The sequence below is a fragment of the Metallosphaera cuprina Ar-4 genome (assembly GCF_000204925.1).
Classification (GTDB): domain Archaea; phylum Thermoproteota; class Thermoprotei_A; order Sulfolobales; family Sulfolobaceae; genus Metallosphaera; species Metallosphaera cuprina.
In genome coordinates this window covers 980418-1095760 of sequence record NC_015435.1, presented here as the reverse complement: position 1 = coordinate 1095760, position 115343 = coordinate 980418, and the positions used below count along the sequence as shown (strand labels likewise).

The following is a 115343-nucleotide window of genomic DNA, read 5'->3' as shown; positions in this document are numbered from 1 at the left end:
CCCGAACGCCCAAGACGGTGGAAGATAAGGTAAACCCGTTAGTTTAGAGTACCTCTCTAGTACGCTCTCAATCTTAGGTCCCTCAAACACGAAGATCTCGGCGCCATCCTCTGGGATCGTTATCCTAATTTCGTCATAGTTTCCTTGACCAATATCAAATATTAACTTTGAAGCCGAATTAAAGAAATATCCTCTAGCGCTTTCTTGATTTGCAATTATAATAAAGGGTATGTTTACGTACAGCGGATCTGAATACTTGTTGAAGGCTCCGGCGTCCACGTTATACATTACGAACTTCCTTCTCCTTCTATCCAACTCAAAGGCCTTCTCTCCTAGACCTATAACGTGATCCCTCAGTCCCAACTTCTTTACGACGTTAATCTCTTCATCCTCTTGGATAGAGATTCCTAGATCTTCCACCTTCTTTGAACTAGGCAAACCGTTAAAGTCGAAATCTACAGGCGTAACGGGTTCGTTAATTTTAACTTTGTAAGTCCCGCTCTGCTCAAGGACGGTTATCATAGCTAAAAGTGTAGCTAAGCTTAAATGAACTTTTGCTAACTTCGTCTGTTTTTAACCCCCCGGTTAATAAAAAGGGCAGTTCCTTTGAAATCTCGATCGCTAAATTCCTATCGATCACGAGATTACGTGTCACGAGAAGTTGATTCTGAGTTGAAACGTTATTAGGGATGACTAGCAGTTGAGACGAGGGATCCAAGAATCAACGAGTTTCCACAAGCGAGGGTTGAATTGAACAGAAGAGCTCTAACTCCTTGTTTAGCGGGTCAACCTTTCAGACGACTAGCTTAGAAACGCTGAAGACTCACTAGTACAACTACCCCATACCTTTCGGTGGAGCTCAAGTCAACTGCTCTCAGCTTTTCCCCGGTTAACACGTTAATGTAATATCCATCCAGGTTTACGGTCTCTGACGACCTCTCACTAACTCTAGGACGGAAGAGCACTATCACGTTACCGACTCTAAATCCGTGCTTCACCGGCCTGTAATCCGAAACGTTAGTTTGACCTCTTAAGGCTAGCAACCTCTTTGTGAACCAAAGCTTGACCCTTTCGTCCTGTAGATCAGGCTCAGGTAACTCCTTGAGCTGTTTCATTAACTCCTTCAATTTCTTGAAATCTACAGGTCTTCTATTGTTCGGATCGGTTAAGAGGAACCTCCACGTTTCTGTTCCTTGATAAAAGTCAGGAACTCCAGGACTGAGCACCTTAATCGCTAAGGTGATTAAAGACTTCTTATAACCTAGTGGGAGCACCACGTTCTCGAGCTCAAAGAAATCGTTTAGGAACGCTCGGTTAGTAGTGACCTCATCCACAAGGGATAGTAGTTCTTCCTCATACTCCCTGTTAGGGTTCTCCCAGGTCGTGTTGACTTTAGCCTCTCTAACTACCTTTATCATGTGTTCTTTTAACCTAGTTTGATATTCCTTGGAGTTCTCGTAACTCCCTACGAGGGTTTGATAGAGTCTATATTCGTCGTTTCTGTCAACTCTAGGCTTTAGGAGATCGTGCCAATAGAAGACCTTCTCCCTCCATAACTTAGGGATTTCAGAGAGGACCGATATTCTGGCCCTCACGTCCTCACTGAACTTGGTATCGTGAGTTGAGGTGGCGTTCATCGACAGCGTGTTCAATCTAGAGGAGTTGAAAGCGTGAAGTTCGTCAACGCTTGCCTTCATTTTAGTTAGGTCACTCCCAACCTCATTTAAGGATATCAGAGCGTTGTATCTGAACAATGCGGTGTCCTCATATCCCTTTGCGAATATTGCAGGCATATATTGTTGTAACCTCGGGACCTTGTCTCTATCTATCTTACCTTCCTTGTCGCATTCAGCTATTTCCTTATCCTCAGGGGAGTAGCTCCTGTATACCTTGAGACAAACCAGGAAGTCGACGAGGTACTCGTAATCCACGTTAAGGATCTTGGACAGCCTCTCAATGTCGCTCTTGAACAGCGTGTTCGCTATCAGCCTCTTAGATTCAACAATTGTTTCTTCTAGGTTAACCTTCTTTCCTAAGAACTCCTCGTAGATCTTCATCATCTCCTCTACGTTGTCTACGAGGATCATGTTTACCCAGTTCAAGAAGTCGTAACCAGTTGTTCCGACAACAGGCCAGCTCTCTCTGACCCTCTCGTGGATCCCTAGTATCTTCTCAACGTAGATTAGCTTACCTTTTTTGGCTAACCTCTTTAGGTAGTCCTCAGGGTCGTAAAGACCGTCTATGTGATCTACCCTAAAGCCGTCAACTGGAAAAGACGTTATGTAATCGTGAGACTCCTTAAAGACGTGCTCCAACTCCACTCTTATAGCTATCAAGTCGTTAACGGCGAAGAACCTCCTATAGTTAGGGCTCTCCCTCCAGGGTCTCAAATCGTAATGTTGTAGTGAGAGTAAAGTCTTTAACTCATCCCTTGATAAACTCCGCCTTTGATTAAGATATTCTAACCCCTTCTGGTTTATTGGTAAACTTAAATCCTGATAAACTATCCTCTTCCCTTCAACTCTGATTTTCCCCTCATCTATAACCTTGTCCAAACTGTCCTCTAGTAACGGAAGGATGAGCTTATCGTCATCGTAGTGGTCGAAGTAATCGTAGTATTTGCTCTCTCTCCACTTCTCTAACAGGTCCATTAACCTTTGATTCTGACTATGAACCGCCATATGATTCGGAACGATGTCTTGTATTATCCCGAGCGACCTCTTCCTAGCCTCTGATATCAATCTGAGATAACCGGATTCACCTCCTAGCTCCTCATTTATTTGTGAGTGGTCTATTACGTCGTAACCGTGAGAGCTCGAAGGTCTAGCCCTCAGGACAGGGGATAAGTAAATGTGAGATATTCCCAAGTCTTTCAAGTAATCAAGTGTTGAAACGGCGTTATCGAAATTGAAGTCCTTGTTCAATTGAAGCCTATAAGTCGCTATCAAAACTCTATCCTCCTGAAAACTAGGGAAAGCCTACCCTCTAACTCAACCTCCTTTCCTCCTTCCAGCGTTCTCTCCTCTTGCCTGGGTTCCCTAGTCAGTGAGGAGAACACCATCTCCCATTTACCGGGCGGAGGTTTGAACTTTACAGGATTTGGATTTGCGTTGAGGACCACAAGGAAAGTGTCGTCTGCTATTCTCTCACCGTACTTGTTTATTTCATCAATAGCGCTTCCCTCTAGAATGAATATCACGGTATTGGTTGGGGAGTTCCAAGCGCTCTGTTCTACCTCCTTTCCTTCAACGTTTAAGAACGTAACGTCCTTCAAAGGTTGACCTCGTAGCTTCCTCCCTTGAAAGTACCTACTCCTCCTGAACACGGGATGGGCTTTGTAGAACTTGATGAGCTTAGTCAAAAACTCTAGGAAAGCTCTCCTCCTATCGTCTAGGTTCCAATCATACCAGCTTATCTCATTGTCTTGATTGAAGGCGTTGTTGTTACCCCTTTGAGTCCTACTCAGTTCGTCTCCTCCTAAAATCATAGGGGTTCCCTGACTCGTGAAAAGCGTGATTGCAAAGTTCCTCTTCTGCCTCTCCCTACAGTTCAGGACGTTAGGGTCCCCCGTGGGTCCTTCATTTCCGCAGTTCCAGCTGTAGTTCTCGTTCATTCCGTCCTGGTTATTAAGACCGTTCGCCTCGTTGTGCTTTTGGTTATAACTCACTAGATCCTCTAGTGTGAACCCATCGTGAGAGGTGATGTAGTTTATGCTAGCGAAAGGCGTCTTGTTATTACCTAAGTAAAGATCAGGAGACCCTAGAAGCCTGTCAGCGATCTCGGAGTAGGGTAGTGCCTCACCTCGCCAGAATCTCCTTATCGCGTCTCTATATTTTCCGTTCCACTCAGCCCACATATAAGGGAAGTTACCCACCTGGTATCCTCCTGGACCCACATCCCAAGGCTCGGCAATCAGCTTAACCTGGGAGAGTACGGGATCCTGTTGTATGGCTATGAAGAACGTGTTTAGCATGTTGACGTTGTAGAGCTCCCTGGCCAAGGCTGCAGCTAGGTCAAACCTGAAACCGTCAACGTGCATCTCTTGAACCCAATATCTTAAGCTATCTAAAACCATTTGTATAACCCTGGGATGACTGAGGTTTAACGTGTTTCCTGTCCCGGTGAAGTCTAAGTAAAATCTCTTGTTGTCTGGCTGAAGAGTGTAATACGCTAGGTTGTCAACCCCTTTGAAACTAAGGGTAGGCCCCAAGTGATTTCCCTCACCTGTGTGGTTGTAAACTACGTCAATTATCACCTCTATCCCGGCGTTGTGCAGTTCGTTAATCATCTCCTTGAACTCGACAACTTGTTCACCCTTACAACCTCTACTAGAGTATCTACAAGCGGGGGAGAAGTAGTTGATAGGATCGTAACCCCAATAGTTCTTCAAACCCTTTTCAATTAAGAATCTCTGGTCCACAAAGTGATGTACTGGCATCAGCTCGAGCGTGGTAACGCCTAAGTCCTTAAGATAATTGATTGTTGTCTGGGATGATAACCCACTGAACGTACCTCTGACGTTATCACTGACGTCCCCTTTCAGCTTGGTCATTCCCCTTACGTGAGCCTCATAGATGATTGCGTCCTTTAACTGAACGTTTTTCCTTCTAGATCTCATCCAAGACTCGTCGTCCCAATCAAAGTAAGGGTCGATCACCACGCTCTTAGGAACGAACTTGGCAGAATCCCTCTCATCGAAAGACATGTCCTCCCCAGGATCTCCGATCTTATAACCGAAGAGAGAATCGTCCCACACAACGTCACCGTCTATCGCCTTAGCGTAAGGATCTATAAGTAGCTTGTTCGCGTTGAACCTATACCCCTGTTCAGGCTTGTAGGGTCCGTGAACCCTGTAGCCGTAGAGCTGACCAGGCCTTAAACCTGGAACGAAGACGTGCCAGACGTCTCCAATCTTGTTTTTGACCTCAATCACCTCCTTAGGTTTGTCTTGGTTTGGAGAGAAGAGAACAAGTTGTACCCTCTCGGCGTTTTCGGAGAACAAGGAGAAGTTTACTCCGTCCTCTTCCTCCATCCAGGTAGCACCTAAAGGAGAGGGTTCCCCAGGCCTCAGAGGTATGTCCCTGGTCCTCAAGAACATAGAGGATTATAATCTCCGAGCATAAAATCCTTTACGCGTTAGATCCCCTTGAAGTCAAATATACGCCGAAGCCTTTCGATAATCTGTATCTACCACTTACCAGTTTAGGAGGGAAGGATGGGTTCGAAGACAAAAGCAGGTCTCCCCGCTGATCCACAGCGATTTCAGAGTTTTTAAACGCGAACATCATGAGCAGTCGTTTCTTTATTAAGATCATCCAATCCTCTCCAACAACCACTTTCAAGTCTCTCTCATGATCTAAGAACCTCTTCCTTATCTCTATCAGCCTCTTGTAAGTATCAAGTATCTCTTGGTCAACCTCAAAACTCAATTTTGAGCTCAAAAAAGTTTCCTCAGATTGAGGGTCTCTAACCTGACCGTTCTCTCTTTTTCTTCCCTCCCTCACCCCTTCAATCAGTTTAGGATCGGAGAAGTCTGAAAAGTATAGGAAGGGATTCCTCTCCCCGTATTCTTCGCCCATAAATATCATGGGTATGAAAGGAGAGAGCAGATACAGAGCGGCAGCTATCATGTACGCGTCCTTATCGATTAACGATATGAGTCTCTCCCCTCCTCCTCTGTTGCCTACCATATCGTGATCTTGAATGTAAATGACGAAGCTTCCACCAGGCAAATTTATAGGTCTTCCGTGGGTTTTACCTCTAAACTTGGAGTACCTCCCATCGTATACGAAGGTGTCAGTCAAAGCCTTGGATATGTCCCTGAGTTCCCCGAAGTCCATGTAAAAACCATCTCTCTCCCCTGTCAGGTAAGCGTGGACCGAGTGATGAAAGTCATCCACCCATTGAGAATCTATTCCGTAACCGCATCTCTCCTTATCGTTCACTATCCTTGGATCGTTCAAATCGCTCTCCGCTATAACGAACCTTCCGCGAGAGTGGGCCACTTCAGCGATCTCCTCCAGGATGTGTTTAGGGGAAGAATCGAATATTGCGTGAACGGCGTCAAGCCTAAACCCGTCTATGTGGAACTCGTCAATCCAATACTTTACGTTCTCGAGCACGAACCTCCTGACCTCGTCGCTCCCTCTATCATCGTAATTGAAGGTTAGACCCCATGGGGTCTTGTATTTCTCTGAGAAGTAGGGACCCAGTTTGATCATGTAATTCCCCTCTGGACCGACGTGATTGTAAACCACGTCGAGTATAACTGAGAGGCCTCTCTTATGCGCTTCGTTAACCAGCCTCTTAAGTCCTTGCGGACCTCCATAGGAGTTTTGTACCGCGTAAAGGTAGACCCCATCGTATCCCCATCCCCTGTTTCCAGGGAATTGTGCAACCGGCATGAGCTCAAGGGCCGTGACACCTAAGTCGGATAGGTAATCTAGTTTACTTATCACGCCATTAAACGTCCCCTCCTTGGAGAAGGTCCCTACGTGAAGCTCGTAGATGATCAGGTTGTTCTTAGAGGGCTTAAATCCTTCATCCTCCCATGGGAACTCCCTCGACGTTAACTGAGATCTCTCATGAACTCCTCCGGGTTGATACCTAGATGCTGGATCTGGAACCTCCCCCAGATCGGTTAAGAACGTATAATTGTCTCCCTCTTTCGCGTTGAGTTCGACTTCGTGATAACCTCTTTCGTCCTTCGCCATTGCGTAAGTTGAGCCGTTTAACCTCAATTTGACCTCATTGCAGTAAGGTGCCCATAGTCTGAACCTCACCTTTCCATCCTCTTGAATGGGTCCGAACATATTTTAGTTTCTAATTTAGTTATATTTTTCCTTATCTATGTTCACAAAACTACCAATTATAGAAAAGTTTAATTATAAAGATCTTATTCGTTTAAAACAAACTTTAAATATAAACTATGTATTTTAATTTCATGTTAGTTCGTGAGGCTGGATGGTGAGATGAGTTGGTTCCCATTTCAATATTACTTAACGTCGTTCACGGCTTCTCCGCGCTGATCTACTTCGGGGCCATCATGATATTCGGTGCCGTTTTCGCCCCCAGATTGGCCAAGCTATCGAGCTCAACCCTCTATGAGCTATTCAAAGAGATCTTTCCTCCTGTGCTAAGTTTCGCTGAGGCTGTAGGCTTGCTAACTATGGTTTTCGGTGCCGGTGAGTTTCTACACTACATGATAGGGTACTATCAACTCGGAGGAACCTCTCTAGTTTACACCGTACTGTTCTCCACACCTTGGGGTGCAAGCGTTCTCTCCGGGGCAATTATTGGATTAGTGGGGTTCTTAGTGGGAGTTAGGATCGCCACTCTTTTCGAGAGGCTTTTCAAGCTTTACAAGTCGACCAACCCCAGTTCCCTTGACGAAATAAGAGTTGTAGAAGCTAAACTCAGAATGTACTCTCTCATAGGGATGGTTCTGTTGAGCGCTACGGTTTTACTCATGGTTTTAGCAGTCTCGTTCCTGCCTCTCCCCACGTGAAAGGTAATTGTCCAAAGCTTAAAGCTCACTTAACTAGAGGATTCCTATGCTAGGAAAGATAAACAGGAAAGTTTTCGATGAGGTCATCTACCCTCAACTTGGGAAAAGACATGAGGAGGTGATCATACCTCCGCAGACTGGCGTAGACACAGGTGCGATAGACCTGGGCGATAAAGTCCTTGTGGTGAAGACTGATCCGGTCTTCATCGTTCCTCAATTCGGAATGAGGAAGGCGTCGTGGTTCGCTGTACACATATTGGCAAGTGACGTTATCACCTCTGGCATCCCCCCTAGGTACGCTCTGCTAGACCTGAATCTCCCTCCTTCAATGACGGACGAGGAATTTAAGGAAATGTGGAGAGGAATTCACGAGGCTCTACTTGAGATAAACGTGATGGTGGTTGGGGGACATACTGGGAGATATGAGGGAGTTGACTACCCTATGCTAGGAGGTTTCACAATGATGGGGATTGGATCGAAGGATAGCTTGGGCAGTCCAGAAAAGGTGAAACCGGGCGATCTAGTTATAGTTACGAAGGGACCCGCCATTGAGGCTACAGGTCTGCTAGTTAACCTCTATCCGGACTTCTTCAAGACTAGAATGAGTCCAGAGCTCTTCAAACAAGCGTTGGAGATCTATTGGAAGATGTCATGTTGGAAGGACGGCCTAATAGCTAGTCAAATAGGTGTTCACATGATGCATGACGCAACTGAAGGAGGTCTCTGGAACGCTCTTGTTGAAGTGGCTGAGGTTACTGGGAAGAGGTTGAGATTATTTGAGGATAGGCTATTCATAAACCCTGCAGTTAATGAGGTAACTAAGCTTGTAGGGATAGATCCCTTCACTTCGATAAGTGAGGGTACTATGATAATCTTGACAGATAAGCAGGAAGTTAAGTCTGAGTTAGAAAGGAACGGTATAGAGGCAGAGGTCGTCGGTGTTGTAGAGGAGGGAGAGGGAGTCCTCCTAGGTAACAAGAGGATAGAGAAGCCTGTAGAGGATCCCTTCTGGAGGGCTTTCTTCGAACTCGCTAAGAGGTAAGTTCAGGGCCTGTGTTTGAACGCGTTTGACTCTTTGGCTTCAAGCGACATCCCCTAAAAGGAAGGAGTCCAGAGCTCATCGTCCGTTCTAAAGGAGGGACACAGTGTCCTGGAGCTCCCTACTTAATTTCGCTCCTCATCGTGCTTCTCCACCTCTCTTTAAAGAAGGCTAGCTAACGGCTTGTACGATCCCTTATCAGTTGACTTGGAGTTCAGAGGCGTTAAAGAGTGGAAGGGGAGAACTCGCCGAGACGTATTTAGCCTAATGTGTTCAGAGAGGAGCGGATCGCGCTCTTGATCTCAGAGTAATTTGACCACCGACAGTAAGGAACGCCTTCTGCTGCCTATCTAGATTTTGAGATGACCTACATCTCTAAGGTAATCCCGACAAGCTTAACGTAGAGTTCCCTCATCTGCTTAGGAAGCGGGAAATCCTTAAGTTCTCCAGAGAACTGAAAGATGTTCTCAACGAAAGGTATTACTCCTCCGATGCGTACATTTAGGTTGTTTATAATATTTGTAACAATGTTTTGATATTTTTGTAACTCATCTGGTCTAACCATGTTTATAATGAACGCTAGTCTCTGATCCACCTTAACGTTTAACTGACTCATGTACTCTAAGTTACTTTTTATGTTCTCATCTATTCCGTCTGATACGAAGATGTAGCTGTGTTTAACTCTTGGGTAAACGTAGTTGAACTCGTTGTGCTCAAATAGATAAATCTCGTCGGAGTCCCTTATGAGAGGCGGATTGTCAATTACGAAAAAGGAGAAAGGCTTACTAGTTATTAATTCCCTGTAGACCTTCGAGTAATAACTTATTAGTTCGCGATTCGCGTGAATCTTAGCAAGGTTAGGTACGTACTCTGGCCCATCTCCGAAGTACTTCAGAACCGTAATGGACCCCTTACCCACCTTTATCTCCTTGATAGAGTGGGCGTCCTGTCCCTCAAATACGGCCTTAACTAAACCAGGTGACGTGATACCTGCCAAATAGGATGAATAACCTATTACGTCTCTGTCGACGAGTAACACGTCGTTCCCTTGCTCAGCTAGAAACTTAGAGAGAGATATAGCTATTGTAGACTTCCCAACACCACCTTTAGAGCTCCTTATCGAAATGCGCATTGATAACGCATAATATCCTAGTTTAAAAGGGTTTGTTTAAGTTAATCTAATGAGTTTATGGGATAAAGAGATCTAAATGCGATAGTCTGGGAATCTCTCGGATCCAAGATATTTATGTGCTCAGTATTATTATCTCGATAAAATGAATAATTATGTCAATGTTATGAAGCGACGTCAAAAAGATAACAAAGAACGTTGCTGAAGCACATCACGCGCGAAACAGGTTTTAATCGAGGGAATTAACTATAAAACGAAAGGTAGTCGGACCAACCGAAATGACGTAAGGCTGGTTGAAAGTAGAGAGCTCGATTTGCGCGACACCCTTTCCATTAAGGGACATCACGTCAACTCAATCTAGAAAGATCCAGCTGATGATTTAGGTTAATCGGTTGATGATTAAACTTTTTATTAATTGATTTAACCTGATCAGCGTGAGGGGAGATTTTGTAGGATGGATCGGAACCTACCTTCAGCTAACGATTAGGCTCAGCTGGGGAGTGTTAGTCTACCCTATATCTAAACTGCTGGGCCTCAACCCTGTTCAGATGGGTTTAGTGGCTACCTTTTTCTACATAGGTTACGTTATATCTTCCGTTCCGTGGGGGTTAATCATAGATAGGTTCGGCCCGATCAGGACGATGTTCGTCTCGTCCGTGTTTTTGGCTGGATTAAACCTCTTCCTTTTCTTCTTCACGAGTTACGTAACCTTACTCATTACGTACCTAATTGAAGGTATAGTTGCGTCATCGATATTCCCTTCAGCTATGAAGATAGTTTCAGTTCTTCATGGTGGCCCAAGGCTTACCTTTTACGTCGCTCTCCTAGAGAGCGCTTCACCCATTACAATAATGTCAATAAGTCTCTTCACTGGGCTCCTTATCAACTTCTGGAGGTTCTTCTTCCTGGTCATGTCAGTTACGTTCCTCTCGTTCGCACTGACCACTTTAACCTCCAATGTTGTCACATCACCAAGTAAAATGAGGAGGTCCGTTAGCGTTTTATTTAAAAGGGAGATATTTCTGGCCACCTTACTTAGGTTTGGAGAGCTCTGGGCCACTTGGGGTACAACGACCTGGATATTCTATCTGCTCGTGATTTACAGAGGGTTCCCAACGTACGTATCTACGATATTCTTAGGACTTTTCGGATTGGGTCAGCTCATAGGCATTATCAGCGTGGAGAAAGCCGTGAACAAACTTAATGACATGAAAGTTATTTTAATAAGTTTGCTCGCCTTCATAATCTTTAGTCTTACGTTAACCTTTTTGCCTGAGAACATAGCGTTAGTTGATGCGGCGCTTTTAGGAGTCTTCTCTTTCGCCTATAGGCCGCCCACCGATTCTCTCATAATGAAGATAGCAGGGAGCTCTAGCGCCGCCACGTCAATAGGTTACGCTAACTCGATATCACAGTTAGGGACGATGATAGTTCCTACATTTGTAGGTTCTATCCTCTTCCTCACGAAGAGTTTCCTCGCTTCCATCATAGGAGTTAACGTAGGTTGCGTCTTAGGTTTGGTCGCTCTCCTAGCTTTACAAAAACTAGTAAGAAATGCTTATAACGTTCAAAAGGATAAAGAAACATGAGTTTAGAATATGAATCTGTCATGTTATTCTATATAAGCTTTTCTATCATCAATTTAATAAAATGATATTTAAATAACCAACTCGTTGTGCTTTACAACCAAGTTTAGTTTTAATGGAGAAAAAGAGCGAAATAGCTTTAGTACTCAACGACGGTATATCATTATGAAACTAATAAATAACCTCAAGGTTAGCAAGGTCTTAATTACGGGACCTGACACTAAGGTTTCAGACTTGCTTAAGACGATGACTGAGAACTCTATTAGTATCGCAATAGTGAGCGATGGGAAAGTTTTGGGTACAGTGTCTAAGGAGAGACTTGAAAAGATCGAGCGACCCGAAGAACCGGTTAGCCAATTTATTAATGAAAATGTCATTACCGTTACCGGTGATGAAGACAGTTTATACTTGCTGTCGCTGCTACTTAAGAATAAGCTGGATTGTCTCGTTCTAACTAAAAGGAATAAAATCTTAGGCGCGCTCACTTTGTCAGACTTGTTGTATTCTATACAAAAGAGGGCGGAGTTGTCTTGAATTTGATGGAAAGGCATCCGTTTACAACTCTACCTGACGTTTCAGATCTCAGAAACTAGAGAGCCTTCGCTTTTGTTAGAGAACTTGGAGACATCTAGGATCTCCTCAAGAGATCTGCTATTGAGGACTGTCACGACAACTTCTTCGGCCTTATCAACCGTAACGTATCTCCACTCTCTCTCCCCCTTGAACTTCACCGCAATTATTGAAAAACCTCTCATTGGGAACATGGCAAGAAAGTTAAGTAACTTCTCCACCTGAAGGGAACTGACCTTCACCTTGTTGTTCCAGGTGCTTTTGACCTCAACGGCTATTAGTACGTTACCCTTAGTCGCAAAAACGTCAGGTAAGGGATTAGGAGAGGAGTTAGAAGTTGGGATCCTCACAGCGTTATAGCCGTTCTTTCTGAAAATGGACACCAACTCTCTCTCAGCGTTTCTGCCTACGTCCTTGTTCATGAGAGTAAACTTAGCTTGGGAAGGATAAAAAGCGATGAACCTCATCACATCAGGGTTTAAAAGACTTGAACTCGTGACACCCTCTCGTAGATCAAAGCTAACGCGTATAAGGAGAGCTTGACATATACAGATTGGTGGGTTCGGTGAAGATGGCAGTTTTAGGGGCTGGAACCATAGGTTCGCTAATAATCAGATCTAGCGTATCTATGGGTTTTCAAGTTATAGGTACGGGAAGATCGGAGAGGACCTTGGAAAGGGTAAGATCCGTTGGGGCCGAACCGACGTCTGATAACCTTAAGGCAGTGAAGTGCGCTGAGCTGGTCGTGATAAGCGTCAAGCCTCAACACTTCTCAGACCTGATAAGGCAAATCCCGAGTGAGTTATGGAAGGGTAAAACTGTGGTGTCAGTTATGGCCGGAGTAAGGATCGAAACCTTAGCCAAGGTGATAAAAGACGCTAACCTCTTCAGAGCCATGCCCAACGTCAACGCAAGGGTCAACATGTCAACTACAGCCTTAACGGGAGGTGAAGAGGGGAGGGATGTGGTCGACACCTTGTTCAAGAACCTAGGAACGAACTACTGGGTAACCGAGGACCTAATGGACGTGTGGACGGCCCTGATCGGGAGCGGACCCGCTTTCGTTTCCGAGATCGTGGACGGTTTAGTTCTTGGGGCGGTCGCCTCTGGAATGCCTAGAGAGATAGCCTATAGTGCGGTGTTAGACATGCTAAGGGGGACAGCTGAGAATCTCAGGCATCACAAAGGGCATCCAATAGAAGTGAGGGATAACGTAACTACCCCAGCGGGGACAACAATAAGGGGTTTAAAGGTTATCGAGGAGAGGGGAGTTAAGGCTGCGCTTATCGAAACTATAGAGAGCTCAACGAGGAGAGCCTCAGAGTTGGGCAAGGTTATTGACGAAAAGATAAGGAAGGAGATAACGGAGGATCACGGGAGCTGACTAACTAGCTGATTAGTCTCCTTACGTGTTTGAATTCATGATCTGACAGTAAAATTTCCCTTAACGCGTTCACCCCTTCTGTTTTAACTTGACTGAGGTTTAACTCAAACCTAGGCGTTCTCCCTTCGCATATCTCCTTTCCAATTCTATCCCTCTCATCGCCCATCTTCGTTACTATCTCCTTTAAGGTTGAGGTATCAAAGCCCAAACTGTCGGCCATTACTCTCGCCCTCCTTAAGGCCTTCCTAACAGAATGGAAGTCGTTGAGGGACGCAAGAGACTTGTACGCTCCAACCAAGTTTTCCATGACGACGAACCTAGAGCCGTAGAGTTTAGGCAATTCGCCTAGGTTATCAGCCTTTGAGCTTACGTACCCAAGCATTGAGTCCCTTTCTATTTTGGGACATCCGTGGACGTCGTAGTCTCTAACCACCCCTAACCTCCTTAAGATTCTCTTCCCCAGGCTAATTAGCTCATATCTCCTGTGAAGCGGGTAGGTCACCTCAACTATAACGTAATACTTCCTCAAATCAACTCTAGCGTCATGAACCGATCTCTCATCGAATTTAAACTCCCCCTTGAAGGAGCGTAGATGCTCGTTCGCGTAATCTTCAGGTCTCAAGTCTTCCCCCAACGATCTTAGCGATCTCATCTTTAACCACCTCGAAGCTTCTTCCCGTATCTACGATCGTTCCGTCCTTCATCACTTCGATCAAGTTAGTTTGAAAGTTCTCTAGGTATTGCCTATATGAAGAGAAAAGCTCACCGTTTATGCAGACGTCTATCCCAGAACTGAATGGATCTAAAGTTCCCTTCTTCCTCAAAATCCTCCTCATTATCTCATCAGGTGAGGAGACGAGGCCTAGGCTGAGGTTGGACTTAGGTAACGCGTTCAACACCTCTTTCATCCAGGACGGCTCCAATCCCCTGGTCATCCCCCAAGCCATCAAGGTCGAAACGTATCCATCAGCTATGGCTACGAAACCTGCCTTTAAAGAGGGTTTCACTACGTTCTCCACCTGATCTGCTAAGTCCGTGACGTAGGCTAAGAAGAGGGTTCTCCTCTGGAAAACTATGTCCCTCTTTTTCCTGGCTATAGGTTCTCCCATAAGCTTTGACAACCCTAAACCAAAGGTGATCACGCCGTATCCCTCCTCCTCTAGGAAGGACTTGAGCGAATTGACGTGAAAGGTCCTACCTGACCCCTCCGCCCCCTCCAAGGCTATTATCATTCCTTCCAAATTATCTCACCTACCTTTCTTCTAATCTCGATTTGGATCTCCCTAGGGGACTTGTTTCCATCAATTATGACGAAGCCCTCCTCGCTCGCCATCTTATCGTACATCTCGAGGACCAACCCTTGATACTTTAGAAAGCCCTCCTCTGGATCGAGATCTGGAAATACGTCACTTCCAGCCTCCTGCGGTTTTATACCCCTCTTGTTTTCCCTGAGCCTAGCTAAGGCAACTTCAGGGGTGACCCTAATGAAGAAGGTCACGTCAGGTTTCATGGCGTAAGAGTAGAGCTGTCTCACCCAATTTATATTAACACCTCGGACCGAATCCCTGGCGAAGGCTGTGTAGAAGTACCTGTCTGAGACTACCGTGAACCCTATCCTGTACATAGGTAGGATCAATCTCTCATACCTGTCAGCGAAATCCGTCGCGTGGATTAGGCTAAAGGTTAGTGGAGTCAGCAAGTTCTTCTTCTTCGCCTCCTTGATCACCTCATGAATCCAATCGCTTGAGTTCCACTCAGTCAAGTAGGTGTCAACTTTGTTCTCTAACCAATCCTTCAGCAGCTTAGCTTGACTGGACTTACCCGACCCGTCTATTCCCTCCATAGCTATGATGTGCCCTCTCATCAGTACACACCTAACGGATAGCTCTTCACAACCTTCTTCATAACCCTAGAGAGCTGATTTATTTTATCGGTTCTCCCCTCAATCCCTAGCCTCTGCAGGTCCTTCTTTTTCACCTTCTCAGTAGCACCCTTACAAATGAGAGCTAAGTAACCTAGTTCCCTCTGAAGAAAACCGGGGAATAGGGACTGGATAACGTATTGATAACACGCGTTGAAGGGATCGCTCCAACCGCTTTCCATAAATACGTGAGCTAAGAAGCCAGCGTCTGCAGCAAGGTCGGAGCCGGTTAACTTTTCCACCTCAAACCTAATTGACTCAGGAGGTTGAACTCCTGAAAACTCAGAGAACGAGTCGAGCCATTTACCTCTCATTTTAGGGACGGAGAGTTCCTCCCCCTTCATCAACTTACCCTCTCGCATTCCCAACTCGGACACAGTTAGGTACGGCACGTCGTAAAGGTTAATCAGCTCCTCTATGACCAAGATCGCAGCCTTTACCGTAACTGATCTCTGCTCGCCTATTCCAGGTAACCTAGATATCTCCTCATCTCTCATAGACCACAGAGTTCTGGCCAGCGATTTAATTGTAGCCGAGCTCACCTGATAACCGTGGACGTGCTTGAACTTCACCTTGTTCACTTTCATTAAGAACTTAGCAATGGCCCTCAAGTTGCCCCCAGATCCTATAAGTGAGGGAGGTAACCAGCTCGGAAGGGAGTAAAGGTAACTCCTGATCTCTTTCCTTATCCTGTCTTCAGTCTTCATTATCTTGATCAGCCTCAGGGCACCTAAAGGGAAGTTATATATCTTTCCTATCTCCCTTCCGCTAACGTAAGTTACCTCAAGCGAGCCTCCACCCAACTCGAAGATGACTCCGTCCGTGATAGGGACGGAGTTTATAGAAGCTAGAGCTGATAACCTTCCCTCCTCTTCCCCTGAGACTATGATAACGTCCCATCCCAGGGATTTGGAGAGCCTCTTTGCGACTTCCTCGCCGTTCCTAGCTAGCCTGAAGGCGCTCGTTCCCAGAGGGAAAACTTCACTAACGCCTCTCTTTTCCAGGACCTTCCTAAACGTTGATAGGACCCTCTCCGCTTCATTAACTCTCCCCTCCTTAATCTCCCCTCCCTCATCCACCCCGTCTCCTAACCTTGTGAAGTCCTTCATGCTTCCGACGCTTCTGAAGTTTCCGTTACTTGACCTCTGGAACAACGATAACCTGATTGAGTTGTAACCTAGGTCTATAACGGAGACCTCCATTTAAATCAGCTTCAGAGCCTTTTGTGTTATCAGCATCTCCAACTTCGAAGAGCCCTCAACTTGGTCAATTTCCACGATTGCTAACCCACCTCTCTTTAGCTCCACCTCTCCAGACGTTAAGGATTTTATCAATTTTGAGAGTTGAGGTTCGTGACCAACAATGAGAACAGTCCCTTGCATCATTTTCAACTTTTCAGCGAGTGGGGAAGGATCCTCATCAGGAAGTAAATCGTTCAGCGTCTCAGCCTTAAGTTTCAACCCCATCTCATCTAGTATCACCTCTGCAGATTGAACGGCCCTAATGAGAGGGCTCGTGAACGCTTGTGTCGGTTCGTAATCCATCTCTTCCAGGAACTCCGCGATCCTCTTCATTTGTTTAACTCCTTTCTTAACTAACTGCCTGTCCTTATCTGACGTACCCTCGTTTTGAGGTTCGCTCTCCCCGTGTCTTACAATTATTAAAGTTGTCATGCGATTGTCTAGAAAACGTGTAATAAAAGATTTGTTATATAGATCTCAATAGATAGATAGAAGATATATAGTTTCTATACCTATTCAGATTTATGGTTAACCTGCACGGGGCGTCCTTAACCGATCTTCACTCTCGAAAGCGTAAACTTAGAGTTGAAGGACTCTCTTAGCGTTGGAGGCCATGATTTTCTCACTCTTAAGCGTTGAGTAGACCTCCCATGCGTGTTTTGCTAGATCTTGTCCTCTAAATGCGGGGAAATCGCTTCCGTACATAACTTTATCCTCGATCTCTAAAAGTCTGGGCAACTTTTTCAATATGTTCTTCGGGGGTATAGACGATATTTCAAGGAAAACGTTAGAGTAATTCCTAGCAAGGTAATAAGCAGTGTCGTACCACAGAGGTCTCCCAGCGTGGGCTAAAATCACCTTAAGGTCGAAGTCCTTTATCACGTCATCAATCAGGATCGGATCACCGTACTTGTTCCTGCTCCCCACGCCTACGCTTGTGCCAGTGTGGAAGAGAATGGGGAGTTTCTTCTCCTCGGCAAACTGATATATCTCCAAGAGCTCTTTGTTCCCACCTTCCTCAGGTCTGTAACCGTTAGGTGAGAAACCGTGATGTACAGGATGGAGCTTAAGCCCAACGATGCCGATCTTATGTTGCCTCTCGAGTTCTTCTCTAACTTTGCACGTTATAGGGTTCACTTCTCCCCATTGTAAGAACATTTGATTTTTTAATCTCTCCTCGTAGTCGAAGTAAAACCCGTCTGAGCAGTCCTCGCTCCAACAGGGATGCGAGGGGACCAATATGATCTTTTCGATCTCTACGTCATTGAAAGAAGTCGTAAACTTTGTATCTTGAACGTTTTTCAAGAAGTGATTGCAGTGCTCTGGAATAGCTCTCTTAAATATGTGGAAATGTACGTGAACGTCTATTACCCTCATGAGAAGTATAAAGGGGAGATCGTTAAAGAAGTTTTAGACGCGTCATACACCTTGAACTGAGACGAAGTTTCGTCTATTAGATTGTGATCTTCCCCTCTCCAGAACCTTTATCCAACGTGGAAGCTAGTCTCCTAACCTGCGACAAGATTGGCATCTTAATTAACTCATCAGAGTACTGATAGATCTCCTCATTAAACTCTATTACCACTCCCAGTTTCAGATTGTACTTCGAGACAACGTCCTCTACGATCTCCTTAGCTTCGTCTTGGTACCCAGGCGGGACCATGTTTATACAAAAGCCTAAGGCCGAGCCTATACTGAAGCTTCTTTCCGCTCTAACCATGTAATTTACCGTGTCTTCAACCGCCCTTATTGAATTTGTTGTAATGTAAATCCTTTTAGGCTCTACGCTTGGGAAAAGCTCAGCATAGAGATTGACCTCAAGTTTAGCGAGCTCGTTATTGTTCGTGATTAAACTCGGGTTATCGATTATAAAGTAGTCATGAGGAGAGGAGGTTATTATAGACCTATAAGTCGAAACGAACTTTCTTTGGAGCTCATCGCTCTCTTTCAGAGCGGATAGATCGTCCTTAAATCTAGGTCCGTCTCCGGTCAACTTAATGACCTTTATTAATCCTTTCTTGTACCTCAAAACCGACATAGCTTTGAAATCGATTCCGTCAACTACAGAACTTAATAAGCCTGGTTTCTCTATCCCGCTCAACTTAGATGAGAAACCTATACTATCTCTATCAAGTAAGATCACCTTCTTACCAATCTCAGCTAGGGCTAAGGAAAGGTTCATCGATATGGTTGACTTTCCTACCCCTCCCTTTGCGGATTGGATTGAGATCCTCAACGCATGACCAACGTTTTTAAAGTTTTTCAATATTTAAAGTTTACATGGCTTAATGTTAAATTAGTTAAATCATAGATTGCACCGCAGATCTAAAACGAGTTTACCTAAGATTTTCGTTCAACTTTTTGACACCTTATATACTCTGACATGAGGTGAAACCTTCGAGTCCCCTCTCGTTGGCGCCTAAAGAGACCATAGCTAACGCTAGAAATCGATTTCCTAAGGGGGCGAAGCTCAAGTCCAAAGACAGCTCAAGATAGACGTTTTGACGAATTGGGCTCTAAAGTTGAAAATGACAGACAGAGCGCTGCGCTTCCCTTTTAGGGCCCTGTCAATAATTTGAGGACTTAGCTCAATCGTGAGCTTCAGCCTGAGCTATTTCGTTTAACGCTAAGATAACGTTGGCCTGCGCGAAAGCTTGAGGGAAGTTTCCGGTGAAACCCTTGCGTTCAGGATCTATGTGCTCTCCCACTAGGTAAGTTCCCTGAGATGCCTCCATGATGTCGGATATTATCCTCTTGGCCTCCGTCAGTCTGTTGAGGCGAACGTAGATCCTCGCCAACCATAACGAGGCTAGAGTGAACGGATATCTAGCCTCTCCCAGGAAATCCTTTCTGTACCTTTTGACCTGACCTTCAACTATTAGGTTCGTCTCAATGTCTTTCAACGTATTGAGGAACGCCTGATCGTTAACGTCGACGAAATCGTAAAGGGGTAGAGTAAGTAATGCCGCGTCCGTCTCGTCACTCCCTGGCTTCTTCCTGAACTTATCCTTATTATTTTCAAGTATCCAGTCCTTCAGCTCGTTTCTGGCTTCCTTCCATCTGTTCTCCCTATCCATAGCCTTCATTAGCCTCCCAGTCCTCTCTAGGGCAACCCACATCATAACCTTGGAGTGAGTGTAGTGAGCTTGTACACCCCTCTCCTCCCAAATTCCTACGTCCTCTAGTTTCCAGTTCTCAGAGACCCAATCAGCTATGTACTCTATCACATCCAAGTGATCCTTTACGTAACTGACGTCCCCCGTCGCTACGTAGTATTTGTACATAGCGTCCATGAAGAAGCCTTCAAGGTCCAACTGAAGTTGAGCTACAGCAGCGTTGCCCACCCTTACGGGTCTGGAGTTCATGAACCCAGATAACCAAGGGATCTCCCTCTCCTTGGGCGGGACAGATCCGTCAACGCTGTACAACGGATAAAGGAAAGGCTTGGTAGTGAACGAGACCATCCTAGAAAGGAACTCTATGATCCTTCTTCCCTCCAGCGTATGACCTGAGGATATGAGGGCCTCAGCCACTATTGACGAATCCCTAACCCAGGCGAAACGGTAGTCCCAATTCCTAGAGCCACCCTCAACTTCGGGCAAGGACGTTGTTGGTGCAGCAACGACTGCCCCAGTAGGGTTGTATAGAAGTCCGAGAAGTATCCCCACTGAAGTATCGTAGGCTTCCGCCAGTTCCTCCCTCGATAGGCCGGGTAAATCTACCTTCATGATCTTACCTCTGCTTTTGCCCCTTTTCATTAAGTTCCTCCAATAGTTTATCGTCCTCTCCACTCCATTATCAACGTTAAATCTCATAGATCTCCCATGTACCCCAAACCTCTCGTCGCTAAAGTGGGCCAGGAACAGGTAACCATAACCTTTGACCACCCAACCGTTCTCAGTCTCCCTGACTTCTGGAAAGATTAAGTGAAGCTCTAAGAACTCCGAATTCTCAGGGTTAGTCATCTTGTATACCCAGTTATCGAGTTTGTACACTCTCGCCCTGACTCTACCGTAATCGAAGGAAGGGTTGACTTTGATTTCCAAAGGGGAAACAGCGTTAATCTTCCTAACTAACGAGTGCTCTCCTCTCAACAGGAGATCCACTATCTCGCTTCCATCCTTTAACGTTGTTCGAAGCACGTTAGGCACTAGGTAACCTTGAGAGGAGATCTCGCCACTCACGTAAAGGGATCCACCTCTGTCATCTAAAATACGGGTAAATATAGGGCTTGAGTCGTATCTAGGAAAGGTTAACCATACGATCTCTGTCCCCCTTATTAGAGCCCCTGTGAACTCGTTATTTATGCAGAACATCTTAGGTAAGGGCATGCGGTTAGGTTCAAATCTAAGGTTAAATGGTTTATTGTATCCTGACATGTTTTTGATCCTTATTTTTTATTTAATATAGTCAAAACCTTATTCCCAGCCTCTCTCATTTTAAAAACTAAGATCGTTGACGGGAGAACTTAGCGGACTTGACTCCTCTCATTTTAGTCTAATCCCTCCTTTATAGATCGGATTAGTAATTTGAAATGAAGTGAGTTTAAACCAATTATCATGTTAGAACCTCATCCGGAGATCTCTTGTTCAAAACTAGACATCTCAACAGATTCTCCTAGCTCTCCTCTTTTGATCGGCCTCTTTTCAATTTCACTTTAGTTAATTTTTAAGAGATTTATTCTAGTAAAATTGAAAATTAAGAAAGATCTTGCGGATTCGTTCACTCTAACCGCTCTAAATGAGCCCAAGAGCTTAAATGGTTGCTCAGCACGTTATAGGTTCTATCTAGTAACGCAAATATAATCTGCCATTCATGAAATCCTCTCAGTTCATCTTCTTAGATTCAACCGATTCAACTCCGTTTGAACTCCATTTACAGGATGAAAAAAAATCCTCGGTTTAAGGGTCATCGGCTGGTCTCTAACCTTCCTTCAACCTTTTCGAGCAATATCGTCTTTGTGACTTTGAAGTACAGGGTGTAGAAGTACCCTCCTAACGTTTCCCTTAACGAGAGCGAGTTGAGCTCATCGTTAACGTAACCTCCGATGTCCACCTCCGCGCTACCCTTCCAAATCTCACCGTATCTGCTCTCATCTCTCTGTCTGCTCACAATCTCGTATACGTCCTCCTCGTTCTCGCCCCTAGATGCGAACCTCCTCACGTTTATTGGAGGCCCGAAGTTCTTAAGCGGTAACGACTCGGATCTATCCTCCAGTTCAAGTCTCAATCTAATCATGTGTCCCCCTCCTCTCGTAACGTAACCTCCCATCTTAAGTCCAGGTTGCGGAGCGTTGTATTTAGGCATGAGAGGATGCAATTTTGTCATCCTTATTAGAGCTAATTTCTTAGGATATCCGTCTAACCAACCTCTCACTAGAGCCCAATCCTTGTCAACCCACATGAAGGGAAAGTACATGTAGTTACCTCCGTTGTACTCTACCTTCAGTCCTATTGCTCCCTCCATGTATTGCACTAGATCAGGTTCTAAATACATGTAGTCCCAATTGCGCTCTGCCGTGGAGACGAACTCCGCTATGTATACCCATCCCTCACCGTCGGTATTAAAGAAAGGAGGTAAGATCCTGTCAGCTCCATCAAACCTCACGTGAGCCGCCACGTATGTGACTCCGTAATACCAAGGCGGCGGGAACACCGTCTGAGAGTTACCAGACCTAGTTATAGGCATAGTGAACTCTTTTTCTTCGCGCATGTGACGAAATGACTTGTGTTGTTAATAAAATGTGTCTAAAACAAGTTTCATTTCCCTAATCAATTCCCATGTTGGTTGCCATGTACTTCATCACTTTCCTTTGAACGTTCCTCCAGTGGTAGAGGAAAGTCACTTTACTCACTCCAAGTACCTTAGCTAACCTCTCGGAGTCTACCTCCCTAGGATATTCCAAATATCCGTTGTCTAATGCCAAATGGAGGACTCTCCTCTCCATCTCAGTTAACGAGGGATAGGAAAGAACGTAATCCTCAGCTCGAAAGTCCGTTATTTTAGCTAAAGAGGAGATCCTACTCCTGATCTCGCTCATGGAGTTCTGCCCGGTCACGAAGGACCAGTGCTCTAACCCTCCCTTGTTGTGATTTCCTATTATTAAGACTTCTAGGGCGTAAAGGGCCCCTGCGATAGAACCCTCGTAGACGTTCAGGAAGTCAATCAACGTCGAGTCCTTTCCCCCATAAACTCTGGTTATCTTCTTAACGGAGGGCTCTCTTCTCATTCTATCCTTGAGCTCCCTTGAGTCGGATATCAGCCAAGATCTGAGGTAACCTTTTTCGGGGTAGACCTCCAAATTTAACGTCACGGTATGAGCGTTCACGTCCTCTGTCCAACAACCCTCATGTTTCACTGTCATAGTTACCTTCTTTAATGTCATTTAACTCGTTATTAATGTTGATTTATATTGTTATAAACTTATACTTAGAATGTTTCAATATAAAACAGGTTTCATATAAACAACTAATTATAGTTTACGTTCTAAAAATTATGACTGAGAAATCTGTAAAGGGTGGAGAGATAATAGCTAGACTGGATAGGATTCCAATTTGGTCTCTCTCATATATTTTTATTGGAATACTTGGTGTAGGATTTCTCTTCACTTTCTTCGATATATTCGATATAAACGTTTCTTTCATTCAGACGGCGGTGACGCTCTTTCACGTGAGCGGACCTTCCTCACCTGAGATCGGGATTTTGTTGGGTCCCGTAGTTCTCCTGAACCTGATAGGGTACATCGTGGGTTCACTTCGTCTCTCTCCGCTTTCCGATAGGATAGGTAGGAGGAACATGCTGATGATAACCATGGCGATAACGGGTCTGGGTAGCCTGTACAACGCCTTATCTAACGATTACCTTAACTACTTGTTAGCCAGGATCGTCACCGGCATAGGAGTAGGAGCTGATCTAGCTATTGTGAACACTTACATTGGTGAGGTCGCTCCCACGAACGGGAGGGCAAAGTACACTAGCTTGGTCTTCCTCTTCTCAACCCTTGGGGCCGGACTAGGTTTGTGGTTAGGTCTGCTCCTGACCACACCCCCCTCTCCCTTCCCGCTTGGATTGCCCTTCGCACTAGGTGGCTCAGGTATCTTCGCTACCGACGGGTGGAGAGTTATGTATGGAATAGGTGCGCTGTTGGCTCTAATAGGACTTCTACTCAGGTTAAACTTGCCTGAGTCCCCTAGGTGGTTAATCTCAAGAGAGAGGTTATCCGAAGCTGAGAAAGTGGTCTCAGAAATGGAAGGGAGAGCTTCAAGGAAGCTTAAGTCTTTACCTCCACTTCCGTCACTGATTCCACCTTACGTGACAGACAAGATCTCTTACGTTGAGTCTCTAAAGGCCGTCCTCTTAGACAAGAGGTACGCAAGGAGGTTGGCCGTCCTCGTTCCTATGTGGTTTTTCGGTTACATGACTGTTTACGTTCTGGCCGCAGGTTTGACTACAATATTAGCTTCCCTTGGGTACCCTCCTCCTGAGGCGGGGATAATCGCCTCGTTCGGAGATATAGGTTTCATTCTATGCGCGGTCACAATAATCTTGGCTGGAGATAAGTTGGAGAGAAGCAGGTGGACCGTGATTTCAGTCCTATTTACCGTGATAGGTGGTATCATCATAGCCTTAGCTAGGACAAATTTTCCTCTGTCCTTCCTAGGGTCCTCAGTCTTATTTTACGGTTTCAACTTGTGGGTACCAGTTTCGTACGCTTGGAGCGCTGAGAGCTTTCCTACCAGGGCCAGAGCTACAGGCTTCGCCCTATCTGATGGGTTGGGTCACATAGGAGGAGGCATAGGAACGGTTGTCATAGCGTCGCTAATAGCCTCTTTAGTATCAAGTGGGGTAACGACAGGTCTTGCGATAGAGGTATTCCTTCTTATAGCGCTGTTTCAGATCGTCTCCGCTGTCATAGCGGTTTCCTTAGGGCATAAGACAACGAATAGGAGGCTGGACGAGATCTCACCTTGAGTGGGAAAATGGAGAGCTCAGAAAGTTTGAGATATTCGATGAGGAGATTCCCCTTAGGGGTTGTCGTTGTGACTACAACCTGGGGGGAGAGACCCGTAGGAATGACCGTCAACACTTTCAACTCAGTTTCCCTGAATCCTCCCACCGTTATGTTTATTGCAGATAAGAGTAAAGGAAACGACGTACCCTTCAGGGAGAGTAAAAAATTCGCTGTCAACTTCGTAGACTCCGAGGAGATACTAAGAGTGTTCTCCATCACACCCGTGCAGAAGAGGTTTGAAGTAGTAAAGTATAGGGAAGAGGAAGGGATCCCAGTGTTGATCGACTCTTACGCTTACATAAAGGCCATGAGGAGGGAGGTTATAGACGTTGAAGATCACGCCATTATCGTCGGTGAAGTCCTTGAGGTCAAGACAATAAGGGAGGCTAAACCTCTGGTTTACTACATGAGTGAATATAGGGAACTCTGTCTTTAATAGCTAGCTTTAACCTGTTTCATGAAAACCTAATAAAATTCGTAAATTAGCATAATTTAATGAACAACTTAAACGTTTTAAGACTATCTCACCTCTGCGTGAGGGTTACTAACCTAGAGGCGGCTGAGGAATTTTACGTTAACGTGCTGGGCTTCTCACTGACTGAGAAAGATGGAGATCACCTCTACCTTAAGGGCATTGAAGAGGGTCAACATCACAGTTTAGTTTTGAAGAAGGCCAGCTCTCCAGGCCTTTGTTACGTAGGGTTTAGAGTTAGAAACGTAGAGGACGTAAAGCTCTTAGACAGGGTACAAAAGTTTAATGAGAAGGGAGTGAACGAGGCCTACCTCACGCAATCCCCAAACGGGATACCTTTACTCTTCTACGAGGAAATGGAGTACGTTGGCGACGTGAGGTTAAAGTTTAACCTTCACAAGGGAAGCTCACCAGTGAGATTAGCTCACGTCAACTTTATGGTCAAGAACTTGGAGAAAGAGGAGAGGTTCTTTAAGGAACAAGGTTTCGTTGAGACCGAGCGTTTCCTCAACAAGGACGGGAAGAAGACGGTCACATGGCTCACAAAGAGAGGTAACTCCCATGAGGTGGCACTCGCCGAGTCTGAAAAGAACGTTCCTGGTTTTCATCATGAGACCTATTACGTTCACGATTTGAGGGACGTAGTAAGAGTTGCCGACTTACTCTCCTCGTTGGGGTACTGGGACAGCATAGAGAGGGGACCGGGAAGGCACGGGGCGAGTGAAGGATACTACATTTACATCAGGGATTTGGATAAGAACAGGCTGGAGTTCTTCAACAGCGACTACGAGGTCCTGGACTTGGACAAGTGGAGGCCTGTTGTGTGGACTCAAGAGCAGTACAGGTTCAGGAGCGACTTCTGGGGTAGACCGATACCTGAGTCCTGGCTTAACGAATGGATGCCAGTAGAGGACCTTAACGGTGAGATGGTGAGGTGGGAAAACGATTAGGCGAGGAAAGGATTACATAGAGAGCATCAGGGCGAACCCACCCGTCACTTACTATGAAGGGGAAGCTGTGACAGACGTTATCAATCACCCCGCGTATAAAATCCCCGTGAAGACGGTTGCCAGCTATTACGATCTTCACTGGAAAGAGGAGTACAAGTCCTTGAGGGCCTACAACAGGGATGTAGGTGAGGAGACTAGCATAACGCTCGTGAGACCTAGAAGTAAGGAGGAGTTGCTAAGGCTTGGAGAGGCCCTAGTGAAGATATACGAATATTATAGAGGCTTCTTCGGAAGGAGCCCGGACTACATGAACTTATGGACTATGGTGTTCTTCGCTCACGCTGAGGATTACTTCGGGAAGAACTTCGGTTCTAAATTCATGGAAAACGCGATGGAGATATATAGAGAGTCAACGAAAAGGGATCACTTTTACACTCACGCCATTGTAGCCCCCATGTATGACAGATCGAGACCCCCTTCGCAATGGGAGGACCCTTACATTCAAATCGGTGTTACGGAGGAGAGGCAGGATGGGGTCGTAGTTAGGGGGGCAGCTATGATTTGCACGGCTGGGCCTTACGCTGAGATGTTATGGTATCTTCCAAACATGAGGAGGGATTCAGATCCCAGATACGCAATCTACTTCTCTATTCCAACTACTAGCAAAGGAGTTAGGTTCATCTCTAGGAGAGGGTTCCAACCAAGAGAGGGAGGAGAGTTCGAGTACCCTATCTCGTCTAAATGGGAGGAGTCAGACTCCATTCTGGTCCTAGATAACGTACTAGTACCTTGGGATAGGATAATATTCTATAAGAAACCTGAACTTATTGAAGACCTGATGTGGCACACAGTGGGCCTGAGAGGGTGGTTCAATTGGCACTTCATGATTCAACACTACGCAAGGCTCAAGTTCCTCGCCGGTTTAGCGATGACCGTGACGGAGGCCGCTAACACCAACACCTTCATCAACGTTCAAGAGAAGATAGGGGAGATTCTCATTTACCTCGCAATGAACGAGGCAGCGCTCTACGGCTCGGTGGCCAGGGCTCAGGAGCTTCCAAACATCGTCAGGCCAGATCCTTACATTTCAATATCCGCCAGTCACTTCAACATGAAGGCAGTGCCTAGAGCGAACGAAATCCTCAGACTAATAACGGCCGGATCGTCTATACCGATTCCAGCAGGAGCGAAGGACTTCACGAACCCTGAGGAGAGGGCCTACCTAGATAAGTATATGGCAATGAAGGGTTTGGATGCCCTAGAGAGAGTGAAGACTTTCAACCTATTGTGGGACGTGATAGGATCTGAGGTTGGAATGAGATACGAGCAATACGATAGGTTCAGTAGGGGCGATCCAACAATTAGGTGGGCCCAGACCTACACTGAGGTATTTAAAGATAGAAAAGGCGAGTTCGTGAGGTTGGTGAAGGAAATATTGGATCAGATGCCCAACCCCCGATCTTGAACGACGTAAGGCTTTCTATGACAACTCAATTCGCTCTAAGTCTTTCTGAGGTCTTGGCGTAAAACAGATCTCAACGCTAAAAATTTAGGGCGTTAAGTCACATATTTTACATATATCTCCAGTTATGATAATGAAAAATAAAGTTTATATCTAAGATGTGAACATGATCCCTATGGCCAACTTTCAAGAGAGACAAGGGTTGAGTGAGCTACAGTCTGGCTTGATCTACGAGATCGTTTCCTCGTTGATTGGGGCTGTAGGTGCCCTATTACTTTCATTTTTCTTTTTAGGAGGATTGCTAGGTATTGCAATAGGCTTTTTAGTTCTACTAGCCGCTTTAGTCTTAGCTATACTAGCTTTAGTGAGGCTCTATGGCGGTTTCTCTAAGCTTGAACCGTACGTCCAAAACATGGAGCTAGGTAAAATAGGCGCGATTTTGGCTGTGATCCCCTTTGTAGATTTCGTAGGGTGGATATTGATAGGGATATCACTATATTTCTTGGGAGAGAAATACGGTAACGATACCCTAAAGATAGGCGGAATAATAACCGCCATACCTATCATAAACTTCATTGGGTTGATCCTCTCATACTCAGCCTTAAATCATATAGCCAATTATTATCCCACTCCGTCAACGTCGGGAGCATCTCAGGGACAGGGCCAATATCAGCAGAGCTATTACCCTCCAAGTCCACCTACCCCTCAAGTCTATCAAGTCGGTCAAGGAACCTTAAGAGGAAACGTTGCTACCTTCACGCTCTACTCGACAGATCAATTGATTATCAGGAGGATAGCTCTCGAGGGGACCGACGTTTATGCGGTCTCTTTCTACCCGTCTCAAATCAATAGAGGTAATAACAACCTGACGGTAACCCTCTCGAGCGTCCCAGTTAACGCTATCCAAGGAGCGCTGTATAAACTGAAGATTGAATTTGACAACAACTTGACACTATTTGTTAACTTAATATACAGTCCAAGTTAAGCCCATTAGGCTATGCTGAACCCACTTGAGACAGAGATCACCTCACTGGGATCCCCTCCTTAATTCTCGTTGCTAAGATCACAACAGATAAGATAGAGAACATAGAGGTAATGAAAGAGAACTGAAACGCTTGAATCGAAGGGATGAAAGTGAAGAGCGGAACGTTACCTACGAAACCTAAGAAAAGTGGAAACTTAAAGGTATCCTGTAAGGACCCGCTGATGATAGGTCCTAAAGTGTTACCCATAAGTCTCATTGAGGTGTTGGTTCCAGTCATTGAGGCCATCCTCTCCCTAGAGGAGGAGGCTAAAAGTAAGGTTATCCTAGTGACGTTCATGCCTGAGATGAAGAAGAGCACCGAAACTAGGACACCCATTAAGAGCGGAATACTAACCTTTCCTACGACGAAAGAAAGAGCCGCCAACGTAGCTGCTGACGAGGTCGAGGAGAACGTTATGACCCTCTTATACCCTACCTTGTTGACTAAACTACCAAAGAGAGGTCCGCCCACTAGGAGAACGAGAGAGATGGGAGCCATGGTCTCCCCGGTTTCAAGTATGTTTAGCCCATACCCTACCGGCTTAGGTAGTTCAAACAGGAAGACAAGCGATTGAAAGGTGAGGAATAGTCCGAAGCCCGTTATGAAGGACGAAATTAAGGGAACAGCTACGTTAGGATTTCTGAGGTCCTCAGGGTTTATCAGCGGACTCCGAACCTTCCTAATGTGAGAGGAGAATATAACGAGGAAAGAGATCCCAGCAAACAGGAGAGAGATGAAACCTGGTGAGGTCCAACCCCAGATAGGAGCTTCTGTGAACCCCACTCCGATAAGCAGGAACCCTATGGCTAGAAGGACTATTCCTATTGAGTCTATATCCTTCACAACGGAGGGCTTGGAACTAGGGAGGACTATCCAGGCTAAGGCCAAAGCGAGCAGTAGAAACGGGATAGCGGTTACGTAGGCGAACTGCCAGGAAAAGTATTGAGATACGAAGCTACCTATAGGGATTGAGATGGCCGCCCCTACCGCGAACGTAGAGGCTATTATACCCTGAGCCACAGGTAGTTCCTTATCGCTCAACCTCTCCCTTATGATAGTGTAGGCCAACGGGTTTATGCTCAATCCTATTCCCTGAACCGCCCTTGAGATTAGTAAGATAACGAAGTTTGGCGATAGCGAGGTCAACCCAACTGACACGAGGTATACCGCTAAGATCGTGAGGAGAACCTTCTTCCTACCTGCGGAGTCAGCTATCCTTCCAACGAAGGGGGCCAAGGTCATCCCAGAGAGCGTCTCCGAGGAAAGTATCCAGGATCCCTGGGAGGAAGAAACGTTAAATTCGCTCTCTATCTTTGGGAGGGAAGGTAGAACTACCATCTCAACGTACATGGTCATAACGGAGATGAACGCCAATATGGGAACGTACTTCCAGAACTCTCTGTCCATAAAAGATATATCTATAATCAAAGATATATCTATGATCCCAACACGTTAGAGCGTTTCATTTGGTTTGAATCGAGCTAGGATCTTCATACGGTTAGGAAGGTCCACCACATGGCGATGTGAGAACTGCGGTCCTTCATGATAGTAATTTCCTTTAAACGTAGGCCTAGGGTATCCTAGAACATCAGGGACGCGAGTGAAAGTCTCAATTGAGAGCCATATCGTTCAGCCCTTTACGATGGGAGTACCTAAGTCGTTTTTAAATTAGATAGAATCTCTTAAACTAGCTAAACCCTTCACGCTCTCTTGAACCTTTAAGTTTTTAATGAAAAAGGGTCCACTTTACCGAATCTGGGCTCCTTGTGGGCCCCACAGTCCTCCAGAGCTAGCGTTAAACCTCCGCTAGGTCTACAAAACTTATCAACCTCCTCTCATGTTACCTTGATAACTCATCGTGTTGAAAACAGCGCTTAGACTTCACATCTACGCTTCCATTTTTAAAGATGGACTTCTAAGCGTGTTTTGATATGGGGGCGTGTGGGCCTTCGATCAGCACAGTGAGACAGTCCTCATCGCTTCCTCGCGTCTTCGTGTCCATCATGGATCAAGGTTGAACTTTAAACGCTCTAGTTCTACGAAGGGGTTACAGAGGTCCCAGTCACTACACAACCTCCTCCTATTTAGAGGATCCTCTCTTAGACAGATCACTCGCCTTACCCTTTGATTTCCGCGAGCTTAAATCCCTCGTCGAGCTTCATCCGTCAGACGTGCCTTCCTCACCCAGTGGGATCAAGATTTTACTATAATTAAAATTATAAATATTATTTTATTAAATACTCCTTTATACGCTTTTAATAAAACGCTTATTATTTCAAATAAACACGAGAGCGGTCATGGTTTGGAAAAGAACCATAAGTTCAAAAGCCCTTGAGAAGGCAAGGTACGCCTCGGTTAAGGTAGAGGATAAGGTTATTTTCATAGCTAACGTGAACGGCACACTCTACGGTATTGACGCGGTCTGCTCTCACGCGAGGTGTATCTTAGGGGAGTTGAACGCGCAAGACTTGACTGTCAAGTGTTACTGCCATCACGCGGTCTTCGACCTTAGGACAGGTTCCATGATAGAGCCCCCCTACGTCGCAAAGGACGCTCCTAAAGAAAAGCTAGGGTTAAAGACTTACGCCGTTAAGGACAACAACGGTTGGATAGAGGTAGACGTGTGATTCGTTGATCTACCTCCTAAGTAAGGAGTAGAGGTCCTCAAGGAAAGCTTTTTTATTTAAATCTAAGACAACGTTTACGTTGGGTTCCCTTCCTAACACTCCAAGATAATCGATCACCGTCACTCCCCTGGTTGAGCAGTCGCAGTTCTCAACGTCTACGTAGAACTTCTCAACCCTCTTTGCAACCCTTTCATCTAAGGCCACGGCTGTAGTTATCAAGTCCGGGTGAGGGTTTCCTTTCATCTTCTGATAGGTCATAGCGAACTCCCTGTAGTGCTTATAGAACTTAACGTACATCTCGCTCAATTCGGTTTTAAGGCCCTTTATCTCCTCCCACTCCTCATTAATTGTAAACTGAGTTATGAGGTCCCACGCGACCATGGTTACGTCAAACCCAGAGTTGAACACTATCTTGGCCGCGTCAGGGTCTACCCAAACGTTGTACTCCGCCACAGGAGTTATGTTTCCGTGTCCGTTGATCGTACCTCCCATAACCCACACCTTCTTTATCTTCTCGACTACGGTCCTGTCCTTGAGGTAGGCCATGGCCAAGTTAGTCAAAGGTGAGATCGCCAAGAACTCTAACTCTCCAGGATATCTATCCGCAAGCTCGACGATGAGGTCAACAGCGTGTTTCCCCTCAGGTTTCAAGTTAGAGCTCAATGTAAGGTCTCCAATTCCGCCCTTCCCGTGTACGTTCTCCACAGTCTTAAAATCCTTAACTAGAGGTCTCTCCATACCTGGATAGACCTTTACCTCCTCTCCGAAAAATCTTTTAGAGAACTCTGAGGCCCATAAGGCGTTTTGGACCTCAACTGGGAACGAAACGTTACCCTCAACCACGGTTATAGCGTGTACTTTAACCTTGTTGTGAAGTAACATGAAAAGGCTGAATATGTCGTCCTCTGCAGTATCACAATCTATTATGAAGTTTCTCATAGGTTATCTCAAATCCGCACTGGGTTTAAGTTTGTCTGTATAAGAATGGGACAAAGCCCCAGTTCCAAAGAGGTCACAAAATACGTTCGCCTATCCCCTCACCTTTTGTGGTTGGAAGCAGAGCCTTAACTTCTCGTGAAGGAGTTAAGCGTGATCGAATAACCTGGGTTTAGTCATATCTCTTGAGAAGGCTTCAATCAACTCACGAACTTTTGTATCGCCACGGACGATGAACTCAAGAGATCCACAATGTCGCTCCAAAAGCAAGGACTTTAAGTCTCATTTATGGGCAGCCTCATGGATTCAGCCAAGGAGAGCTCTCCTTTATCGTCCTCTCGTGGTTGACAACCAGAAGGTCCCAAGCTAGGAGCTCATCTTAACGGTCCCGTCAAAAGTCTTGGGCTTTACATCCATAATTATTTATCTTAGGAATGACTTAATATTAGGATGAGCCTGAGACACGAGAGGAGATTGGCCCTAGTCACTGGAGGGGCTAGGGGGATAGGATACACCATAGCTCAGATGTTGGGTGAAAGAGGGTACAACGTCGCTATCGGGGACGTAAGAAACTACGATGAGGGAGCGGAGAGCCTAAGGAGGAAAGGGTTGAACGTTGTGGGCCTGCCTTTGGACGTCACTGACTGGGACTCGTGCGCAACGTTCGTCACCGAGTCGCTCAAAGCCTTCAATAGCGATCACGTTGACGTTTTGGTGAACAACGCCGGGGTTATAAGGGACTCGCTTTTCGTGAAGATGTCTAAGGAGGATTGGGATTTCGTAATAAAGGTCAACCTATACGGAGCTTTTAACATGACTAAACAGGTTGTGGAGACGATGATAAGGAGCGGACACGGGAGGATCATTAACATGTCCTCCTTAAGTTGGACGGGTAACATTGGTCAGGCCAACTATTCGGCAGCGAAGGCAGGGCTGATAGGCTTCACCAAGACGCTCTCCAAGGAACTCGGTAGGTACAACATCACGGTTAACGCTATAGCACCAGGTTTCATAGACACCCCCATGACCAGGTCTGTACCCGAAAAGGTAAGGGAGAAGTTCCTTCAGAGACTTTCCATCCCTAGAGTAGGCACGCCTGAAGACGTGGCCGGCCTCGTTGTGTTCTTGGCTTCAGACGAGGCCTCTTACATTACGGGTGAAGTGATAGGTGTGACGGGTGGACTCACTTTCTAGGTGAGAACGTGATCTTAGGTTTCTCGAGTTCAATCCACAAGAGGTACGAAGGGTCGACCTTCCGTCTCATGTCTGATACTGTGGATAAGGCCTTGGAGATGGCAGGACTCCAAAGGGATAACATAGACGGATTGATCGCCACTTTTCTCCCTGGCACTTTCGATGGCAACATAGCCCTTCACTTTTACACAAGTCAATTGGCTCAATATCTGGGTATCAGACCTAGGTTTTTAGACTACGTCGATTTCGGTGGAGCCTCAGCTTTAGCCATGCTCTACAGGGCAGAGAAGGCGATCGCGTCAGGGGACGCCGACAACGTCTTATTAATTGTAGGAGGGAAAGCCTCTCCAGTGAGGGAAAGGAAGGTAACGGCTGACTCTATAGATAGAGCTTATAAAGGGATTACCTTAACTCCCTTTGACGAGTACTTCAGGACATACGAGGACATGAACCCAGTCACGGACTACGCTCTAGTAGCAAAGAGACACTCCCACCTCTTCGGCACGTCTGACGAACAGAGGGCGGAGATAGCAGTGAAGCAGAGGTTCAACGCGTCAGGTAATCCAAGTGCAATTTACAAAGAGAGGATTGAGGTGAAGGACGTTATCTCTTCTAGGATAGTGAGCGATCCGCTGAGACTGCTGGAGATAGTTTACCCAGTTGACGGTTTTCACGTTTTCGTAGTAGGTAAGTCCGGGGGGAAATCTAACTTAAGACCTCTGAGGATAAAACATTTCGGTGAGGCGCACTGGCCAGACATGCCTCCTGAATTGCCGGACATAGTGTCAACGCCGGCGATAGAGAGCGCAAGGGGAGCTCGCCAAATGCTTGATAAGATCGATTGTTTTCAGCTTTACGATTCCTTTACGATTACCGTGCTTCTACAACTCGAAGACGTTGGGTTGACGGAGAAGGGGAAGGGAGGGAAGTTCGCCGAAGAGGTAGATTTCACCTATCAGGGGGAGATCCCCATAAACACTGGAGGAGGATCTCTTAACGTTGGACAGCCGGCATACATGAGCGGAGGGGTGATTTTAGAGGAGGCCTTAATTCAGCTGAACCGCATGGGAGAGGGAAGACAGGTTAAGGACGTGAATCAAGTGTTAATTAACGGAATAGGAGGATGGAACAGGGCACACTCGACCACTATGATCCTTGGTGAGTGAGATGGAGTCCTTTAGAGAGGGTAAAGTTCCTTACCTACACTGCTTAAATTGTAAAAGAAACTTCTTTTACCCGAGGGACAGGTGCCCCAACTGTCACTCATCTAGCCTTGAGGTTAGAGTGAGCTCAGGCAAGGGTAAGGTATTCTCAGTTACCGAATTTCAAGGAAAGGTTTACGCTATAATCGAGATGGAGGAGGGATTCAGGCTTTACGCTAACGTGTTAGATAAGGTCGAAATAGGGGAGGAAGTGATTGCGGTTAAAGGTGACGGCAGACCTAACTTTAAGAGAGTCTCTAAACCTTAGCTCCCTCTGCCTCACCTGAGATCTCGTCAACGCTTACGCCCTTTCCGGTCTCGTAGCCTTTGATGAACCACAGTACGGCAGCCACAGTTCCCACAGCCCACACCAAACCGTTAAACAGAGTGTATTGGGTTATACTTAAGTTACTAGTGAGGTATATAGTGGGGATGTAGGCCCCTATTGAAACGAACCTGGCTACCGCCGTTATGGTACCTCTCCTCAACGTAGGCCAGATCTCACTCTTGAGCGCGTCCTCAGTCAGGTAGGACACTCCAACGAACAGGTTGAGTAAGACCAGAAGGGAGTAAAAGAGCGAAAGACTCGAGCTCCAGAAAGGTATAGTACCCATGATCAGGAACGTCATCCCGGTCGCCCCCAAGAAAGAGACTAGGAGCAAGAGTTTCCTGCTGAGCACGTCAGCTAACAGACCGATCACGAACCCTACTGCCATCTCAGCAGCGTTAGCGACCAATATGATCAAGGCGGTTTGACTAGAGAAGTAGTAAGGTCCTAGGACGTAGGTCATCAACCCGTAACCTATAGTGTTGGCAGCGGCTATCAATATCACTACCATGAGCTTGAACCACATCGGGAGCGCTGGAACCCTAACCTTAGGTCTAAGCTCATCCTGGGATATAACCTTCACGTCGTTGAAGTACTTCCTTATCTCCCTCTCAGCGTCCTTAAACCTCCCCTGCTTCTCCAACCACCTCACCGATTCAGGTAGGTTTATCCTTGTGTAAACGAGAATCGCGAGAACTATGAGCACGGTAGCTCCAATCATCACCCTTTGGAAGAGAACGGATTGGTTCTGAACTAGATATCCTATCAGTCCTAGTACAAAACCTCCTATGTTGATGAAGTTCAGCTCCAGGAAGAACGCCTTGCTTCTATGTTTCCTAGGCATGATCTCGTGCGTTGCCACCATGATGGTGTTCATTTCTCCTCCTGCGGAGAAAAGCATCATAGCCAGGAAGACTAGTAGCATCAAGTAGGTGTAGCTGAACATGAGTCCAATGGCTCCAACGCCGTATAGAGCCATCGTGAGGTAAAACATTGTTTTCCTTCCCAGCTTGTCAGAGAGGGGACCAGTCACTATTATACCTATTATTAACCATAACGGTGCCCAACTTAGGAGAACGCTAGTTAGAAACTTAGGAATGGATACCCAACCGGTGGCAATTGAGGCCATACCGAAAATGTAGGCCTCAAGGAAGAACCCGGCTGAAAAAGCTATAAAGGCATAGGTATGGACCTTGGACCAAGAAAATTTATCCAGGTCTTTACTAAAGGGGTTTGAATCCACAAGTGAATTTTGTGCATACCTATTTAAATCTTAACGCTTCTAAGTTAAAGACTTTCCAGGTTTGAGCCTTGAGGTTTTGTCAAGTCCTTCGATACACTAAGCCATTCGTTTGAACCCTCCTAGCAGGATGTGGGTGAGTGAAGAAAAGGTCCGTTGAGAGACTCACCTTCTTATTTAACCAAGATTAAGCAAGAGATAGGGATCCTCCTCTAACTTCACAGGCGTAGCGGTCACGATTATTCCAGTGAAAGGGTCAAGCTTTTGTTTTGCACATAAATCTCAATTTTAGCTAACGCAGTCGTGAGCGCTTTTTACCCTTCGCCTAGGACTATAAACGAGTTGTAATCAGCGTAGAGCTCCCTCAATCTGTTAAACCACAAGACGAATATCTTTAGCGTAAAGGTCGCGGCTAACAGTACGATTCCTAGAGTTAGGAGAAAAGTCGCAAGGAGAAGGTGAAATTGGTCCGCTGCTATTGTTATTGCCAGGACACCTAGGTTTATTGGTATAGTGCTTATGTATCCCAGGGCTGTGGGGATAAGGACCAGTGTGGTTCCTATCTCTACGTCCTCATGTTTTATGTGACCTATTTCATGGGCTGAAACTGCGGACAGCTCCTCCTTGGTTAACACCTTAAATAACGGTACCGTTATTCAAATTCTTCTCTCACTTACGCTGTTCCCATAGGCGAAGGCATTGGGATAGGGGGCGTCAATCAGGAAAACCCTGGGGGGTATACCTGAAACCCTTGATATATCTGAAACTATATTTGCTACCCATCCGTATTCGGCGTCATATGGGCTAACCTCGTGAGCCTTTTTCCTAATAACGTAAGGGGAAACGAGCCACTGAATCAGCCAAAACGTCACCAGGAGGGGAAGGACGGAAATTAGAGGGATCTTAAAGATAGAGTCCAAAACGATCACTATAATCCCCTACGGATGGTAAGGTGAGGACTAGGGCTAACGTCATGTGAAGAGTAAGTTTCAGTTTTACGTCCATCATAGCCTTCACTCACTTTATGTGTTTAAGTACGGCGTAGCCGTTTACATTCTGACTACGTCAGAGCTCAAACTCTGATATTAAAAACCTTATTATCCATAATGGAGATTGGGATAGTGATGATCCTTTACGAATACAACGATAAGAAGTTTTACATACCCGACAACCTGAAGGTAGTTCAGCTCCCAATAATAAGCGTAAATAAGAGCGTTACTAACATATTAGGAGTGGTGCTGGACTCCCCTGTTATAATCCCAGCGAAATCACAAACTTCCTTCTTCGTTGAGATCCCTCTTGATATAGGTGTGTTCGCGACGGATGGTAAGAACTACAGACTTTTGTTCACAGTGGAGAGGTTTCCTAAGAAGTACTCACTCTACGGTTCGATAAAGAGCGGTTTCGTCTATAGGTATTGGACGTCCAGGGTCTACGATAGGATCACGTCAACTGAGAACGATAGGGCTTTAACGAAGGTTGAGATCGTTAACGATTCGGAGAGCATTGGAGATATAAAGACCATAATATTCAACACCTCCTTTTACTCCCTGTTCAGCAAAGACGGGGCCGTTTATGGAGAACTGATTAAAATGGAAAGGATAAAGAAAGGACTCGCTTTAGTGAAACACACGAATAAGCCCTCAGTTGAGGGGGCTAAACTTTACGATCACACTCCTCTTACGGCTTTCACAAGGCAATTAGAGCTTTCAGAAGGAACTTAATGGTGAGATCAGTGAACTACCTACTTTATCTAGAAGCCCTTGTTATAGTGATCTCCTCTATACTGATCGCTAGGGTCCTATCCGTGCTAGTTAGGAGAAGACTTCACGGAGAGCTACCAGCTCACACCACTCAGAGCATAAGTAAGGCAATATACTACATTGTGATCGCAATAGGCCTAGCCACCGCAGTGGGGATTGCTGGGATAGACGTGACGAGCCTGTTGATAGCGGGTGGAGTGGTGAGCATAATCTTAGGTTTAGCGCTCCAAAGCACGCTCTCAAACTTCTTCGCAGGCTTACTCATAGCCGTAGAGAGACCGTTCAAAGTCGGTGACTGGATAAGGTATCAAGATAATGTGGGGTTGGTCACGGACATAGGAATAATGTCAACTACGATATATACATGGGAGGGACAGTTCATCAGGGTTCCTAACAACCTAGTGTTTACGTCACTATTGACTAACTTCTCTAGATCTATCGTGAGGTTAGTTAGAGTGCAGTTCACTGTCTTTCAAGAGAATGACATTACTAAGGTAGTCCAATCTGTGACAGATAAGCTTAACCAACAGTGGTTCGTCTTGGTTGAGCCAAAGGTAGTCGTTTTCCCAGTATCGTTCTCTGAAAACGGTGTGACGTTGGAGGCGAGAGCCTGGACCTCTCAAAACACCTGGTTCGATTTATTCAGTAACATGCCTAAGCTCATAGATGAGGCGTTGAAGGAGATCAACGTTAAGTACGCGTATAAGAAGCTTATCCTTGAGTCCCAACCTAAAACTTAATTTAATTTCTAAACGTTCCTAAATCGAACTTTTAAGATAAAATAAGTTTTACAGAATCATGAATGAGATATACGTTGCGCTCTTCAACATATCCCTCTTCATCCTGTTGGCGGAAGTAGTTAGAGCGTTCCTGTCTAGGTATAACCTCCCTCAATTAGTGGGAGAGATCCTCGTAGGGATCTTAGTAAGTTTCTTAGCTCTGGTAATAAACCCAGTTCTAGGTTACTCATTAATCGGATTGAACGACTTCGTCATCTTCATTGCCGAATTTTCAATACTTCTTTTAATCTTCACGTCAGGAATGGAGCACGGGATCGCCCCGATAAAGTCTTCTGGGCTCTTTGGCTTCTTGGGAGCTACGTTAGGCGCTCTCTTCCCCTTTTTCGCCGGGTACATGATCTACTCTAAAAGCCTAGGTGAGAGCTCAGCTCTTTTTATAGGTACTTCTTTAGGTGCCACCAGCCTCGCTGCCTTGATCTCGATTATCGAGACGGAGAAGCTTAAGGGAGGGCCAATAGATTTCCTCTTCTCGTCTGCAGCTGTGGACGACGTTGTAGACTTCCTTTTGCTTTCGACCGTTTTGACCGTAGTTCAAGGGGAAAAGCTTACTTTATTTCAGTTTGGGTTTAAGATAGCTACTTTAGTTCTAATCTGGGTTATAATCCTGTTGGCTTCACTTTACTTTGTCCCTAGGATATCAAACAGAGTAAGCGAGAACTATCTGATAGAGTTCTCGTTCGTGGTTCTCTTCGGGTTGGTCCTGTTGATGATCTCGTTAGGTTACGCGCCAATTATAGCGGCGTTCGTTGCTGGAGTGGCCTTTGCGGAGAGTTACAAGACTGAGAAGATAAAGGAAATAAATAACGTTCTGTTAGGAGTTTTCGGTTCTATATTCTTCGTAACTGTCGGGGCTGAGGTAAACCTTCATGAGCTCAACGTGGGGGTCCTTTTGCTGTCACTGGAGCTGACCGCAATAGCCTTCATCTTCAAGTGGTTAGGAGTCTTCCCGTTCGCCTACGCCAAGTTTAAGGACTTCAAGAAGGCCAACTTCGTTGCGATAGGGATGACCCCTAGAGGAGAGACCGGTTTGGTCATAGCGTCCATAGGCATATCGATGGGCGTGATCAACAATGAGGAGTTCGGAAGTCTCGTTTTCATGGCAATACTCACCACTTTGATAGGAAGCGTAGCGTTCAAGTACCTAACGAAGAGGGTAAACCTTAACTGACTGTACCTCACTTAGTTTCATCTTTCAATTACTTTCCTTACGTTCTTCTCGAAGGGAGGGTAGATAACCCCTTTTTCCGTTATCAGGGCAGTAACGTACTTAGGAGGCGTTACGTCAAAGACGGGGTTGTAGACGTTAACTCCTTCAGGGGCTATAGGGACCCCCCTCACTGTTCTGACCTCGTTGGGGTCCCTCTCCTCAATGATCACGTCTTCGGCCCTGCTTTTCAAGTCAAACGTCGTGACGGGGGCCAAAACGTAGAAGGGTATTCCCAACTCGTGAGCTATGACGGCCTCCTTGAAAGTCCCTATCTTGTTGTAAACGTGTCCGTCCTGTAATATCCTGTCAGCTCCTACCATCACGCTGTTAACCATCCTTTGGTACATGACTAACCCGACAGCCGTGTCGGATATCAAAGTAACCGGTACCCCATCCGTCATTAGCTCGTATACGGTTAGCCTGCTCCCTTGAAGCCAAGGCCTAGTTTCAGGAGCTATTACTGAGACTTTTATACCTAAAGCGTGAGCTATCTTAACTGGAGCCAAAGCTGTACCCAAACCGGTTCCCGTAGCTAACCCTCCAGCGTTGCATTGAGTTAAAACCGTATCCCCATCACTTATCTTATCTAACCCGTACAGTCCCATCTGAAGCTCAGCTTCTAGCTCCTCATTGTATATCCTCTTAGCCTCAGCCTCTAGGGAGCTCCATAATTCCCTCGTGTTCCTTACTTCCCCCTTCTCCACGAGAGCTCTCGCTGTGGAGAGCATGTGAGAAGTGGCCCAACTCAAGTTAACGGCGGTCGGCCTGGCGTTATCCAGGATGGGTTTGGCTCTGCTCAAAGCAACTAACGCCTGGTTTAAGTTACTCTCGTTCTTTATCGCTAAGACCATGGCGAAGGATGCGGTTATCCCGATAGCTGGAGCGCCTCTAACCTTCATGGTCCTTATAGCAGCTGCCACCTCATCAGGTGAGCTTAAGGTAACGAAAGCCGTCTCGAACGGCAGGGCTGACTGATCGAGAAGAGTTAGCTTACCCTCTTCGTTCCAAATTATGGGCTTGAGTTTAGGCTTGAAGATCTCCTTGAGGTCCTTAACGGAGGGCTTCATATCATAGAGCTCTTACTGACGATAAAAAGGTTAACTTACAAGCGTCTAGACGAACGTTGATGCGTTCCTTCCGTGTATTTAGACGTTTTCACGACATTGAACGTGAAATTAAACCTTCTCAAATATCTAAAAAGTGAAAAGCTTAAGTTGAACGCTAGCACGCTCAGGTGACCAGCCGTTCGTTTAAGACATTGAACGTGAAATTAAACCTTCTCAAATATCTAAAAAGTGAAAAGCTTAAGTTTAATATTGAAGTTGTTTCAAACTAGGTAACTTTAATAATAGAGAGGGGCTTTCCTACTTATGTCGTCAAAAGATCCCTCAACTACAGAGGAGGAGTTAGATCGGGATGAAAAGATGAAGGCAATAGGTAACGTTCTAGCTACTGAGGTGGAAACGTTAAATTCTCACTTACAGCAAAACGAACTCATTAAGGATCCCCAGCTGAAGAGGATTCATGATAAGATAACCCGAGAGAAGATAACTCAACTTGAAGAGCTCTTAAGGACGCTCGGTAAACTCTCACGGGACTCAAATCAAATTGAGATAAACTTGAGGGAAGAGTATGGATCACGTGAAAGAACTCATAAGAACTTAACGCTTGGACTCCCGACCCCTCTCAAGTTAGTTGAGTATTCAGGTTGGGATTGGGATCCCATAGGACCGCTGATGGAAAGCGTCAATTCGAACCGAGTTGTATTTGAGTTAGGCAGCATAGTTAGCTCAAGCTCCACCACCATCTCCTTATCTGAAGTCTCAATTGGAGAGAGCGTTGTCCAAACCAAGGTCTTGAGCACAGCCGAAATTCCTTACGTATCTCTAGAGGTCAAGTTTAATTCTGGCCATTTATCTGAGATGCGAAGGGTGGCGACCATTGCCGGTAAGACTTTCACCGACCTTGAAAACAACCTACTGTTAAAAGGCCATCCGTTTTCCATATATAAGTTAGGAACTGAGATAACCGGAGTGGACTGGTCACAGCCGGGGAACGTTTTGAACGACGTTGTAAGAGGTTACGAGGTCCTCGCAAGCGGGGGGTTCGAAAAGGATATTTCGATCTTGATGTCTCCATCAACGTTCTCTAAGACGTTCAGGGTGGTCGATAGGACAGGTACTTACGAGATAGAGATGATAAAAGAGATAGGCAAAGTTATAGCAACGAACGCAGTGGGCGATAGGGAGATCGTGCTCCTGAGCAAGAGAGGATTCGAAATCGTGGTGAACACATCTCTGAGTATAGAGCATATCGGTAAGGAAAGGAACTACCATGTCTACTTATTGTCTGAGCAGTTGGCCCCTAGATTGGTTGACAAGTCAGCAGCTTGCGTAATAAGGAGTTAACCGAAGATAGCGGTCAACGCTCCGCTCAAAACGGCCAGCAGTCCTAAAGTCAAGATCAGCGTTAGTATCCTCTTACTTTTAGCGAACTTTAAGAGCCCATCAATCAGCAATAGACTAATTAACGTCGCTACGGCAATCGAGGTTATCAACCCGCCTAAATCGATCAAGTGGAGGGCCTGTATAACCTCACTTTTGCTGAAGAGTATCGTCACAGCTATCGCTCCTAGGGCCGCAGGGATCAAAGAGAGGAAAGAGAGCTTGAACGAGTCGTCAGGCTTTACCCCTAGTAGGAGAAGGGACGAAGTTGTCATCCCTGATCTGCTCACACCCGGTAGGGCAGCCAACCCCTGAGCTATCCCAACTATGATCATGTCCTTTAGCGTTATGTCCCTCAACTCCCTTTGAGGTCTTCCCCTCCTTGAGAAGTAGATAACTACAGCGTCAGCTATCAACACAAGGCCGAGCATCGCCATTGGGATCCCTAAGGCTGGGGAGTTAACTAGCCTCTCGACGGCAACGAATATCGGAACCCCTATGAGACCAGTTATCACGGTGATAACGACCAAAGCCTTCAAAAGGAGGAGGTCCTCTTTAGTTCCTTTCCCGATCAACGCCTTAAGTATTCCCCATATGACTTTCCTAAAGTAAACGATCGCAGCGAATATCGTCCCTATTTCCATGAAGAGTCCGAAAGAGTAAGCTATACTGAACGGTATACCGAGGAGGAAAGTCGAGACTATCAAGATTTGAGTTTTGCTACTTATCGGGAGCCACTCACTTATCCCCTGAACTACGCCCAATATTATTCCTAAGATAAGGTAATCCATAGGGGGTTATAACTACGTCTCTTAGAAAAAGGTATCCTAAATAGATTAAATAGATTATATAGAGTTATATATATGACTAAAACGACTTTACCTTCTCCTCTCCAGGTAGATCCCCACCGCTATTATCACTACAAGTATCGGAATTAGCAAGAGTAGGCTAAACGAACCCGATCCGCCCGCCTCACTGGGAGATGAAATCGATCCGCTCGCCTCGCCGGAGTAGGCGTTAGCCTGAACGAAATATGAAGGGAGGGTGAACTCGCCTAACCCTTTAACCTTATAGATTTCATTGTAAATAGTGTAGTTATTGTTTACTGTAGCCACGTATCCGTAATGAATGGGGTATTGCAGCTTAAGAGGATAGGTCCAATTCTCAGGGGTTAGGATTATGGGTGCCCTAGGCTTGGTGAAGTTGAACGCGTTGATAATGGAGTTCGCTCCAAACTCTTCAACTATAGGGTTAAGATAAGGCAACCTCCAGTTGTAATCTATGAACGCGAGGATTGAGTAGTCCGAAGAGGTGTAGTTATCTACGAAACCTTCCTTAGCGTATGGAGAGATCAAGATAGTGGGTATCCTCTGACCTAACGTGAAGTAACCCGGCATGACCTTAGAGATGGTAGGAGCGTTGGCCAACCCGTAGCCGTAAACTATTGGAGGGATTACCTGATCGAAATATCCTCCACCTTCATCAAAGGTGATGAATATAACCGTCGAGTTCCAATCTGGCCCCGTCATCACGGCGTTAATCACCTTGGTTAGCGCAATCATAGAGATCGTGGTGTTGAAAGGAGGGTGCATGTCAAGCCCAGGGACGTGAGTATCGTAACCGGCAGGACCGGTGAACATTACGAAAGAAACCGAAGGCAGGTCCCCTCTCTCTGCAGAATCTATGAAGTCAGTAAGATCTAGATAGTGAGAGTTCCACTGAGAGGAGTTAGTCAATAAGCTCACAGGTAACGGAGCCGTGTTGTTGTACCCTAGGTATAGATCAGGAGAGATCAGTTGAAAGTCTCTTGAGTAACCGTACTCGTACCAGTCCCAACTCACGTTGTACTTGGAAAGCTGGTACAAGATCGAGGAGTTGTAAGGTATCTCGTTGAATTGCGGTGAGTCGCTCTCCACTTGAGTTGGGTAACCCGTGATCATAGCTATCCTGTTAGGTACGGTTACGCTAAGCGTGGCGGAGAAGTAGTTATCGAAAAGCACGTATTCCTCAGCGTAGTCCCATAGGACAGGCACTTGCTCGTAAGAAACGTAAGCCAAGGACTGTGGACCGGAGCCGTTAACGAACCCGTTCATCTTCCCCCAGTTCCAATCCTCATGATAGTTGACGTAACCCTCAACTGGGTCCTTTAGCACCGTGGAGTTAGCGTAATAGGGATGGAGGACTCCATTTCCGTCAGGTAGTGAGATCCACGAGACGTTCCCCCTATCGTTAATGAGCTCTTGAAGAAGTGAAACGTTGTAGATGTAGTTTACAGGCCTCATTAAGGATAAGGTGATGTTGTTCTCTATTACAGGGTAACCGAACGGGTAGGTTCCGAACAAGCTGTCGAAAGCGTGATTCTCAAGCATTAGGATCACTACGTGCTTTATAGGGGTGGCAGTGTTTGAGCTCTCAGCGCTAAGCTGAACCGTGGATAGGACGGAGAGGATGAAAAGGAACGAAACTAACAAAGCCTTTAAGTTCATTTTTGCTCTGACAAACTCTTAGAATATAATTTTTAAGAATTCTCAATATAATTTTTATAAACTATATAGACTCTATATTAAAACATGATCTGCTTTAGGGTCACAGCTCAAAGGGTCAGCCTCTTGTTGAAGACGTTGAGGAACTTTTCGTACGCCTCCTTCGAATAGAGGACCACGAATACCTTCCTTATGCTCCTGGGCTTGAAATCGAGGAACGTGGACGCCATGACCTCAGCGCAAACCTCTAAAGGGAATCCGTATATCCCGGTTGATATTGCAGGTAGGGCTATAGAGTGGAGCCCCAACTCCTCCCCCTTCTCTAGAGATCTACGAATGGCGGAGGCTAGCTTATCCTCCCCTTCCTCTCCGAACCTAGGTCCCACAGCGTGAATGACGTACCTTGCCCTCAACGAACCCGCCGAGGTCACCGCGACCTCCCCCGTCGGAACCGGACCATGCCTCCTTACGTACTCATCGCTCTCCCTTTGAATGACGTGACCTCCTTTCCTCACTATCGCCAGGGCAACCCCTCCTCCGTGGGAGAGATAAGAGTTTGCGGCGTTCACTATGGCGTCGGCCTCCACCTCGGTTATGTCACCTTGAATCAAATTTACGTAATAGCCTAGGTTGTACGTTTTCACGAGGAGAGATCGATACGAAAAAATATTAACGTTTCGTTAGGTTGCTCAGTAAGTACGACCTCATCAACATCACTATGCCGACCATCTTTACGACGTCCCCAAATATGGATATATCCCCTAAATTGAAAAAGTAGAGAGGTAACCCGAACGTGAAGACCACCGCTCCCCAGAAGAAGAGGGAGGAGTAGAGCTTAGATATCTTGTTGGCCGTGAGGTAGATTGATATCCCAGCGATAGGTTCTAGCGTGTATCCTAGGACTATGATCTCAACTCCGAGGAAGGAGCGTTGGTAAGCTAAGATAAGACCGACGAGAGTTATAACCATTGCAGCGATCCCGAAGAAGTCAAGGATCCACCTTCTCTCCAGCTTGCTCCTGTGATATGACACGAGTGACGGTATCGCTAGTATCCACACCACGGTCATAATCGCTAGGAAGGTTCCAGACAAGGCGAAAGATATACCGTTTATCTCCAGAAGTACAAGTCCTGCTAGGATTATTAAGGACGCTATCAAGCTAACGAGATTACCTTTGAACAGGAACTTGGAGTCCATAATGATATGTCTCTTTAAAAGGAAATAAAGTAAGGTTAAACAGTGGTTTACACGTTTCACCCGAACCGTGAGGGTTTAACGTAAGTGAGGACGTTTCACTTCACGCTAAGTGAACCCTAATACGCTTTTAACCTTAAAGGGGGATTTTAATGTATGGAAAACAAACCGCTTATACTTGAGCTCGAATCCTTGTTCTCGGCGCTGTCTGACTACACTCGCCTGGAGATCGTCCTCCTCCTTTTGGAAAGGGAGGCCTCAGTTCAAGAGATCTCACTTTCCCTAAATAAGTCCCAATCGCTGATCTCGCACCACCTAGCTTGTCTAAGGAACTGCGGGGTGGTTGAGGTTAAGAAAAGGGGGAAGAACTCGATCTACTCGGTCACTAACGACGTTAAGGCCATATTAGATCAAGCTATATCTCACGTCAGTAAGCACAGCAAGCAGATATTGGCCTGCGACATAGTTAAGGAGGATATAAAGGAGAGGGAGGAAAGGGACCTCATGAGGTCACTTTAACGCTCTCCTCAAGGTCTTCCCTGTGTCAGTCCTCGGGATCTCATTTACAAATCTTATCTCTCTAGGTACCTTGTAAGGAGCTAGCTTAGTTCTGCAGAAACCTATTATCTCCTCCACGTTCGTCTTAAACCCCTCTTTCAACTTGACATACGCGATAACTGACTCCCCTCTGTACTCGTCCGGAGCACCAACTACAGCAGCGTCCTCTATCGCGGGGTGAAGAAGGAGGACCTCCTCCACCTCTCTGGGCATGACCTTGAACCCAGAAGTTACGATGACGTCCTTTTTCCTATCCAACACGTACACCCATCCGTTCCTCACCTCACCTACGTCTCCTGTGGGAAGCCACCCGTCCTTAAAGGGTTCCGAGTTGAGGTAACCTTTCACCACTTGCGGTCCTCTGACCAGCAGTTCGTCCTCAACCCTTATTTCGGTGTTATAAACTGGTATCCCTGAGCTCACGATCTCGTCCCCCGGAAGTTTACCGTCGTAGGGGTAGGGCCAAAGAGTTGCCGGGGAGGTCGTTTCGGTTAGTCCCCAGGCTACGTATATCCAAGTTCCGAACCTAGCTCTCCACTGCTCTTCTAAAGACCTGTGGACAGGCATCCCTCCAGAGGACCACAACCTCATGGACGAGAGATCTTGACCCGAGTAGGCCTTCAACATGGCCCTGTAAGCGGTGGCTACGATCATCGTTACTGTGGTTTTGCTCTCCTCGATTGACCTTAAGGCTGAGTTCGGATCGAACCTATAGGTCATAACTACGGTTGAGTTCGCCATAATTGATGACGTTAGGTGAAACACCTGTCCAGTGATGTGAAAGAAAGGAGAGACTCCCAACACTCTATCCTCCTCTGTGAACTTAAACCACCTGTTGTAAATTAACGAGGAGGAGTAGAGGTTAGCGTGAGTGATCGGTACTCCCTTAGGTCTCCCAGTAGTTCCTGAAGTGTACATAAGGACGGCAACGTCATTGGGAGAAGGTCTGCTCACCTCGCCACCTTCGCCCGAGTAGTCTAGCTCGTCCTCGCACTCTTTCACTTTCCACTCTATCGTGCCAAAGGTTTGCGGGTTCGTCCTAATCACGTTCAGACCTACAGGTGAGTTCGATTCGCAAGATAGGATAGCAAGCTTAGCATTAGAGTCCCTAGCAAGGAAAGTTAACTCCGTCTCAGAGTAGGACGGATTGACGGGGAGGACTACCCCTCCTTTACTCCAAATGGAGAGCTCCAAGATGAGGAACTGGGGTACGTTTTGAGTGGAGACCATTACCACATCCCCTTTCTCAATCGGCAACTGGTTTGAGACGCTCCTAGCCATCTCCCATAGTTTAGAGTAAGTCACGTTCGTTCCAAAGTACTCGATCGCCACGTTCTCAGGCTTAGCCCTCTCGATGAGGTCGATCATGGTTTCAGGTTTGAGAAGCTCTGGGAGGAACTGCCCCGAAACGTACATATTAAGCTTTTAAATTTTGGATTATTAAGCGTGTCACAGAATCATTGATCAGATAACGCAAAGTTCTTTTATTTTATATTTAACTTGATATGTTATATAAAAATTTTCCATTATATCTTTATCTACTCTGAACACTTTAAAACAAAAAGTTTAAGTTGTTGCAAATCATTATATTTAGCAGTGATCAAAGCTGTATAGAAAATTATTAGTTGGTTACGATGGGTCAAACCACTCTAAGAGGGCCCTGCATCACGCAATCGAGTTGGCCAAACATCACTCGTCGAAGGTAGTGGTAGTTGAGGCGTTAGATCCTGGAGAGTACGTCATAGAGGCTTACTACAAGGAGGACTTAAGGAAGAAGAGGGAGGTAATATCTTTACACACCGAGGAGATCAAGAGGATGGCTATAGAGTCTGGGATAAGCATTGAGTACAAGGTCGCAACTGGACCTCCGGAGGAGGTGATCACTAAGTTCGCTGAGGAGGAGGACGTTGACCTCATAGTCTTGGGAACAAGGGGTCATAAGGGATTCAAAAAGCTTATTTTGGGGAGCGTTAGCTCAGCCGTGGCTGAGAGGACAAAGAAGCCGGTGCTCGTAGTTAAGTGAGTGAAATCATTTAACGCAACGCTCTCATAGCGTTTAGCTCACATCATGAGATAGCTCAAGCGATCTTTCTAGTTTTCCTTATGCGATCTCTAAAAGCCCAAACGTCTTTTTGGGACTGTGCTACCTATATCTCATCTCACGTCAAGCCTTGAGTTCTCCATCACCTTAACCGCTTTGATGTTTAAAAAGTTTTTAATCTTAAAAACCCTTTGGGCTCACCTTAGCTACAGAACCTTTCTGGCCGCGTAGCTCACTATCTCGTTCGTTGAGGGGTGTTGATCGGCGAACTCAGCCAGTTGCCTAGCTGTCAGCCCGTGAGCGACAGCCTGTCCTATCTCGTTTATTAAATATTGAGAGTGAACTCCCACCATCCATCCTCCTAATAGCCTTAAGCTCCCCCTTTCGAAGAAGAGCTTAAGCACACCATCCATTTCGTTATACATCTGAGACATGACCTCATCTTCCATATTGTAGGTCACCTCAATTGCGTCACTGGGGTTTACGTTTCCCACGTAAGAGGCTGAAGGTATCGAGTAGAGCGTTACGGGTACGCTCCTAACGTCAACGTAATCAATAGGCTCTCCGTTAGCCATTATGTTATAAGCTGCGGCCAAGCTCATCCTAACCGCAGCGTGAAAGTAGGGGGCTAAGCCGTTAACGTCGCCTGCCGCGAAAACGTTCTGTAGACTGGTCCTCATCGCTTCGTCAGTCTTAATGTAACCCTTCTCGTTGGTCAATCCCTCACTCCCCTTAGGTATCACAGCTTTCCTCCCTGTAGCTAACATGACTAGATTCGTCCTGAGGCTTCTCTTCACCCCTCCACTTCCGAAGATAACCTCGTATTCGGAGCCAACTTTCTTTACTTCGAATAGGGGCGAGTTGTACATTATGTCCAGCTTTAAGGACGATAGTAACGTCTTCACCATCTGCTCTGGGAAACCCTTGAGGACCCTATCGCCTCTCACTAAGAGGTGAGTCTTCACCCCAAGCTTGGAGAAGACCGATGCGACCTCAATCGCTATGTAACCTCCACCCACTATTACCATGTCCTGGGGGAGGTCAGAAACCTTGCTCTTGTACTCAAACAAATCGTCGCTCGTTATGCAGTACTCCGATCCGGGAAACTTAGGTTTTACAGGTTCGCTTCCGCTAGCTATCAGAACGTACTTAGCTCTCACCTCAACTTCCTTCCCATCAACGTCAACTATTACGTTCTTGGGGTCCCTTATCCTTGCGATACCCTTCATGAAGGTTACTCCTCCGTGCTCGGAGAGCTCCCTTTCGTGTTGTTTGAACCTGATCTCTTGGACCCTATCCTTTTGTCTCTGGATTTCCTTGAAGTCTACCTTCACTTCCTGGCCAAGCACGTTCTTGATCCTGTAAATCGTGTGGGCTAACTCCCTAACTGTCTTAGAGGGGACGCATCCGCTATAGAGACAGTTTCCTCCGAGCACTCCCTTGGGGTCTACCATCAACACGTTATAACCTGACTTAGCTAACCTGAAGGCCCCGGGATAACCTCCTCCTCCTGCGCCTATAACGACGACATCGAAATCCATGATATTAGAACGTTGAAACATAATATAAAAGTTTAGAAAGGTCTCAACGTGAGCGTGTTTAAGCTAAAGACTCTCTGATCCCTTTTGATCTCCGTTTAAATGCTCCTTCGCAGTTCGATTTTAAATAGTTCTCCAAAGTGGAGCCCCAACGATTGTTACGAACAAAACGAAAAGTAACTCACACCCTAAAGCCACAGTTACGCCTTTAACCCTTCACGGGAAGCTATCAGAGGGGTTCAAACGAACCTTCATGAGCTAAAAGGAATTGGTTCGGTTTTCGTCCATTACAATAGATGAAACGGAAATAATCAAGTCTAAAGCCCGTAATATTTACTTAAATAAAAAATAACTTTATACGATTTTAATTCGAAATAACGATAGCTGAGTTCGAAATTAGAATGGATTCTTTGAGACTAAAGCTAACGGGATGAGGACGTCTCACGGTCACAGGTTCAAAGCGGTTTAAAGGGGGATTCATTCTCTACATATTTAAGTGCATGTGAATATATATATTAAATAATGACTATTTATTACTATGTATCTCTATTTAAACTATATACCTCATACTTATTATGTATTGTGAGTTTTGGAATATTGAGATATTATGGGCTTCAACGGTATAAAAGCAGAGGTAAACGTACCAGGACAGATACCCTGGGAGATAATTCTAATCTACTTCATAGGTGCAGTTCTATTAGCTCTCTACTTTGGTAAGAAGACGGGAGGATTGAAGGCCTTCACTACAGTAGACCTAGTTTACATTGGGATAGCAGGAGCTTTTTCAGTCGTTTGGGAGTTTTACATCGGGAGCTTCATAGGGAGGTTCATCCCGAGCACCCCCTTCGTTAGCGTAGGTTTTTGGGGGAGATTTGTAATTGTTTTAATAGTAGCTGCTCTTGTTAGGAAAGTGGGTACTGGTATGCTAACTTTGTTTATTTTCTCTTTATTGAGTGATATATTTCATTACGGTTTCGGAGGGGAACCTATGTTCTTCATTTACGAGACTTTAACTTACGGTCTCTTCGTAGACTTGATGATAGCTGCCACTGGAGGTCACATCTTCAACATTGGGAAGGAGTTGACGGGTGGAGGGACAGGTAGCGCTACCGCAACTAGGCTCTCGACCGTCCTAGCCTTAATTCAGGGAGCAGTCCTAGGGTTCTCCTGGTCTATCCCAGATCCCATATTTTACAGCGCGTTCTTCTCACCCTTCATTTACGGGTCCTACGTTAATTGGTCTCACATATTGTTTAATCTCGTGGCCTTCATTCCCGGAGACGTTATAATAGGAGCTATAGGGGCGATCCTAGCAGTTAGGATAGCTAAGGCTGTGGGACAGTGAGATGAGAGGTGAGGCCAGTGAAATTCGTGGAGGTGAGTAACCTAAGGGTCACCTACCTAGGGAGGACGCGACCTTCACTCGAGGTAGAGGAGCTAGCAATTGACGAAGGAGAGTCCGTACTAGTCTTGGGCAAGTCGGGCTCCGGAAAGTCCACCCTCGTGAACGTTTTGAATGGAGTCATTCCTCACATGATCTCAGCTAGGGTTGAGGGTGAGATCAGGGTCTTCGGAAAGGATCCCAGAAAGACCCCCGTCCACGAGATGTCCCACCTTGTAGGAACCCTTTTGCAGGACCCTGAAGCGCAAATTTTTCACCACATAGTTAGGGACGAGCTAGCCTTCGCTCCGGAGAACTACTGTTTCCCTAGAGTTGAGATCCTGTCTAGGGTGAACGAAGCCTCAAAGATAGTTGGGGTGACTCACCTGATGGAAAGAGAGACGTCCACGCTGTCCGGAGGTGAGTTGCAAAGGGTAGTCCTGGGATCGGTCCTCACCTTGAAACCAAAGTCGTTGATATTGGACGAGCCTACTTCAAACATAGATCCTGACGGAACGGCTGAGATATTGAGCCTGTTGAGGTCCTTTAAGGAGGGCGGAATTAGCATGATAATAGTTGAGCACAAGTTAGAGAGGGTACTACCCTACGTGGATAGGGTTATTCTCGTCGAGGACGGTAGAGTCACGCTAAACGTCACGAGGGAGGAACTTCCTAAGGAGATGGAGAGGCTAATGAGGGCGGGCGTGGAGGTACCGGAGGTTCGAAGGACGGTGTCGAAGAGAAATGCAACGGGTAGGGCGATACTCAAGGGGAAGGTAAAGGTGAGCTCAGGCAGGAAAGTCCTAGTGGACACGGAGATTGAGGTGAGAGAGAGGGAGATCGTCGCCCTCATGGGAAAGAACGGTGCTGGGAAAACGACTCTCCTTAAGGCGATCATGGGCATCTTGGATAACAGATATCAGGTCGTGGCTCACCTCACTATGATGGATAAGGAGATATCGAAGATGCCATATTACGTGAGGGGTAGGTTCATATCCTACCTTCCTCAGAGCTTCGACGTGATGTTCGTCAAGAGGACGGTGGAGGACGAGATCAAGTTCTCATCGGACGACCCTGAGCAACTGATAAGGTTGTTCTCCCTGGATAAGGTGAGGAAGGACGACCCTCTCACCCTCTCCTTCGGACAGAGGAGGAGAGTCGCGTTGGCTTCAATCTTAGGGAGGAGACAGAGGCTGGCTTTGTTGGACGAGCCTACAAGCGGACAGGACTGGTTTCACAGGCGAAGTTTGGGTGAGGAGTTGCAGAAGATGAGGGAAAATGGAGTCTCTTTCCTGGTAGTGACTCACGACTCGCGCTTCGTAGATAGGTTCTGCGATAGGGTCATGGTTATGAGGGAAGGTAAAATAATATACTCTGGCAGTCCGGAACAGGTTTTCGAGAGCAGGCTAGTCATGCCTCCCGTAGAGTACGAGGGGAGAAAATGAGCGTCTTCCACGAGGTTGTGAGCTGGTTAATATTACTTTACGGGGTGGCCCTCCCTGTAGCCGTGATATTGGGCGTGGTTAGGTTAACCGGGCTGAAGGAAATAACCAGGTTTGAGACTGGGAGCGGTTTCCTTTACAGGCTGAACCCCATCACTAAGGTAGCCTTCGGTGTTGTAGTAATGATAGTAGCGTCTGTCACTATTTGGTGGATCGGAGCCACACTAACGTTGGCAGTGTCCCTCCTCTATCTGACCATGAAGGATGGGTTGAAGAAGTTCGGATACCTCCTAGCGTTAATCTTTACGAGCTTAGTAGGCTCGACCTGGAGCGTCGCCCCTTACGTTCCAGACACAATACTCTCAATGGTTTTCCCGAACCCGTCGAGCTATCAGGTCCTCTGGGTCTGGCCCTCCTATTTCCTCGCTATGGGATACCAGCCTGAGTTGACTCTCCAAGCTCTCATTTACGGAGTTCAGATTGGTTTTAGGGTGACCGCAGTGCTCTCCTCCGCTCTCCTCTTGATATTGACTACCACAACCTCAGACATATTCAGGATGTTCACTAAGTTGAGGGTGCCCTTGGCCATAACCTTCTCCCTACTCGTTGGCGTAAAGACCGTCCCAAAAATATTTGAGTTGTTGGACAGCTCCGTAAAGATGCAGTTCCTGAGAGGTCTAGGGGAGGGCAAACCTAGAGTGCTCTACCCCTTCCTTTTCTTCTACGCTGGTTTGCAGGGTATCGTACCTACGATGGTTTACTTACTTAGAGGGGCTAAGACTATGGCCATATCCGCAGACACTAGAGGTTTCAGGGCTTTCAACAGGAGAACCGAGATGAAGGAGTTGGGTTTCGGCAGGGAGGATTACGTAACTTTCGCTGTGATAGTTGGGCTTCTAGCGCTCGCGATCATAGCGAACTACCTAGGCTTCGGTAGGTCAATCCCATACGTGGGGTCGTGAAGAGTTAAGGGTAGAGACAAGGGACGCGACGAAACGTTTAAAACTGCTCTTAAAGCCCTAAATCTCTATTACCTTATCTCTCTCAACCTCGTTCGCGTCCTTACAGCCAGTCTTCACGAGGGATGAGGACATGACGAACCCCTTTCCTGAGTAGAGCTTATAGTACTCCTCAGTCACCTTGTTGTAAGGAGGAAGGAAGTAGTTGTAGTAGAGGAGATGAGATCTCGACATGGGTGATCCAGATCCCCTATCGATCTTGAGGATGATGAGGTTAAGGGCGCTCCTCGTCCAACGCTTAAGTGAGGAGACGTAATTGATCCCCTTTTGAGATATGAACTTAGCTATAAGTTCGGAGTCCACCACGTACTCAGCGTTGAGGTTCAGTTCCTTGGAGAGCGATAGGTCAACGCTCCCGTTGTGAGCCAGGAAGAGTACCTCCCTGTCGTTTGTCTCCAAGTACGGATGAGAATAGATCGAGGATACCAACCTCTTGTCCGATGCCTTCCTGGCGTGAACTACAACCTTCATCTCTCCGGAGAAGCTGTCTATCAACTTGAGCAGGTAGCTCCTCTCTGCAGGATCGAATATGGGGTTTGCGCTCCTGTAGTGTATCAACCTGTCTTGGGTCAGGGCGACAATACCCCATCCGTCTCCATGAGGGCTTCCACTAAGAGGATCGTCCTCTGCAGCCTTCACCAGACACTCAACTAGAGACCTGAGATCGGTCCTGTCCTCTCCGTGGTAGGCGATCATCCTGCACATAAGTTTATTTAAGGAAGTTTGAATTTAAACTTATGCGACCTCTTAAGTAACTCCAAAACCTAATAAACGAGTTCGTCTCATTAATTGTCATGAAGCTCTCAACTTTGGGGTCGAACAAGTACGTGACTACCGTCAACGCTATCCTAACTGAAGTGTTCACTGGGGTCAAACCTGATGAGATCACGGTCTACAGGGAGAGCGAGAGCCTGTCGATGGAGAGAAGGAAAAACGACCTCCTGGACGCGTTACGTCTGCTTGGACTGAAACCTCAGGTTAAGGAAGTCACATTAGAACCGGAAATAACCAAGTGGAGGGACGTCATGTCTAGGGACGAGTCAGACGTCTTTGACCTGACCCCCGGAAGGAAGTACATGGCACTCTCAGCTTACTACTCCAATGCAAAGGAGCTCAGGTACGTTTACCTTAAGAACGAGAGCTACGGTTACAAGGTGTTCGGCTACGTTCCTTTCGAAGATTTATCCGTGATTGACGTTAGGAGTGGAAGAGGGGTAAATTTCGACCCTCCCCCAACTTCTGATGCGCCTGAGAGGTCCAGACTGCTTCCCGAGTCCCTCACGGCGCTAATTAACATACTCTCGCTGAGAGGTAAGGTGGAGACCTTAATCAGCGACAGCGAGTACGAGAGTTTGTGCAAGATGAGGGCAGGAGAGATCGTTTACGAGGAGGAGAACGAGATAAGGGAGGCGGCGAAGGACAGCCTCATCTTAGTTGACACTAACGTTTACATCAACATAGGACCTAGGCTTGAGCGATTGACCAGATCAGAGAGAGGGGTGAGGCTCATCCCCCTCAGATCAGTGTACAACGAGCTCTTGGCTAAGGTCAACGGAGGAAGTAAGGATCGCAACCTTTACAAGTTCATAATGGGTTTGGAAAGCTACAGGGACATACACAAGGTCCCACCCGACAAGGTGCCCAGTTATGGAGACGGAAAGATGCAGCAGAAGGGACCCCCTTATGGGGACAGAGAGATAGTGGAGGAGCTGAAGAGAGTGAAGCAGTCGGTGGAGGATAAGGTGGTTTTCGTAACGGCTGACGTGGAGAACGGGAATAAGGCTCACGGGAACGCGATCCAAACCATCATCCTTCGTAATAAGGTTAAAAGTAAGAGGGACGTGGGAGAGTTGCTTCACTGTCTCGGGAGCACTAGGAACCTAGACAGTCCCAATAAGGACAGGGTGGCGGAGATAACGTTGGACGGAGAGATCGTGGCCGAGGTCATGTACACCCCACCGGACTTAAACGGAGAGAAGTTAACCGAGGTTCGCACTTTGAGGAAGGACCTCAACTACGCCAGCATGCTTGAGAAGCTTCAGAGCTTTTAGAGCTCACGACTGGAGCTTCTCAGTTCTGAATATCAATTCCTTCACCCTAAGTGAGAAACTCCTCATCACAGCGTATCCAGGTGGTGAGGCCTGGAGTAAGTTTGCGTAATCGTCCATGCCTATCTTCTCCAGCGCGTCCTCATCCGCCCTCATCGCCACCTTGGTGTTCGTGAGCGTGAGGATGAGGTCGTTCAAGTCCGTTGGTCTGTGCGTCGCCAGTATAGTTCCCATCCCTCTAACCCTACCTAGCCTAAGTATCTTATTGATTAACCTCTCCAAGCCCTCCTTATCCTCCTCCTTTCTCGCCTGCGGGAAGTACTCGTGGGCCTCGTCAAAAATCAATAGGAACGGGGTCTCTCTACCGTTATTTTTGTACCTCTGGTCTATTATGTTGAACACCTTCGCTATCGTCAGGAAGGCTGACACAGTGGCGCTCGAGACTCCCCTCTCAAGGGCCCACCTCAAGTCCATGACCGACTTTCCAGTCAGAAGCTCTTCGTAGTTAGGTTCGCCGAGTGTGAACCGCCTGGTCCCCTCCCTTATCGTTACGTCTAATATCCCAGTGTCCTCAAGCATCCTGACCGACCTCTTTATGTTGTCCATCGTGGTGGAATGAACGGACATATCCCTCATGACGTCCTCACATTGCTGAATCCACTCGTCCACGGCTGCCATGCAGTTCTCCGTTACGATCCTGAAGAAGTAAGCCCCTTGAGAGGTGAAGAAAGGCGAAACGGACGTCAACTCCTTATAGTTATCGCGTAACCTGAACCCAACTAGGATCATGTTGAAGGAGCCGCTCCCGTCGGAAAGCTTAACCTTCTGTCCGTCAATCCTCTCTATTTTAAACCTCTGCAGGTTAGTTCTCCTCAAGAACTGATTTATGAAATCCGTAACCCCACTTGCGTAGTCCACCGTGACTGGAACTAGCACGTTCCCTCCAAGCTCCGCTATCAACCTTATGTAATCCCCTTGGAGATCGAAGGCCAGCGCAGGCACCTCGCTCCTCGATATGATGAGCTTGAGCAGGTTAGTCTTTCCTGCACCCGTCGTGCCTACAACCAGCACGTGATGTCTCAACATCTCCTCGGTAAGCGGTACATCAACGTCCATCTCCTTGTACCCCTCGATGAGCTTACCTATGCTCAAACCCCTCACGTTAAGCCCTAGCATCTCCTTGACGAACTCCTTGTTAGGGAAGAATAGAGGACTTTGAGGGTCGACCGGGGAGGATGGGGGAACTACCTCATCCCCAACCTTCTCGGAGAGCAACTCAATGGTTAAAGAGAGAGGTGTGGTTATCCCTGTAGGGTCCACGCTCGGAGAGAGGGCCGGCACCTTGGTTATGGAGAGGATGTCTGACCTCTCCAGCGCTATTATCCTCCCGAGCATTAGGGTCCTGGGAACTAGGAGGGATATACCAACGTAAGTTCCTATCACGAACTTCCTCTTCAGGTAGACGTCGTAGGATATCTCAGCCCTGATCTGGTTGTTTTCAATTCCATGAGATATTGTAGACACCCTACTGACCAGGCCCACGACCTCACCGAACCTACTCGCCCTAATCTTAGCCTCCTCCACCATGTTCAAATCTTCCATCTCATCACCTAATCTAATTCGAAACCTCCAAGTTAGCTAAGGTGAACGTGTTCCAGTCATCGTAGGTCACGCCGATTAAGGACTTGGCGTACGAGAAGGAGAGGATGAAGGCGGAGGCGCTCAGCTTCCTCGCCAGCCTGTCCGCCACCTCGATGAAGGTTGGTATACCCCTATACGACACGTCCCTCAAGGCAGTTGATACCCCCCTACAAAGCAGTCCCCTATCTTGGCTCTCAACTCTAAACACCGAGTCCCTGACCTTAACGTAGACCATGAACCTCTCCAACTTAGAATCAGAGAGAGGTAGTTCCTCTCTAAACACTGGGGTGATGTAAGATGTCCTCCCCTTTCCCAACTCCATGACCACTACGTCATCCGTTGGGTTACCTCCCAGTTTCCACAACCCGTCCACTCTCATCAACTTCCTTGAGAAGTTCAACCTCTTCACAATCCCTATCAGAGAGTCCTTCTTTCTCTCCTTAATGAGCCTCTCGAAGGCTGACGCGTAGGGTTCCCCCACAAGGGGTAGGTAGGGACCAGGATAAACCGGTCCATCCACTATGGTGATCCCAGCTCGATTAATGAAGTAGTTCTCCAATGAGATCCTCAGCTCGTCCAATATGTTATCGTCCTTGTAGTTCTCGTCGTAAGGGACACCGTTAACGTTCTCCGTTCTGACTAGGTTTGAGATAGGGGAGCTCTTTATCTCCTTTACAACGTCCTCAGATCCCTTAATCGCAACGAAGGGGAACTCAGCTTGAGCCGGGATGGTGAAGTGTTTCCCCTCCATGTTTCCGTAAAGGGAGGCTATGTAGACGTTAGCTCCCCTTACGCTCACAGTTTTGGCGGACGAATCTAGGTACGAGAACTTGAGTAAAGGATCGCAGGATTCTAGCTCTCCTTCTACGGTTAAAGAGCCGGCCTCACTCGGGCTCTCTTGACTTACTCCCAGAAAGGGACTACGGCCCTTAACCTTAGAGAGGGTAAAGAAAAGCTCCCTTATGAACTCGTGACCCTCCAATTTAAACCCACCATGAGCTGAAATTACTGCCCTGCAAATTTATAGGCTAGTTTTGAGGCAGCCCTGTAAACCTCAAGTTTGTTTTTCTCCTTAAGGTCTTTCGAACTCTCATCCGACTTAGTCACGTTAATAGAGTAAAGCTCCCTGTTAGCGAAGTACAGTAAGTCAGTCTCTCTTTTAGATCCCATGATCACCTCGTACAGAAGGTTGCACACTCTGATGGAGAAAGACCTGGTCTCTGATTTAGGGGACATTGCGTCACTTGTTAACCTCTCTAAATAATTTTGGTCATTGCCTAATTTCCCATTCAATCTGTTTACTATCCTCTCGAGGCTCACCCTGTATCCCTCTTTGACTGTTGCGGGACTCATACCTCCAGCGTCGGACATAGTGTAAATCTGCATCGCGTCAGTTATCAAAGCCCCATTCTTGATCATTTGGTAGGAGAGCCAAAGTAGGAAGGCGGTGGTAGGGTAGAGTCCGGGGATCCTATCTACCTTCTCCATCAATACAGGTAAATTGTGGAATGACTGAGAGACGTCAATGGGGAAGATGTGAACGCCTACCCTACTTCCTTCGCTAGAGGCCTCACCCAACCTACTTAAGACCCATCCGGCTACAGACGTTATCAAGTACAGGGCGTCTATTTTGATCTCGCTTTTCCTACTCTGGTTCTTCCCCTCCTCATAACCCGGCACTCTGCCGTACTCATACATGTCGGGCTTTATGAAAGACATTGCGCTCACCTTTTCACACTTTTCCGCCATATCGACGTTCACTTTACTCAATATCTCGGAGATCGTAGATTGAGTCGGTATGTTTAAACATCTGAGAACCTTTTCGAAGGGTTTCTTGTCGTTACCACTCATTGGGAGTATCATTATAGGCTCCTGCTTTTTCGGGTTTTTCCTCCTCTCTTCCTTCACCTCGGCCACCTCCTTAGCGATCCTGATCACGTCAACGAAATTTTCATCTTCTATCTCTACACCCGTCTCTGTTCTCCGTCCCCCCGCTAGAGTCGCGAAGGTCATTACGTAAAAGTCTCCAAAGATCCCTTGCATGTTTATTTTAATGGTCAACTACTATCACCTTCATGTTCTGAAGTGATTGAATGAACCTTGATTTATTCCTTGAGGTTTCGTCTTTCGACCTGTTCTGTGAGCTGTCCAGGTTATCTCCTATTATTATAGGAAAGAGTAACAGAATGTAAGGCTTTGCCAATGGCTTTGTCGCCATAAATTCGACCCAGTGCTTCATTTCCTGGAAGTTAGATTTATCGTAGTCAACAGGACTCACGTTATCCACCACTCCAGTAACCTTCCTAATTAGGGATGAGATTTGAGGGTCTGAGACCAAAACTGATCCGTAATTCTTTAACTTGAGCATTTCAGGTTTTATCTCGCCTTCATAACCTTTTAAGTTGCTTACCGTTCTAATTGCGTTCAAGTGATTAAGTATGGCCAGGATTGACCAAAGCTTCACTAAGTTGCTATTCCACTTAGCATTGAAGAGAACTAGAGCGCCGCTCACCTCGTGAAGCCTAAAGCTGCTTTTTGAAGCCTCACAGCTATCGTTAAATTTTTTCTGATAATAATCATCAGCCTTACCTATATCGTGTATCGCAGTTAGGAACCTGATTAAGTCCCTCCACCTCTCCCAACTCATTCCCTGGATCGTTCTAACGTCAGCCTCCTCAACTCGACCAGATTTCAAAGAGTGTTGCATGAACCGGTCCATCCTCCTCTTCACGGTCTTGAAGTAGCCGTCTTTAAACACAGCGTCAACGTTCGACAACGAGCCTAAAGAATGATCCCTCAGCGTTTGGTTAACGAACGCACACGGTTTCATGGAGTTTACACCTCTCATATGATCGCACCCTCCTCCTTGTCGTAGCTTTCTATGACAACTCCATCTATCCCTAACTTGAGGAACTGAAGCGGGAGGCAGTCTTTCAAACTTTTTAGTCTAGCTTGAGAAGGGTGCATGAATTGACCGTTCTTTACAATCATATTACCTGCGTTTATCAAATCTTTCGCCTCCTGATCCGTTAATGGAACCGCGCACTCTGGAGACGTACATCCGTGTGGAAAGCCCATGACTAGAGATACATCCCTTGTTAACGAACAGACTTCTTCAAGGAGCTCAGTGGTTGCCCCAGATGTGTAAAGAGCCACATCATCTATCATGTTTAACGAAGTCCTAAGGGAGGGATCTACATCTACATTAACTTTGTAAAATTGCATAAGGCTATGATCTATTACATTATTTTCCTCAATTAACTTCACGGCTTGATCAACCTCACTCCTTTCATAAACCTTCCCCATAAAGGGTATGATTATCACTTCACCTTCCCCTCCATACCTTGCCACTCTACCAGCTCGCTGTATCAAGTTGGGTAGAGGCGCGGCTTCCGTGATCAACGTGTCGAAAGACACGTCCACCCCAGCTTCTATGACCTGAGTTGAGATGACTAGCTTAGCCTGCTCGTTTCTATTGACAATCTTGTTGACCTTTTCTACCCTATCGCGTGAGCTGAACTTTGAGTGTATCAACAGGGGGGAGTAACCTAGACCCTTGAGTTTGCGGTAGGCGTTAATGGCTTCCGTCCTAGTGTTGAACACTATCAAGGTCCTTTTCTCCGTGTCTATCCGAGGTAAATCGCTTTCAAACCTTATGTCGATTGACCTTTTAACTGGGGAGTCAATCACGTTCACTTCGGTTAAGCTCACTCCCTCCTTTATCAAGGACTCCTTTATCAAGGACTTCACGCTATCAGGCATCGTTGCGGTAGCTATGATGAAAGGTACGCCCATGGACCCTAAGGACTTCAAGGACGCAATGGCAGAGGTTAGCGGTTTCCCGTCCTCCGAGAAGAGGTGAAATTCGTCAAACACTACGATCGAGGAGTATATGGCCCCTCGTGGAACCTCGAAGTGCGTCCCCAAACCGTTCAAGCCTCTGTCGATCTCAGCCACTGGAAGTTTGAAAAGGTTTAACACGAAGGTGTCCAAAGTAGTCACGTTAGCCTTAAGTAGGAAGTATGGCGAATCGTGAAAGTCCATGTCCTGTGCTCCTACGAGATCTTGATTTAGACCGATCTTAGCCAAACTGTACCTGAGCTTAGCCGTAAGGTCCTGAACGATGCTCCTATAGGGCAGCACGTGAATCACTCTGTCGAAGTTATCGTTCCCTTGAACGGCAGCGACAGCTAGGGCCTTAGTTATCGAAGTTTTACCGTAACCCGTGGGGGCGGTTAAAATCACGGAGTGCCCGTTCTCGATCTCATCCAGCGTTTCCGTTATCTTATCTCTAGGTTCTACGTTTTCTTTGGAGCATATATCCTTATAAATGTCACTCAACGACGACGTACTCTCCACCCACCTCGTAAGCCCTCTTCGCGTTAACCTCAATTGAGGTACTTGATATTGGAAAGGGATTTAGAGGAATAACGTATCTCACCGATTCAACCTTTTCTCCCCACACGAATCCACCTTTCCAGAAGTTCGCTAAGACCACGGGACCGGTCTTATGCTCCACGGTCTCTGGGAAGTAGTACTTGGTCTCCAGGTTACCGCTCGTCTCCTTCGCCTCTCCCACCTCAACATCCTCAACGCTGACCAACCCTTCTTTAGACCCTAACCTGACTATTGACCAGCTCAACCTGTACAGCTTGTCCGGAGGTATGGTAGTAACGTAAACCAGTCTGAGCGTAGCGTTAGGTCCGTAAACCTTCCCTGTAGGAACTATGTTGAAAATGTACCTCTCATCATTCCTCCTTTCCGGTTTTTGAAAGTAACTTGTTACGTTCCTTATCACATCCTCAGAGTAAGTTACAGCGCTATCGTCATCGAACCTGGCGGCTGCGCAAATCACCTTCTCGGGTTGAGAGGACGCCTTGGACTCGCTATTGAAAGCCTCTGCTGGAGAGGACGGGAAATCCAGCGAGTCTACACCTCTGTACTCCCCGTAGCTGAGCGCTCCGATCAAGGTGGTGGGTGGAGGCAAGATAGTTGATCTCTTTGCCTTAGAGGTGGCTGGGTAAGCGACGGAGAAACCCCAGTGCAGTCTTACCTTCACTTTAGAGAAGGTGAGAGTCAAAATCCCATCTCTAATTACTTGACGTTTTCAAGTGACTTTTTGGCCTCCTCAAGCAATCTCCTTATCATGTCCTCCGGGTCTGAAATCCTCTCGGCGCTCCCCAAGTTAAGTCCCTCCCTGTCAATGGCGTAAGTCAAAACCCTTTTACCTCCCAGAACGTCTTTAGCCTTTTTGACTCTATCTCCGGTCAGGCTTATGTAATCGTTAGAGTGCCCTGGTTCAGTAATGAACGGGAAGTCCGTTACGGTAACCACCGCCGACTTAAGTTCCATGGACGGGAGGAACCTAGATCTCTTACCTCCAAAGTTTCCAGTGAGGACAGTGTAAAGCGATTTGATTGCAGCCTCCACCCTATTCATCTTCTGCTCCTGTAATCTCTTCTCTCCCTCAACTTGAGGACCGGGATTCGAAGGCACCGCAACTTTCTCCTCATCAAGCATGAAACTCAACGTGTAAAGGGCTGAGCCCACCTCAACGTTGAATATGGCTTGATTCTCCATTTTGCTGGAGGAGTACCTAACGTGGAACTGTGCCTCAAGTTGAGCTGGGATGTCCCCATTACCTAAGACCGGGATCATGTAACCAACGGAGAACTTTGAGCTTCTCCTAACTGGATTGCCCCCTGCGTACATGAACCCGCCGACGTCAGCTACTAAGTCTTTAAGCATAACGTCAACTTCAAATCTTCTCGCGTCGTTGAGCGTCTTTCCCTCCTTCTTAGGTGGACTTATGCCCTCCGCTTCTAGCATATCATCATCTGAGAACTTTATGAGCTCCCCCTGTCTGGTCCTAGCTGTCACCGGTAACTTCAACTTGTCTGCCATGTCAACAAGAGCCATCTGATAGGCGTGAGCTATCGATTCCCCTGATATCACCGGCACGTACCTTATTACGTACTCTCCACCAGTCTTAGTCACGATAGGTGCGGTCCTGTGTCTAGTTAAGTTCCCTACAGACTCCACTCCGTTAAGGGACTCCACGTTAACCAAGAACCTAACGCTTCCAGATATCATTGTCCCACCCTGACTAAAGCGTTGTTTACTGTAGCCATGGCCAAGGCCCCAGCCTTTCTGGCTAGGTAGATGTTGTTCTCCACATCGTGTATGAACTGTTCCACATCGTATGGTGTGGGGAGGTCTCCGTATATTATAACCGTTTTCTCACCGTCCTTAGATACCTTTATGGAGATCTGGGGTTTTTCCCCAGGTAGCTTATTTATTTCCTTGTTGTTTAGCCCCACGTTTAATATCCTTTCGCTCTCACCTATTACCTTCACTACGGCCTCCTTAGATAACGCGTTGGATATCCTATCTAAAAAAGTGGGGGACTCCGCGTATATTGACACGGCAGCCAAGAGGTTGGCCACCTTCTTTATTGTGAACTCAAGATTTGAACTCATCAACATAGTAATCTCGACACTACTATTTAAGCGTTATGGTAGGTAAATGTATTTCATAGTTGCGAATTACGTGAGAAATTTAGAAAGATGATTCCCTTGTTCTTGAGCACTAGCCTATCATCAGAAGAGGAAAGGAAACCGTTCTTCTCCAACTCTTTCACCCTCCTCCACACCGTTGCGTTGGGAATTTTCAACTTCTTCGAGATTAAGGCTATCTTATTTTCACCTTTTTGAATAGCGCTCAAGATTTTCAAGTCTGTGCTGTCCACGGCGTAGCCCATCATGTCGCTCACCCTGAAACTCACTACGTCCTGAAGGGATTCGGGCTCCACCTCCACTTCAGCGTCGAGTCTAAGAAGGAGGAACGCCGTCAAAATCTCAATGTTCACGAGCCTCATACCGCTCGATAGGTTGAGAATGTAGTCAACGTAGGAGGATTTCCTCAACCACGTCATGACGTTACTGACCGCGATCGGGAAGTTCATGTGATCAACCTGTAGAACCTCTAGGCTCACGTGAGCCTCATCGAGAAGCCTCCTCAACGAGCTTATCGCCTTCTCCGTCTTCTCGTTCTCAGTGGACGGTTTAACCACGAGGACGTAATCGACCTGCTGCCTTCCCCTCCTCAGGAAGCTCCTAACTAGGAACTTCTCGTCGAACCCAATCGAGGATATTAAACAAGCCACGGAGAACTTTCACAAATGAGAGATAAAAAATAACCTATAATGCGTCTCAATTAGAGCCCTCCTGCTCGACCTTGCTTCTGTCCACCAAGTCCAGCTTAATCTCTCCCAGTCCTATCCCCCTGCTCTTCCCTACCCCCAAATAGGAAGCCACTGACAGGTACTTCGCTACGGCCCTCTTCAGTTTGCCAGTCACGTCAAACATAATCCACCCCTCCACTCCTCTGCTCTTCCTGAGCCTCCCCTTGTCGTCCTCCCCTATTATTACGGTCACAGGCTTGAGCTCGAAGTCGACCACCTTGGATAATCCGTTCACTAATACCGTCAACTTAAAGCTTTTGAGGTCCTCCTCCTCGTTTTCAGTGCTTCCCAACAGCCCCAAGTAGGTCCTGTAGGCTGACGCAACGAGGAGACCAGGGGAGGGTATTAGGGATAGTCCTACCTTCGCCTTCCTGTACCTCTCGAGGAAGGGAGGAAGGTAAATCTTTGATGAGAGGAGGGCGGGAGTCACAATCCTGACCTTTAAGTTTTTACCCTCGACGTCGCTATTGAATCCGTTAAATACGTTTATCGACTCGAGGAGGATCTCGAAATCCCCATAGGGAGTGGAGACCCTACCTCCTCCCATGTTCATTATTTCCCCCATCATCGGAAAGGAAACGGACGCGCTCATTTTGGTGAAAGCCTTAACCTTTATTACATCGCCTCTCCTTATCATCTCTTCGGTAGAGTACAACCTCTTCCCGTTCAACCCTAAGTTGGAAATGAAAAGAGGTTTCTGCTTCCTCTTCGATTCAACAAGGTCCTTTACGAAGGGGAGCACCTTCTCGGATAGGATCAGGTACTTCACGACCTTAGAGGTCATAGGTGGAAGCACAACGTCGCGCAGAGGCCTAACGGAGAAGTTTAACCTGACTATTTGCATCACGTTCAACTCCACATTTGCCATCAGTTCACATTCTCGTTTATCAATTCTTCGCTCCTCACTTTTAAGTTTATGAGAGGACGATCGATTAGTTGACGTGGCGAGTGAGCGTACAGGTGAGAGCCATCTAGATCAAGCGAGCTCCTGTTGAACCGAAGGTTCGCCTCCCTGAGTTGAACTCGTTAGGGTTTCCGCCACAAGATTCGTAAGAGGGTTTGGCGTAGAGTCCCCTTGTGGGGTTTACGCGACGCCCGTGAGGTCATTGAATTTCAAAATTTTATTCATCAATTGATAGATCGTTCTCCTTCCTGAGAGAGAAGCGTTTCACAACGAACGTAAGGGGAGCACGACGCTAGGGTGTAGATCCAGTTCTTGAACTCAGTAACGAACGTAACGTCCACTGTAAGGAGGTTTGGGCTCTAAGGGTATGGAGGACCTCATAGAAGGTTAGGAATCTCCAGGCTCATCAGGAGAGAGACGCTTGGGACCCGACCTCACGATCAATAGGATGCTCTGGGAAGATTACGATACGTTCCCTTCATGAGAGGTCAAGAGGGCTCTCATCCTTTTAAGCGGGAAGTAATGGAGCTCCACCTTTTCGCAAAAGGATGTAGATCGACTCCACAATCCGGAAAGGAAGCTCTCAGATTGAATTGAGTACCTTGAAGACCTCTGAGGGTTCGTGTCCAACGCCTTCGTTAAAAGGGGGGTTCAGCCGTAGCTGAGCCTCAGTCCCTTACCTTCGCGTCCTTACCTGACTTAAGTCCAAGATCTCGCGTCTCACCCTAACGGTAACGCGAGGTCTAAGCGAGCTAACGTTTCAAGATGGGACAGTTAGGGTCGTAACAAGGCGGAGTTCCATTAAGTCATGGAGGTCAACGATCACATCTAGGTGACCGGTTCGAGCTATCGATCAGGGACCACGCATCCGTTCGCTCGAAACCGTGGCGGACCTCTTAGCTGCTCATATTCCCTAGTAGGATGCCACTCAACTAGGCTAAGAGCTCGCTCGGAGGCCTGGAGAAAAAGGGACTCGTTCAAAAGACTCGTTTAGAGAAGGGACTCACTTGGGAGTATCGTAAGGTTAGTTATCGGCTCAACTAGGTTTAGCGGTGGATTCTTATTAGACTAAAAAAGTTAAAGACTCTATCTAGATAAGTTAGATCTAGAGTTGCTTCTTCCAGTCCACCTACTCTAAATGACCTAAGAGGATCGCTACAGCCTTTAGTACCCTTTAGCTAGGCTTCGAGTCTCTGATGAGATGCCCTAAACCTGGAGACGAATAGTTTTAGACCGAATCGTCCGTGAAAGGTTAACGTTCTGTTACTCCGTATCAGGATTATCCCTCTGGTACGTTCAAGCGTTCACCGCCTTTAAGGACCGCTCTAGATCAACGCTTAGGTAATGCGAAATCAAAGGGGATTCGTTACGTTAAGAAAGCGTTCAGAGCGCCCATGAGGAAGACTTCGTTAATTAGGAAATTAAGCGACGTAAAACTCAATTGCTTTCATTAATTCCAAAAGACTTAAAAACTACGCCACGAGATAAATTTTAATGTCCGCTGTAGAAGAGAGTAAGGACTTTGTGGACTTCGCTGTTGAAGTTGCGTGCAATTTAAAGCGATGCTTCAACCGTTCGGTAATTGAATTAATTCTAAACAATGTCGAGAGAAATGGAGATTTGACTCTATTTGAGATACTAATAATTTGGGCAACCGGTAAAAGTAGACAATGTGGCCCTAATTCAAAGGGCATAGGTGCGGTTAGAAGTTTAGTAGAAAAGTTGGAAAAGATAAAAGGTAAAGTAAACGTCAAAGAGTTCGTTAGGGACGTAAAGTGGGCATACCAAAGCATGAGTCAATGTTATAATATTAGAAGTGTCGAATCTCTCGTAAAGGCCACGGTCGGATTGGAAACCTCAAAGAATATTAATAAGAAATAATGATCTAATTATGGTGTTTTTATTTGTCATCCTCGTCAACCCCCGGTTCAAATCCTAACGCTACTTCCACCCCCAAAATGGACGATGACTTCTTACTAAATAGGGGAGCTGTAGTGGCATGTCTGGCCTCACTCGGAAGATTCGAGAGTACTCAGATTAATAATATGCTAACGTTCATTCAGAACAATAGGAATATTAAAGAATTGGAGCTCTTAATCATAAGACAAGCAGGTAGAGGCGTAATTGATCATCAGATAAGAGACGAGATAGTGAAAACTATTCTAGATATAGGAAAATCTTGTCAAAACGAAGACGAAAGAGTTGAGAAAGTAAAGAAATTCTTGGGGTATATAAAGTGGCTCTATGAGAGTTTAAATGTTAAAAAAAGTAATAGAGGAACAGCTCAGCAAGAGCAGAATGCTGAAGGTAATAGAGGAACAGCTCAGCAAGAGCAGAATGCTGAAGGTAATAGAGGAACAGCTCAGCAAGAGCAGAATGCTGAAGGTAATAGAGGAACAGCTCAGCAAGAGCAGAATGCTGAAGGAACACAGGATAGTGAAGAAAAACAGCTAAGGAAAGCTACAGAAGAATGCTACAAATTAACTTTTGATACGTTTGTAGAGAAAATTATAAATCAAAACGATCCTGAACAAAGTCAAGCGAAGGCCACTCAAACAGGTAATGGTTGATCATCATGAGTTCGACTAAACGTGTTTGTTACGATCTGGACTCAATCAGGTCAGTTTACGAGATAACTGGTTATTTAGTGAACGAAACTCGGTTGAGGATAGGATCAGGAAAGGCTTCCTCATCTTTTATGGAGACTTCTGACAATCCAATAATAAGGAGAAACGATAAACCATACATTCCAGGGAGCAGCCTAAAGGGAGCCCTTAGGTCACTTTTGGAAGCTAACGTGGATAACCTTTTTAGTGAAGAAAAGTACAAGAAAGTTTACACTCAACAGGACATTAAAAAAGCAGAACACAACAATGACTTACAGGACCTCACCAGCTGTCCTGGACCTGATAAGGATGGCTACTTTTGCATTCCCTGCATAATCTTCGGTTACATAGACGTTTCTGCAAGGATGTATGTATTTGACGCAGAAGTCGAAGGCAACTTTAAGATAGAAAACTACACGTCCGTGGCAATAAACAGGGTGTTTGGAGGCCAGAACCCGGGTAGTCTGTTCACCTTTGACTATATCTCCCCTGGGGCTAAGTTCAAGTTTAAGTCCCTGATTTACAACGTTAACTTGGAGAAAGAAGACGATGATTGGAGGAAACAGGTGAGGAAGGGAATCGTCTTCGTTTTGAGGTCCTTAACTGAGGGGATTTTCATAGGAGGTAGGAAAAGCGTAGGTGCAGGTTTCATTAAGCTAGAGCAGCCCAAGATAAGGTCTTATAAAGCAGATAAAGGAGAGTGGGTTGATATGGAGTTTAAAGAGGTAATTAATAAAGGATAGGAGGAGAAAATTGATGAGCAGCAATAATTTGATGAATTACCTAATAGTTAGAAAGGACATAATAATGAGAATAGTAGAGTTCAAGGCAGAGGTTGTGGCCGATTCTCCGCTACTTATCAGTGAAGGAGGTAAGGGTCGTGTCAAGGAAGTGATTAAGAACGTTGATGGAGTTCCAATAATTCCTGGTAGCTCATGGAAGGGAATGTTTAGATCTGCGGGTGAAATCATAGCTAAGCATAAAGGAATTGAGGTATGTCCCGGTCTGAGTGATGAAAATTGTCTTTCAAAATCTAAAAAATATAATGATCTTAATGAATACTTAGCTAATATGGATATAGAGAACGCCGTGAAATTAGTGTTTCATAACACTTGCTTAAACTGTAAGATATTCGGCACGCAATCCATTATAGGACAAACTAGATTCATGGACTCTCTAGCTAAAAACTACAAACTAGGAACCAGGCCTATGATAGCAATAAACAGGAAAACAGGTTCCGTATCAAGTGGAGCACTAGTTACACTCGAGTACGTAGAGCCGGGATCTACCTTCAACTTCACTCTCTACACATATAACTTGCCCAACTACGCACTGGGTTATCTTCTAGAGGTCATGGAGAGAATAAATAACCACCTGTTTCAGATTGGAGGTAATAAGAGCAGAGGTTTCGGTTTCATCTCTTTTAAGAACTTAACAATGACGTTAAAGAAAGGAAGTTGGGATAGTCCAGTTGACTCAGATATAGGGGTTAATATAAGTGACAAAGTAAGAGCAGAGTGGATTAGATTATTTGAAAAGTACAAGGCTTCAGAACGAGGTAATTAAGGATGAACGGGTTCGATTCCCAAAATGAAAATAGCGGAAAATTTACTCCTAGAAACGAACATTTCCCTGAGATTATAGAATATACAATAACGGTCATGTCAAAATTCCTACACGTGGGGAGAGGTAAGGAAATAGAGATCATAAATAAAAATAAACTCACTGCCGGGAGTAAACTAGCTAATGATATAATAACTGGCTTTTTGAGCAATAATAAAAGGGTATTTAACAATTTAGACAACGCCATTTTAATTAAACAGGCCTTTTCCAGGGCAGGTGATAAGTATGTTATCCCTGGAGGAACGATCAAGGGAGCGGTGAGGGCTAGATTGGAAGAGTCCTTAAACAACACCTGCCATATTGTCACCGACACGTCCTCAGGACAGAATAAAAAATCAGAGTATAGTAAAAAATATAATAGAACATTCAATCCTAATGAACAAGGGAGATCGGAGGACTTCTCTGAAGATTCATTTAATAAAGGTGAAATCTGCCTAGTTTGCGACCTCTTTGGTAACACGGGTTTGGCGAGCAGGGTATCGTTCTCCGACGCCATCCTCACTTCAGACCCTAACTCTTATGTAGTCTCTGAGAAAATCGGTAATGAAGATTTCGAAACGAAGAAAAAAGGGGGAGAGTACGAGTTGGTTAAAAAAGGTGCAGTATTTGAGGGTTTTATTGTAATTCGTGGTAACGGAATAGATAAGGGTGCAGTTTACTACGGTATGGGAATTAGGTGCAAAAACGATGAGGAGGAGTATAGGGACATCCTTCTCGGAAGATTCAAGTACAGAAATCAGAACTTTGGTAGAGTAAGGTTTAAAATAAAAAATAATAGTGACGTTTGTAAGAATATCAAAGATTTCGTTTCAAAGTATAAACCAAAGATATAAGGGAGGACTGGAAGTGAGTAACTTGACGATCTGCTTCTCGAGGTCCCTTTCAATACTCAAGGACGAAGAGTGCAAGAAGGGAGATCACTTGATAAAGAAAAATGGTGAATTGGTCAAAATAGAGAGCGAAGGTGAAAAGCACGGGTGATAGAGGATGAGAGGTATATTCTCTCCAGTTGAAAAAGACGTCATAGTAATAAACGATGAGAAACCGGAGAATATGAACGAAATTGTGGATAAGATAGAAAATATCTTCATCGAGTTAATAAAAAGAGTTGATAAGATACAACTTGACGATAAACCTATAGATCAGAACATTAAGCTAAAGATCCTCTCAGAGCTCGTTGTGGGGATATTCAATTTCCCAATGATGATAGGTTACGTTAACCTGTCTGAGTCAAAAGCTAACGAGAGAGGAAACGAGCCCATCCTCAACAGTTTCAACTATTTGATAACTTACGTCTTAAAGAGACACTTAGATCCTGATCTTAGCGGGAAAATCTATAGCAGACTTAAGAAGACGGACCTAAGTGAGGGCGAGAACTCACTAGAGAACGTTTTGAATTTAATAACAGGTGAGGAAGAGAACTCAAGTGAGAACAGAGCCTTAAACGATATCCTATCCTACATATACTCCAAGGAGTTCAGAGAGAGTCTAGCTGAGATCTACGAGAGCTTGAAGAACGTTCCGGCGGACACAAGGCCTGGGTATAACCTGAGCTCGGTCCTATCTCACATGACCTTGACCTCCCTGATAGCCTGGGGTATTCAAGAGGATAGTTACGATTTACCAGCCATTAGGTTAGCTGCAGTTCTTCACGATATAGGCAAAGTTAAAAACTACAAAGAGCACGTGCAGGGAACCAATGAATTCTTCAATAACATTCTTAATAAGGTTAAAAACGATATCCACAGTGACTTTTTAAATCAGCTAGAACACGCTAGAGGGAAGGCTAGCAGTCATCATCAGGGTGGTGGTTACCTAGACGAAGCTGATGACTTGGCAGCCTCTATAGATAGGTTATCTGATCTTGTGAAAGACATACTAAACAACGATCAAGATGTAAAAAGGTGGCTGGAAGAAAAAGGCAAGTCGGACTTGCCCGAGTGTTACGACAAACCACGTCAATACGATTGCTTCGATGAACTCAAAGAAAATGAGTATAAAGAGCTAACCACTATGTTGTACGATAAACTGTACGATAGGATCTCCTCAAAGTCGGAGAAGACTAAAACGGCTCAACCCAAGGGGAGTCCCGTTTTAACCTTGATGTACATAGACTTCTTGGGAATCCAGAAGTTCATATCATCCTTCCCTAAGCTTAAGGACATGTCCACTGCAAGCTTTCTAGTCGATTTCTTAGTTTCTACACTACCTTTCATTGTAATCGATTACATGATCACCCAGAAGGGAAAGAAGAATTACTTACCCCTTGAGGCACTGCTCTCGGGGTACGGAGGTCACGCAATGATAGCTTTCAGATCGTATGAAAACCTCGCTGAGGAGGTGAAGAAGGAGATCTTGAGTTTAGATCTGCTCTCGACTCTTGACGTTTCGCTCGGCGTTTACCACACGCCCATGATAGTTAAAGATGTGAAATACAAGTCAGTGAGATACGATGAGATATGGGAGCACCTGAAGGAGCAAATGATGGACAGATCCAAAGTGAGGTGGGAGGAGAGAGCGTACAGTTACGAGCCTAAAGAAATTTGTTCAAACTGCGGTCTGAGACCAGCCGTGAAGAGAGATGATAAACTGTGCACCAGATGCGCTGCGGTGAGGAGCATCTCCGACCTTAAGGGATTTCACAACAAGGTGACGGCAACTTACGTTGTGGGAGGGACGGTCTTAACACCACAAAACTGTTTCAGCGGCAAAGTAGATGAGTACGCTATGGAATTCATTTCTGGATACAATAAACCTCCAGAGGATAACTCTAACGAGGACGTCATAAATCCACCTTTCATAGGCGTTCTAAAGTTCGACGCTAACGATGCGTCTAAGGTTTACTCCAGGGTGATAACCTACGGGATGTACTTAGACTTAAGTTACAGCATGGACTACGCGATAAAGCAAGGGTTCTACGAGTCTCTAAAGGACCTGGTCAGCATTGACCCAAGTGATGCAGACGGGTCTCTAAAGGACATGATCTGCGCCGACTCAAATAAGGTAGGAAAGCATTTAGCGGCTAGGATACTGTCGGGAGTGATGTACCTGGGAGGGGACGAAGGTTTGATCTTCATGCCTGGGATGATCTCAGTCCCGTTCTCGTTAAGCTTCATTAAGAAGATCAGTGAGAAGTCTAAATTCAAGTTTAAGGGCGGTCTAGTGCTGATCAAACCCAAACATCCTGTCCAGTTTGCCATCGAATCGGTTGAGGAGGTCATGGAGAAGGCGAAGATCGGGGGAGAGAAGAGCGAAAACAGCCTTGGAATAGCCCTGACCACCTCTATCATCACCCCCGAGAGCTTTGACACCACGCTAAACCTATACAAATCGATATTGAGGGTGAAAAATAAACTTGAGGGAGACGACGAGATCAACTTGAGGAAAGCGGTTAAGCTGATCCTTAACGTAGGGGACCGCAAAACATCCGAGGAAGAAACGAGGGAAATATACAAAGCGGTGGGAGAGCTCTACTCATCTCTCCTTGATAAAGCACCAGCAGAAGGCGTTAACGAAGAGAGGGTTGAACACGTAATGGATGTGATAAGGACTTTAGAGGACTTGGTCTCTCAGTACTTCAGATCTAAGGGAGGAGACCCTAAGTTCCTAATAGTTTACATGATCAGGGAGAGGGCTAGGAACGAGGACGAGAAGGTTCGTTCCTTAATGGAGCTCTTACTGAGAGACGCTAAGGTACGCATTTGCCTCACCAAACAGGAGGAGTGTAACTTCCCGCTTCTGGACATGCTTAACGTTTCCAAATCCTTTAGAGGAGGGTTGAGAAGATGATCCTAAACGTAGAGGTAAAGAACTTGAGCTCCCTCACGATTGGAGGGACGTCGGGGCTCGAAAGCGCGGACATACCTATGACTAAGTTGATCTTTCCAGGATCGACTTTAAAGGGAGTGATGAGGACCTCCTTACACTTGGCCATCAAGGAGTGGGAGGAGGAGCTAAAGGAAGAACTGAGAAAGGAGAACAAAGAGATGTTAACATCCTGTGGGGAGATAGACCCGGCGTTCATAAGCGTAGCTCACGCGAATGATAAGAAAGGGACGTGTGACGTGTGTTCGCTCTTCGGCTTTCCCTCCCCCAACGCGCAGGGTAGAGGAAAGGTCAGCGTTCACCTCGAAGTATCAGATAGGTTGGAGAAAGTTGAGCGCTACACCCTCACTAGAGTTAAGATAAACGACAGTACGCAAACTTCAGAGAAGGGATCCCTATTCACTCAAGAGGTCTACAGACCGGGCACGGTGTTCAAGTTTCGGATAGAACTAAACTCAAATGATGAAAAGGATCTGCTTATGGTTCTCCTATCCCTTTACTACTTGAGGTTATATAGGGTTGGAAGAGGTGGGATGGTGGACTTGAGACTATTGAACGATGAAAATCAACTCTGTACCTCCTGTGGTGAACTAACGAAGAAGCTCATAAAGGCATTGAAATCATGGATGACTGAGGGTGACGGACTATGAAGTTCGACCTGTACAAAATAAAACTGGATTACGCAGCGGTGGGTCTAAGGAAGGCGGGCAACTTCTACAGCTCCGATAAGGACTTCATACCCAGCACTACGATAAGGGGAGCCTTCCTTTACCCTCTAGTGCAAAAAGGGAAAAGCGACGAGGAACTCGAGGAATTCCACTTCTCTCCAGCCTTTCCGATAGGCTCTGCCCCTTCCCATGCGCTCTCCCCAGCGGGGGGTAGAAAGATAAGGTGTTACTTCGAGATCCCTAACGCTTTAGAGAAGTGGAGGAACTCGAGCTACAGTGAGGTTTTGAAGGAGACTAAGGAGGCCCTTGAGAAAATTGAGGATGAGGAGTGTCTGCAGGGAGGCAGCACCGAGCCGAAAAGTGGTAGCAATGAAAGAAGGGTGCCTGACCTCAAACCTAAGGTTGGCGATATCGTAAAGTTCTCCAAGACCTCGTCCGTTCACAAATACGTGAGAGTCAACATGGAGACCTTAGTGCAAACGAACGTAGGGATAAGCAAAGCCTCCGGGTCGAGCAAGACAAACATGTTGTTCGCCTATGAGGTCAAGCGATTCAATGAGCTTTGGGTCCTCTCCAAAGCCGGTTTCCATACCGTTGGAAATGTAGAGCAGATAAAGGTTGGGAGAAACTCGTCGAGGGGCTTAGGACTGGGGAAGGTCCAGTTCGTAAGGGAAGTTGACCTTGAGACACCAGGTGAGGGAGACGTGGGTTACTGTCTGACCCCCTGCCTTCCCTCCTTTATGGGAAAGACCTACATAGAGAGTGAGGAGATAAGGGGTTCCACTGGCGTTTACGTCTCTTGGTACACCTGGGATAAGGGAAAGAGAGGTGGGTTGAAACCCATCTTAAGGGTCTTAAACGAGGGGACGATAATCAAGGTGAAGAGAACGTACGAGTTAAAGGAGCTCTGGCCAGCCGGGCTAAACATGTTGATAAAGATTAAAGACCTTAATGATCTATTAAATAAGGTGAAAACATGAGGGTTTTCGACCTGATCTTCAACGTGGACGAAGTTAGGGTGGGTACACGCTCCTACGGGAACGAGCTGGAGATGCTCAAGTATGGGGATCTGTTCATAATTCCTTACTCCACGTGGAAGGGGGCGTTCAGGAGGACCTCCGAGGTGGTTCAAAGCCTGGCGAGGAAAGAGAAGAGCTTCGATTCAGTTGTTGAGAAGGTGAGGAATGTCCTAAGAGATCCAGATGTGAGTAAAGAGTTCAATGAGAAGACGATCTTCGACCTCACAAACAAGATTGAGGATGAGCTAAAAGAAGTTGGCTTTGCGGAGGAGGCGGAAGGAGTAGGTCCAATAATAAGGGATAAGGTGGTGTTCGACAGATCTTCAAGAGAGGAACTGGAAGAGGCTATAGTGCCTATCGTAATCTCATATCTAGATCCATTAAACAGGCTCTACGGCTCCCCTTACTTCGCTGGAGCTCTCGTTTTCTCAGACAGCGTCATGTCCAACAAGGAAGTTAAGTCAGGGCTAGTAAACAAGGTCTCGATAAACAGGGCGACCAGAAAGTCGGAGGAACAAGCTCTCTTCGTAGAGGAGGTGATCTACCCCAGGCAGGTCAGGGTGAGGGTTAACATGAGGAGAGTCCCAAACTCAGCGATTGAACTCTGGCGTTCTACCCTACGTTTCTCCATCGACGTCGGAGTCCCCATAGGGGCAGGTAAGTCCAAAAGGTCCTGGGCCGTTCTAAATCTAAAAGACAGTTTAGTCACGGAGGTCAAACTTACCGAACAGGAAACGTTAAAGCTTCAGAAATTTTTAGCTTGAAGGGCTATGTTTCTAGATAAGTACCACGAGACCTTATACTCCTTAGCGCTCTCCTTGAGGAAGAACCAGTTCAAGGTTTGGGACTTCACGTACGTTGAGACCTCAGACCCGAGGGTGGATTACGTTATTGGAGAGGACAGGAAAGGTGAGGAGCCCGTCACTTACGTTCTGAGCGTCCCGAAGGGGTGTGAGGACCTGAGGAGGTGCTTGGGTTTCTCCTTCATGTATTACGAGAGCTTTCCCTTCACCTCGGGCGTCTCTATAGGGGTCCTGGACATGGCAGTGAAGGTGATAAAGACCTTCAAGGACGAAGGGGAGATGATGAGTTACTTAAGGGACGAGGAGGTGAAGCAGTTTAAGGCTACGGATTACCTGTTCCTCAAGGACAGATCTAGAGGGGAGGGACTGTACCAGAGGTTCATCTCCTCTCTCAACGACAGGGAGCTAAACGAGCTGAACGATCTGGCTAGAGGTTACCTAGAGGCCTATAAGCTCTACGATAGGAACCCTGAGGCGAGCGGCCTGGACGAGACGGTTAGGGAGATCGAGAGGAGGCTCCTTGCCGTATCCTCAGGTTACGAACGCGTTTGGAACCTGAATGAGGGAGAACACATCTCTGAAGACGAGGAACACATAGAGGGCGAAGTGAGGGAACCTCTGGACGTCTTTCAAATACTCTCCGATGTGAGAGCGGAGAAGTTCAGGGAGAACGTCTCTAAGTTCTTAGACTTCGCTGGGGATGAAGAGAGCAGTTGGGAGTCGGTCAGGTTCAGAGGTTCCCTCCTCAACGTTTTCGAGAGGAGGGCTGCCACGATCTTGATAAGGAGGCCAGGGTTCCTAACGATAGACAAGGCCGGGGGGAGGACCATCCCGGTTCAACCTAGCCTAATAGAGGTGGAGAGGCTAGTTTAAGCGGCGTTCAGGGCCCTCCTCAACGTTTCATTCCAACCTCTATCTAGAGTTTACCTAAACTCGTTAAGATCATCACGCGGTGGAAATCGAGCTCCACTTCCTGTCCCTCAGAGAACTGCGCGGCGTTCGTCCGCGAGACCCCAGGTCTCCCTCAAGAGCGAGTTCCAACCTCACGTGATTTGAGCCAACTCTGAGGACTTGAGGCTCAGGCCATAGAGGGCGATGAGGGGAGCAACTAGAGCTTAAATTCAATCAAGTCCTCACCTTGAAAAAACTGAGAAAACTAGACCATCTCAACTCCATTGGAACCGAGAGGTGAGAAGACCGCAACTCCTTTTTACCCGGTTCATTCATTACTCCTTATGGTAAAGTTAATATCGACCTTGGGTACAACTCCTGGAGGAGTGATCGAGACCTACCTAAACTTGATCAGAGGAAACTACGAAGCTGAGGACCCTCACCCTGTGAAAATAGACCACATCTACGTGATAAGGACTGACGATGAGGCTGTGAACTTCGCCTGGAGCCTAATTAAGGCAATTTCTCCCTGTTGCGAATCCGTCAAAGTTGAACTGGTCGATATCCCTTTGAACATAAAGGACATATACTCCAGGGAGGACTTCGTAACCTTTAAGCAGAAGATTAGCTCCGTCATAAATGATGGAGATTACGTTGACATAACAGGTGGGAGGAAGGCCATGAGCGCCGCAGCAGCCATCTCGGCCATGACTAAGGGGAAAGCCCACGTTGTCACCTCGATCATCCCACAGAGCGAGTACTCAAGGATAAGCAACCTAATCTCCAAGTTTAGGGGTATGGAACGCGAGCTCTCTGAAGCCGGAAGAGGAAACTGTGAGCCGGCCGCAAAGTCAAACCTGAACTTCTGTGAGCTCCTCTCTAAGGACTGCAGGACAGTCGTTCTAACCTAAACACTCAGGTAACCCCTCGTTCATCCTCTTGACTATCCTCCTCACGGCCTCCTCCAACCCTTTAACCTCCCTCATCGCGTTAATAGATATAGGGGATTTAGCCACCTTAATTACCTCCTTCACCTTAAACCTTTCCTTAAGGTTAACCCTCTCGCAGTGCTCCACCCTATCGTAGCTGACCTTATATATCACACACCCACCCTTCACGCAGTGCCTCATGCAGTGAATTAAAACGTCGTTGACCAGAACGTCGTAGAAGGGGTTCCTGCTGACGTATATCCCCTCTCCAACCTTGACGAAAAGCACCTCCTGGGATAGGTCCTCCATGTTCCTCCTAACGACCTCTTCCGAACGGTCTCTCTTGAGCACACCTAACGAATCATCATCTAAGCTTATATACCTTTTGGTTTACCCTAATTTAGGGTGAACCAAAATTTCAAATCAGAAGTCAGTTCCTAGACTTAAGAGAGGAGTAGTTGGCACGTTTGAGGCGGTCGCCCAAGAGATAGCCGCCATGGCTCCAGCCTGTGACACCGTGGCTTTCATAACGTCAGCCGCCGCCTTCGCTTTCGTTCTCACCCCTCTCGCCTTCCTACTGGCAATGCTCACGATGTTCATTGAGGTCAACACCCTCTATCACCTATCGAAGCGTCACGCTAGCGCTGGAGGCTACTACGGTTACGTAGCGACCGCCCTAGGTCCCTTCGCGGCCATAGTGACCGGGTTGATGTACCCTGTCTATCAGATAGTTAGCACCGCGGCGATCCCAGTCTACGTGGCCGGGATAGTCCTGCCTGGAGTGCTCAGCTACTTCTTTGGGATAAACCTACCTGGATGGATATGGATACCTTTCATCCTAACCTTCATCCTGGTGCCCGTCCTCCTGGCCATGATAGGCATAAGGCCTCAGATGAGGTACATCAGGTACGCCGCGATAACTGAGATAGCTTTCCTAGCGGTGACCTCCCTGATCATCATAGCTGAGTCCAAGGACAACACGCTTAACATATTCAACCCGTTCGCTTGGAACTCAGTTTACGGATCTCAGTACTCTCCCATCGGAGGACCGATCGCGGGGTTAGGTCTGGGCATGATATTCGGTTTGACCAGCTTCATAGGTTACGGGGGGTCCGCTCCCCTAGGAGAGGAGGTTAAGAGATCAAGGGACATCACCAAGGCTCTAATGCTAGGCGTCACCGTAGTCGGCGTGGTGCTCACTGAGGTGAGCTACGCGCTGACCGTGGGTTGGGGGGTCAACGACATGGCCAGCTTCGCCAACAACAACATCCCCGGGATAATAGTTTACTCTCGCTTCCTAGGGATAGCGGGAGGTATGCTCCTCGCCCTCTTCGCCTTCAACTCGGCCTTCAGCGACAGCGTAGCCATGCAGTCCAACGCGGGGAGGGTTTACTTCGCTATGGGAAGGGAGGGAATACTACCCAAGTTCTTCTCCTACGTCCACGAGAGGTGGGTCACCCCCAGCAAGTCCCTCCTCTTCATAGGTGTGGTCTCAAGCGCGGTGGCGATACTCTCGGCGTTCATAATAGGTGAGATGTCCGGCGTGTCCGTAAGCGAAATGTTAACCTCGCCCGCAACCTCAAGTCAGGTCTTCACGGCCCTAACCAACGCGTTCGATTTCCTCACGACGATAGCTCTCGTCGGTTTCATACTGGCTCACTTCATGAACAACACCGCGGTCATGGTCCTCTACTACCGCCTCAAGGAGAGGCACACGGGCGTAAACAAGGTCTTACACCCCATACAGCACTACGTTCTCCCCGCCGTGGCGACATTGATATTCGCCTTCGTCCTCTACGAATCGATATGGCCTCCGGTCTTCCCCGTCACTCAGGCGGTGGGAGTGGGAGTGGCAGCCCTAGCCTTCTCGATAGCCTACACCTTCTGGATAAAGAGAAATAAGCCCGATTCATACAGGGTCGCCGGAACCTCAGTGAACATAGTTCAGGAGGAGATGCAGGAGAGATCTAAGTGAGTTAACCCTCCTTAAGGCAATCCTTTTTCCCACAAGTGAACTTAGCTTCAATCGAATTCGCTCTGACCTCACTAAGCGAGATCTTTTTTTCATCTTGAGCCAAAAGGTAGGTCAGCTTTTGGATTAGAGATAAAAAGGGAAACAGCATCATGATCAACAATGAGGATATTAGCTATCGGGAACGTGTTCAACCCCTCGGGTGGGTCGAAACACGTGATAAACGTCTTGAAGGAGTTGGGTAAGATGGGGGATGACGTGACGCTCTACGTTCCCGCAACCTTCGTTAGGCCAGGAGACGAGGTGCTCAAGGACCTCGAGAGGTACGTGAACGTCCATCCCACGGTTTATGACGTGACGGAGAGGAGGAGAGAGGGTAGGATATCTTACTTCCTAAGGTCTCACACGGTCTACCTGAACTGGAACGACCTGGAGGAGGACGCAGAGAGCGTAAGGAAGTTGGAGGACGTGAGGGCGGACGTCGTCTACGACATGCATGAGGACTCCATAACCCTCAGGCTCTCCTACCACGTCGCAAGGAGGATCGGGAAACCTCTGGTTAAGTTGCTTCATGAGGAACCGTTTAGGAACTCCTTCGGTAGAGGGTACAGGAGGATAATGGGGGTCCCCGGCCTCGCCTACGACACCCTGATGTGGGTCTTTTACAAGCTGGACAGGAGGGCCTTCGAGTTGGCCATGAGGGACCACACGCTTAGGGGGATCGCCGCGGTCTCCCAATCCTCTATAACCCTCTCTGGGATAGATAGGATGACCGAGAGGTACGGAGTGAGGTTACACGTTTACAAGGTAGGTAACGCCTTTGACGTCCCGAGCAACTTAAGGAGGGTGAGAGGTAAGGAGAACTACGCCGTCTTCTTCGCTAGGTTGGTCCCACAGAAGGGGACGAGGGAGCTACCTAAAGTGGCGGACCACTTCGACGGCAGGATCCTAGTTTTCGGCAAGCTCTTCAGCGAGAGGGAGAGGAGGGCCCTGTCCCACCCTAAGATAGATTACCTAGGTTACAGGCCCCTACATGAGCTCTACGACGCCGTATCTAGAGCTAAGGTCCTGATTTACCCCTCTCATCAGGACGGGTTCTCCCTGGTCGTCCTGGAGAGCCTGGCACTGGGCACATCGGTCGTAGCGTACGACATCCCAGCCATAAGGTACGTTTACTCCGGGATTAAGCCCGTAAAGACGGTGAGGGAGCACGACGTGTTGGGGATGGCCAGAGCGGCGAACGAGGTTATGAACATGAAAGAGGAGGAGTACGAGAGCGAGCACAACGACGAGAGGGTTAAGGAGTTCCTTAGGGTTCACTCCTCTTGGGGCAACGTCGCGCAGGAGACTCACGATTTCCTCTCCACCTTCGCGAAGGCTTAGATACCACTTTTTCTAACCAACCACGTGTTTGACGCCCGCGTAGGACGTGGAGTGAACGCCTAGACCTTAGTCTCCGTGAAATTCCTGGAGTTGAGGCGCTACATCACCTAAAGTAAAGGAGCGGATCGGGGAGGGCACACGTGAGGAACGCCTCCCGTCAAAAGGTACGTCCTAACCTATCTCTCCGCTCCCTTTGTGGCTTCAATGTAGGATACCTCCCTTCACGGGAGAACCGTTGAGCTCCCCCGCTGAACTGCTCAAAGGGAAACTCCTCAGCTCACCTCCCTCTCTGTCACTTCGAGTTGAACGGAGAGATCTCGAAACTCCCTTGAGTCAAGCGAGGACTTAAGCCCTCCCACTCTCTCAAGTTAACCTCCTATCCCTCAAGGCGTTCACCGCGGCCCGCCTCCGTTAGCCCGACTCTAAGGGCCCTCTCCCTTAACGAGCGAGCTCATCACCTCTTCAATGGAAGGCGTCGCGCGCTAACTCTCGATAAAGGTGTTAGACGCTAAAGAAAGGGTTAAATCATCGTCTCGTCCTCTCAACGGCGGTTCCTAGGGGAGGCCACGTTCAAGGTTTAGACGAAAGTCCCACCTTCACCCCAGCGAAAGCTACAATACCTTCAAAACGTTCAGGAGCGGCCCCTCCTAAGGTGGCACGATGACACTCCCGCCACGCGTGAAGTTCCTCGACTCGTCAAGTGAGCGCGCGTCCTTCCCTCCTAACTAGCCAGCCGATTTCCCAAAACGTCTTCAATTTGTTTAACTCCACTTCCTTAGGGAGGGCGAGAAGGCCGAGGCACGAACGGACTTTCAACTCCATGAAGGATTCTACCTCCCCTCATAGCCTTTCAGTTACCCTTCTTATCTTATCAGGGCCTGTTTACTTGACGATATTTTTTTAACCACTGTAATAGTTTTTCAGTAAAAGTCACTTTGGAATATTCACCATATTCCTCATTTCTTTTTCTCCAATGTACTAATTTATCTTTTAAATAAACATAATTTTTATTATCTCTAATGTAAGAGGCCTCAATTTCCCATAATTTCCCATATCGTGAAAAATATATCCCAACCTTTTCAATTACAGGGAAATCTCTATCATACTCATGTGCAATGTCTGCTAAGATATAATAACCGACCAGTTGTGACCATATGTAATTAGTCAAAAATGGAGACTTAGTGGTTTTGATGTCAATCAGAGTACTGTCGATTATTAGATCGACATCAGCGCCACCAACTAGTTCACTACCTTTAGGGAATGTAGTGTCAGCTAAAACATGACTTGTTTCTTTAACAAGATCTTTTGGAATTATGCTGTAAAGTGCCTTCATATCGGCTATATCTAAAACATCAACTTCTTTTGTGACATCGTAATATTTTCCTGATCTATAAATTTCATCTAATCTGGCATATTTTATAATAGTTTCAATAAATTCATCGGAAAGAACGCCGTCAATTAAGAATTTGTTTTTTAAATTATCATATTTATCGGCTAATTTTTTCATGTAAACTAAATCTTTTTCAGTTATTACATCACCTAGAAGACTTTCCGCCCTAGCTATAGCCTGTCGTCCAATGTTACTCACTTCAACTGTACCGGAGCATCTTCTTTTTATTTCGGCTCTCAGTAAATAATCAAAAGCAGTCCCAATTAATGCGTAATTTGTCGTTAATGGACAAGCAACACAATCTCCAGAAATTTTAATTTTTGGATTTGGAATATGATCTATTACCTCTTTTTGGAACCCTGCTTTTATAATTGATGTTAAGCTCATAGCACTGTAACCTCCATGAACGTTAGCCTTCCCTGGTTCACTAGTTGTTGAACCTCACTAATAGCCAGCATCTTTCCTTTTTAAAGTTGTGTACATAATAGAGCTACGACTACGATGTCGCCTTTTATTATACTTTCAACTCCATGAAGGATTCTACTCTAGGCTACCTCCTAGGTACTGCATTGTACGTAGTGACCTTTCAACTCCATGAAGGATTCTACGTTGAAGGGTTTGGTCTACCACCGATTGAGGCTATGCAACACTTTCAACTCCATGAAGGATTCTACTGATATCCTACCTGAGGGACGAGCTTGCGGACAGGATTACTTTCAACTCCATGAAGGATTCTACAAGTGAGGGTGAAGCATGGATCACTAGTCCAGAGCTTGACTTTCAACTCCATGAAGGATTCTACGTGATTAAGAGGGTAGCTAGAGCTATCTCTATTCCTCTTTCAACTCCATGAAGGATTCTACAAACCATCTCGTAACATTGCTAACTGACGTAAGTAGTGTAACCTTTCAACTCCATGAAGGATTCTACGCGATCTAGAGATGGTAAAGAGGGTTGAGGAGTGTTTTACTTTCAACTCCATGAAGGATTCTACGGCGTAGCTACGCCGTTTTGATACGTTGACATGTCCCTTACTTTCAACTCCATGAAGGATTCTACAATCAAGATCTCAGTATACTTTACCTACCTCTCCTTGTGTTCTTTCAACTCCATGAAGGATTCTACACATAAGGGAAGAGTTCACAAATACTTATCTAAATTATACTTTCAACTCCATGAAGGATTCTACTTTAGCGGGTGAAAGCTTTGAGTTTCAAATTCCTTTTTCTTTCAACTCCATGAAGGATTATACCGGACAAGCTCAAGAGAAACCAAGAACGCAAAGAAGCTTTCAACTCCATGAAGGATTCTACAGTCTGAAGAGGGACAAAGAGGGGAATTATGTGGTGTTCTTTCAACTCCATGAAGGATTCTACATGAAGCTAGTAATAGACACCTCAGTGAACGAGGCCTTTCAACTCCATGAAGGATTCTACAGGATTTACAAGCGGCTAATCAACTTGTGGCTACTGTCTTTCAACTCCATGAAGGATTCTACGTAAGAGCATATTGGGTTTTTCGTATATACATGATAAGATCTTTCAACTCCATGAAGGATTCTACATGTGAGCTAAATGCCGTGCCAACTCATGTTAGCGCACTTTCAACTCCATGAAGGATTCTACAAGAGAGTGTCAGCCATGTAACTCCTCACATGCTTGCTTCCTTTCAACTCCATGAAGGATTCTACAAGGATACGGTGGTAGTGTTACTAGATACATCAGGTTCAACTTTCAACTCCATGAAGGATTCTACGGTACTCAAAAAAATTCCCCTTTTCGTTATATGTTATATTCTTTCAACTCCATGAAGGATTCTACCAGAAGATAAACGACGTAGTGAAGTACTTACTTGATAATCTTTCAACTCCATGAAGGATTCTACTTGAGATACCCCATGTTTTTCACCCCATGGAGTATAAACTTTCAACTCCATGAAGGATTCTACACCTTCTATACAAGATTCTGCCATCAGAAAAGAGTAACTTTCAACTCCATGAAGGATTTTACTCATAACTGTGGAATGGCAATATGGGTATAGTGACAACTTTCAACTCTATGAAGGATTCTACTGCCCCTACAACGTTGCCTTGTGCAAGTTCCTGCCCAGATCTTTCAACTCCATGAAGGATTCTACTCTCTCTTTTCAAACTACCAAGTTGGTCTGATTCAAACTTTCAACTCCATGAAGGATTCTACATAATACTTAAATGGGGGAAGAATCCAGGGTGTTCACTTTCAACTCCATGAAGGATTCTACTAGTGTCTTGAATCTCCCTTTTCTGGGAGAGGATGAGACTTTCAACTCCATGAAGGATTCTACATATAACCATCTACACTTGGAGCTTGAGGTGTGTAGATCCTTTCAACTCCATGAAGGATTCTACTGAGAATATCTCTTGACCCCTCATTTGGTGGAGATCTCTTTCAACTCCATGAAGGATTCTACATGCGTGGAGTGATCGGTAACTTGTTCGCAGTCTTAATCTCATACTTTCAACTCCATGAAGGATTCTACATAATATGTGGTTGATAATTGTTGTGTTATGTCAGTTTGCTTTCAACTCCATGAAGGATTCTACCTTTCAAATAACTAAACAGTATAATGATCAGACATATGACTTTCAACTCCATGAAGGATTCTACCGGAATGAGGTCGTTTGACGCTCACAGGATTATACAATCCTTTCAACTCCATGAAGGATTCTACTAACCGAATGTGTTACCACGTTTGAACTAATGTCTACTTTCAACTCCATGAAGGATTCTACCCTGTTGGTCAGGGCATTGTGTACGGTCTAGGTATAATCTTTCAACTCCATGAAGGATTCTACGCTCCCAGGGCGATAGGTTAATAGTTATGTCCTTCCTCTTTCAACTCCATGAAGGATTCTACTCATCAAAACAATCCTTGACGTGATGCAGAATTACTATCCTTTCAACTCCATGAAGGATTCTACCAATCCTGACCATATCGTTTATGGCTTCAGTTACTATCTCATCTCTTTCAACTCCATGAAGGATTCTACACAGTACTAGAACTTTCAGAAACTCTACATATTTTGACTTTCAACTCCATGAAGGATTCTACGGCTGCCGCCTCTACTAGCGGTAGTTCAAATCCTTCCTCTACTTTCAACTCCATGAAGGATTCTACTTAAATGGTGAAGATAACCGTGTTCGCTACCGTAACACTTTCAACTCCATGAAGGATTCTACATGACGTATTTTTAACGTAGTGTAAAACGTAGTTCATTTTCTTTCAACTCCATGAAGGATTCTACCAAGTAGAAGTTAATCAAAATGAGAGAATATATAGCTTTCAACTCCATGAAGGATTCTACTGGATCGCGGACATTTATGTTAAAAGCGTGTAAAATCTTTCAACTCCATGAAGGATTCTACAAGAGCTTACGAGTGGGTGCAAAGATACGAGGAACAACAGCTTTCAACTCCATGAAGGATTCTACATGACAATCTTAGCGACATAATAACATTTAAAATCAATCTTTCAACTCCATGAAGGATTCTACGATTACTGGTCAAAGCACAACGCAGCTTACAATACCTAATCTTTCAACTCCATGAAGGATTCTACATTAAGAATAGGAAAAAGAGGTATTTAAGCTTTTATATTGACTTTCAACTCCATGAAGGATTCTACCTGACAGTTATTACTACACTATCACCAAATTGTTTATACTTTCAACTCCATGAAGGATTCTACGGGCGAGTGTGGATAAGAGTGATCTCTCTGTTGAGGGGGTCTTTCAACTCCATGAAGGATTCTACCGACCGGGGGCGTACGACGCCCGCGGCCTTTCTCCTAGCTTTCAACTCCATGAAGGATTCTACGTGCTTTTAACTAGAAGTGAGACTGGGACGGTTGTGAGTCTTTCAACTCCATGAAGGATTCTACATTTTATTAGTGAGAAAATGAGCCAAATATCGAAAAAAACTTTCAACTCCATGAAGGATTCTACGAGTGTGAGTTTCAATTTTGGAACTTACACCCACAGATTCTTTCAACTCCATGAAGGATTCTACAAATACTACATCAACACGAACGAAGCGCCTGAGTTCTCACTTTCAACTCCATGAAGGATTCTACCGACTTTCTCCGTCGTTAATGATGGCTTGTCAAAGACTAGTTTCTTTCAACTCCATGAAGGATTCTACACTACTTCTCACTCTAACAGTCTCACCAAAAAATTCTTTCAACTCCATGAAGGATTCTACAGCATACGAACTGAGGGATGAAATGGCAGCGAAAGAGTTCTTTCAACTCCATGAAGGATTCTACACTCAATAACGGTCTGCAGCAAATCATACCAGAAAGTTTCTTTCAACTCCATGAAGGATTCTACCTCGCGCTAGTTCATAAGCGATCCTGTAATGTTTTTGACTCTCTCTTTCAACTCCATGAAGGATTCTACCAAACCGTCCCGGAAACCGTGAGTGTGAGTTTCAATTTCTTTCAACTCCATGAAGGATTCTACGTGTAAGTCCCGAATGAAAAACTCACACTCACGATTTGCTTTCAACTCCATGAAGGATTCTACGGTAACCTGAACGACGTCCTTAACGTGAAAGGAGTCCTCACTTTCAACTCCATGAAGGATTCTACTCGTTAATGTCGAGCTTGTCAACAGTGGCGAAGTCGTTATCTTTCAACTCCATGAAGGATTCTACAAAAATAAGTGAAGGCGAGGAGTTAGCAGGCGTGGTGTCCTTTCAACTCCATGAAGGATTCTACAAATGACTCAGGAAGTGTCTCAAAACCCGCCAGGGGCGGCCTTTCAACTCCATGAAGGATTCTACATTACAGGTAAATAATGTTCAAAAGACTATAATTAATTTCTTTCAACTCCATGAAGGATTCTACGTACAACACGCAGTACACGTTAGGCACGTGGGACGCGTTCTTTCAACTCCATGAAGGATTCTACCTGTCTGCGTAACTCCTTACGAGTAGCATGTTGGAATACACTTTCAACTCCATGAAGGATTCTACCCGCATATTTAATAGGATTCATAGAGCAAATACTAAAACTTTCAACTCCATGAAGGATTCTACTCATCAATCTCATTGAAAGTTATGTACACCAACTTACCCACTTTCAACTCCATGAAGGATTCTACGAAATTATGGTACCACGTTGTATCATACCCCATTTCTACAACTTTCAACTCCATGAAGGATTCTACCCTTTACTACAAACTGTTACTCAACTCAGCTTATGGGAAACTTTCAACTCCATGAAGGATTCTACGTGAAGAGAAAAATGACTTTGTTGAGGGACTAATAAGGAACTTTCAACTCCATGAAGGATTCTACTTTTGTATATCTTTTTCCATAAGATTACTACTAAATCTCTTTCAACTCCATGAAGGATTCTACGCTAAAAGTTTATACTATTGTAATATTAATTGTGATGACTTTCAACTCCATGAAGGATTCTACCGGTAACGCTAAGATAGTAGTGAGTACAACCGCATTAGGTCCTTTCAACTCCATGAAGGATTCTACAATAACTATACAGAATGGAATAATTATATTTATTTGGACTTTCAACTCCATGAAGGATTCTACACCAAATGTATCTAGAGATGGCTATCAGTCTGTTAAACACTTTCAACTCCATGAAGGATTCTACCGTGGAAGCAAGGCGTGGCAACCTTAGGGAGTCAACTTTCAACTCCATGAAGGATTCTACATATCGTTTTCTATCTATTTATTTCTAGTTCTTTATTTTATTAGCTTTCAACTCCATGAAGGATTCTACTCGCTCTCCTTTACTCTGTCCTATCAAAGGAATCAACTCTTTCAACTCCATGAAGGATTCTACCTAAAGCTCTCTGAACTATGTTAACGACTTTTTTTACTATCTTTCAACTCCATGAAGGATTCTACACACTTAACGCAAATCAATCACAGTTACTACCTCAGTTTGACTTTCAACTCCATGAAGGATTCTACGGGGGTAGGGGGGGGGGCTGGGTAGGGGAAAGAAGGGAGACTTTCAACTCCATGAAGGATTCTACGAGAAGAGAGCAAGAGAGAAAGAGAAAAGAGGAAGAACTAACTTTCAACTCCATGAAGGATTCTACTTATATTGTATACAGTGCAACTTATTTTGCCCTTATTTTCTTTCAACTCCATGAAGGATTCTACCTGGTGAGAGTGTGAAGAAACCCAAGATCAAAGGGATAACTTTCAACTCCATGAAGGATTCTACTTGATTGCTTGTACTAGCATTTCCTGAAGCATTCCCACCTTTCAACTCCATGAAGGATTCTACAACGTCTTGCCCTTGTTTTTTAAGGACTATCCGGGGATACTTTCAACTCCATGAAGGATTCTACGGGATATTAAGTTATGACTCTGAGGCTTTTATTGATAAAGACTTTCAACTCCATGAAGGATTCTACTCAGACTTGATCCTCACATACTCCTTAATGTGGTTGCTTTCAACTCCATGAAGGATTCTACACTTCAATTTATATATTTCTCACCTCTACTCTCTCCTTTCTTAATAATAAACTTGACGAGTCTCCCCTCATCTCCCCTCTCGACCTTCTCTCCTAGTATTTTACCTCAGGCTTTTCGGTCGCATGGTCCCACCCTTATTTTGAAAGAGATCTCTAATTTATAAACGTAAAGTTTACGAGATGATTTCGTATCGGTCGCATTGAGACTAGAACCAAGTCAGCGCTAATTTACGCTCGTCTTAACCTATTATTTTTCGATCTCATTGAGTTCGAGTTACTAAGTTAGTAACGTGAGGTGAAATCCTTTTCGACCTTGACGTGGAGGAAACAGCTCACTTTTCACCTCAACGTTTGAGTTATCTATATAAATGAACTTATAAATTCGATCAATCTTCGCGTTGAACGAGCGTTTGAAACTGATAACTTTTTCATCTCGTTTTAAATCCTCCTTAGCGTTTGTCCTGTCGGAGCGATTTTAGACACTTCCACGGTAGTTCAAGAGTTTGGAGATGAATAACTAAAACTTACATAACCTTTTACATTAATTTTGTAAATACAAAGGGTTTGGAAAATAATCAAAGACTTTAAAGCGTTTTCAAAGTTAAGAAATAAGGATACGAACTAGATGATGAGTTAAATAAACGGAGGAATTTGAGAGCACTCTGTCTCATCGTTTCGCCAAGCCTAAGGACCAGTTCTACATTTGAGAGCACACGAAGGTAGTGTACTAGAGAGAATCGTAAATTTCGACAATTTATGAACTATCTAATGGTTGAAGTCAAGCAACACCTAGAACGTAATAACTTGCTAGGATACTTTAAAGATATCAGTGCTGAAAGCGTTAAGGAGTAAGCCCTCACTAAAAGTATGAGCACCACGACGCCATCATTCTAAGCCCTCTCCTCGTGAGTAAGCCCCCACCAAAAGTATGTATGCTTTTTAGACAGTATGGAAGCAGAAGAGGCATTTTTAGTTTCATCTAATCTCCTTGACTTAATAGGCTCGATACCAGTTCCGCCAGGGCACCAGGAAACAACCCACCTAATCCCTTTGACATAATAGGCGCTAAAAACGCAGGGGTGAAGGCAATTTTCGTTAATAGGAAAAGGACAATAATTGATCCTTTAGGCTATGAACTGGATGTTATTGTAAATAATTTTAAAGAATTATATGATTTTCTTAGAAAATATCAGCTCTTGTACTTATTTACTGTTGCTCACAGATTTTAATCATATTACTTGAATTCCAGGCTAATCTGTGAGTAATTTTTATCATTTTCCGACAAAATAATTTTTGACGAACTTTGAGCAGTAAGATTATCAGTAAAACGAGATCCTTTTAGCGTTTCTCTTCATCGTTTAATAAATTTATATATATGGGTTTACAAATAGTACTGTGGAGCATATACTTAGCTTGGACGAAAGGGGAAGAATAACTATACCTAAAGAAATTAGGGAAAAAATCAATTTCAAAAAAGTTAGAATTGTTCTGGAGAATGATAAGTTAATATTAGAGCCGATCAAAGACGATGCGGTAGATAAATATTATGGAATTTTTAAAGCCCAGATAAAGGGCGATATTGACGAGCTAATAGAACAAGGTTCATTTGAAAAGCTTAAGGAGGAAATTAAGGATAAGAAATGAAGAGGTACTTCGATGTTAACGTTTTTGTATACTACCTTATGGGAGATCCCACATATGGTAAGATAGCTTATAATTGGATTAAAGAGACTGAAGAAAGATTAACGTCAATAATTACGCCCTTTGAAGTTTCTATTGTAGTTTCTAAATTGTTGAACACTAATTTAAGAGACGTGATAGGTAAAATTTTTTAAGCGTTTAAGGATCTGGGAATAAGGTTAGTTGAGATTGGGATCATGTCTATTATGTCGCCGTGAAGTATAAATTGGACTTAGAGGACGCAACCCATGTAAGCTGTGGATTAAAGGAGAATGCAGAAGTGATTAGTAACGATGAAGAGCTAAAAAGTAAAGTTAATGCAAAGTTTTAGTTAGTAGCCTTGAAAAGGTATTTAAGAATTTTGCTTTTCGTTGTCCTTCCTCTCTACATTTTTCTAAAATAAAATATGCTTAAGGCGCATCTAAAGGAAAGGATAAACGTTAAGTCTCCCATTACGTCCAGGCCCACAAATGCTAACGCAACGCTCAGTGTAGCCAAGATGATCACTCTAGATGCTATGTATGAAAGCTCGTCAAAACCTAGCTTTCCAATGAAATCTTTTTTGCCAAAAGTTAAAAGCGGATGTTATTAACGAACCCACGTGAAAATCTAGTATGTAAGCCTTAGCCAATATATTTAACAGTCAAATGATCGGAGTCCTCGCCAGTGCAATAGATTTCTCACGGTCACGAGAAGTTAATCCAGAAACTGGAGAGTTTAAGAACTAATATCACAAATTATTGCAATATAAAAAGTAAATCTCACGAAGTGACGTCAAGTTTTTCTCTACCTGGACTTGTTTATTTTCCCAGTGCTATAGGAAATTGGGTAATAGGAAGATAATTGAGTGTTCGAAAAGTCGTGAGAAGATTAGAGACCTAATGAAACCGCATAAGTTCGATACGAAAATAGAGGGACGCAGAGAAATATCATTTTAATTAACATGAACGGTGTATTTAATACGGTAACCATATCATATATAATTTATTTTGACTTGTTGAATTTAAAATTTTTAAAGATAGTGAACGAAAGAGCTTCAATGACCCTTTAGGCTACTTCCCCAATCGTAAAGAGAAGCAGTCCCTTCCCAAACAATTTTAAATATCAAAATTTAACCTCGATGAGCTAACATAATGATATGGTGAAGTTAGTTGCGACCTTAGGCAAGACTCCAGGAGGGGTCGCTGAAACTTACGTAAACTTAACCTCTGGGAACTTCGTATCAAGCTCACCTGGTAAGGTTAACATCTCCGAGGTTGTCGCGGTTATAACTAAGGAGGTGTATCAATCTTTCTACTTCCTTCAAGCGCTTTTCCTCTGCTGTCTCAACGTTAATAAGATAGGCCAGATTGTTCTACCCTTTAACGATGTGACTTCCCCGGATGAATTCATATACGTTAGGGAGAGCGTTAGGAAGGTCCTGAGGGCGAACGATTACTTAGACTTCACGGGAGGTAGGAAGGCCATCAGCGCAGCGGCGGTGCTCGCTGGAAGGGAGGTTGGGGCGAGGCTTGTCTCCACTGTGATAGATCAAGAGGAGTACCTGGAGATGAACAGGAAGTTCCACGAAATGAAAGATAGGGCGAGTAGAGTGTTAAGTAAGGAGGAGTGCTCCCCCGATTTTTGCACCCTGATCTCTGAGAGGTCCAAGACCATCGTTTACTTCGGTTGAGCTCAAGGGAAAGGTAACGTCTCCAGCTGCCCTCGAGGATAACGTTTGCCTCGTGAGAGATCCTAGGTAGCCAGGATGGAGAAAGCGTGTAACTCACGTCACGCGAGAAAGACCAGGGCTCAATGACTGTGAGGCCTCCTTGTACTTCATAAGCCTAATTTAAGGCCTCCTTACGAGGAAAAGGTCACGGGCTAGGTACGGTCGATCACGTTAGAGACGTCCCCTACGTCGTGGAGGACCACTTGTCGCTTTTTTGCCTCATTCAGTTTCTTGAAACACAAAGAAAGAGTTTTCAATCCCGATCGTTCCCTTCATGGCTCTCGCCTTAGCTCTAAAAGCGTGATCGAGGGTCGTGCGTTCACACGTTTGAACGCCTTCAAAGGGTTCCGCTGACTTCGAGATCGTGTGGCGTCTTCGAACCTATCGCTCTTTATCTCAACGCTGCGTTCTCCTTCGGGGGTAAGTAAAAGCCCTCAACTTGAAGCGTTAACGTAATCGCGGCGAGATCGTGTCGAGAACCCTCTCCTAAGATCGAGAGAAGGACTAGTTAAACGAGGTTGATGAACCCCCCGACTCGCTCAGAACGAGTCATGAACTCTAAGCTCAACGCGCTGAGCTCCCTGACGATCTGCGACCCCGTTACCTCCCTGAGGGACGTGACCTGATCTCAAAACTGGACCTCTTAAGGACTGCGATAACCTCCTGATTTGTCTCAAGGTGCTTCTCAGAACTCCCTCTTGAAGAACTTCCCCTCCCTCCTTGGTTTACAATAGGGAAAGTAACCGCAATTCAAGCACTTGTTGGGGGTCTGAATTACCTTCAGGTTACCTCTCTTGGCCTGATTTACACCCCTTATTAATCTCTCTGCCCATTCCCTCTCTCTTTCCGTGTAAGGTATCCTTATCAACCTCTTTATCGGAACGTAGTAGAGGAAACCGTCTTTGACTCTCAGGTTTAACCTATCCATTAGGTAGGCGTAGAAAACAACCTGAGCCTTGTGAGACAAGCTAACGTGACTCGTGTTCTTTATCTCCAACACGGAGAAGTGAAGGGGGAACTTTAGCACGAAATCTGGAACTCCCACCAGGTCCTTGTACCTGAGGTTGGGCTTCCGAATCGCTTCCTTAACTCCCTTCCCGAAGAGGAAGTTAACTAGGCTAACCTTATCTAGCTCTCTACCCTCTATCATGGTTTCCGTAGTCCTCTCCCTGAACCCGAGCTCCTGTAGTCTGATTATCGCTGCACAGAAGAGGTAGTTCTTTACGGAGGTCCCATCTATCACGATAGGAAATAGATCGAGAAACTTTTAACCTTTATTGGATTATCTTCACGAGAGGGAATTAAAGGCGTAACTAGGATAGGCCTTCATCTGAAGTTGATTAAGGAAGTCCTACTCGTTCTCCTCAACTTTCATTACTGAGCGAGGCCTTCATCCCAAGAAGGATGAGAAGTCCATGATCGCCTCCCATCTCCCGCCAAGGAGTGGGTCACTCTAAATCTCCACTACCAGGAGGTGTTTGAGGGACGCTTCGAAGTTAAGGATGAACACCTTAGGTCTCCAACTAGAGGATGTAACGTTTCAAGTTGAATCCTAACAGTTAAGAGTTAATTCAATCGAGCCTTGAGTAACTCTCGACAGGAAATCGAAGAGCTGGACCTCAACGAAACGTTGAGGGTGAGGCGCAGACGTGGAGTCAAGCTCCCCCCGTGCAGTGCTTCAAGAAGGGACAGTCCTGATCGCACCTCTTGGGCAATCCTGGATCAATCCCCTTATCTATCGCCTCTAGGGCCCTGTCCCTCACCTCCAGGAACTCAGATCTGAGTGAGTCGCTTAAGGGTACTACCCTGCAGTTGTTCACCACCTTGTCCCCGTCCACGTTCACGTAACAGAGATATCCGAAGTCTATGGGGATCTCAAACTGACTCTCATACGCTAGGGCGTAACCAATCAGCGCGAGCTCGTGAGCTTTCCTATACTTCCCTGTCTTCATTTCAGCCATCATGGGGATGAGCGGAATGAAGGCGTCCGCCCTTATGGTCTGTTGTAGTCCCACCAGAGAGCCGTCTATTGGAAACTCAACGTAGAAAGGAATCACCATTGAGACAATTGAGTCCTTGGTTAGGAAAGGCTTGCTCTTCACCTTATCTAACTCAGCTGCGTATATGTCAGTGACGTAATTCCAGAGAGCTTTCACCTTGTCAGCCTCCTCAATCCCCTTCGAGAAGGTGTAGAACTCGTCCTCCATCAGAGTCTTCAATCTGTTCCCGCTAGGTTCATCCTCATATATTATCCTCTTTATTGTTTGAATGGAGTATGCGTAGACGTCGTGGATCAGGCTTATCCCCGGTCTGAACTCAGGTTTGAGTCCTTTGCTCTTCAGGTAGATGAACCTTCCGGTCTCACAGAAGCCGTTAGTTAGGTCCGAGACGCTAAGCAGAGTGCTCGAGGAGGGGTAGACAGGGGGTTCGCTCCATTTCCACCCTCTCAGCTCCTCTGAGATCAACCTGGGGAACGACCTCAACCTCTTTGAAAGTAGTAGCACGTCGTTGAGTGTAAAGAACATCTTATTATAATACGTTCGCGTTTTTTATATTTTTTATCTTCTTAACACGAGAGTGGGTTCAGTGCACTTGATCTAGTCGTTTCTTAATCGCCTTTACAGGACCTTAGAGTCCAGGCGGTAACGTAGAGCCAACGTTTGAGTTCACCTGTTCGAGTTCCCTTAGGTTACTCAACACGCCTTGAGGAAGCTCCTTAGTTAGGTCCTCGCGCCCACCCTAATTGATCCCAAAACTGTTGATAACTAAGGCGCGAGAAAGGTGGAGGTTCGCCCCCTTCATTGTAGGCATATCGGGATTCGCTGCGGGAAACGCCATGAAGAGATAGCTATCACGTGTGAAAACGAACTTAGCGAAAGCGGTTGAGCTGAGTGAACTTAGGCTATTAACCACGTTTGCCCTGGTTACCGATTGTATTTGAGCGCTGAGCTAAGTGTACGCTTCTTCCAACTGAAGGCTCTCTTCAATTTACCTTAATCTGACTTAACGTACTCCCCTTTTAACGCTCTTTCAGTCTTTGCACCGGTTCGGGAAATAACATCTAGACCATCAAGGTGCTTTACGTTTCCTTGGTGAAGGTAAAGAACTGAGCGTTGAGGTATCCAACGATGGTGTCGGTTACTTTTCATGGACTACTTCTTTCTAAAACCTCTAAGGACGACGATCTCCTAGACATCACGTGATGGGGCAGCGTTCAACTCTCCAGTACAGGTTAACGCGATTTATCTATTTTCCGAAACTGTAATTAACGCCTCGCTCAACTAATTTCCTCCCACGTCACACCTAGGTAAGTTCTCAAGTTATGAACCATTGGGTTTCACCGAGAGGTCCCGGACTCACGTTACGGTACTATCGTCACCTGAACAGTTAGGTTCCGCGTTTCACTGAGAAGTCCCGGGCTTTATTCATTTCTTTCACGCCCGTCTTTATCTCTTCCCATGTTGCACTGAGAAGTTTGGGCTCCTCGAGTTCACGGCTGTAACGATTTGTGACCCGTTCAAGGACGTCGGGCTCCGAAACTAAGTGGAGTGATGAGCGGGCTCGAAATCCTTCTCTCAGATGCTGATTATCGACAGAAATTTCCCCTATCGCGTCTAGGGAGGTAAGACTGGTTAGGCTCCTCTCAGATTTGAGCTTGTGATAAACACCAAGGAGGGAGGACAACCATCTCGTAACGCGACCATTCTTAGATTTGAGCTTATACGTTAACTTAAATACAACGTCTAACACCTTTGAAGGGAGATCAGTAGGTTCTAAGCGGGAGGAGCTTTCCCAGTTAGTAGGGTAAAGGGATCTTAACGTTGTCCAAGACTTAAAATCAGAGGACTTCGTTGTGTTCGTCACGAAAGTTCACTCTATCAGGCGTGTTCAACTCGAATCATCAGCTCACCTACTTCCTCACTAGACTTTTCACCAGCTTTTCTAGGTTCTGGTACCTCTTTGTCGCGTTTACCTCACGAAACTTCTCACCCGAACTCTCACCCCAAATAGGTGTGTTAACGTCTGGTTTAAATCGCGTTTTAGACAAAACGATTTATTTGCGTTTCTAAAGGATAACTCGAACGCAAGTTTAAATCGCGTTTTAAACATAACTCACCTTCTCAAATGCGTCAAGGGCAGTACACGTCTGGTTTAAATCGCGCTTTAATCCTAACCTAGATCTAAATCACCTAGATCTAGATCCACCCTGTCACCATATCACGTTCTCCTCATCCTTTACGTCCTCTCCTATCACTATCCTCTGTTTGAACTGCACCTCGGTCAAAGGTAGTATCATGACGTTGAAGCGCTCCTTAGCTCCCCTACCTATCAATCTGAGCCCTGACTCCACGTCCCTCAGCTTAGAGCTTGTGAGGTCCCCAAAGAAAACGCTATACTGTACAGGAGTCAGGCCCTTCTTCTTAAGGAAATTATGAACCCTGTTCCTAACCCCGTCCTCAGTTATATCGTAGAATATTACGTAGAACGTTTCCTTCCACCTACTTTGCCAAGAATGGTCTGTACTCCTCCCCATGAAGTAGTGAGTTAGCGAGCCTCCTAGCCTGGGTGTATATCTCCTCCTCCTTAATTTCTATTCCGTACACCGTTTTCTTATCCTGTAAGGCCTTCGGGTTCTCCCTCGCTATCCCGAGCAACTTCCTGTCCACGAACGGAGAGCGAAACTCCTCCATTAAGTCGAAGACTAGGGAGGTCCTCCCTGGCCTAACCTTATGTAGGAAACCCAGGTAAGGGTTCAACCCAGCCGAGATCACAGCTCCCCAAACGGACCTCCTGAGCATCCCGTAACCTATGTTTAAGGAAACGTTGAACAAGTCCTTGGCCTCCCCTCTCTTTCTCCTTGCCTTGAACCCCAACTCCTTAGGTAGGAGGGCCCTTATCCCAGACCAGTAGACCTTAGCGGCCTCAGACTCGGTCTGCATTATTTCCTCCACAGTGCTCTTTAACAGGACCTCCCTCATCAACTTGTCTATTTCGCTTGCGTTGAGCGAGATACCGTACTTCCTTTCGTAATACCTCAGCGTGACCCACTGATTGTGAAGCTTACCGTATATGAACTGCCTCGCGTACCTTTCCTTATCTCTCTTCCAAGCCGCCAGCTGTTTCAACCACACCCTGAGGGAACCTCCATAGGTTGCGGGTATTAGTTTAGCTATAGGTTCGTAGCCCTTAAAGAAAACTAAGTCTATGCCGTACTCGTTGGCCAACCTAATGACCTCAGAGGATATGGAGGATGTAGCTAAAACGACTATGGAGTGAACCTCAACCGGTGAGACGGTCCAGAGCACCCTATCCTTCAGTGAGCAAACTATCATCCCTTCCTTAACTTTCAGGTACGCACCGAAGTCTTTTACGAAGGCGATCTTCTTCATGAGAAATGGTATTACCCAGAGGATTTAAAACGAGATGAAAAAGTTATCAGTTTCAAGCGCTCGTTCAACGCGAAGATTGATCGAATTTATAAGTTCATTTATATAGATAACTCAAACGTTGAGGTGAAAAGTGAGCTGTTTCCTCCACGTCAAGGTCGAAAAGGATTTCACCTCACGTTACTAACTTAGTAACTCGAACTCAATGAGATCGAAAAATAATAGGTTAAGACGAGCGTAAATTAGCGCTGACTTGGTTCTAGTCTCAATGCGACCGATACGAAATCATCTCGTAAACTTTACGTTTATAAATTAGAGATCTCTTTCAAAATAAGGGTGGGACCATGCGACCGAAAAGCCTGAGGTAAAATACTAGGAGAGAAGGTCGAGAGGGGAGATGAGGGGAGACTCGTCAAGTTTATTATTAAGAAAGGAGAGAGTAGAGGTGAGAAATATATAAATTGAAGTGTAGAATCCTTCATGGAGTTGAAAGCAGCTGAAGGCCAAGCGCTGCTTGGGTAGTCCTGATAGTCCTGGTAGAATCCTTCATGGAGTTGAAAGTAACATATGCTTCACTATCATATGCCATTATCCCTTTGAGTAGAATCCTTCATGGAGTTGAAAGACAACATCAGAGAGCACTTTGATGGTAACCCCCTTTATGTAGAATCCTTCATGGAGTTGAAAGGAGATTCCATCATCAGGGGTCAGGTCTAGGCCAGTTCATGTAGAATCCTTCATGGAGTTGAAAGAGGCCTATATGTGAAAGACAATCTTCTCACCTAAACAGTAGAATCCTTCATGGAGTTGAAAGAATTGACTTGTTACATGAATCGACGACGTTTACTGACGAAGGTAGAATCCTTCATGGAGTTGAAAGTTCCAACTTTATAATCAATCTGTTTCTTGAATCCTGGTAGAATCCTTCATGGAGTTGAAAGATTAAATATCATGCTTACCATGTTCGAGGGAGAAGCTGAGTAGAATCCTTCATGGAGTTGAAAGTATAGTCTTTTACCTCTAATGTAGCGAAAACACTTAAAATGTAGAATCCTTCATGGAGTTGAAAGGGACTAGAATCCTATACGTACACTGTTACTGGCAATAGCTCGTAGAATCCTTCATGGAGTTGAAAGAATTTTTCTCTTCTCCATCTACATAAAAATGATCTCGTAGAATCCTTCATGGAGTTGAAAGTCAATAACCAAGTCAACCCTACCCTTTAGATAATGGTGTAGAATCCTTCATGGAGTTGAAAGAGCCCCCCCCTACCCCCCTCTGCCAATAGAAGAATTGAGTAGAATCCTTCATGGAGTTGAAAGTAATCCCGCAACTTTTTCTCACTCACCTTCATCTTCTTGTAGAATCCTTCATGGAGTTGAAAGGAATATATCACTTCTTGTCATAGTCTCATCTCAGATTTATGTAGAATCCTTCATGGAGTTGAAAGTGAAGTAAAGTTGAGGTATGCGGTAGAGAGGTTTTACCAGGTAGAATCCTTCATGGAGTTGAAAGATTACTTCATCCACAGTTTTACCCCCTGTGGTGGGGTTTTGTAGAATCCTTCATGGAGTTGAAAGTTGTACTTAGCGGTTAGGAAACTCAAACAGTTCTATGCACGTAGAATCCTTCATGGAGTTGAAAGCTATTGACTGACGTCTCGGCAGTGACGGGAACGGGTAGCACGTAGAATCCTTCATGGAGTTGAAAGTTTCTCATACTTTTCCATCTGTTTCTCAAGTAATTCCCGTAGAATCCTTCATGGAGTTGAAAGAGCTCCTTTTTACACTGTTCAATCCGTTTGACTAAGTCCTGTAGAATCCTTCATGGAGTTGAAAGACTTATTGAATCTTTTTACTGTATTCATTATTACATTAAGTAGAATCCTTCATGGAGTTGAAAGTTTTTCGGTATCTCAAGATACTCAACGTCATTATAGTAGTAGAATCCTTCATGGAGTTGAAAGCAAGATCTGTTATTGTTTCATCTTTGCATATTATTTGCCCGTAGAATCCTTCATGGAGTTGAAAGCATCTTCTGACATTATCATCTCTTTCTCTGGAATCCATCGTAGAATCCTTCATGGAGTTGAAAGTCGTTGTACGCGTGCCCAGCTACAACGTAGATTACTAAGGTAGAATCCTTCATGGAGTTGAAAGACAAATTTAACATTGAATGGGTTTTTATTCCATTTAACTGTGTAGAATCCTTCATGGAGTTGAAAGTCACGGTTGGGTCTAGTAGTACTAACTACACCTACACGTTCGTAGAATCCTTCATGGAGTTGAAAGTATCTAAAACGTTTGGAGTTATCCTAGTTTTTATAGTGAGTAGAATCCTTCATGGAGTTGAAAGTAGCTTTTACTTCAATATTCACTATTATATCTTTTTCGTAGAATCCTTCATGGAGTTGAAAGGTATGTGATGTTTGGCGTTAAGTCTGCAAAAAATATGTATAGTAGAATCCTTCATGGAGTTGAAAGTAGTAAGTTTTCACAAAATTGGAAAATATTGGAAAAGCTTGTAGAATCCTTCATGGAGTTGAAAGCTCATTATCGTCCACGGGATAGCCTGTACGTTTGTTGAGTAGAATCCTTCATGGAGTTGAAAGGGTTTCCTCCTTGGCCGTTGTTGGTTTGCCCCGCGTTTAAGTAGAATCCTTCATGGAGTTGAAAGTAGCAAGTAGTTTAAACTGTATTCTAGTGGTTTAAATACGTAGAATCCTTCATGGAGTTGAAAGTGATCTCTTCTTGAATTTCTTTATACTCTCTTGAAGTAGAATCCTTCATGGAGTTGAAAGTTAGAGAAAGGCGATTTTGTAGACGGTTACGTTATACCTTTGTAGAATCCTTCATGGAGTTGAAAGAACAATTTTAACCCTTCAGGATTCTTCTATTTTAATTTTTGTAGAATCCTTCATGGAGTTGAAAGCTATACTTTACGTTAGGGAAAAGATAGGTAACATTGATAGTAGAATCCTTCATGGAGTTGAAAGTTTGATTATATTTACACTACTAGTTATATATATCATATCTATGTAGAATCCTTCATGGAGTTGAAAGTTCAGCCACTCGTAGGTCGCCTTCACTCCCTCCTCAGTAGAATCCTTCATGGAGTTGAAAGTGACCAACAGAGGTTATCGCACTCAACAACTCACTTGTAGAATCCTTCATGGAGTTGAAAGATCTGAGGCTTGAAAAACATTACCTAATCACCACTATCATGTAGAATCCTTCATGGAGTTGAAAGTTTTCTTCTATTTGTTTCATTACATCATTAGCCATATCAAGTAGAATCCTTCATGGAGTTGAAAGATCTTGTAGCCATGTAAGTCTTCCCCCAGACCTGGCAAACCTGGTAGAATCCTTCATGGAGTTGAAAGATTTAGTTAGTGCAAGTGGGCATGTTAACGTTGGGTTCGGTAGAATCCTTCATGGAGTTGAAAGTCATCAGAAGATGGTAAAAACACTATCCCCATCCATCTCCGTAGAATCCTTCATGGAGTTGAAAGTAAAAATAAGAGAGACCCACAGTTAAATAGAGAGGAAGGTAGAATCCTTCATGGAGTTGAAAGGATAGTAGTTGTCAATTAGTTGATATTTAAGTCTTTTTTGTAGAATCCTTCATGGAGTTGAAAGGCGCATTACCCGCTAGTTCACTTCCGTTAGTATTAAAACCGTAGAATCCTTCATGGAGTTGAAAGTACCATCCTTTATAGTAGATATGTATTTGATATCCTTTAGGTAGAATCCTTCATGGAGTTGAAAGCTCTTATGTCCCAAAAACCAATAGTTTCAATCAACGTAGTAGAATCCTTCATGGAGTTGAAAGCACGCTCTAAGGCGTGTTGAGGCGCACCCTCTCGCCCAGTAGAATCCTTCATGGAGTTGAAAGTTTCATCAACTTCAAGTCTAACTTTCATGATTTCATTGTAGAATCCTTCATGGAGTTGAAAGAACATAATATAATTCACTTTCACTGAGTTGATGATAGCAAGTAGAATCCTTCATGGAGTTGAAAGTTCCTGTCAGGTGAGTGTGGGGCGGAACAGAAGAGTAGAATCCTTCATGGAGTTGAAAGAACACGGTAAGAACGTTGTGTTCGAGGTGAGCGACACTGAGTAGAATCCTTCATGGAGTTGAAAGACACCTACACGTTCCCTCAGGCTATCACACTACCTATAGCGTAGAATCCTTCATGGAGTTGAAAGATGAATGTTTTGAATGTTATCTTGTTAACAAGTGTGAAAGTAGAATCCTTCATGGAGTTGAAAGCAGTTTACACCCTCAACTAGTGGAGTGTTACCATACGTCATGTAGAATCCTTCATGGAGTTGAAAGGCTGTGGGTATATACTACATATATAACAGAATATATGAGTAGAATCCTTCATGGAGTTGAAAGTCTCTCCTATTCTGCTAAACGTTGTGTAGTAAACGTGAAGTAGAATCCTTCATGGAGTTGAAAGGATTCCAACTAAAGACTTGTCCATCTCTATTTTCAGCATTCCTGTAGAATCCTTCATGGAGTTGAAAGCCAATCCTAACACTACAAAATCCTCACTCTCTTCCTCTTGTAGAATCCTTCATGGAGTTGAAAGAATCAGCCCTAATTGGTACCACATAGAAAAATAAAGAAGTAGAATCCTTCATGGAGTTGAAAGTGTCCTGTCCGTATTGATGACGATAATATCGTTGCCTGTAGAATCCTTCATGGAGTTGAAAGCGTCGTTCGCCTTTACCCACGAAGGTAGAGTTTGATTTGTAGAATCCTTCATGGAGTTGAAAGATGAAGCCATTTATACAATCATAATTAACCACAAGTGGTAGAATCCTTCATGGAGTTGAAAGTTATCTAATCTTAAATAAATACTTTGCTCATCCCAATCTAGTAGAATCCTTCATGGAGTTGAAAGATCATGATGAAAAAAATCTTTCTCATTTAAGTCCCCGTAGAATCCTTCATGGAGTTGAAAGTATTATATATATTATACTTCTTTTCCTTCTCTCCACTCTCTTCTTGTAGAATCCTTCATGGAGTTGAAAGCTGATATTAAACATCTTTTCTTGTCATTAACTAAATCAGTAGAATCCTTCATGGAGTTGAAAGCCATTGCTATGTCTCCAGATCCACCTAACTTTAAGTTTCTCGTAGAATCCTTCATGGAGTTGAAAGGAGAAGGAGGGTATCTATAACTATCGAAGTGTACTTCTGTAGAATCCTTCATGGAGTTGAAAGATGGGAGCTTGACAGTAGCCAGGACAAGAAATATCAATGTAGAATCCTTCATGGAGTTGAAAGTCGTAGAGATCTTGTCTGGTATCCCGTCCGGGTACATGAGTAGAATCCTTCATGGAGTTGAAAGTATTTTATTATTAGATTATAATGCTATCTGTTCAGGTAGAATCCTTCATGGAGTTGAAAGGTATTTAAGATCAAATTCAAAATTGGGTTATCAGTAATTAGGTAGAATCCTTCATGGAGTTGAAAGTAGACGATTTAATTGTGAATAATATATTATTGCATTTGCATGTAGAATCCTTCATGGAGTTGAAAGCGGTGTACCCGAAAATGCGTTAAATTTAGTTCAAGTTAGGTAGAATCCTTCATGGAGTTGAAAGCACAGTCCCCCAATCAAGTAGACACCCAGATCAGGATACCCGTAGAATCCTTCATGGAGTTGAAAGAGAAAAAGCAAGATAGAGGGCTATGAGCTTCAAATGCTTGTAGAATCCTTCATGGAGTTGAAAGGAACGTGATTACGATAGAAAGGGTCATTATTGGGGACATGTGTAGAATCCTTCATGGAGTTGAAAGGTTAACACTTTATCATCACTACTACCCCATGAAGTTGTTAGGTAGAATCCTTCATGGAGTTGAAAGCCAGAAGATGAAGAAGAGGTAGTAGAAGCAGAAGGTGCAGGTAGAATCCTTCATGGAGTTGAAAGCTCTACCCAACTGTTATGCTACTTTTTGAGTATCCCTGTAGAATCCTTCATGGAGTTGAAAGTCGCACTGGCACTAAAGTAAGCGAATAAGTGGCTGTAGAATCCTTCATGGAGTTGAAAGGTTATAGTGTTGTCGTGGTTTTCGGTGTGGTCGAGATAGGTAGAATCCTTCATGGAGTTGAAAGGGGATCATGCCCAGGCTGAAACTGTTCGAGATGTACGTTGTAGAATCCTTCATGGAGTTGAAAGTCTGAAGCAATTATCTCACTCTGCCCCACATCTTCCTCTCGTAGAATCCTTCATGGAGTTGAAAGCAGTACCTTGAGGCTGAAACACGTACTGCAATGGCATTACGTAGAATCCTTCATGGAGTTGAAAGTTATTCCACTCTGTGGAGGGACAGTTATATTAAATCCAGTAGAATCCTTCATGGAGTTGAAAGATCCTCACCTTCTGACTTCTGTGTTAATACTTCATCATCGTAGAATCCTTCATGGAGTTGAAAGTGAAAAAGCCCCATAAGCCATTTTATGAGTTCCATCTTTGTAGAATCCTTCATGGAGTTGAAAGTGCTTTATGAAGATCTCAGAGATGTGGAGTGGATACTTTATGTAGAATCCTTCATGGAGTTGAAAGTTTTAGATGAGGCAGATAGTTACATACCTCTGTCAAATTTTTGTAGAATCCTTCATGGAGTTGAAAGGTCATAGAAAACGTCGACAGTCTCCGGCTCTCCCTCAACGTAGAATCCTTCATGGAGTTGAAAGTCCGGCAATTTCATTGACCTAAACCATACCGCATAGAAGTAGAATCCTTCATGGAGTTGAAAGCTTACACTGAGCTTTTTCACAGTATTATTCACTATCACAGTAGAATCCTTCATGGAGTTGAAAGACTTTCTCAATTCTAGATAACACCCATATCAAAAAATCTCTACCGTAGAATCCTTCATGGAGTTGAAAGTTCAAGTATATATTAGTACAATTGTCTAGGAGAGGTGTCGCGTAGAATCCTTCATGGAGTTGAAAGTGATCCAGGCGTTTTTTGACGCCTTGCCTGGATACCGTAGAATCCTTCATGGAGTTGAAAGATCAACGCGGGAGATACGATCAACGAGATACAACTGCTGTAGAATCCTTCATGGAGTTGAAAGCTTGTTCGCCACTCCCAGTTAGGGATATCTTCCTCAACGTAGAATCCTTCATGGAGTTGAAAGGTACAGTTCACAGTTACCACAGGTGCCTATCCTTCAGTACGTAGAATCCTTCATGGAGTTGAAAGTCGACGTGGTCGGGGTACCGCGAAAGAAATGCTCTGTAGAATCCTTCATGGAGTTGAAAGGGATTATCTATCGAGAGTAGGGGGACAAGCTCCCCTTTACTGTAGAATCCTTCATGGAGTTGAAAGTATACTCCCCCTTATAATTCAAAAATACAAAATCGAAATGTAGAATCCTTCATGGAGTTGAAAGGCGAAGGCTTGTCAAACACAATCTTCGGAATTTTTGAAAGTAGAATCCTTCATGGAGTTGAAAGTACACCTTCAGCCAATTGGTGATAACGGTAGTTAACAAGTAGAATCCTTCATGGAGTTGAAAGGAACTCTATCCAAGAGTGCCGGAACACCTATACCCGGTAGAATCCTTCATGGAGTTGAAAGTTTGTAAGGCCCTCTTGCGGGCCTCGAAAATATCATCTTGTAGAATCCTTCATGGAGTTGAAAGGATTGTTACACTGTTACGCTCACTGACTCACTTACGCACTGGTAGAATCCTTCATGGAGTTGAAAGTTATCTGTCAAAAATGACTTTTTCAACTCTTTCAGAGAAGTAGAATCCTTCATGGAGTTGAAAGTTCCGTTTTTTTGATAAAAGTAGTCTTCAATGACGTCAAGTAGAATCCTTCATGGAGTTGAAAGATAAAGTCCATTATCTCATCAAAATAATGACTATTAAGTAGAATCCTTCATGGAGTTGAAAGATCCATCCGCCTAAACGCCTCTTTCAAATACTTTTCTGCGTAGAATCCTTCATGGAGTTGAAAGCTGACTGACTCGCACTGATTGACTCGCTCTGTCTGAGTAGAATCCTTCATGGAGTTGAAAGTCCCCCCCCTCCTCCTTCAATAGTTCTAGGGCCCACTTTTGGTAGAATCCTTCATGGAGTTGAAAGGCGGGGTTTTGGGTTTGGGGATGGATCTCTTGCATTTTTGTAGAATCCTTCATGGAGTTGAAAGCTGCAGTCCCTTGTGCGACCTACCTCTCACAAAGTTGCGTGTAGAATCCTTCATGGAGTTGAAAGAGCTTGGGAGCGTTTACCCCCGCCCCCTGAGGGGTTTCATGTAGAATCCTTCATGGAGTTGAAAGACTAATTACTTTATTACCATACCTAAACCTCTCTTTTCCAAGTAGAATCCTTCATGGAGTTGAAAGTCAGGGACAGGGGGTTGGTGGAGGTGAAGAGCCTCCCCTGTAGAATCCTTCATGGAGTTGAAAGTAGAGTTGATTAACAAATTCCTCTCTCTCCTTTCTTCTTAGTAGAATCCTTCATGGAGTTGAAAGTAACATCATAGTTATGAGATCTACGTCTTTCACGTTAGTTAGGTAGAATCCTTCATGGAGTTGAAAGAGCCCATTTTAGGGCCTTGATTACTTGTGCCTTTCTAAGGTAGAATCCTTCATGGAGTTGAAAGAGGACAGAACTATCGTCTATATTGGCGACTTTGATGGCGGCGAGTAGAATCCTTCATGGAGTTGAAAGCATAATCGCCCAATAAAATAAGGGCGGTTCTTTTCTGTCGTAGAATCCTTCATGGAGTTGAAAGCAGACGAGGTGAAGAAGTTAAGGAAGGAGTTAGCTTCGCGTAGAATCCTTCATGGAGTTGAAAGTCTGTATCTGACATTTGTGGAGAAACTGGCACTCCTGGTAGAATCCTTCATGGAGTTGAAAGCATTAAGACTTGGCGTTACTAAGATGACGCCCGTTGATGGTAGAATCCTTCATGGAGTTGAAAGATATACATCGTTGTAATGTTTCTGTTATACTTGTTTAAGTGTAGAATCCTTCATGGAGTTGAAAGTTCCCTTTCAATTATATAGTGTTTTCTTATCACATTTTTTGTAGAATCCTTCATGGAGTTGAAAGTTAACACGTTCTTCCTTCTCTGTTCCTTTCCCCGCGGGTAGAATCCTTCATGGAGTTGAAAGTTGCGTCACTCATGCTTTGCGGAACGTCTTCACCGCCAACGTAGAATCCTTCATGGAGTTGAAAGTTATTAGTTTCGTCATCATCATCATAAATTATAGTTCCCGTAGAATCCTTCATGGAGTTGAAAGAAAAAGTATCTAGCTTCCCACTCATTTTTAGCTTCAATTATTGTAGAATCCTTCATGGAGTTGAAAGTAAACAGTAAAGATAATCTTGAACCGCTTCACGTAGCTCAACCGGGTAGAATCCTTCATGGAGTTGAAAGACTTTAGGAATCATATAACTATCGTATTCAGTAAAAAATTGTAGAATCCTTCATGGAGTTGAAAGATTATGTATTTATCTTTACAACAATCGTCAAGATCTTCTTGTAGAATCCTTCATGGAGTTGAAAGATTATGTATTTATCTTTACAACAATCGTCAAGATCTTCTTGTAGAATCCTTCATGGAGTTGAAAGGGTTACAATAAGGCGTCACAGCTTTCCGCAGACCTATCTGTAGAATCCTTCATGGAGTTGAAAGGTACTTGTCTCAAGAGGTCAAGGATCCAAGCCCTGATAAGTAGAATCCTTCATGGAGTTGAAAGAATAACTCACCTTTTATAGAGTACAAAAAATCTTGAAGTAGAATCCTTCATGGAGTTGAAAGTCCCCCCCCTCAAGGGCATTTTAGAGGACAAAAATTTGTAGAATCCTTCATGGAGTTGAAAGTGTACTCAGAAGGACATACCGCCCCGAAAAAATGCGGTAGGTAAAATCCTTCATGGAGTTGAAAGATCTGAGGCTTCATTATCATTTTATCATCACCACTATCAAGTAGAATCCTTCATGGAGTTGAAAGTATGACCACCCAACGCCCTCGTAGACTGGGTCTAGTAATTGTAGAATCCTTCATGGAGTTGAAAGCAAACCCGGGCCGCGGGGGTAAACGCGGTAGACGAGCAAGTAGAATCCTTCATGGAGTTGAAAGCTTATCGCCAGTTTAACGCCATGAGGGCAGTTTTTTCCCTGTAGAATCCTTCATGGAGTTGAAAGTTTCGATATATAGAATTCCTCAAGGGCATACCAGATGGGGGTAGAATCCTTCATGGAGTTGAAAGATTTCAACGTCAAAATACCCAATTTTATTAGGTTTTATTGTAGAATCCTTCATGGAGTTGAAATACTACTACGCTGGTTGGGTTCTAAGGAACTCCGCCCGGTGTAGAATCCTTCATGGAGTTGAAAGACTAGTTGTCCACCTGGGTACTACTACGATTCTGAGCAAGGTAGAATCCTTCATGGAGTTGAAAGAGCAGATAGTTAACCCCGCGGGGGCGGGGGTAAACGCCCGTAGAATCCTTCATGGAGTTGAAAGAACAAAATGTGATAACTCAGGGCAGAGGAAGGTCTTTTTTAGAATCCTTCATGGAGTTGAAAGATATTTCCAATACCATAAGTCCACACTCGTGGATCACCTGTAGAATCCTTCATGGAGTTGAAAGAATGCTTATAAATCTTTCTACAAATCTCATCATGATTTGAAAGTAGAATCCTTCATGGAGTTGAAAGTAGAGCCTCCTTCGCTAGCTTAAGTGCCTCTCTAACAGTGTAGAATCCTTCATGGAGTTGAAAGCTGAGAAAGGGCCTTCTTCGCTAGCTTAAGGGCGTTCTGTAGAATCCTTCATGGAGTTGAAAGATCCCGTCCCCTTCCCTTGAAGGTAGGGTATCACTGTAGAATCCTTCATGGAGTTGAAAGTTATTTCATTCGTTTTGTCATCACATTTTATCTTATTTTTTGTAGAATCCTTCATGGAGTTGAAAGCAGTTCCTTTTTCACTTGCGATATCTGCTACGGTCGAGTAGAATCCTTCATGGAGTTGAAAGTTAAAGATTGTAGTGTTTATCAAGTAAAAGTTGAAGTAGAATCCTTCATGGAGTTGAAAGTTAAAGATTGTAGTGTTTATCAAGTAAAAGTTGAAGTAGAATCCTTCATGGAGTTGAAAGTTAAAGAACGTCACCTTATGCACTCGTCTACTCCCCTTCTCGTAGAATCCTTCATGGAGTTGAAAGGAGAATGAAATGCATAACTCAATTTCCATGTCATGTATGTCGTAGAATCCTTCATGGAGTTGAAAGGTTTCTCAGGGTGTAGATCACCCTCAGTATGTTTTTTCTTGTAGAATCCTTCATGGAGTTGAAAGTGATTGAGAAAGTCAAAGATGATGAGTTTGGATTTACTCAGTAGAATCCTTCATGGAGTTGAAAGTTTTATCATCTTCAAATGGTTGATTGATTTTCACTCCTAAGTAGAATCCTTCATGGAGTTGAAAGTTGTAGACGGATTTGATGATGACGGTCTTTGGCGTTGATGTAGAATCCTTCATGGAGTTGAAAGATATTACCATTCGGTGCAAAGTAAAGCTCTATATCATCTGTAGAATCCTTCATGGAGTTGAAAGCACGGGGGACTTTGTCGAGGAGGCATAAAAATCCTCAAGAGTAGAATCCTTCATGGAGTTGAAAGTCCTCATCATTATCGTGAGAGTAGAGGGGAGCTTGCCCCCGTAGAATCCTTCATGGAGTTGAAAGAATCATAATTTCGTTTCGGTCGTCATTACACACTATTTCGCCGTAGAATCCTTCATGGAGTTGAAAGCAGAGCTTCCCCCAAACTTATTATGGCAATATATAAGTAGAATCCTTCATGGAGTTGAAAGGATGATCTGAGAAAAGTAATCAAGAGGGTAGCTAACCCAAGTAGAATCCTTCATGGAGTTGAAAGTAAACGATGTAACGACTGCCTTGAACACGTCGCTACTACGTAGAATCCTTCATGGAGTTGAAAGTTACAATTTGATAAGAATGTTTAATTATAATGTGTGGTATGGTAGAATCCTTCATGGAGTTGAAAGCATCATAGAAGATCATGTCCTCACCTTTCTTTTGTTCATGTAGAATCCTTCATGGAGTTGAAAGTTTTTTTATTCTAACCCCTGGGACCACTGAGTGCCAATCGTGAACGTGGATGTAGAATCCTTCATGGAGTTGAAAGTTTCTTAGAATGATTTCGCTTTCCCTCTTGTTTTCGTCGCGTAGAATCCTTCATGGAGTTGAAAGTAACATATACGTCAGATCGTACTCAGCTACGATTGGGTCTTGTAGAATCCTTCATGGAGTTGAAAGTTTTAACGAAGAAGAACCCTTCCCGCGCGGTGTAGAACCGTGTAGAATCCTTCATGGAGTTGAAAGATGAGAACAGTAGCCAAGTTCTTTATCATATTATGCCCGTGGTAGAATCCTTCATGGAGTTGAAAGGGCCATATCCCTTCAAGTCCTCATCTGTCAGGTCCTCAGTGTGTAGAATCCTTCATGGAGTTGAAAGCTTGTAAACGTTCAAGGCAGACGACTCACCACTATACCTCCTGTAGAATCCTTCATGGAATTGAAAGATATTTACGTGGGCAGCAGGGTTTACATGAGATATCGTAGAATCCTTCATAAAATTGAAATAAAATTCTAATTTATTCGTACCTTTTGTATTTAACCTTATAAACTATCATGGAGGTCGCCCACGTTAACGTGAAGGTCGCGATGATTATCATACCAATGTTCCCCCACCACGCATCTTGATTGATCACCTCGATTAGGCCCCAGAAGGGTCCTTTAAGACCAAGTTCGGACTGAACCATACCTAACAGCTCCAACGTACCTATCACGTACGCCACCAGAACGGATATGCTGGTCATGGTTAGGTTGTACCACACTTTCCTCAGAGGAGCGCCCAGAAACGCCCACCTGTAGGCGGTGTTCATGAAGAGGCCGTCAGTTGTGTCTATCAGCGTCATCCCTGCCGTAAAGAGGAAGGAAAATATCAAAAGCTCCCACGTTGGGAAGCTGAACTCGGTGGCGGAGGCTGCACTTATCGCCAGGAGGGCGGTCTCTGAAGCGGTGTCGAACCCCAGACCGAACAGGAAACCTATGGGGTAGAGGTAATACTGACTCTTCACGATCTTGAACAAGTTCCTGAAGTACCTGCTCATGAACCCCCTTTTAAGTAATGTCTCGTTTAGCTTTCGTTCGTCGATTTTCTCCTCCTTTATCTTTTTAAATATTTTATAAATCTCTAATAATACAAAAAAGTTTAGAAGTCCTATTACGTACAGGAAGAGTCCGCTCACTAGGGTGCCTACGATAGAGCCCAAGCTCTCCAACGCGGGTACGTTGCTGGCTATCGTCCTAGCAGCTATTATCAAGGATAGGGAGAGGAGGACCACAACGCTGGAGTGTCCCAATGAGAAGAAGAGGCCAGTGAAGCTCGCACCTTTGCCCTCTTGAACGAGCTTCCTGGTGGTGTTGTCTATGGCAGCTAAGTGATCGGCATCAAACGCGTGCCTCAAACCGAAGGTGTAAGCGAGGACTCCCAAAGTGAAGAAGCTGATCCCTTTCTCAACTGAGACTCCTTTACTCAGATCTGTAAGCCATAGAAAAAGGAGTGCCGTGACGATCAACTCTAAAACGTAAAAAGGTACGATCCTGGACTTTAGACCCATAATATTTGGATAGGCTGTCCATATATAAGTTTTTGGATAGGCTATCCAAATATACCCGTTAAAGAGCCAACGATAAGCCGTAAACGGTTACAATGACGTTTGGCTAATTTAGGGAGAGGTTCCCTACCAGCTGGAGTGAACGTTAAACGGGAGAGACGTTGTCGATCAACGCGTCTCTGAGGCCTTGTTTTAGAGGTTAACCTTGAGGAGGCAGGATCTTCAGCGACACAAGGAGGTTCATTGACCGTTAAGGCTTTCACCCTATGAAGACCTCTATGCCTTCCCAGCGTGGAGATCGCGTTTGTGAGACGTGATGGAGTTTACCTAACGTGAGGGGAGTGAGGAGAACCTAACGAGCGGTGTTTACGAACTAGGGGAACTTCATGGGGTTAAAAGGATTTTCTCTTCCGTCTTCTCCCTGGCCTCTTCGTTGGGAGGGTGAAATCCCTCACGGAGTTGAAGGAAAAACTACTCGCTCACCGCTTTCCTCAAAATTGAGCTTTTGTAGAATCCCTCACGGAGTTGAAAAAGCTCTTAGCTAACGCAAGACTTCGCGTGGAATCCTCACGGAGTTGAAAGTCACGTCCTTCAGTGCGTTTCAGGATCCTTCACGGAGCTGTCGCTTAGCTCTACCTCAGGTAGGCCCTTAGCGGCCACCGCCATGACTTTCTCGTGATCCTGTGGAGAAGGTGAGGGTATGACCATGTGCAACACCTCCATGTAGGTCTCGGCCTTGATTCCTTGCTCGGTACGATAACTATGGAGCCCTCCTCTATCTCCTCCCTATAGCCTAAAGTTGCCTTCACCTTTGATCACCTAGAACACCGAATCGGAGAGCGGTGCGTGAACAGGAACGTATTGACCTGGCTCAAGGAAGACTAAGATCACTCCGTACTCCTCTTTCCTAACGACTGGAACTGGGGTATGCGTCTCCGGTCCTTCTGAGCTTGGACACGTGAGATACTAAGGGTCTGGACCCTTTGATTAGCTTAAGTTCGAACGTTCCGTCTCCCCTTTCCTCTATGTCTCTTTATTTTTCCTGATTGACTGTGTAAGTTGTGCGGGGTAATGATCAGCTATCACGGTCAGCTCTTCTCCATCTCTCAGTTCGTCGAATTCGCTCAACGCTAGCGTGTGTCTTTTTGACGGCTCGACTCCTCTCAAATCTAAGGTCTTGCCCATGAGAGAGATGGGGGATTATGATTATAAATCAGACACCTTACTGATGAGGAACTTGAGGAGGAGCTGATCAGATGTGTGTGGAGGAGTCTCCTCCGCGTCTCTCGTATCGTTTGTTGCTTATTTGGTGCGGAACCCTTGTTAAAGTTGATAAAGATTTAGTTGATCGTTGCGTTTTACCTTTCCCTAGTATCCTATCTAGGACCTTCTGAGACCCCCTTTAGGACTTTCAGCCTACATGTAAAGCTAGCAGTTGAAGGGAGGCATTAGGTTTAGTACACTAGGGACGATCCTAGGATGGATTTACGTACGTTGAAGGAAGGCATTAGTTAGGTCGATCACCTCACTACCTTAAAGCGTCACTAGATAACGTACGCTAAGCCTCAGTTTGAGGGTCCCCGTTTGGGAGGATGACAAAGGGTTACGATTAACCTGGCCTTATCATCAATTTACTTAAACTCAAGGGAGACACGCTTAGTTGTCAATAAGGTTATTACTTGGTCACCTCAATTGTTGATACGTTTACCTTATGTCCTTCAAGTTCAGTTCCACGTTTTTCGTTTTGAACGTGCACCACATGACTGACTAGTCAGTCATAATATATTAACTTACCGGTCAGTAAGATTAATGTATGACACTTACATAATATTAATAATGTCCAGGAAAATTAGCAAAGATAAGATAATTAAGGCGGCTGTGAGCGTTTTTGCGGAAAAGGGCTTCGATTTAGCAACAATGGATGAGATAGCAAAGAGAAGCGAGTTGAGCAAGGGTACAATCTTCCTTTATTTCGAGAAAAAGGATGAATTAATAAAGCAAATAGCTATGCTCTCAATCCCGTACGATGTAGTTGAGGAAACGTTATCTGGGAAATATGAAAGCGCTGAGGAAATGCTTTACGATTTCGGAAAGAAGTTCATGGATAAATATAAGGATAGCGAAATGAGATCGTTGCTAATGATGACCATTGGTAATAAGAGAAGATATGAGGTAATAAAGTCCAAGTTGAAGTCGGTCTGTATGGACAAAATTGATGAGTTCTTTAAGAAGGTAGAAGAGCTTTCAGGGGTAGAAATACCTTTTACGTTAAGGCGGAGCTTCTTTGGTGCTCTACTTTGTTACCTAATATGGTGGGAGGACAACCCTTTAGATCCCGAGGAGTACGTTAGACAACTCAGTAAGACCGTTCTGATGAGCGTTCGTCGAGAGAGAGGAGACGCGAGGTCTTGATAGAGAATAAAACATAAATCATAACTTTTTAAGGTTTTAAAATTCTATTAAACGCGTACTTTCATTAAAATATATAAATACTTTAGATAATCAATATTATCATTATTTAATTGAAGTATATCATTAACTTTATTGTATTTCAACTAAAAAAGTTTTCTACTATATTTCATTGGATAAATTCTTAAATACCGTTAAAGAAAAACGGTAAACTATGAGTAAGAAAATTGTTATTGTAGGTGGCGGAATAGCGGGGATGGGAATCGTTAACACGTTAGCTGAGAAATTAAAAGATAAGGAAATAACCGTGATAAATAAGGAAGACTTTTATTTTGCAGGGCCGTCTAGACCGTTGATCTTAACGAAGGAGCAGCAATACGATAGGATAATCAGAGGTTATGAGGAAGTTGGAAAAAAGGGAGTTAAAGTAATTATCGGTAACGTATACAAAATAGATCCAGATAATAGGAGGGTGTATTTAGCGGAATCATCCATGGGTAATAAGGTAAAGGAGTTAAGTTATGATTATTTAGTGTTAACACCTGGTATAGTCTACGACGGCTCCTCAATAAACGGATATGATAAATATGCTTGGAAGAACACGACGGTTTACGATCCTGGTAGAGTTAACGTGTTAAGGCAAAGATTATGGACTGAAAACGAGGGAAGTCTTGTTGTTTACGCTCCTAAAGCGCCTTATAGATGTGCTCCAGCTCCTACCGAAACGGCGCTTTTGGCTCACACTGTTCTAAAGAATAGAGGAGTTAGAGAAAAGTTTAAGGTCATTCACATAGACGCTAACGATAAGACACAGCCTCCATTTATTGCAGATGTCGTTAAAGAGACTTATGATAAGGCTGGAATACAATTGGTGACCGGACAAGAGATAGTAGAGATGGGTGAAAGCTACGTTGTTACGAAATCTGGTGAGAAGTTCAATTTCACAGTTTTAGCAATGTTAGAACCAAATAGGGCTCCTAAGTTTATTGAGGAGGCCGGTCTAGGATCTCCTTTCGTTGACGTTAGATCTCCTCAAGATTTAAGACACCCTAAGTACGACGACGTCTTATCAGCTGGAGACGCAGCTAAGTTACCTTTCCCTAAGAACCAAGAAATAGCCTTTGAGAGCTCTATGTTTGCAGCTAATAAGATATTAGAAATGGAAGAGGTTTCAGAAAAGGTTCCAGTTCAGTACGCATTCGTAGGCTGGGCTTACATGGGTAATTTAGAGGGTAAGCTAGAGACTTTAAGCTTACAATTCCAAATGGATTTAACTACTCAACCTCCTAAGCCAGCTAAAGACCCTCAGTTAAAGAGGGACTACACTTTGCAGAAAGATAGATG

General features: G+C 45.1%; 90 protein-coding genes, 1 pseudogene and 2 CRISPR repeat arrays (2 of these 93 cut by a window edge). Of the genes and pseudogenes, 43 read left to right on the top strand and 48 right to left on the bottom strand.

All coding sequences use genetic code 11. From position 1 onward, the window contains the following. The 4 genes from malA to treZ all read right to left on the bottom strand — a co-directional run. On the bottom strand, nt 1–522 hold the 5' end (the start) of the coding sequence (gene malA, locus MCUP_RS05685; RefSeq protein WP_013737816.1) for an alpha-glucosidase MalA. The gene continues 1476 nt to the left of window position 1, outside the view; the window shows 522 of its 1998 coding nt (coding positions 1–522); the start codon lies at nt 520–522; its stop codon lies beyond the left edge, outside the window. A gap of 284 nt (nt 523–806) precedes the next feature. After that, nucleotides 807–2948 carry a malto-oligosyltrehalose synthase gene (locus MCUP_RS05680; protein ID WP_013737815.1) on the bottom strand — a complete coding sequence of 714 codons (2142 nt, stop codon included), beginning with the start codon at nt 2946–2948 and terminating at the stop codon, nt 807–809. Then, a complete protein-coding gene (gene glgX, locus MCUP_RS05675) occupies nt 2945–5098 on the bottom strand; it encodes a glycogen debranching protein GlgX (protein WP_013737814.1) in 2154 nt (717 codons plus the stop codon). Before glgX ends, MCUP_RS05680 begins: the two co-directional genes overlap by 4 nt. Before the next feature lie 31 nt (nt 5099–5129). Further along, nucleotides 5130–6812, bottom strand: a complete 1683-nt coding sequence (gene treZ, locus MCUP_RS05670; RefSeq protein WP_013737813.1) for a malto-oligosyltrehalose trehalohydrolase — start codon at nt 6810–6812, stop codon at nt 5130–5132. A gap of 164 nt (nt 6813–6976) precedes the next feature. Between treZ and MCUP_RS05665 the strand changes: the two genes are divergently transcribed. Then, nucleotides 6977–7507: a hypothetical protein gene (locus MCUP_RS05665; protein WP_013737812.1), complete on the top strand. Its 531-nt coding sequence runs from the start codon at nt 6977–6979 to the stop codon at nt 7505–7507. Between the two features lie 46 nt (nt 7508–7553). Beyond that, nucleotides 7554–8549 (top strand): AIR synthase family protein, encoded by a 996-nt coding sequence (locus tag MCUP_RS05660; RefSeq protein WP_013737811.1) that lies wholly within the window; start codon nt 7554–7556, stop codon nt 8547–8549. Nucleotides 8550–8913: 364 nt separating this feature from the next. Here the strand turns inward: MCUP_RS05660 and MCUP_RS05655 are convergent, their stop codons facing one another. Beyond that, a complete protein-coding gene (locus tag MCUP_RS05655) occupies nt 8914–9678 on the bottom strand; it encodes a nucleotide-binding protein (protein ID WP_013737809.1) in 765 nt (254 codons plus the stop codon). 425 nt (nt 9679–10103) lie between these two features. On the opposite strand from MCUP_RS05655, the gene MCUP_RS05650 reads away from it, so the two are divergent. Beyond that, nucleotides 10104–11264 (top strand): MFS transporter, encoded by a 1161-nt coding sequence (locus tag MCUP_RS05650; RefSeq protein ID WP_083808573.1) that lies wholly within the window; start codon nt 10104–10106, stop codon nt 11262–11264. A 162-nt stretch (nt 11265–11426) separates the two neighbouring features. After that, nucleotides 11427–11795: a CBS domain-containing protein gene (locus MCUP_RS05645; RefSeq protein ID WP_013737806.1), complete on the top strand. Its 369-nt coding sequence runs from the start codon at nt 11427–11429 to the stop codon at nt 11793–11795. Nucleotides 11796–11836: 41 nt separating this feature from the next. Here MCUP_RS05645 and hjc read toward each other — a convergent pair whose 3' ends face one another. Continuing rightward, nucleotides 11837–12253: a Holliday junction resolvase Hjc gene (hjc, locus tag MCUP_RS05640; protein WP_013737805.1), complete on the bottom strand. Its 417-nt coding sequence runs from the start codon at nt 12251–12253 to the stop codon at nt 11837–11839. Nucleotides 12254–12402: 149 nt separating this feature from the next. Here hjc and proC point away from each other — a divergent pair, with 149 nt between their 5' ends. Next, nucleotides 12403–13215, top strand: coding sequence for a pyrroline-5-carboxylate reductase (proC, locus tag MCUP_RS05635; RefSeq protein ID WP_048057743.1), 813 nt, complete (start codon nt 12403–12405; stop codon nt 13213–13215). 4 nt (nt 13216–13219) lie between these two features. Here the strand turns inward: proC and MCUP_RS05630 are convergent, their stop codons facing one another. From MCUP_RS05630 to MCUP_RS05585, 10 genes are all read right to left on the bottom strand, one after another. Next, entirely contained in the window at nt 13220–13867 is a 648-nt protein-coding gene (locus tag MCUP_RS05630; protein WP_013737803.1) for a CHAD domain-containing protein, read from the bottom strand. Further along, the gene (locus tag MCUP_RS05625) at nt 13827–14447 is read right to left on the bottom strand and encodes a dTMP kinase (protein WP_048057527.1); all 621 of its coding nucleotides are present in this window, start codon (nt 14445–14447) and stop codon (nt 13827–13829) included. Before MCUP_RS05625 ends, MCUP_RS05630 begins: the two co-directional genes overlap by 41 nt. Continuing rightward, entirely contained in the window at nt 14444–15079 is a 636-nt protein-coding gene (tmk, locus tag MCUP_RS05620) for a dTMP kinase (protein ID WP_013737801.1), read from the bottom strand. Before tmk ends, MCUP_RS05625 begins: the two co-directional genes overlap by 4 nt. Continuing rightward, nucleotides 15079–16338: a Ppx/GppA phosphatase family protein gene (locus MCUP_RS05615; protein ID WP_013737800.1), complete on the bottom strand. Its 1260-nt coding sequence runs from the start codon at nt 16336–16338 to the stop codon at nt 15079–15081. The genes tmk and MCUP_RS05615 overlap by 1 nt, the downstream gene beginning before the upstream one ends. Next, nucleotides 16339–16809, bottom strand: a complete 471-nt coding sequence (gene sixA, locus MCUP_RS05610; RefSeq protein WP_013737799.1) for a phosphohistidine phosphatase SixA — start codon at nt 16807–16809, stop codon at nt 16339–16341. It lies immediately after the preceding gene. A gap of 147 nt (nt 16810–16956) precedes the next feature. Beyond that, nucleotides 16957–17754 (bottom strand): amidohydrolase family protein, encoded by a 798-nt coding sequence (locus MCUP_RS05605; protein WP_048057526.1) that lies wholly within the window; start codon nt 17752–17754, stop codon nt 16957–16959. Between the two features lie 76 nt (nt 17755–17830). Continuing rightward, nucleotides 17831–18643 carry an AAA family ATPase gene (locus tag MCUP_RS05600; RefSeq protein ID WP_158305260.1) on the bottom strand — a complete coding sequence of 271 codons (813 nt, stop codon included), beginning with the start codon at nt 18641–18643 and terminating at the stop codon, nt 17831–17833. Between the two features lie 322 nt (nt 18644–18965). Further along, complete coding sequence (gene treH1 / locus MCUP_RS05595; protein ID WP_013737795.1) at nt 18966–20708, bottom strand: alpha,alpha-trehalase TreH1; 1743 nt, start codon at nt 20706–20708, stop codon at nt 18966–18968. Between the two features lie 577 nt (nt 20709–21285). Beyond that, nucleotides 21286–22089 carry an acetoacetate decarboxylase family protein gene (locus tag MCUP_RS05590; protein WP_013737794.1) on the bottom strand — a complete coding sequence of 268 codons (804 nt, stop codon included), beginning with the start codon at nt 22087–22089 and terminating at the stop codon, nt 21286–21288. Between the two features lie 55 nt (nt 22090–22144). After that, nucleotides 22145–22762 (bottom strand): helix-turn-helix domain-containing protein, encoded by a 618-nt coding sequence (locus tag MCUP_RS05585; RefSeq protein WP_013737793.1) that lies wholly within the window; start codon nt 22760–22762, stop codon nt 22145–22147. Nucleotides 22763–22872: 110 nt separating this feature from the next. Between MCUP_RS05585 and MCUP_RS05580 the strand changes: the two genes are divergently transcribed. The 5 genes from MCUP_RS05580 (at nt 22873) to MCUP_RS05560 (ending at nt 28257) form a co-directional block, all read left to right on the top strand. Next, entirely contained in the window at nt 22873–24348 is a 1476-nt protein-coding gene (locus MCUP_RS05580; RefSeq protein WP_013737792.1) for an MFS transporter, read from the top strand. Nucleotides 24349–24356: 8 nt separating this feature from the next. After that, complete coding sequence (locus tag MCUP_RS05575; RefSeq protein ID WP_013737791.1) at nt 24357–24824, top strand: flavin reductase family protein; 468 nt, start codon at nt 24357–24359, stop codon at nt 24822–24824. A 59-nt stretch (nt 24825–24883) separates the two neighbouring features. Further along, entirely contained in the window at nt 24884–25810 is a 927-nt protein-coding gene (gene hpaD, locus MCUP_RS05570; protein ID WP_013737790.1) for a 3,4-dihydroxyphenylacetate 2,3-dioxygenase, read from the top strand. Next, nucleotides 25806–27275: a 4-hydroxyphenylacetate 3-hydroxylase family protein gene (locus MCUP_RS05565; RefSeq protein WP_048057525.1), complete on the top strand. Its 1470-nt coding sequence runs from the start codon at nt 25806–25808 to the stop codon at nt 27273–27275. The genes hpaD and MCUP_RS05565 overlap by 5 nt, the downstream gene beginning before the upstream one ends. A gap of 172 nt (nt 27276–27447) precedes the next feature. After that, nucleotides 27448–28257, top strand: a complete 810-nt coding sequence (locus MCUP_RS05560; RefSeq protein WP_013737788.1) for a DUF973 family protein — start codon at nt 27448–27450, stop codon at nt 28255–28257. Between the two features lie 37 nt (nt 28258–28294). On the opposite strand, the gene MCUP_RS05555 is transcribed toward MCUP_RS05560, so the two are convergent. Further along, nucleotides 28295–29704, bottom strand: a complete 1410-nt coding sequence (locus MCUP_RS05555; RefSeq protein ID WP_013737787.1) for an MFS transporter — start codon at nt 29702–29704, stop codon at nt 28295–28297. 890 nt (nt 29705–30594) lie between these two features. Between MCUP_RS05555 and sdx the strand changes: the two genes are divergently transcribed. Beyond that, nucleotides 30595–30924, top strand: a complete 330-nt coding sequence (gene sdx / locus MCUP_RS05550; protein WP_013737786.1) for a sulredoxin — start codon at nt 30595–30597, stop codon at nt 30922–30924. A 9-nt stretch (nt 30925–30933) separates the two neighbouring features. Here the strand turns inward: sdx and MCUP_RS05545 are convergent, their stop codons facing one another. Beyond that, entirely contained in the window at nt 30934–31863 is a 930-nt protein-coding gene (locus MCUP_RS05545; protein ID WP_013737785.1) for a nucleoside hydrolase, read from the bottom strand. Nucleotides 31864–32310: 447 nt separating this feature from the next. Between MCUP_RS05545 and MCUP_RS05540 the strand changes: the two genes are divergently transcribed. From MCUP_RS05540 to MCUP_RS05530, 3 genes are read left to right on the top strand one after another with little or no spacing between them, the layout of a single operon-like run. Next, nucleotides 32311–33054 (top strand): beta-ketoacyl-ACP reductase, encoded by a 744-nt coding sequence (locus MCUP_RS05540; protein ID WP_013737784.1) that lies wholly within the window; start codon nt 32311–32313, stop codon nt 33052–33054. An 8-nt stretch (nt 33055–33062) separates the two neighbouring features. After that, nucleotides 33063–34220 carry a thiolase family protein gene (locus tag MCUP_RS05535; protein WP_048057524.1) on the top strand — a complete coding sequence of 386 codons (1158 nt, stop codon included), beginning with the start codon at nt 33063–33065 and terminating at the stop codon, nt 34218–34220. A 1-nt stretch (nt 34221) separates the two neighbouring features. Next, the gene (locus tag MCUP_RS05530; protein ID WP_013737782.1) at nt 34222–34524 is read left to right on the top strand and encodes a Zn-ribbon domain-containing OB-fold protein; all 303 of its coding nucleotides are present in this window, start codon (nt 34222–34224) and stop codon (nt 34522–34524) included. Here the strand turns inward: MCUP_RS05530 and MCUP_RS05525 are convergent. Both MCUP_RS05525 and MCUP_RS05520 read right to left on the bottom strand, forming a co-directional pair. Beyond that, on the bottom strand, nt 34514–35827 hold the full coding sequence (locus MCUP_RS05525; RefSeq protein WP_083808572.1) for an MFS transporter: 1314 nt from the start codon (nt 35825–35827) through the stop codon (nt 34514–34516). The genes MCUP_RS05530 and MCUP_RS05525 overlap by 11 nt on opposite strands. 79 nt (nt 35828–35906) lie before the next feature. Beyond that, nucleotides 35907–36829, bottom strand: a pseudogene (locus MCUP_RS05520) (M48 family metalloprotease). Nucleotides 36830–36930: 101 nt separating this feature from the next. Between MCUP_RS05520 and MCUP_RS05515 the strand changes: the two are divergent. From MCUP_RS05515 to MCUP_RS05505, 3 genes are read left to right on the top strand one after another with little or no spacing between them, the layout of a single operon-like run. Then, complete coding sequence (locus tag MCUP_RS05515) at nt 36931–37548, top strand: DUF432 domain-containing protein (RefSeq protein ID WP_048057523.1); 618 nt, start codon at nt 36931–36933, stop codon at nt 37546–37548. An 11-nt stretch (nt 37549–37559) separates the two neighbouring features. Continuing rightward, the gene (locus MCUP_RS05510) at nt 37560–38327 is read left to right on the top strand and encodes a mechanosensitive ion channel family protein (RefSeq protein WP_013737777.1); all 768 of its coding nucleotides are present in this window, start codon (nt 37560–37562) and stop codon (nt 38325–38327) included. Nucleotides 38328–38385: 58 nt separating this feature from the next. Continuing rightward, the gene (locus tag MCUP_RS05505) at nt 38386–39555 is read left to right on the top strand and encodes a cation:proton antiporter (protein WP_013737776.1); all 1170 of its coding nucleotides are present in this window, start codon (nt 38386–38388) and stop codon (nt 39553–39555) included. Between the two features lie 17 nt (nt 39556–39572). Here the strand turns inward: MCUP_RS05505 and MCUP_RS05500 are convergent, their stop codons facing one another. Next, nucleotides 39573–40661, bottom strand: coding sequence for an S-methyl-5-thioribose-1-phosphate isomerase (locus MCUP_RS05500; RefSeq protein ID WP_013737775.1), 1089 nt, complete (start codon nt 40659–40661; stop codon nt 39573–39575). Between the two features lie 303 nt (nt 40662–40964). On the opposite strand from MCUP_RS05500, the gene MCUP_RS05495 reads away from it, so the two are divergent. Then, complete coding sequence (locus MCUP_RS05495) at nt 40965–42002, top strand: encapsulin (RefSeq protein ID WP_013737774.1); 1038 nt, start codon at nt 40965–40967, stop codon at nt 42000–42002. Here the strand turns inward: MCUP_RS05495 and MCUP_RS05490 are convergent. From MCUP_RS05490 to MCUP_RS05475, 4 genes are all read right to left on the bottom strand, one after another. Next, nucleotides 41999–42829, bottom strand: coding sequence for an undecaprenyl-diphosphate phosphatase (locus MCUP_RS05490; protein ID WP_013737773.1), 831 nt, complete (start codon nt 42827–42829; stop codon nt 41999–42001). The two genes, MCUP_RS05495 and MCUP_RS05490, sit on opposite strands and share 4 nt — an antisense overlap. 87 nt (nt 42830–42916) lie before the next feature. Then, nucleotides 42917–44524: an alkaline phosphatase family protein gene (locus MCUP_RS05485; RefSeq protein ID WP_013737772.1), complete on the bottom strand. Its 1608-nt coding sequence runs from the start codon at nt 44522–44524 to the stop codon at nt 42917–42919. Nucleotides 44525–44631: 107 nt separating this feature from the next. Then, nucleotides 44632–45165: an ADP-ribose-binding protein gene (locus MCUP_RS05480; protein WP_048057521.1), complete on the bottom strand. Its 534-nt coding sequence runs from the start codon at nt 45163–45165 to the stop codon at nt 44632–44634. Between the two features lie 25 nt (nt 45166–45190). Beyond that, complete coding sequence (locus MCUP_RS05475) at nt 45191–45718, bottom strand: hypothetical protein (protein ID WP_013737770.1); 528 nt, start codon at nt 45716–45718, stop codon at nt 45191–45193. 153 nt (nt 45719–45871) lie between these two features. Here MCUP_RS05475 and MCUP_RS05470 point away from each other — a divergent pair, with 153 nt between their 5' ends. Then, complete coding sequence (locus MCUP_RS05470) at nt 45872–46234, top strand: ArsR/SmtB family transcription factor (protein ID WP_013737769.1); 363 nt, start codon at nt 45872–45874, stop codon at nt 46232–46234. Here MCUP_RS05470 and MCUP_RS05465 read toward each other — a convergent pair. After that, nucleotides 46226–47689 carry a class I adenylate-forming enzyme family protein gene (locus tag MCUP_RS05465; protein WP_013737768.1) on the bottom strand — a complete coding sequence of 488 codons (1464 nt, stop codon included), beginning with the start codon at nt 47687–47689 and terminating at the stop codon, nt 46226–46228. The genes MCUP_RS05470 and MCUP_RS05465 overlap by 9 nt on opposite strands. A 190-nt stretch (nt 47690–47879) precedes the next feature. Between MCUP_RS05465 and MCUP_RS05460 the strand changes: the two genes are divergently transcribed. Beyond that, complete coding sequence (locus tag MCUP_RS05460; RefSeq protein ID WP_048057520.1) at nt 47880–48296, top strand: universal stress protein; 417 nt, start codon at nt 47880–47882, stop codon at nt 48294–48296. Between the two features lie 224 nt (nt 48297–48520). On the opposite strand, the gene MCUP_RS05455 is transcribed toward MCUP_RS05460, so the two are convergent. Next, entirely contained in the window at nt 48521–49855 is a 1335-nt protein-coding gene (locus MCUP_RS05455) for a dihydrolipoyl dehydrogenase (protein ID WP_013737766.1), read from the bottom strand. Nucleotides 49856–50459: 604 nt separating this feature from the next. Between MCUP_RS05455 and MCUP_RS05450 the strand changes: the two genes are divergently transcribed. The 3 genes from MCUP_RS05450 to MCUP_RS05440 are packed head-to-tail and all read left to right on the top strand — an operon-like array spanning nt 50460 to nt 53637. Further along, the gene (locus MCUP_RS05450) at nt 50460–51197 is read left to right on the top strand and encodes a hypothetical protein (protein WP_013737765.1); all 738 of its coding nucleotides are present in this window, start codon (nt 50460–50462) and stop codon (nt 51195–51197) included. Between the two features lie 17 nt (nt 51198–51214). Continuing rightward, on the top strand, nt 51215–52678 hold the full coding sequence (locus tag MCUP_RS05445) for an ABC transporter ATP-binding protein (RefSeq protein ID WP_048057741.1): 1464 nt from the start codon (nt 51215–51217) through the stop codon (nt 52676–52678). Beyond that, nucleotides 52675–53637, top strand: coding sequence for an energy-coupling factor transporter transmembrane component T family protein (locus MCUP_RS05440; RefSeq protein WP_013737763.1), 963 nt, complete (start codon nt 52675–52677; stop codon nt 53635–53637). The genes MCUP_RS05445 and MCUP_RS05440 overlap by 4 nt, the downstream gene beginning before the upstream one ends. A 57-nt stretch (nt 53638–53694) precedes the next feature. Here MCUP_RS05440 and MCUP_RS05435 read toward each other — a convergent pair whose 3' ends face one another. Then, nucleotides 53695–54399 (bottom strand): class II glutamine amidotransferase domain-containing protein, encoded by a 705-nt coding sequence (locus tag MCUP_RS05435; protein WP_148230909.1) that lies wholly within the window; start codon nt 54397–54399, stop codon nt 53695–53697. 89 nt (nt 54400–54488) lie between these two features. On the opposite strand from MCUP_RS05435, the gene MCUP_RS05430 reads away from it, so the two are divergent. Continuing rightward, nucleotides 54489–55745 carry a PIN domain-containing protein gene (locus tag MCUP_RS05430; RefSeq protein ID WP_013737761.1) on the top strand — a complete coding sequence of 419 codons (1257 nt, stop codon included), beginning with the start codon at nt 54489–54491 and terminating at the stop codon, nt 55743–55745. 3 nt (nt 55746–55748) lie between these two features. On the opposite strand, the gene MCUP_RS05425 is transcribed toward MCUP_RS05430, so the two are convergent. The 10 genes from MCUP_RS05425 to cas6 are packed head-to-tail and all read right to left on the bottom strand — an operon-like array spanning nt 55749 to nt 65494. Next, complete coding sequence (locus MCUP_RS05425) at nt 55749–57344, bottom strand: ATP-binding protein (RefSeq protein ID WP_013737760.1); 1596 nt, start codon at nt 57342–57344, stop codon at nt 55749–55751. 13 nt (nt 57345–57357) lie between these two features. Further along, on the bottom strand, nt 57358–58365 hold the full coding sequence (locus tag MCUP_RS05420; protein WP_013737759.1) for a DNA double-strand break repair nuclease NurA: 1008 nt from the start codon (nt 58363–58365) through the stop codon (nt 57358–57360). Nucleotides 58366–58388: 23 nt separating this feature from the next. Further along, a complete protein-coding gene (gene csaX / locus MCUP_RS05415; RefSeq protein WP_013737758.1) occupies nt 58389–59444 on the bottom strand; it encodes a type I-A CRISPR-associated protein CsaX in 1056 nt (351 codons plus the stop codon). Further along, entirely contained in the window at nt 59434–60231 is a 798-nt protein-coding gene (locus MCUP_RS05410; RefSeq protein ID WP_013737757.1) for a CRISPR-associated endonuclease Cas3'', read from the bottom strand. The genes csaX and MCUP_RS05410 overlap by 11 nt, the downstream gene beginning before the upstream one ends. After that, nucleotides 60228–61742 carry a CRISPR-associated helicase Cas3' gene (gene cas3, locus MCUP_RS05405; RefSeq protein WP_048057517.1) on the bottom strand — a complete coding sequence of 505 codons (1515 nt, stop codon included), beginning with the start codon at nt 61740–61742 and terminating at the stop codon, nt 60228–60230. The genes MCUP_RS05410 and cas3 overlap by 4 nt, the downstream gene beginning before the upstream one ends. After that, the gene (gene cas5a / locus MCUP_RS05400; RefSeq protein WP_013737755.1) at nt 61717–62463 is read right to left on the bottom strand and encodes a type I-A CRISPR-associated protein Cas5a; all 747 of its coding nucleotides are present in this window, start codon (nt 62461–62463) and stop codon (nt 61717–61719) included. The genes cas3 and cas5a overlap by 26 nt, the downstream gene beginning before the upstream one ends. A gap of 14 nt (nt 62464–62477) precedes the next feature. Continuing rightward, the gene (gene cas7a, locus MCUP_RS05395) at nt 62478–63476 is read right to left on the bottom strand and encodes a type I-A CRISPR-associated protein Cas7/Csa2 (RefSeq protein WP_013737754.1); all 999 of its coding nucleotides are present in this window, start codon (nt 63474–63476) and stop codon (nt 62478–62480) included. Then, a complete protein-coding gene (gene csa5, locus MCUP_RS05390; RefSeq protein WP_148230908.1) occupies nt 63473–63862 on the bottom strand; it encodes a type I-A CRISPR-associated protein Csa5 in 390 nt (129 codons plus the stop codon). Before csa5 ends, cas7a begins: the two co-directional genes overlap by 4 nt. Before the next feature lie 53 nt (nt 63863–63915). Then, on the bottom strand, nt 63916–64548 hold the full coding sequence (csa3, locus tag MCUP_RS05385; RefSeq protein ID WP_013737752.1) for a CRISPR-associated CARF protein Csa3: 633 nt from the start codon (nt 64546–64548) through the stop codon (nt 63916–63918). 46 nt (nt 64549–64594) lie between these two features. Then, nucleotides 64595–65494 carry a CRISPR system precrRNA processing endoribonuclease RAMP protein Cas6 gene (gene cas6 / locus MCUP_RS05380; protein WP_013737751.1) on the bottom strand — a complete coding sequence of 300 codons (900 nt, stop codon included), beginning with the start codon at nt 65492–65494 and terminating at the stop codon, nt 64595–64597. A 1530-nt stretch (nt 65495–67024) separates the two neighbouring features. On the opposite strand from cas6, the gene MCUP_RS05375 reads away from it, so the two are divergent. The 12 genes from MCUP_RS05375 (at nt 67025) to crn1 (MCUP_RS05325) (ending at nt 77876) form a co-directional block, all read left to right on the top strand. Next, nucleotides 67025–67411, top strand: a complete 387-nt coding sequence (locus MCUP_RS05375; RefSeq protein ID WP_048057516.1) for a hypothetical protein — start codon at nt 67025–67027, stop codon at nt 67409–67411. A gap of 77 nt (nt 67412–67488) precedes the next feature. Continuing rightward, nucleotides 67489–68100, top strand: coding sequence for a hypothetical protein (locus MCUP_RS05370; RefSeq protein WP_048057515.1), 612 nt, complete (start codon nt 67489–67491; stop codon nt 68098–68100). Between the two features lie 5 nt (nt 68101–68105). Then, complete coding sequence (csx7, locus tag MCUP_RS05365; protein ID WP_048057514.1) at nt 68106–68879, top strand: type III CRISPR-associated RAMP protein Csx7; 774 nt, start codon at nt 68106–68108, stop codon at nt 68877–68879. Nucleotides 68880–68892: 13 nt separating this feature from the next. Further along, nucleotides 68893–69702: a type III CRISPR-associated RAMP protein Csx7 gene (csx7, locus tag MCUP_RS05360; RefSeq protein ID WP_013737746.1), complete on the top strand. Its 810-nt coding sequence runs from the start codon at nt 68893–68895 to the stop codon at nt 69700–69702. Between the two features lie 2 nt (nt 69703–69704). Next, nucleotides 69705–70592, top strand: coding sequence for an RAMP superfamily CRISPR-associated protein (locus MCUP_RS05355; RefSeq protein ID WP_048057513.1), 888 nt, complete (start codon nt 69705–69707; stop codon nt 70590–70592). 13 nt (nt 70593–70605) lie between these two features. After that, complete coding sequence (locus MCUP_RS10180) at nt 70606–70740, top strand: hypothetical protein (protein ID WP_258167288.1); 135 nt, start codon at nt 70606–70608, stop codon at nt 70738–70740. 6 nt (nt 70741–70746) lie between these two features. After that, nucleotides 70747–73548, top strand: a complete 2802-nt coding sequence (locus MCUP_RS05350) for an HD domain-containing protein (RefSeq protein WP_013737742.1) — start codon at nt 70747–70749, stop codon at nt 73546–73548. Continuing rightward, nucleotides 73545–74234: an RAMP superfamily CRISPR-associated protein gene (locus tag MCUP_RS05345; RefSeq protein ID WP_013737741.1), complete on the top strand. Its 690-nt coding sequence runs from the start codon at nt 73545–73547 to the stop codon at nt 74232–74234. Before MCUP_RS05350 ends, MCUP_RS05345 begins: the two co-directional genes overlap by 4 nt. After that, complete coding sequence (locus tag MCUP_RS05340) at nt 74231–75232, top strand: hypothetical protein (protein ID WP_013737740.1); 1002 nt, start codon at nt 74231–74233, stop codon at nt 75230–75232. The genes MCUP_RS05345 and MCUP_RS05340 overlap by 4 nt, the downstream gene beginning before the upstream one ends. Continuing rightward, nucleotides 75229–76035, top strand: a complete 807-nt coding sequence (locus MCUP_RS05335; protein WP_013737739.1) for an RAMP superfamily CRISPR-associated protein — start codon at nt 75229–75231, stop codon at nt 76033–76035. The genes MCUP_RS05340 and MCUP_RS05335 overlap by 4 nt, the downstream gene beginning before the upstream one ends. A 6-nt stretch (nt 76036–76041) precedes the next feature. Next, nucleotides 76042–76947, top strand: a complete 906-nt coding sequence (locus tag MCUP_RS05330) for a hypothetical protein (protein ID WP_013737738.1) — start codon at nt 76042–76044, stop codon at nt 76945–76947. 362 nt (nt 76948–77309) lie between these two features. Beyond that, nucleotides 77310–77876, top strand: a complete 567-nt coding sequence (gene crn1 / locus MCUP_RS05325) for a CRISPR-associated ring nuclease Crn1 (protein WP_013737737.1) — start codon at nt 77310–77312, stop codon at nt 77874–77876. On the opposite strand, the gene MCUP_RS05320 is transcribed toward crn1 (MCUP_RS05325), so the two are convergent. Together MCUP_RS05320 and MCUP_RS10235 are read right to left on the bottom strand one after the other, a co-directional pair. Further along, complete coding sequence (locus MCUP_RS05320; RefSeq protein ID WP_013737736.1) at nt 77868–78245, bottom strand: hypothetical protein; 378 nt, start codon at nt 78243–78245, stop codon at nt 77868–77870. The two genes, crn1 (MCUP_RS05325) and MCUP_RS05320, sit on opposite strands and share 9 nt — an antisense overlap. Nucleotides 78246–78317: 72 nt before the next feature. Continuing rightward, a complete protein-coding gene (locus MCUP_RS10235) occupies nt 78318–78494 on the bottom strand; it encodes a hypothetical protein (RefSeq protein ID WP_342789578.1) in 177 nt (58 codons plus the stop codon). Here MCUP_RS10235 and MCUP_RS05315 point away from each other — a divergent pair. Beyond that, nucleotides 78412–79869, top strand: a complete 1458-nt coding sequence (locus tag MCUP_RS05315; RefSeq protein ID WP_373419054.1) for an APC family permease — start codon at nt 78412–78414, stop codon at nt 79867–79869. The two genes, MCUP_RS10235 and MCUP_RS05315, sit on opposite strands and share 83 nt — an antisense overlap. A 159-nt stretch (nt 79870–80028) precedes the next feature. Then, nucleotides 80029–81249, top strand: coding sequence for a glycosyltransferase family 4 protein (locus MCUP_RS05310; RefSeq protein WP_013737733.1), 1221 nt, complete (start codon nt 80029–80031; stop codon nt 81247–81249). Nucleotides 81250–82120: 871 nt separating this feature from the next. Here MCUP_RS05310 and MCUP_RS05305 read toward each other — a convergent pair. Then, nucleotides 82121–83026 (bottom strand): hypothetical protein, encoded by a 906-nt coding sequence (locus tag MCUP_RS05305; RefSeq protein ID WP_013737732.1) that lies wholly within the window; start codon nt 83024–83026, stop codon nt 82121–82123. Between the two features lie 132 nt (nt 83027–83158). Beyond that, nucleotides 83159–89131: a CRISPR direct-repeat array (repeat unit 25 nt; unit sequence CTTTCAACTCCATGAAGGATTCTAC). Nucleotides 89132–90525: 1394 nt separating this feature from the next. Here MCUP_RS05305 and MCUP_RS05300 point away from each other — a divergent pair. The 3 genes from MCUP_RS05300 (at nt 90526) to crn1 (MCUP_RS05285) (ending at nt 92482) form a co-directional block, all read left to right on the top strand. Further along, complete coding sequence (locus MCUP_RS05300; protein ID WP_052296638.1) at nt 90526–90774, top strand: AbrB/MazE/SpoVT family DNA-binding domain-containing protein; 249 nt, start codon at nt 90526–90528, stop codon at nt 90772–90774. Further along, complete coding sequence (locus tag MCUP_RS10135) at nt 90771–90965, top strand: PIN domain-containing protein (RefSeq protein WP_013737715.1); 195 nt, start codon at nt 90771–90773, stop codon at nt 90963–90965. The genes MCUP_RS05300 and MCUP_RS10135 overlap by 4 nt, the downstream gene beginning before the upstream one ends. Before the next feature lie 983 nt (nt 90966–91948). Beyond that, nucleotides 91949–92482 carry a CRISPR-associated ring nuclease Crn1 gene (gene crn1 / locus MCUP_RS05285; RefSeq protein ID WP_013737711.1) on the top strand — a complete coding sequence of 178 codons (534 nt, stop codon included), beginning with the start codon at nt 91949–91951 and terminating at the stop codon, nt 92480–92482. A 578-nt stretch (nt 92483–93060) separates the two neighbouring features. Here crn1 (MCUP_RS05285) and MCUP_RS10025 read toward each other — a convergent pair. The 7 genes from MCUP_RS10025 to MCUP_RS10130 all read right to left on the bottom strand — a co-directional run bounded on the left by MCUP_RS10025 (nt 93061) and on the right by MCUP_RS10130 (nt 112775). Beyond that, a complete protein-coding gene (locus tag MCUP_RS10025) occupies nt 93061–93198 on the bottom strand; it encodes a hypothetical protein (protein WP_013737710.1) in 138 nt (45 codons plus the stop codon). An 8-nt stretch (nt 93199–93206) separates the two neighbouring features. Next, entirely contained in the window at nt 93207–93764 is a 558-nt protein-coding gene (cas4, locus tag MCUP_RS05280) for a CRISPR-associated protein Cas4 (protein ID WP_013737709.1), read from the bottom strand. Between the two features lie 412 nt (nt 93765–94176). After that, nucleotides 94177–95046 (bottom strand): type I-A CRISPR-associated protein Cas4/Csa1, encoded by an 870-nt coding sequence (cas4a, locus tag MCUP_RS05275; RefSeq protein WP_013737708.1) that lies wholly within the window; start codon nt 95044–95046, stop codon nt 94177–94179. 1685 nt (nt 95047–96731) lie between these two features. Next, nucleotides 96732–97055, bottom strand: coding sequence for a CRISPR-associated endonuclease Cas2 (gene cas2 / locus MCUP_RS05265; protein ID WP_013737706.1), 324 nt, complete (start codon nt 97053–97055; stop codon nt 96732–96734). Continuing rightward, nucleotides 97021–97911: a CRISPR-associated endonuclease Cas1 gene (cas1, locus tag MCUP_RS05260; RefSeq protein WP_013737705.1), complete on the bottom strand. Its 891-nt coding sequence runs from the start codon at nt 97909–97911 to the stop codon at nt 97021–97023. The genes cas2 and cas1 overlap by 35 nt, the downstream gene beginning before the upstream one ends. Nucleotides 97912–98376: 465 nt before the next feature. Next, a CRISPR array of direct repeats spans nt 98377–110553; the repeat unit is 25 nt; unit sequence GTAGAATCCTTCATGGAGTTGAAAG. An 11-nt stretch (nt 110554–110564) separates the two neighbouring features. Beyond that, a complete protein-coding gene (locus tag MCUP_RS05255) occupies nt 110565–111593 on the bottom strand; it encodes a HoxN/HupN/NixA family nickel/cobalt transporter (protein WP_013737678.1) in 1029 nt (342 codons plus the stop codon). 1020 nt (nt 111594–112613) lie between these two features. After that, nucleotides 112614–112775 carry a DUF2249 domain-containing protein gene (locus MCUP_RS10130; protein WP_237697967.1) on the bottom strand — a complete coding sequence of 54 codons (162 nt, stop codon included), beginning with the start codon at nt 112773–112775 and terminating at the stop codon, nt 112614–112616. 624 nt (nt 112776–113399) lie between these two features. Between MCUP_RS10130 and MCUP_RS05245 the strand changes: the two genes are divergently transcribed. Then, complete coding sequence (locus MCUP_RS05245; protein ID WP_013737674.1) at nt 113400–114002, top strand: TetR/AcrR family transcriptional regulator; 603 nt, start codon at nt 113400–113402, stop codon at nt 114000–114002. A gap of 211 nt (nt 114003–114213) precedes the next feature. Then, nucleotides 114214–115343: the 5' portion of an NAD(P)/FAD-dependent oxidoreductase gene (locus MCUP_RS05240; RefSeq protein WP_013737673.1), read on the top strand. 46 nt of this gene lie beyond the right edge of the window; the window shows 1130 of its 1176 coding nt (coding positions 1–1130); the start codon lies at nt 114214–114216; its stop codon lies beyond the right edge, outside the window.

Excerpts from the sequence above, each read along its gene's own strand:
- glgX (WP_013737814.1), bottom strand. The coding sequence starts at position 5,098 with ATGTTCTTGAGGACCAGGGACATACCTCTGAGGCCTGGGGAACCCTCT.
- treZ (WP_013737813.1), bottom strand. The coding sequence starts at position 6,812 with ATGTTCGGACCCATTCAAGAGGATGGAAAGGTGAGGTTCAGACTATGG.
- MCUP_RS05660 (WP_013737811.1), top strand. The coding sequence starts at position 7,554 with ATGCTAGGAAAGATAAACAGGAAAGTTTTCGATGAGGTCATCTACCCT.
- MCUP_RS05655 (WP_013737809.1), bottom strand. The coding sequence starts at position 9,678 with ATGCGCATTTCGATAAGGAGCTCTAAAGGTGGTGTTGGGAAGTCTACA.
- MCUP_RS05645 (WP_013737806.1), top strand. The coding sequence starts at position 11,427 with ATGAAACTAATAAATAACCTCAAGGTTAGCAAGGTCTTAATTACGGGA.
- hjc (WP_013737805.1), bottom strand. The coding sequence starts at position 12,253 with ATGAACAAGGACGTAGGCAGAAACGCTGAGAGAGAGTTGGTGTCCATT.
- proC (WP_048057743.1), top strand. The coding sequence starts at position 12,403 with ATGGCAGTTTTAGGGGCTGGAACCATAGGTTCGCTAATAATCAGATCT.
- MCUP_RS05630 (WP_013737803.1), bottom strand. The coding sequence starts at position 13,867 with ATGAGATCGCTAAGATCGTTGGGGGAAGACTTGAGACCTGAAGATTAC.
- MCUP_RS05625 (WP_048057527.1), bottom strand. The coding sequence starts at position 14,447 with ATGATAATAGCCTTGGAGGGGGCGGAGGGGTCAGGTAGGACCTTTCAC.
- tmk (WP_013737801.1), bottom strand. The coding sequence starts at position 15,079 with ATGAGAGGGCACATCATAGCTATGGAGGGAATAGACGGGTCGGGTAAG.
- MCUP_RS05615 (WP_013737800.1), bottom strand. The coding sequence starts at position 16,338 with ATGGAGGTCTCCGTTATAGACCTAGGTTACAACTCAATCAGGTTATCG.
- sixA (WP_013737799.1), bottom strand. The coding sequence starts at position 16,809 with ATGACAACTTTAATAATTGTAAGACACGGGGAGAGCGAACCTCAAAAC.
- MCUP_RS05605 (WP_048057526.1), bottom strand. The coding sequence starts at position 17,754 with ATGAGGGTAATAGACGTTCACGTACATTTCCACATATTTAAGAGAGCT.
- treH1 (WP_013737795.1), bottom strand. The coding sequence starts at position 20,708 with ATGCCCTTACCTAAGATGTTCTGCATAAATAACGAGTTCACAGGGGCT.
- MCUP_RS05590 (WP_013737794.1), bottom strand. The coding sequence starts at position 22,089 with ATGCGCGAAGAAAAAGAGTTCACTATGCCTATAACTAGGTCTGGTAAC.
- MCUP_RS05585 (WP_013737793.1), bottom strand. The coding sequence starts at position 22,762 with ATGACATTAAAGAAGGTAACTATGACAGTGAAACATGAGGGTTGTTGG.
- MCUP_RS05580 (WP_013737792.1), top strand. The coding sequence starts at position 22,873 with ATGACTGAGAAATCTGTAAAGGGTGGAGAGATAATAGCTAGACTGGAT.
- MCUP_RS05575 (WP_013737791.1), top strand. The coding sequence starts at position 24,357 with ATGGAGAGCTCAGAAAGTTTGAGATATTCGATGAGGAGATTCCCCTTA.
- hpaD (WP_013737790.1), top strand. The coding sequence starts at position 24,884 with ATGAACAACTTAAACGTTTTAAGACTATCTCACCTCTGCGTGAGGGTT.
- MCUP_RS05560 (WP_013737788.1), top strand. The coding sequence starts at position 27,448 with ATGGCCAACTTTCAAGAGAGACAAGGGTTGAGTGAGCTACAGTCTGGC.
- MCUP_RS05555 (WP_013737787.1), bottom strand. The coding sequence starts at position 29,704 with ATGGACAGAGAGTTCTGGAAGTACGTTCCCATATTGGCGTTCATCTCC.
- sdx (WP_013737786.1), top strand. The coding sequence starts at position 30,595 with ATGGTTTGGAAAAGAACCATAAGTTCAAAAGCCCTTGAGAAGGCAAGG.
- MCUP_RS05545 (WP_013737785.1), bottom strand. The coding sequence starts at position 31,863 with ATGAGAAACTTCATAATAGATTGTGATACTGCAGAGGACGACATATTC.
- MCUP_RS05540 (WP_013737784.1), top strand. The coding sequence starts at position 32,311 with ATGAGCCTGAGACACGAGAGGAGATTGGCCCTAGTCACTGGAGGGGCT.
- MCUP_RS05530 (WP_013737782.1), top strand. The coding sequence starts at position 34,222 with ATGGAGTCCTTTAGAGAGGGTAAAGTTCCTTACCTACACTGCTTAAAT.
- MCUP_RS05515 (WP_048057523.1), top strand. The coding sequence starts at position 36,931 with ATGGAGATTGGGATAGTGATGATCCTTTACGAATACAACGATAAGAAG.
- MCUP_RS05505 (WP_013737776.1), top strand. The coding sequence starts at position 38,386 with ATGAATGAGATATACGTTGCGCTCTTCAACATATCCCTCTTCATCCTG.
- MCUP_RS05500 (WP_013737775.1), bottom strand. The coding sequence starts at position 40,661 with ATGAAGCCCTCCGTTAAGGACCTCAAGGAGATCTTCAAGCCTAAACTC.
- MCUP_RS05495 (WP_013737774.1), top strand. The coding sequence starts at position 40,965 with ATGTCGTCAAAAGATCCCTCAACTACAGAGGAGGAGTTAGATCGGGAT.
- MCUP_RS05490 (WP_013737773.1), bottom strand. The coding sequence starts at position 42,829 with ATGGATTACCTTATCTTAGGAATAATATTGGGCGTAGTTCAGGGGATA.
- MCUP_RS05485 (WP_013737772.1), bottom strand. The coding sequence starts at position 44,524 with ATGAACTTAAAGGCTTTGTTAGTTTCGTTCCTTTTCATCCTCTCCGTC.
- MCUP_RS05475 (WP_013737770.1), bottom strand. The coding sequence starts at position 45,718 with ATGGACTCCAAGTTCCTGTTCAAAGGTAATCTCGTTAGCTTGATAGCG.
- MCUP_RS05470 (WP_013737769.1), top strand. The coding sequence starts at position 45,872 with ATGGAAAACAAACCGCTTATACTTGAGCTCGAATCCTTGTTCTCGGCG.
- MCUP_RS05465 (WP_013737768.1), bottom strand. The coding sequence starts at position 47,689 with ATGTACGTTTCGGGGCAGTTCCTCCCAGAGCTTCTCAAACCTGAAACC.
- MCUP_RS05455 (WP_013737766.1), bottom strand. The coding sequence starts at position 49,855 with ATGGATTTCGATGTCGTCGTTATAGGCGCAGGAGGAGGAGGTTATCCC.
- MCUP_RS05450 (WP_013737765.1), top strand. The coding sequence starts at position 50,460 with ATGGGCTTCAACGGTATAAAAGCAGAGGTAAACGTACCAGGACAGATA.
- MCUP_RS05440 (WP_013737763.1), top strand. The coding sequence starts at position 52,675 with ATGAGCGTCTTCCACGAGGTTGTGAGCTGGTTAATATTACTTTACGGG.
- MCUP_RS05435 (WP_148230909.1), bottom strand. The coding sequence starts at position 54,399 with ATGTGCAGGATGATCGCCTACCACGGAGAGGACAGGACCGATCTCAGG.
- MCUP_RS05430 (WP_013737761.1), top strand. The coding sequence starts at position 54,489 with ATGAAGCTCTCAACTTTGGGGTCGAACAAGTACGTGACTACCGTCAAC.
- MCUP_RS05425 (WP_013737760.1), bottom strand. The coding sequence starts at position 57,344 with ATGGAAGATTTGAACATGGTGGAGGAGGCTAAGATTAGGGCGAGTAGG.
- MCUP_RS05410 (WP_013737757.1), bottom strand. The coding sequence starts at position 60,231 with ATGAGAGGTGTAAACTCCATGAAACCGTGTGCGTTCGTTAACCAAACG.
- cas7a (WP_013737754.1), bottom strand. The coding sequence starts at position 63,476 with ATGATATCTGGAAGCGTTAGGTTCTTGGTTAACGTGGAGTCCCTTAAC.
- csa5 (WP_148230908.1), bottom strand. The coding sequence starts at position 63,862 with ATGAGTTCAAATCTTGAGTTCACAATAAAGAAGGTGGCCAACCTCTTG.
- cas6 (WP_013737751.1), bottom strand. The coding sequence starts at position 65,494 with ATGGCAAATGTGGAGTTGAACGTGATGCAAATAGTCAGGTTAAACTTC.
- MCUP_RS05375 (WP_048057516.1), top strand. The coding sequence starts at position 67,025 with ATGTCCGCTGTAGAAGAGAGTAAGGACTTTGTGGACTTCGCTGTTGAA.
- MCUP_RS05370 (WP_048057515.1), top strand. The coding sequence starts at position 67,489 with ATGGACGATGACTTCTTACTAAATAGGGGAGCTGTAGTGGCATGTCTG.
- csx7 (WP_048057514.1), top strand. The coding sequence starts at position 68,106 with ATGAGTTCGACTAAACGTGTTTGTTACGATCTGGACTCAATCAGGTCA.
- csx7 (WP_013737746.1), top strand. The coding sequence starts at position 68,893 with ATGAGCAGCAATAATTTGATGAATTACCTAATAGTTAGAAAGGACATA.
- MCUP_RS05355 (WP_048057513.1), top strand. The coding sequence starts at position 69,705 with ATGAACGGGTTCGATTCCCAAAATGAAAATAGCGGAAAATTTACTCCT.
- MCUP_RS05350 (WP_013737742.1), top strand. The coding sequence starts at position 70,747 with ATGAGAGGTATATTCTCTCCAGTTGAAAAAGACGTCATAGTAATAAAC.
- MCUP_RS05345 (WP_013737741.1), top strand. The coding sequence starts at position 73,545 with ATGATCCTAAACGTAGAGGTAAAGAACTTGAGCTCCCTCACGATTGGA.
- MCUP_RS05340 (WP_013737740.1), top strand. The coding sequence starts at position 74,231 with ATGAAGTTCGACCTGTACAAAATAAAACTGGATTACGCAGCGGTGGGT.
- MCUP_RS05335 (WP_013737739.1), top strand. The coding sequence starts at position 75,229 with ATGAGGGTTTTCGACCTGATCTTCAACGTGGACGAAGTTAGGGTGGGT.
- MCUP_RS05330 (WP_013737738.1), top strand. The coding sequence starts at position 76,042 with ATGTTTCTAGATAAGTACCACGAGACCTTATACTCCTTAGCGCTCTCC.
- crn1 (WP_013737737.1), top strand. The coding sequence starts at position 77,310 with ATGGTAAAGTTAATATCGACCTTGGGTACAACTCCTGGAGGAGTGATC.
- MCUP_RS10235 (WP_342789578.1), bottom strand. The coding sequence starts at position 78,494 with ATGAACATCGTGAGCATTGCCAGTAGGAAGGCGAGAGGGGTGAGAACG.
- MCUP_RS05310 (WP_013737733.1), top strand. The coding sequence starts at position 80,029 with ATGAGGATATTAGCTATCGGGAACGTGTTCAACCCCTCGGGTGGGTCG.
- MCUP_RS05305 (WP_013737732.1), bottom strand. The coding sequence starts at position 83,026 with ATGAGCTTAACATCAATTATAAAAGCAGGGTTCCAAAAAGAGGTAATA.
- MCUP_RS10135 (WP_013737715.1), top strand. The coding sequence starts at position 90,771 with ATGAAGAGGTACTTCGATGTTAACGTTTTTGTATACTACCTTATGGGA.
- crn1 (WP_013737711.1), top strand. The coding sequence starts at position 91,949 with ATGGTGAAGTTAGTTGCGACCTTAGGCAAGACTCCAGGAGGGGTCGCT.
- cas4a (WP_013737708.1), bottom strand. The coding sequence starts at position 95,046 with ATGTTCTTTACACTCAACGACGTGCTACTACTTTCAAAGAGGTTGAGG.
- cas2 (WP_013737706.1), bottom strand. The coding sequence starts at position 97,055 with ATGGGGAGGAGTACAGACCATTCTTGGCAAAGTAGGTGGAAGGAAACG.
- cas1 (WP_013737705.1), bottom strand. The coding sequence starts at position 97,911 with ATGAAGAAGATCGCCTTCGTAAAAGACTTCGGTGCGTACCTGAAAGTT.
- MCUP_RS05255 (WP_013737678.1), bottom strand. The coding sequence starts at position 111,593 with ATGGGTCTAAAGTCCAGGATCGTACCTTTTTACGTTTTAGAGTTGATC.
- MCUP_RS10130 (WP_237697967.1), bottom strand. The coding sequence starts at position 112,775 with ATGGGCAAGACCTTAGATTTGAGAGGAGTCGAGCCGTCAAAAAGACAC.
- MCUP_RS05245 (WP_013737674.1), top strand. The coding sequence starts at position 113,400 with ATGTATGACACTTACATAATATTAATAATGTCCAGGAAAATTAGCAAA.